We start from the raw sequence: 115,343 nt of genomic DNA on the forward strand, positions 1-115,343 counted from the left end.
GTTGCTGGACCTGGCACTGTCACGTGGCATCGACAGCCATGCACTGCTGCGCGGCAGTGGGCTGTTCTACGAGGACGTCGCCAGTGGCCGCGCCCGCGTCAGCCCGGAGCAGCTGCTGACGCTCATCGGCAATACCGAGCGTCTGCTGGGTGCTGCGGACAGCAGCTTTCTGTTCGGCCAACGTCTGCTGCCCGGGCACTACGGCGATGTCAGCCTGGCGCTGGCAAATGCCTGCAACCTCGAGCAGGCGTTGGAGCGTCTTTGCCAGTTCCGCGCCCTGCTCTGCCCGCTGCTGGCGCCAAGGCTGCTGTTGGACGAGCAGCAGCTGCACATCTATTGGCTGGACAATGGCAGCGCCGGCCGCCACCAACGGTTTCTCATCGAAGCGCACCTGACCGCCATCGTCGCGCTGTGCAAGCGCGGCAGCGGCCTGCGCCTGCCGTGGCGCTTCCAGTTCGCCTACTCGCAACCGCGCCATGTCGAGCAGTACTGGGTGCACCTGGGTGACGCGCTGCAGTTCGACCGCCACCTGACCCTGCTCAGCCTGCCCCGCGAATATCTGCATCAGCCTTGGCCGGATGCCTCAGCGACCGTTGGCCAGGTCGCACAACAGGCGAGCCAGCAGCAGATCGACGCGCTGGAAGGTCCCTGCGCCTTTCTCGATGCGTTCTACCAATACCTGCATGACCACATCCGCGAGCCGCTGAACCTGGAGCGCGTCGCCGTCGCGTTCGCCATGAGCCCGGCGACGCTCAAGCGCAAGCTGGCCAAGCACGGCACGCATTTTCAGGAGCAACTCGATCTGGTGCGCACGCACGTTGCGCTCTACCTCTATCAAAGCCAGGGCCTGGGTAACGAGGCCGTGGCCAGGCACCTCGGCTTCAACGACACCACCAACTTCCGTCGCGCCTTCAAACGCTGGACCGGCGTGGTGCCCAGCGGCCTGCAACCGCTGTTCGACGCTCCCTGACGGCGTGCTAAGGTGCCGCCCGCACTACCTTCGAGGCGAGCGGGCATGGATATCAAACAGCTGAAGTTTCTCGTGGCGCTGGATGAAACGCGTCATTTCGGCCAGGCCGCGGCACGCTGCCATGTCACCCAGCCGACCCTGTCGATGCGCCTGCGCAGCCTGGAAGACGAGCTCGGTCTGCAGCTGGTGATCCGCGGCCAGCGCTTCGAAGGCTTCACTCCCGAAGGCGAACGCATCCTGGCGTGGGCGCGTAGCCTGCTGGCGGCGCAGGACGGTCTGCTGGCCGAGGCAGCGTCCTTCCGCGGTCAGCTGGTCGGCACGCTGCGTCTGGGCGTGGTACCCCTGGCTGGCTTCGACCCGATGCAATTGGTGCAGGCCTTCGGCGAACGTCACCCCAGCCTGCGCTTCGAGCTGTTCGCACTCAGCAGCGAGCAGATTCTCGAGCGACTCAGCCGTAATCTGCTGGATCTCGGCCTGTCGTATCTGGAGCGCCTCGACGAGGCGCATTTCACCAGCCTGCCGCTCGGCGAAACCCGCATGGGGCTGTTGCATAACGAGCGCCATTTTCGCTTCGACGCGCCATCGCTGCGCTGGGAAGCCCTCGCCGATCTTCCGCTAGGTCTTTTGACCGGCGGCATGCACTTTCGCCAGTCCATCGACCATGCGCTGCGTAGCCGTGGCTTGAGTCTGGCACCGCGGCTGCAGACGGATGCCGTACATCATCTGCTGCAGGCGGTGGGCGCCGGTCTGTGTTGCGCAATCATGCCGCTCGATAGCGGACTCGAGGCGCTGGACAGCGGACTGACGCTGACGCCCATCGACAACGCCAGCACCCTCGCGCCACTGGGGCTGATCCTGCGGCGCGACTCTCCACGCTCCGCACTGGGTGAGGCCTGTTTCAACGAGGCCCGCGAGCTGTTGCAACGGCGATGAAAGGTGCTCGTGATCGACGCCATCGATCACGCCATCAGACATAGCGATTGGACGGCCGCCGCCGGCACTCCTAGGCTGCCTGCGTCGACCTGTCGCAGGCAGCCGCCATGCTCTACGCCACTCTGAAATCCACTGATCTCGCTGAACCGCACGATGCGCGCGCTGCGCTGCTGGCCGAGGAATGCGCGCTGGCCATCAGCTACAACGGTCTGAACCACGCCGTGATGATGGTGACCCCTCAGGATCTGGAAGAGTTCGTCGTCGGCTTCAGCCTCGCTGGCGGACTGATCGAGCGAATCGATGACCTGCGTGGCCTGCGCCTGCTCGGCGACGGCAGCGCCCGCCGCGCCGAGCTGCAGATCAGCCCGCGGGCGTTCTGGACACTCAAGCAGAAGCGTCGCCAGCTCGCCGGCACCAGCGGCTGCGGACTCTGCGGGGTGGATGCGCTGGAGCAGGCACTGCCGCTGCTGGTGCCGCTGCAGCCGGCAGCACTGCCACCCGAAGGGCATTTCCATGAGCTGCGCCAGCGCATCGCCAGTGCCCAGCTGCTGGCCCGCGACAGCGGTGCGCTGCACGCGGCGCTGTATGTCGACGGCAATGGAGAGATCGCCCTCTGTCGCGAGGACATCGGCCGGCACAACGCGCTGGACAAGCTGATCGGCGCGCTGACGCTGCAACGCCGCACACCGGGCGAAGGCTTCGTCGTGGTCACCAGCCGTTGCCTGGAACTGATCCACAAGGCCGTGCGCGCCGGCATCGGCACATTGGTCAGTCTGTCCGCGCCGACCCACCTGACCGTCGAGTGGGCGCGTCGGCACCACCTCAACCTCATTCACCTGCCCCACCACAGCGCGCCTCGGGTCTACAGCCCGGCGCCTGCGACGCACGAACAGAACGGATGCCACCCATGAGTCGCACGTCCCGCTTCCATCCCGCCACCCGCTTCCAACCCTACGCCGGCCCAGCTGGCGGCTGGGGCGCCCTGCGCAGCGTCGCCAGCGCCTGGCTCGGCAGTGGCAACGCGCTGAAGAACATCCGCGCCATGCTGCGTACCAACCAGAATGGCGGCTTCGACTGTCCCGGCTGCGCCTGGGGTGATTCGCCCGAGCCCGGCGCGGTGAAGTTCTGCGAGAACGGCGCCAAGGCAGTGAACTGGGAAGCGACTCGGCGTCGCGTGGACGCCGCGTTCTTCGCCCGCCACAGCGTCAGCCAGTTACGTGAGCAGAGCGATTACTGGCTCGAATACCAGGGCCGACTGACCGAACCGGTCCGTTACGATACCGCCAGCGACCGCTACCTGCCGATAAGCTGGGACGACACCTTTGCGCTGATAGCCCGACACCTGAACGGCCTGGACAGTCCGCACCAGGCGGCCTTCTACACGTCCGGTCGGGCCAGCAACGAGGCCGCTTATCTCTACCAGCTGTTCGGTCGCAGCTTCGGCACCAACAATTTTCCCGACTGCTCGAACATGTGCCACGAGGCCAGCGGCGTCGCCCTGACCGAATCCATCGGCGTCGGCAAGGGCACGGTGACGCTGGAGGATTTCGATCACGCCGATGTGATCTTCGTTCTCGGCCAGAACCCCGGCACCAACCATCCGCGCATGCTCGAACCATTGCGTCAGGCGGTGGAACGCGGCGCTCAGGTGGTCTGCTTCAATCCATTGCGCGAGCGCGGGCTGGAGCGCTTCCAGCACCCGCAGAAGCCCATCGAGATGCTCGCCAATCAGGACGCGCCGACTCACAGTGCCTACCTGCGACCCAATCTCGGGGGCGATCTCGCGGTGCTGCGCGGCATCGCCAAGTACCTGCTGCAGTGGGAGCAGGAAGCCCAGGCCAGCGGCGCACCGGCAGTGTTCGATCACGCGTTTCTGGCTGAGCACAGCCACGGGCTGGACGCCTATCTGGCCGAGGTCGAAGCCACGCCCTGGGCGCTGATCGAGCAGCAGTCGGGGCTCGACCGCGAAACCATTCGCCACGCGGCCGCGATCTACCGCAATGCCGAAAAGGCCATCGTCTGCTGGGCGATGGGCATCACCCAGCACCGTCACTCGGTGGCGACCATCCAGGAAATCGCCAACCTGCTGCTGTTGCGCGGCAACTTCGGCAAGCCCGGCGCTGGCGCCTGCCCGGTGCGCGGCCACAGCAACGTGCAGGGTGATCGCACCATGGGCATCAACGAGCGGCCCCCAATGGCGCTGCTCGATGCACTGCAGCGTCAATTCGATATGCCGATGCCGCGCCAGCCCGGCTACAACACCGTGGAATGCATCCAGGCCATGCTCGCCGGGCAGGTCAAGGTGTTCATCGGTCTGGGCGGCAATTTCGCCCAGGCCACGCCGGACAGCCCGCGCACCCAGCAGGCGTTGCGCAACTGCGCGCTGACCGTGCAGATCAGCACCAAGCTCAACCGCAGCCACCTGACCATGGGCCGCGACGCGCTGATCCTGCCGTGTCTCGGTCGCACCGATATCGACCGCCAGGCCTGCGGCCCGCAGGCGGTCACCGTGGAAGACTCGTTCAGCATGATCCACGCCTCCCGGGGCCAGCTGGAGCCGCTGTCGGCGCAGATGCGTTCGGAGCCGGCCATCGTCGCCGGCATCGCCGCCGCCACACTGGGCAATCGTCCGGTGGACTGGCTCTGGCTGGTGGAGGACTACGCCCGTATCCGCGAGCTGATCGCGGCGACCATCCCGGGTTTCGCCGGCTTCGACCACCGCCTGCACCGTCCTGGTGGCTTCTACCTCGGCAACACCGCTGCCCGGCGCGAATGGAATACGGTCAGCGGCCGAGCCGAGTTCAAGGCGCACCCGCTGCCGACCGATCTGCTGCCTGAGCAGGCCCGCCACGGCGGCGTGGAGGCCGACCTGATCCTGCAGACGCTGCGCTCCCACGATCAGTACAACACCACGCTCTATGGCCTGGATGATCGCTATCGCGGGGTGAAAGGCATGCGCGAGGTGGTGTTCGTCAATCCCGCCGACATCCAGCGGCTGGGCCTGGAAGCCGGCCAGCAAGTCGATCTGATTTCGCTGTGGGACGACGGCATCGAGCGCCGCGTGCGCGGTTTCACCCTGCTCGCCTACGACACCCCGCCCGGCCAGGCCGCCGCCTATTACCCGGAAACCAACCCGCTGGTGCCGCTGGAGAGCTTCGGCGAGCGCAGCCACACGCCGACTTCGAAATTCATCGCGATTCGCGTGCTGCCAAATACGCAGAAGACCGAGCAGCCGCTGATCGCCAGCGGCCAATGACGCTCACTCGAAGCGGCTGGAGTCGTCGCGATCGTGCGGGTAGCGGCGGCTGAGGGGAAACGGCGGCAGCCAGCCTTCGCGGCGCACGGTCCAGCATTCATAGGTCGGCGTCAGCTGGTCAGGTGCATCCAGTGCGCCGAGATGCACCTCGATTTCATCGGCGAAGCGGGAAAAAACCGACGAGCCACAGTGCGGGCAAAAATACCGCCCGGCATATTCGGCCGTCTCGCCTTCGACGGTTACCGCGTCCTGTGGGAACACCGCAGCCGCATAGAACAGCGCGCCATGATGTTTGCGACAGTCCAGGCAATGACAGACTCCGACCCGATAGGGCTCCCCCGCCGTCACGATCCGCACGCTGCCGCACAGGCAGCCACCGGCTAATGAATTCACCTTGCGTCTCCTCCGTCAGTGCTGAAAGCGCCGCGGCCAAGCCACCGACTTCAGGGCCGTGGCTCGACCGCCCGTGAAGCGTAGTCGCCTCTCGGCTGCCGCACTAACGGAGACAAGCTTCAGCTTCCCTTGCGCCCCTGCCCGGCGAAACGCTGGATATCGTGCGTCGGCCCCGAAACGATCAACAGATCGCCTGGCAGCACCTGGGTACTGGGCGTCGCATGCTGAAAGTCCTGGTTGGCGCGCTTGAGTCCGACGACAGTCACGCCGAACGTCTCGCGGACTCCAGCAGCGGCGAGCGTGCTGTTGTGAATCCGCTCAGGGGCATGGATCTTGGCGATCGCGAAGCCGTCGTCGAACTCGATGAAGTCCATCATCCGTCCGGAGATCAGATGGGCAACCCGCTCGCCCATGTCCGCCTCGGGATAGACCACGTGATGCGCCCCGATGCGCAGCGCTATCTGCCCGTGCTCTGCAGTCAGGGCCTTTACCCAGATGTCTTTGATGCCCAGTTCGGTCAGCGCCATGATCGTCATCAGGCTCGCTGCCATGTCGGAGCCGATGCCGACGATGGCGTGGGGAAAATCGGCGACGCCGAGCTGGCGCAGCGCCATGACATTGGTGGAATCGGCCTGTACCGCGTGGGTCAGCAGATCGGCCCAGGTATGCACAGGCTCGGCGGCCTGATCGATGCCCATCACGTCATGGCCCAGACGCGTCAGTGAGCGCGCCACCGAGCTGCCGAACCGCCCCAGCCCGATGACTACTACGCTGTCGCCTTTAGAGAACGAAAATTGCTCTGAAAACAACAATTTAGCCAACAATTGGGTGTTCCTCCGGATAGCGGTAAGGCATGCGGTGCTCGCCCAGTGCGAGGGATGCGGCCAAGGTGATGGTGCCGACCCGGCCGACGTACATCAGCAGAGTGAGCATCAGCTGGCTGGTCTCCGGCAGATCGGCGGTGATACCGGTGGACAGACCGACGGTGCCGAATGCGGAAATGACTTCGAAAATCACCTGATCGGTAGGGATGTCGGTGTCGCGCAGGATGACCAGTGTGCCCAACACAACCATGGCGCTCCCGAGCACCAGCACGGTGATCGCCTGGCGCTGGGCCGAACTGCCGACCCGGCGGCCAAACGCCTCGCTGTCGGCCCTGCCGCGGATCTCGGCGATCACCAGCAGCGCCAGGATGGCGACGGTTCCGACCTTCACCCCACCGGCAGTACCGGCGCTGCCGCCGCCGATGAACATCAGAAAATAGTGCAACGCCCAGCTCTCATGGGTCAGCGCGCCGATATCGATCGCATTGAAACCGGCCGTACGCGCCGAAACCGAAACGAAGGCTGCCGAAAGAAGCTTGTCGACCCAGGCCATGGGACCGAGCGTGCCCGGATTGGACCACTCGAACAGCAGCACCGTCATGAAGCCACCCAGCAGCAGCACTGCCGTCCCCGACAGCGTCAGTTTGGTGTGCAGCGACCAGTGACGCGGGTCCGACCACCGCCGGCGCAGATCGTTGAGAACGGGAAAGCCGATGCCGCCGATGATGATGGCGCTCATGACGGGCAGCAGGATGAAGCCATCGGTGGCGTAGCGCACCAGGCCGTCGCCGTGGATGGAGAAACCGGCGTTGTTGAACGCCGATACGGCATGGAACAGGCCGCTCCAGGCGGCCTCGCCCCAGCCAAGGCCATACGACAGATGCAGGCGCAGGGTCAGCAACAGCATGACCACCAGCTCCATCACCAGCGTAACGACCAGCACCAGTTTCGCCACGCTGCTGATATCACCCAGCCCCAGTACATGGGACTCGGCTTGCGCGACCAGCTTGGTACGCAAGCGGAACGATCGGTTGACCAGCAAGCCCAGCAGAGTTGCCAGGGTCATCATGCCGAAGCCACCGACCTGGAACAGCACCATGATCACGACCTGGCCGAAGGTCGACCAGTACGTGCCCGTGTCGACCACCACCAGACCGGTAACGCAGACCGCCGAGACCGCGGTGAAGAAGGCCGCGAGCAACGGGCCGGTCTCGCCGCTGGCATGGGCAATGGGTAATGAGAGCAGCGCTGTGCCGCAGAGGATGGCGAACAGGAAAACGAGAGCAACGGCCCTGCCTGGGTGCAGCAATGATTTCATTCGACCCGCGCCAACAGATCCGAAAAATGGCAGCGAACCGGCCGGCGGTCCGCGAACAGGAGCGGGAGGCTATGCCTATTCATTCGTTTGTTCAACTGGCAAGCCCTGCTTCACAGGCCTAGCCCCGCAGCAGCTCAAGCACCCGAGCGGCAAGCGCGTCGATCGAGAACGGCTTGGTCAACACCTGCATCCCGACTCCCAGCGAGCTGTTACCCAGTGCCGCGCTTTCTGCGTAACCAGTGATGAACAGCGTCTTCAGCTCTTGGCGGACCTCTCGTCCGGCGTCGGCCATCTGCCTTCCGTTCATTCCACCGGGCAGACCGACATCGGTGATCAACAGGTCGATGCTCACATCCGACTGCAGCAGTTTCAGCCCGGCAACGCTGTCGGAAGCCTCGATCAGCGTATAGCCCAGGTCCCCGAGTACATCCATCAGCAGCATACGCACCGTGGGCTCGTCATCGACGATCAGGATCGTCCCGCAGGAGCCCGTCAGCGCCGCCGCTGTCTGCGCCGGAACCACAGCGCCAATCCCCGTCTCACCTAGATGGCGCGGCAGATAAATGCACATCGCTGTGCCTCTGCCGACCTCCGAGCTGATTCGCACCTGGCCGCCGGACTGCTTGGCAAAGCCGTAGATCATCGACAGGCCGAGGCCGGTACCTTCACCGATCGGCTTGGTGGTGAAGAACGGATCGAACGCCTTGGCGATAACACCGGGCGTCATCCCTGTGCCAGTGTCGGTCACGGTCAACGACAGATATTCGCCAGCCGGCAGATCGTTGGCCTGCGCCGCATCGGAGTCCAGCCACTGATTGGCCGTCTCGATGGTGATGCGCCCACCGTCCGGCATCGCATCGCGGGAATTGATGCAGAGATTGAGAATGGCATTTTCCAGCTGGCTGGTATCCACCGATGCAGGCCACAGATCCGGCGCACTGATGGTTTCCAGCCGAATGCTCGGCCCGACCGTACGTTGAATCAGCTCGGTCATGCCTTCCACCAGCAGGTTAACGTCGACCGGCCGCGGGTCGAGCGTCTGGCGACGAGAGAACGCCAGCAGTCGGTGGGTCAGCGCGGCAGCCCGTTTTGCCGCGCTCTGAGCCGACAGCATGTACTTGTCGATGTCGTTGAGCCGGCCCTGGGCAATCCGCATGCTCATCAGTTCAAGCGCGCCGCTGATGCCGGCCAGCAGGTTGTTGAAGTCGTGCGCCAGGCCGCCCGTCAGCTGGCCGACCGCTTCCATTTTCTGTGACTGGCGCAGCTTCTCCTCGGCCTGGATCAGCTCTGCGGTGCGCTCGGCGACACGTTGCTCCAGCGTCTCATTGAGCGCACGCAATGCCGCAGTCGCGCGGTCTCGCTCGGCCTCGATGGAGCGACGGTCCTCCACGTCGATCAATACGCCGGGAAAGCTCAGGGCAGTGCCGGCCGGCGCGTGATCAACGCGACCGTTCGCCTCGATCCAGTAATACCGGCCATCGGCGCGGCGAACCCTGTATTGATGGGCGTAGGCACCGCCCCGAGCGATGACATCGTCGATGGCCGCGATCAGACCTTCCCTGTCCTCAGGGTGCACCGTTGCGATGATCTGCTCGAGCTTCAGCCCCTCGCGGCCAAGCGCCGGGTCAAGGCCAAAGGCGCGGGCGAAGCCGTCATCCACGGTGAACTGGTTGGACGGCAGGTCCCAGTTCCAGGTGCCGATGATCGCGCCAGCCGCCAGCGCCAATTGAACGCGCTGGATGTTTTCGCGCGCCAGCGCTTCGCTGATGCGCAGGCGATTTTCCGCGTCGCGGCGCTGGGTGACGTCGTTGAACAGAATGGCGATTCTTCGGTCGGCAGGGTCCCCGACACGCACTGCCCGCACATCGAACCAGCGCTCGAAGGCCAGCGCGAAACTCTCGAAATTCGCCGGCTCGCCGGTCTTGGCAACGTGGCCATAGGTGTCGAACCAGAACTGTTCCAGCTCCGGCGCGTACTCGGTTACCCACTTGCCCCGCAGGTCCACGCCGGCCTGCCGCTCGAACGCGGGATTGACCTCGACGAACTGATAATCGACGGGACGATCATCGGCATCGAACTTGACCTGCACGATCGCGAAGGCTGCTTCGATGGTTTCCAGAATGGCGCTGAAGCGCTCCTCGCTCTGACGCAGCGCAGCCTCGGCGGCACGCACGCGCGTCAGATCGAGCATCGCGCCGATCATCCGCACCGCCCGTCCCTGCACGGTGCGGATCACATGCCCGCGATCGAGGATGTCCGCGTAGGAGCCATCCACGCGCTGAAAACGGTACTCGTCGGTCCAGGTCGTACCGCCGCTGTCGATGACGGCATGAATTGACTGGTGGATACGCTCGCGATCTGCCGGGTGAATATGGTCCAGCCACCACTGCCCGGAGCTGTCGACATTTGCCAGCGAATGGCCGTAGGCCAGTTCCAGCGCATCGTTCCATAGCACCTGATCGGCATCGAGATCCCAATCCCAGACCGCATCGCTGGTAACGTTGGAGGCCAGTCGATAACGGACCTGGGTGTCCTCCGTGGAGCGGTCGACCAACGCGGCACGCAGGCGCACCACCTCCGCCATCAGCTCCTCTCGAGTAAGATTTTCCAGGGCCGCTTCCTCTTCCAACGTTTCGATCAGGGGTGGACCAATCCCCTTGACGTAAGGTGCCGGTAATCAGAGCAGAATTGTCGGGATTTTGCACTCGCGCCAGCCGCGCAAAGCCGAGGAACGGCGGTTTGCTTCGGCCTTGCAACCCGCACACCGGACCCTACCGCATGCGGCCCCGCCCTCGGGACGACGACTGGCACGCCCCAGCTTTTGCCGCGCCACGATCGGCGGCACGAGCCAGCAATGATCACCTGACGTCCCGTGCAACCCGCCCTGAACTTTCCCCCGACAGGACTGTCAGTCAGCTGATGCCCGCCATGGAGCGCCATGCTTTTCGTGCCGTTTGCACGCTGGGCCCATAGTGGCGGCTAGCGGGTTCGCCCGTTGCATTCCCGTACCCGCCGTCGGGTATCCGCCAAATCATCTCGCGGATACGGCCGACCCACCGCCCTCACCCATGGGCTTATCGTTCTTCCAATAACGCGAACTTTTCATGTCCATATCTCTTCATCTTTCTGCCTTGCTCTCCCGTCTCGCTCGTTCCAGGTCGCGCCAGCTCATCGGCGTCGGCGTGTTTGGCGCCTTGTTCATGGCGGGCCCGGTGAATGCTCAGGAGCCCTCCAGCAACACGCGCTGGGTCAGCGACAGCCTGAATACCTTCGTGCGCAGTGGCCCCACCGACGGCTACCGCATCGTCGGCACCCTGACCTCGGGACAGAAGGTCGAGTTGATCAGCACCCAGGGCGATTACAGCCAGGTGCGTTCGGAATCCGGCAGCAACGTCTGGATTCCCAGCAAGGAACTGCAAGAAGTACCCGGCCAGGCCGAGCGCCTGCCGCAGCTCGAACAGCAGGTCGCCGAGCTGAGTGAAGAACTCAAGACTATCGACGACAGCTGGAAGGTACGCGTGCAAGGGATGCAGGAAACCCTGGATTCGCGCAAAGCCCTGATCGACGAACTGGACGCCCGCCGCGTCGCCCTCGAAACCGAACTGACCGAAGCCCGCTCGGAGCTGCGCTCCACCCAGGCGCGCCTGGGCGACGAGAACAAGCAGGTGCTGATGCAGTACATGGTCTACGGCGGCAGCATCGCCGGCGCCGGGCTGCTGGTCGGCCTGATCCTGCCGACGCTGACCCGCGGCCGCAAACGTAACGATCGCTGGTTCTGAGCCCGTATCAGGCGAGGTAACTGCCCAGCAGGTAGTAGATGGCAGCCGCGAGCAGCGTACCGCCTATCAAGCCGATGCGACCGTGCACGGCCAGCACCGCGACGGCCATCAGAGCAAGCCCGCCCGCGACGGGCGATCTGCCGATCTCGCTGTAAACGACATACACCGCGAGATTGGCGAACACAGCCACCGGCATCACCTGCCCGATCAGGTGCAGCCCTCGCGCGCCCAGCGATAGGCGAACGAAGGCCGGCACGATACGCACCAGCACGCTGGTAGCCGAAAGCGCCGCAAGGGCGACCAGGGCTGCATCGCTCATGAGCGACTCCTGCCCAGCAACCAGGTCGCCAGCAGCACGCCAGGCACCCAGAAATACACAGGCCCGAGCAGCAGGATCAGCCCACTCGCCCCTGCGACAACGAATGCGATCCGCATCAACCCAACCTGCCGAGCAGGCTGCAGCGAACCGATCCGGCTCTTGAGCTGCGACACCGCCAGATACAGCAACACAGCACTCGCCGGGAAAGCGAGATTCAGATCGTCGCCAAGCCAGGCTGTAGGTAGCACGCGGCTCAGCCATGCGCCCAGCACACCTGCCAGTACCCAGGCGAGAAAAATGATCAGGCGAATGCGCAACACCACGCTGGGCCCATCGTCGTCGCGCTCGCAGGCGTATGCCTCGTCGCCGAGCATGTGCGCACCGCAGGCGCGATTCAATGCTCGATCCGGCAGGCGGTCTACCGTGGTGAGCGCCGTGGGCACGTAACGGCTGTTGATCGAGGCCGTGACCAGCAAGAGGGTGAAAAAGCCTGCGCCACCCTCGCTGAGCGGCAAAGCGGCAAACTGACCGCTGCCGGTAAAGCCGAGCAAACCGACCAGCAGCACCTCCCACCACGCCCAATCGGAGCGCGCCGCCAGTACGCCGAACAGCATGCCTACCGGGATGAGCGAAAGCGCGGCCGGCAGCGCACGTCTATATGCAGCCAGACTCGCCGCGTGGCGCCCTTGAGGCCGATCGAAGTCCTCTGTTGCGTCGGTCACCTGGAACCCCGCTGCACATGCCTGTTTCGCCCAGTCTCGGTGACAACACCCGGAGACGTCTTGCACGATCGTGCAGGCGAGCGGGCTCAGGGTCGGCGAATCAACCGCAGCCAATGCCCGGGGGGAAGGCCGTAGGCCTGCTTGAACTGGCGGCTCATATGGCTCTGATCGACGAAGCCGGCGATCAACGCGGCATCGCTCGGCGCGCTTCCTCCGAGCAGCAGGCGACGGACCTGATCGAGCCGGCGCAGCGTCAGATAGCGATAGGGGCTGGTGCCGAACAGCGCGCGAAAGTCCCGCGACAGGCTCCAGCGATCACGATCTGACACCCGCTCCAGTTCATCGAGGCTGATGGGCTGAGTGAGGAATTCGTGGATGTAATCCCGGGCTCGCTCGGCCGCCCGGAAATCGACACTGCGGCGCCGGCCTTTTGTCCGCGCGACCTTGGCCATGATTTGAGCGAGGTCGTACAGCGCATCCTGCTCCTCCAATCCCTCGAGTGGCCTGTCCAGACACTGCAGCAGGCTACCAATGGCTCGCTGCAGGCGCGGATCGCGGGATACGCCATCGTCGATGAAGGGCAGTGGCTGGCCGCCCAGCGGGCCCTGCAATAAAGCAGGCTCGATGTATACGGCGCGGTAGCGGAAACCCGCTTCGCTGCCGGCTTCGCCATCGTGCAGCTCGTCCGGATGCAGCACGAACGTATCGCCCGGCAGGCTGTTGCGCGCGCACTTGCGATAGTTGAAACGATGTACTCCAGACACCGTACAGCCGATGGCATAGGTATCGTGGCGATGAGGGGCGAATCCGTAACCGGCGAAATAGGCTTCCAGCCGCTCAAACCGGCCTGGTTCGTGCGGGCGCCTGACCCAATCCCTATCGCTCATGTGCATTGCGCATCGTCCGGCACTCATCGGTTTCGCTGCTGACCCGCGCTACGGTAGCGAGCGATGGCAATGCCAGGCAACCACAGTCCGCGCAAGGGCATTCTTGAGCCGCTCCGTTCGTCAAAGGGACATCGCTTAAGCCTTGCGCGCCGACTATGCTTGTCGCAGAGAACTGCTAGGAAGCCAGGCACACATGGGCGCAGTATGGCGGTCCGACAAGACATCCCAGGATGGGCGTAACAAGCGCGCCCCCACCCCTAAACCATCCCGTAAAACTGCTAAAGGTCGCCGCAAAGTGGCGCGCCGGTTGGCGTTGCTCGTCGGCATTTCACTGCTGGCTGGTGGCGGTTACCTTGGCTGGCAGGAGCTGGAAAGCTCGCGGTGGCAGGCCCATTGGTTAAGCCGCTATGCGGCTGACCTGGATTACACCGTCATGCCGGGGCCGAGCCCGCGCATCCAGTTTCCCGAAGATGGCCCGTTCGATCGCCGGCTGGGTTATGTGGACCTGCCGCGTTTCATCGAGCAGCTGTCGCAGCGCAACTTCCGGGTCGAGGAACAGGCGCGCTTTTCGCGAGCCTTGCTGGATTACACCAGCCGGGGATTTTTCCCGCCTTACCCCGAAGAGTCCAAGGCCGGGCTGGCGATCAATGATTGCCGCGGCGCACCGCTGTACACCAACAGCTACCCGCGGCAGTACTACGAGCGCTTCGAGGACATTCCGCCGCTGGTGGTGATGAGTCTGTTGTTCATCGAGGACCGCGGGCTGCTGGATACCGACCGTCCCAACGCCAACCCAGCGGTGGACTGGCCGCGTTTTACCAAGGCAGCGATCAGCCAGCTGGAGAAACGTCTCGGCCTGGGCGGCCAGGCGGCTGGCGGCAGCACCCTGGCGACGCAGGTGGAAAAATACCGGCACTCCCCGGAAGGCCGTACCGGCGACCCGCAGGAGAAGATCCGGCAGATGGTTTCCGCCAGTGTGCGTACCTACCGTGAGGGCCCGCAGACGCTTGCCACGCGCCAGCGCATCGTGCGCGACTATCTCAACAGCGTGCCGCTTTCGGCCGCGCCGGGGCATGGCGAAGTGCATGGCATTGCCGACGGCCTGCGACTTTGGTTCGGTGCCGATTTCCGCGAATTCAATCGCCTGCTCGATCCGCGCAGCGGCGACGCTGTCGACCCGCAAGCCCGTGGGCTGGCGCTGCGTCAGGTGCTATCGCTGCTGATCGCACAACGGCGACCGTCCTACTACCTGGGTGCCGGCCGCGAGGAAATGGCAGCGCTGACCGACAGCCACATCCGCCTTTTGGCCAACGGCGGCATCATCGATGCGAACCTGCGCGACGCAGCGCTGAATCAACGTATCGTCGCGCGCAGTCCGAGCCGTGACTCGGCGATTCAGACCGTGGACGCCACCAAAGGCATCACTGTGGCGCGAATGCGCCTTGCCGGCCTGCTCGGCTTGCCGCTCTACGACCTGGACCGGCTGGACCTGACCGCCAGCACCCCATTGCAGGGCGATCTGCAGGCGCAGGTCAGCGAGTATCTGGTGCGTCTGGCCGATCCGGCATTTGCCGAAACGGTTGGGCTGTTCGGCGACCGCATGCTGTCGCCGGAGAAAACCGCCGATGTGCGCTACAGCTTCACCCTGTTCGAGCGTGGCGAGGAAGGCTTCCGCGTACGGGTGCAGACCGACAACACCAACCAGCCATTCGACATCAACGAAGGCAGCAAGCTGGAGCTGGGCTCGACCGCCAAACTGCGCGTGCTGACGACCTATCTCGAAGTCATCGCCGAGCTGCATCAGCGTTACTCGGACCTCACCCCGGCCGAGCTGCGCAAGATCGGCGCCAAGGCCAATCTCAGCCGCTGGGCCATCGATTACCTGGCCACGCACAGCGACCGCAGCCTCGATCGCATGCTCGACGCAGCGCTGGAGCGGCGCTATTCGGCCAGCCCTGCCGAACGCTTCTTCACCGGCGCCGGCATGCACCGTTTCGGCAACTTCCGCCGCGAGGACGATGGGCGCATTCCCACGGTGCGCGAGTCCCTGCGCGAATCGATCAACCTGCCGTTCGTGCGTCTGATGCGTGACCTGGTCAGCTACAGCACCCACGAAACCATCAACAGCGCCGAGTTGCTGAACGACGACAAGGACCCGCGTCGCCAGGAGTACCTGACCCGCTTCGCCGATCGTGAGGGCTCGGTATTTCTGCAGCGTTTCTGGAAAAAGTACCGCAACAAGACGGCCGAGCAGCGCATCGAAACCTTCCTGCAGGGCATGCGGCCGACGCCGGTACGCCTGGCCGCGGTGCATCGTTATCTGATGCCCGATGCCGAGCGGCCGGTCTTCGATCGCTTTCTCAAGCAGCATCTGCCAGACGCCGACCTCAACGACAAGCAGCTGGATGCGCTTTACACGCGCTACGGCCCTGGCGCCTACAGCCTGCCTGATCAGGCCTACATCGCCCGCACGCACCCGCTCGACCTGTGGCTGCTGGGCTACCTGATCGCCAACCCGCAGGCGACGCTTTCCGAAGTGGTTGCCGATAGCCGCGCCGAACGCCAGGAGGTCTATGGCTGGCTGTTCCGCAGTCGGCACAAGAGCGCACGCGACAGCCGGATTCGCATCATGCTGGAGGTCGAGGCCTTTACCGACATCCATCGGCGCTGGCAGCGGCTGGGCTATCCATTCGACAACCTGGTGCCTTCGCTGGCCACGGCGCTGGGCAGCTCCGGTGACCGACCGGCCGCGCTGGCCGAGCTGATGGGCATCATCCTCAACGACGGCATCCGCCTGCCCAGCGTACGCATCGATAACCTGCAGTTCGCCGAAGGCACTCCCTACGAGACGCGCATGGGCTTCGTCGCCGGCGATGGCAAGCGGGTGATGCCGGTTGAGGTCGCCCGCGCGTTGCAGGATGCGTTGGCCAATGTGGTCGAAGGCGGCACGGCGCGGCGCCTGCAGGGCAGCTTCGTGCAGGAGGACGGCAGCGCGTTGCGCGTGGGTGGCAAGACCGGCACCGGCGACAACCGTATCCAGAGCGTTGGCGCAGGCGGGCGGTTAATCAGCTCGCTGGCGCTGAACCGCACGGCCACGTTCGTCTTCTATCTCGGACCCCGTCACTTCGGCACGCTGACGGCCTATGTTCCGGGGCGCGGCGCGGAGAACTTCCGCTTCACCTCGGCGTTGCCGGTACAGACCCTCAAGGGCATGGCGCCGATCCTGCTGCCCTATCTGCAAGGCCAGAGCACGCTCTGCCAGCCGGAGCACCTGCCGGCACTGACCAGCGGCATGCTGTCGGCCGACAAGTGATGCCGCAGCGGCGATGCGGCTGGCTACATGGCCAGTCGCTCACCGCACCCCGCCTGATGTGAACGTGATCATCCGCTTTCCTTTGAGCTGCTTTGCCTGTTTGCCTGTCGAATACCTCGGCCCTTGCACCATCCGCAGCGCAAGGGCATCTGCCGAATCGATCGGCCGCTATGGGAAACGTCATGCTCGAAGGGATATTGCTGGTCACCACAGGCTTCTTTGTGCTCGTCACGCTCCTGCCGCTGTGGCGGCATCGCGGCTGGTGGGTGCGCGTATGGGAGTTTCCACGCCTGCAGCTCGGCGCGCTGCTGGCCGCCCTGCTCGTCGCTCAGGGCATGCTGCTGGACTACAGCCAGCCCTGGCATTACCTGATCTCCGCCCTGGCCGGCGCGTGTCTGGTCTATCAGCTCGCGTGGGTCGTGCCCTACACCCGCCCCTGGAGCAACGAGGTGCGCCGGGCGGAGCCAGATGCCACAGGGCCGCGCATCCGAGTGATGTCATCCAATGTGCTGGGCCCGAATCGGCAGTCCGACCGGCTGCTGGCGCTGGTCCGCGAGCATCGCCCCGACGTTCTGGTGACCCTCGAATCAGACCAGTGGTGGGAAGCGCAGCTCGAGCAACTCGCCGAGGAGTACCCGCATAGCATCCGCTGCCCGCTGGACAACCTTTACGGCATGCATGTCTTTTCACGTCTGCCGCTGGAAGAGCCGGAGCTGTGCTTTCTGGTGGAAGACGACGTGCCATCCATGCATGCCCGAGTGCGCGTCAGCGACGAACTCGCGGTGCGCATGCACTTTCTGCACCCTGCACCACCCAGCCCGACGGAGAACGAAGAATCCACCGAACGCGACGCGGAGCTACTGGTGGTCGCCAAGAGCATCCAACGCAGCGATGACCCGATCATCGTCAGTGGTGATCTCAACGATGTCGCCTGGTCGCCCACCACGCGCCTGTTCCGCAAGATCAGCGGGCTGCTCGACCCGCGCGTAGGCCGTGGTATGTACAACACCTTCCACGCCCATCACTGGTTCCTGCGTTGGCCGCTGGACCACTTCTTCCACAGCGCGCATTTCCGCTTCATCCGCCTGCTGCGCCTGCCGGATATTGGCTCCGACCACTTCCCGGTATTCATCGAACTGCAGTACGACCCCAAGCACACTGAGCAGCAACATGGCCTCGAAGCCGATCGCGAGGACGAACAGCAGGCCGAGCAAACCATCGACGAGGAACCCGTCACCCCGAGCGATGTACCGCAACCGGATGCCAAGCCGCAACGCTGAGCGCAGCCCGGCTAGCCGCAATAGGGAAAGCTATGCTGGACGGCATAGCTTTCCCTGTCCCAAAGAGAGAGGCTGCATTGACTCCCGCACCCGAACGCCCCGCCATCACACCGGAAACCCTGCGTCGGCTTGCCTTCGACCAGTCCATCCGCTGGACCAGCCAGAACGATGACCTCTGGCAGCTGATCGACAATGACCTGTGGCAGCTCACACGCAACCCCAGCCTGATTCTCAGCACGGTGCCGGAGCAGAGACTGGAAGCCATTCTGCAACGCGCCGAATGCCATCGTTTGGTGGAAGGCATCGTTGAGGCTCAGCAGGCACGCCTGGAACGGCCAACGTGGTTCGCCAGCCAGAATTGCGGCGAAACGCTCACGCGGGTCGCCTATTTCTCCATGGAGTACATGCTCAGCGAGGCGTTGCCGATCTATTCCGGCGGGCTCGGCAATGTCGCCGGCGATCAGCTCAAGGCTGCCAGCGATCTCGGCGTTCCGGTCACCGCGGTGGGCATGCTCTGGCAGCACGGTTACTTCCGCCAGAGCATCGGCCCCGATACTCACCAGCAGGCGCTGTATCCGGTCAACGACACCCGGCAGATGCCTATCGAACCGCTGCTCGATGCAGACGGCGCCCCGTTGCGGTTGGCCATTCAGCTCCCCGGGCTGCAGATCTGGCTGCGCGGCTGGCAGGCCACGGTCGGCCTCAACCGCCTGCTGTTGCTGGACACCAACGATCCGGCAAACCCGCCCATAGCACGGCTGATCGCCAGCGAACTCTACGGCGGTGACAATGAAATGCGCCTGCGCCAGGAGCTGGTTCTGGGCATCGGCGGCTGGCGTTTGCTCGAAGCCGCCGGGCTGCGTCCTGATGTGCTTCACCTGAACGACGGTCACGCTGCATTCGCGGTGCTGGAGCGCGCGCGCAGCCATATGGCCAGAGAGCGTGTCTCGTTCTCCGTCGCACTCAACGCAACGCGTGCAGGCAATCTGTTTACCACCCACACCCCTGTCGAGGCCGGATTCGATCGTTTTCCGCCGGAGCTGGTAAGCAATTATCTAGAGCGCTATGCCGAGTACGAACTGGGCATTTCACTGCAGGCATTGCTGGCAATGGGACGCAAACAACCGCAGGACCCGCGCGAGCCATTCAACATGGCCTACCTGGCGACGCGCGGTGCCGGCGCGGTCAACGCCGTCAGTCAGCTGCACGGCCGCACCAGCCGCTACATCTTTCGCGAGCTGTACCCACGCTGGCCAATCGAATCCGTACCTGTCGGCCATGTCACCAACGGCATCCACCTGCCGACCTGGGTTTCACCGGACGCCGAAGCGCACTGGTATGAATTGCATGGCGACGATATCCCCTGGCGCGGAACCGACCAGGGTTCGGTGGACGAGCTACTGGCGCGAGTCGACGATCGCTGGCTATGGCAGATTCGCCAGTACGCGCGTGGCGAATTGCTTGCCTTCGTACGCAGCCATCTGGCCCGCAGCCTCGCGGTGCATGGCGCGTCGCCAGCGGAAATTGAAGTTGCCGGCTCGCGCCTGCATCCCGAACATTTGACGTTGGGTTTCGCCCGGCGCTTCGCCAGCTACAAGCGCCCCAATCTGCTGTTGCAGGATCCGGAGCGACTGGCAGCCATCCTCACCCATCCCGCTTATCCGGTGCAGCTGCTGGTGGCTGGCAAGGCACACCCTGCCGACCGCACCGGGCAAGCGCTGCTCAGCGAATGGCAACGGTTCGCCGCCAGAGCCGACATCGCCGGACGCGTGATCTTTCTCGAGGACTACGATATGCGCATCGCCCGGCACATGGTGCAAGGCGTCGATGTCTGGCTGAACACACCGCGCCGCCCATGGGAAGCCAGCGGCACCAGCGGCATGAAGGTTCTGGCCAACGGCGGGTTGAACCTTTCACAGCTCGACGGCTGGTGGGCCGAAGCCTATGCCGCCGATCTCGGCTGGGCCGTCGGCGATGGCCTAGAGCATGAACCCGAACATGATGCGGCTGACGCCGAACAGCTTTATCGGCTGCTCGAAGAGCAGGTGGTGCCGTGCTTCTACAGACGTGATGAGCAACAGATCCCGGCCGCCTGGGTAAAACGCATGCGCCGCAGCATGAGCGAACTGGTGGAGCGTTTTTCCGCCGATCGCACGGTGCGCGAATACACCGAGCGCTATTACCTTCCGCTGGCCACTGCCTACCGGCAACGCTGCGCGGATGGTTCGGCCTCGGCATCGGCGCTGTCACGCCAGATCACCTGTCTGCGCAGCTACTGGCACGAACTGGCCTTCGAGCAGATTGAATGGCGGAGCGAGAGCGACATCCATCATGTCGAGGTTCGCCTGCATCTTGGACGCATCGAGCCGCAGCAGATTACCGTGCAGCTGTTCGCCGAACCGCAGGGGGGCGAGCCAGCTGCCGTCCACGCATTGACGCTCCAGCACCACGACGGCGCATACGCCACCTTCCAAGGTGACGTGATAACTCAACGCCCGCCGGCCGACTACACAGCGCGAGTGATACCCAGCTCCGTACTGGGCCTCGCCGTGCCGCTGGAGCTGTCGCTCATTCTCTGGCAGCGATGAACAGCCGGAACGCTACCCGCACGCCGCAGTCATCTATAAACCCCCCGCATAGAGGATGCCGCGTCATGATCAAGCAAATGTTCGACAAAACCGCCCCACAGAACGTCCACGGCTGGGAACGCGCCGCGTCGCTGGCCGGCGGCCTGGTATTGATGGGCAAGGGTCTGCGCCGTGGCGGGATTTTCGGTCTGGCAGAACTGGCGATGGGCGGCATGGCCCTGGTCCGCGGCATCAGCGGTCGTTGCGAGGCCAAGCGCATGCTCGCGGAGATGGAAAGCAAACCGGCGTTGCCGAGCCAGCGCTACAGCCATATGCCGATGGATTCCGAAGTGCACAGTTCGGACTTCACCGATACGAGCGTGCAGATGCCGGACTCCACCCCCATGGGCAACGAAAGCCGTACCACGCCCCGCGTCTGATCGACCGGGCGGCGCCGCAATGATGTGCCGCCTGCGCACAGCCGCTACACGGCTGACGCGCAAATCTCCCGGCGCTCTCGCAGCGCCGTCTTGCTTCTCTGGACAGCTCGGCCAGCGATAACTACTGGCCCAGCAAACGATCCTGGTTCTGCTGCGCCATCTCCTTGAGGTAATCCCAGGTCGTGCGCATGCGCGCCAGGTCCTTGAACTCGATCGGCATCAACATCCAGAAGGTGCGGGTGAAGCTGACCTCTTCGGGCAGCAGCAGTCGCAGCCGTGGATCGGCGTCGGCGGAAAACGCCGGCAGAATCGCGATCCCTGCACCCATCGCCACCGCCTCCTGCTGTGCCAGCAGGCTGGTGCTGCGCAGGCCGATGGAGCGGGCGTCAGCGATGCCATCGAGAAACAGCAACTCCTTGCTGAACAGCAGATCATCCACGTAGCTGACGAAGCGGTGCTCAGCCAGATCCTCGCGGCTGCGGATCGGCGGGTGTTCGTCGAGATAGGCTGGCGAGGCATACAGCCGCAGCACGTAGTCGGTCAGCCGGGTGATGATGAACGGCCCGCGCTCCGGGCGTTCCAGGGTGATGACGATATCCGCCTCGTGGCGCGACAGGCGCACCGCCCGCGGCAGCGCCAGCAGGTCGATGTTCAGGTGCGGATAGCGGCGGCTGAGCCCGGTGAGCTGACCGGCAAGCATCACCGTGCCGTAACCCTCCGTGGCGCCGATGCGCACCTGCCCGGAAAGGCCATCACCCATGCTCGGCAACGAGTGCTCGATGGCCACACTGGCGCTTTCCATCGCTTCCACTCTCGGCAGCAGGTTGCGCCCGGCTTCGGTGAGCTTGTAACCGCCCGGCTCACGCAGGAAGAGCTGCAGGCCCATGCTTTTTTCCAGCGCCTGCAAACGACGGGACACGGTGGTGTGGTCGACAGCGAGCCGGCGCGCCGCGGTCGTCAGCCGCCCTGCCCTAGCGACCTCAAGGAAATAACGCAGATTGTCCCAGTCCATGGTTGAAGCCTCCATCAGCTCCTGTGCATTTATGCAGAGCGACTCTGCAGTCGATCGCATTGTAATGTGGTTTTTTGCATTGCTACATTCATTGCAACTGGTCGCAGCCGTCCGCGAGCCATAACAACAACAGTGCCTTCTCAGGCGGAGAGCCTTATGACAACGTCCAGCTCCATTCCTACCGTCAAATTGCTGATCGACGGTGAATTTATCGAATCGACCACCCAGGACTGGCGCGATGTCGTCAACCCGGCGACCCAGGAAGTCCTGGCCCGCGTGCCGTTCGCGACCGCTGAGGAAATCGACCGCGCCGTCGCCAGCGGCCAGAAAGCCTTCAAGACCTGGCGCAAGACACCGATCGGCGCGCGCGCACGCATCTTCCTCAAGTACCAGCAGCTGATCCGCGAGAACATGAAGGAGTTGGCGGCGATCCTCACCGCCGAACAGGGCAAGACCCTGGCCGATGCCGAGGGCGACGTGTTCCGCGGCCTGGAAGTGGTCGAGCACGCCGCTGGCATCGGCAACCTGCAGCTCGGCGAGCTGGCCAACAACGTCGCCGCCGGTGTCGATACCTATACCCTGCTGCAGCCGCTGGGCGTCTGCGCCGGCATCACCCCGTTCAACTTCCCGGCGATGATCCCGCTGTGGATGTTCCCGATGGCCATCGCCACCGGTAACACCTTCGTTCTCAAGCCCTCCGAGCAGGACCCGATGGTCACCATGCGCCTGTGCGAACTGGCGCTGGAAGCCGGCGTGCCGCCGGGCGTGCTCAACGTGGTGCACGGCGGGCCAGACGTGGTGAATGCGATCTGCGACCACCCGGATATCAAGGCGGTGTCCTTCGTTGGCTCGACCAAGGTCGGCACCCACGTCTACAACCGCGCCAGTCAGGCCGGCAAGCGCGTGCAGTGCATGATGGGCGCGAAGAACCACGCCATCGTGCTGCCCGATGCGCACAAGGAGCAGACCCTCAACAACCTCGCCGGTGCCGCCTTCGGTGCGGCCGGCCAGCGCTGCATGGCGCTCTCGGTGGTGGTGCTGGTGGGTGAGGCGCAGGCCTGGATTCCCGATCTGGTGGCCAAGGCGCAGACGCTCAAGGTCAACGCCGGTGTCGAGGCCGGCACCGATGTCGGTCCGCTGGTTTCCTGCGCAGCGCTGGATCGCGTCAGCGGGTTGATCGAACGCGGCGTGCGCGAAGGCGCCAAGCTGGAACTGGACGGTCGCAACCCGAGCGTCAGCGGCTACGAGAACGGCAACTTCGTTGGCCCGACCATCTTCTCCGGCGTCACCCGCGAGATGAGCGTCTATCAGGAAGAAATCTTCGGCCCGGTCCTCTGCGTCATGGCGGCAGCGACCATGGACGAAGCCATCGAGCTGATCAACGCCAACCCGAACGGCAACGGCACCGCTATCTTCACCCGTTCCGGTGCCGCGGCGCGGCACTTCCAGGAAGAGATCGACGTGGGTCAGGTGGGCATCAACGTACCGATCCCGGTGCCGGTGCCGATGTTCTCCTTCACCGGCTCGCGCGCCTCCAAGCTCGGCGACCTCGGCCCGTACGGCAAGCAGGTGGTGCAGTTCTATACCCAGACCAAGACCATCACCGAACGCTGGTTCGATGAGAACGAGGTCGGCGGCCCGGTCAACACCACCATCAACCTGAAGTGACATCACCCATCGGGCCGGCGGACGCGCCGGCCCTCAAGGACGCTGAAATGACATTCGAAACCCTGCTCGTCGACATCCAGGAGCGCGTCGCGCTGATTACCCTCAACCGGCCGCAGGCGCTCAACGCGCTCAACGGCCAGCTGATCAGCGAGCTGAACCAGGCGCTGGGCCAGCTCGAGGCTGATCCGCAGATCGGCTGCATCGTGCTCACCGGCTCGGCCAAGGCCTTCGCCGCTGGCGCCGACATCAAGGAAATGGCCGAGCTGACCTATCCGCAGATCTATCTGGATGACTTCTTCGCCGACGCCGACCGCATCGCCACCCGCCGCAAGCCGCTGATTGCCGCCGTCGCCGGTTATGCCCTGGGCGGCGGCTGCGAACTGGCGCTGCTCTGCGACATGATCTTCGCCGCTGACAATGCCCGTTTCGGCCAGCCGGAAGTCAACCTGGGCGTACTGCCGGGCATCGGCGGCACCCAGCGCCTGACCCGCGCCGTGGGCAAGGCCAAGGCCATGGACATGTGCCTGACCGGTCGCCAGATGGACGCCGCCGAAGCCGAGCGTGCCGGTCTCGTCGCCCGTGTGTTCCCGGCTGAAAGCCTGCTGGAGGAAACCCTCAAGGCCGCCCGGGTGATCGCCGAGAAATCCCTGCCGGCCACCATGATGATCAAGGAAAGCGTCAACCGCGCCTTCGAAACCACGCTGGCCGAAGGCATCCGCTTCGAGCGTCGCGTGTTCCATGCGGTGTTCGCCACTGCCGATCAGAAAGAAGGCATGGCGGCGTTCAGCGAGAAGCGCAAGCCTGAGTTCACCAATCGCTAAGCCGCATCTGGCCATAACAACAAGAGGAAACACGCCATGCATATCGGATTTATCGGTCTGGGCAACATGGGCGCGCCCATGGCCCACAACCTGCTCAAGGCAGGCCATCAGCTCAGCGTCTTCGACCTCAACGCCGCGGCCGTGGAGAATCTGGTCGGCGCCGGCGCGCTGCCGGTCGATTCCCCGACCGCCATCGCCCAGGGCAACGCCGAGCTGATCATCACCATGCTGCCGGCCGCCGCCCATGTTAAGGGCGTGTACCTGGGGGTGAACGGCCTGATCGCCCACAGCCGCGCGGGTGTGATGCTCATCGACTGTTCCACCATCGACCCGCACAGCGCGCGCGAAGTGGCCAAGGCCGCTGCCGAGCATGGCAACCCGATGCTCGACGCGCCGGTCTCCGGTGGCACCGGCGGCGCCGCGGCCGGCACCCTGACCTTCATGGTCGGTGGCAGCGATCCGGACTTCGACCATGCGCAGCCAATCCTCGCGGCGATGGGCAAGAACATCGTGCACTGCGGTGCGGCCGGTAACGGCCAGGTGGCCAAGGTCGCCAACAACATGCTCTTGGGCATTTCCATGATCGGCGTCGCCGAAGCGATGGCGCTGGGCGTCGCGCTGGGCATGGATGCCAAGACCCTGGCTGGCGTGATCAACACATCCAGCGGTCGTTGCTGGAGCTCGGATACCTACAACCCCTTCCCCGGCGTGCTGGACAACGTTCCGTCCTCACGCGGCTACAGCGGCGGCTTCGGCAGCGACCTGATGCTCAAGGACCTCGGCCTGGCTACCGAGGCCGCCAAGCAAGTGCGCCAGCCGGTGATCCTCGGCGCCCTCGCCCAGCAGCTCTATCAGAGCTTCAGCGCCCAGGGCCACGGCGGCCTGGATTTCTCGGCGATCATCAACCAGTACCGCAAGGACACCTGACCATGAGTGTAACCGAACGCCCCGTGCTGGCCGCCGTACGCAACCACGTCGGTCACCTCACCCTCAATCGCCCGGCCGGGCTGAATGCGGTGACCCTGGAAATGGTCCGTCTGCTGCAACAGCAGCTCAGCGCCTGGGCGGCCGATCCGCAGATTCATGCCGTGGTGCTGCGCGCCAATGGCGAGAAAGCCTTCTGTGCCGGCGGCGACATCCGTTCGCTGTACGACAGCTTTCAGCGCGGCGATACCGAGCATGAAACCTTCTTCGAGGAGGAATACGCCCTCGACCAGTACATTCACGCCTACCCGAAGCCGCTGCTGGCGCTGATGGACGGCTTCGTCCTCGGCGGCGGCATGGGCCTGGTCCAGGGTGCGTCGCTGCGCGTGGTCACCGAGCGTGTGCGCATGGGTATGCCGGAAGTCGGCATCGGCTATTTCCCGGATGTCGGCGGCAGCTATTTCCTCTCACGCCTGCCGGGCGAGCTTGGCACCTACATGGGCGTCACCGGCCTGCAGATCCGCGCCGCCGATGCGCTGCACGTCGGCCTGGCCGACTGGTGTGTCAGCCACGACCAGATCGCCGAACTGGATCGTTGCCTCGACCGCATGAGCTGGTCGGTCCATCCGCAGGAAGCGCTGCGCACGCTGGTTGCGACCCTGGGCAGCAACAAGCTCCCTGGCTCTGAACTGAAGGCACTGCATCAGGCCATCGACGAGCATTTCGGTAAGAGCGATGTGGTCGCGATTCGCGCCTCGTTGGCCGCCGAAACGCGTCCGGAATTTGCCGACTGGGCCGAGGAAACCGTCAAGGTGCTCGACAGTCGCTCACCACTGGCCATGTGCGTGACCCTGGAGATGCTGCGACGCGGCCGCGAGCTGCCGATCGCCGACTGTTTCGCCCTGGAGCTGCACCTGGATCGTCAATGGTTCGCCAAGGGCGACATCATGGAAGGCGTGCGCGCGCTGATCATCGACAAGGACAAATCGCCGCGCTGGAATCCGCCGACGCTGGCAGAGGTCACGCCCGAACGCGTGCAGGCGTTCTTCGACGGCTTCAAGGCCACAACCGGCAAGGCACGTCGCAGCGCCACGGCCTGAACCTCTTTTGCAGCACAACAACAAGAAGAGAACGCGCAATGCATGACCTCGAACTCAGCGAAGACCAACGCATGATCCGCGACATGGCGCGCGACTTCGCCCGCCGCGAGATCGCTCCGCATGCACAGGCCTGGGAAAAGGCCGGCTGGATCGATGACACCCTGGTCGCCCAGATGGGCGAGCTTGGCCTGCTCGGCATGGTCGTCCCGGAAGAATGGGGCGGCAGCTATATCGACTACGTCGCCTACGCGCTGGCCGTGGAGGAAATCTCCGCCGGCGATGGCGCCACCGGCGCGCTGATGAGCATCCACAACTCGGTGGGCTGCGGCCCGGTGCTGAACTACGGCTCGCAGGCGCAGAAGGATGAATGGCTGACGGAGCTGGCCAGCGGTCGCGCTATCGGCTGCTTCGCCCTCACCGAACCACAGGCGGGCTCGGAGGCGCACAACCTGCGCACCCGCGCCGAATTGGTCGATGGGCACTGGGTACTCAACGGCAGCAAGCAGTTTTGCAGCAATGCCAAGCGGTCGAAGCTGGCCATCGTGTTTGCGGTCACCGATCCGGAACTCGGCAAGAAAGGCCTTTCCGCCTTTCTGGTGCCTACCGACACCCCCGGCTTCGCGGTGGAGCGCAGCGAACACAAGATGGGTATCCGCGCCTCGGACACCTGCGGGGTCTCGCTCAGCGACTGCCGAATCCCGGAGGCCAACCTGCTTGGCGAGCGCGGCAAGGGCCTGGCGATTGCGCTGTCGAACCTCGAAGGCGGGCGTATCGGCATCGGCGCGCAAGCTCTCGGCATCGCCCGTGCGGCCTTCGAGGCCGCCCTGCTCTACGCCCGCGAGCGGGTGCAGTTCGGCAAGCCGATTGCCGAGCACCAGAGCATCGCCAACATGCTTGCCGACATGCAGACCCAGCTGAACGCCGCGCGCCTGCTGATCCTGCATGCCGCAAGACTGAAGAGCGCCGGTCTGCCGTGCCTGTCCGAAGCCTCCCAGGCCAAGCTGTTCGCCTCGGAAATGGCGGAGAAGGTCTGTTCGCAGGCGGTACAGATTCATGGCGGCTACGGCTATCTCGAGGACTACCCCGTGGAGCGCTACTACCGCGACGCCCGCATCACGCAGATCTACGAGGGCTCCAGCGAAATCCAGCGCCTGCTGATCGCGCGGGAGCTGGCGAACTACGCGCTATAAGGCGTTTTCCCGTCCTGCCGAGCAGGGCCCCCTTGAAATCAGGACAAGCCTGCAGTCAGTGCGACCATGACAAGATTGGTCGCCGGCTGCCTGGCTTTATTGGTAGCCCGGCTTTACCCCAGATCGCCTGCTAGCGCCATGCGCTCGCCGCCAGGCGTGCGCTCCACCAGCCCAAGCAACTGCCGCGACTACCAGTCAGCTCCCTGTTCGCCACCAATGGTTTCCGGCAATGTCCGGAACCAGTACGCCGCAAATAAAAAGGGGAGCCATAAGGCTCCCCTTCAGGGCGTGTTGCTTTGTTCTTCTTCTGCTTACGGGCTTGTTGTTTTTGTTGGTAGCCCGGTCGGACATCGTCCGAATAGCAGTCCCATAAGGGACATAAAGAACAAACGGATTATTTTGGTCGCTGATGTTGCCACTGCCCTCACGGGCTCAACCGGTTCTGGAGCTGCCTCAAGGCAGTTTTATTTTTCTCGGTCCGGTCGACAGGAAACCTGTCGGGCAATTCCTCTCCAAAAGAATCAGTTTGCTACGTCTCCCACCTGCTTGTTTTTATTGTGTCGGAGTCGCTACGTGTTGTTCTTGTTATTGGGTGTGCTTTCTTGTTCTTGTTGTGCCGATTAGAAAGCATTCGCCGTGCCAGTTTTCATAAACCGTTATTTTTCAATAGGTTGCGTTTTCGTGACACAGACGCCGCACAAAATCCGCGCCTGATTCGTTACCGCGCACCTCAGCGGCCGTTACGCTGTACGAAAGGAGTAACACCTTTGGGTAACCGCCTGTGCGTCTGATTCGGCGAAAGCGCGATGCTGAAGGAAAACCGGCAATTGACTGGCTGGCGGAGCCCCAACGCAAGACACCCCGGCAATGATTCACTGTCAGGGTGTCGATCGCTCGATAGGCATAGGAAGGTTCTTCGGCTGGTTAGCGCCTGAGTCGTATCAGGCGTCTGCTGTAAGCACAGCAGTTTCCTTGCGTCTGGCTAGATAATCGCAGGCCATGATGGCCAGCAGTGGAACAACCCCAACACTGAGGGCAGCATGCCAGGATCCGACGAGGGCCACGAAGAGCATCCCCACGACAACGATCGCGGCAATGCAGTGGGCCAGGAACCGGCACAATTCAAGTGCAACTACTTGTTGCTCGGCATTATTATTCATGACGTCTGACTCCCCGTTTTTGTTGTAATAAGCAGCCTCGTTTTCATAGTAGTCAGCTGACGCCAAGTAGCAACCCAAACCGACGTGCGGCACGTCTAGCCCGCGGATTACAGGGCGTGCACCCGACTTTGGTCGGGTACAGCCATAACTTTCGGCCGAGTAGCAACATAAGCGTTGTATATCGTGGAATCGATTTCCTGACTGCGCGTCCAATAAAACACGCGCCCAGCTGCTATAAGTTAAACCGGCTGAAATGCCATGCCTTTCAAGTGCTATTGAATATCTCTCTTGGCCTGTCGAAGCACGCTTGATCACCTGCCCTTTTACTCCCAGCCTTCGTCCGAAAGGCAGCGCGAGGTTTGCCTGGCCTTGCTCGGGGTACGTGAAAAACGTGGGGCCGGTGCTGCTTGGGCAATGCCATCGAGTTCCTGGTAAACGCTTCGTTGACGCAGGTGTGGATGCTGAGGCGCTTCGCCCAGCTCCAGCACCGGCGCGAAGCATGCGTCGCTGCCCTCCAGCAAGGCGCACCATTCAGCCTGGGTACGGGTAATGAACAGGCGCTCCAGCAGTTCGGCCTGCGCTGGCCATCCAGCAGGATCCTCGCAACCCGCCCACAGCGCTTCCGGCGCATCGATGCGCTCGAGCAATTCTCGCCAGAACTGCGGTTCCAGCGGGCCGATGGCGATCTCGCGGCCATCCGCGCAGCGATAGCATCGATAGTTAGGTGCTGCACCAGCCAGCGGATTACGCTCACGCTGCATGTCGATCCGTCCGCTCGGTAGCAGACCGGCAAAGAAGGTCATCAGCGACGAAACGCCATCGACGATCGCCGCATCGATCACCTGGCCCTGGCCGGAGCGCTCGCGCTCCCATAACGCGGCGAGAATGCCGACCGCGAGATACAACGAGCCGCCGCCGAAATCGCCAACCAGGTTCAACGGCGGTATCGCGGTTCCACTCTCGCCACGGATTGCCGCCAGCGCACCGGTCAGTGCGATGTAGTTGATATCGTGACCAGCTGCCTTGGCCAGCGGGCCAGTCTGGCCCCAACCGGTCATGCGTCCGTAGATTAGTTTCGGATTACGCTGCAGCAGTTCCTCCGGCCCGAGCCCGAGCCTTTCCATCACGCCGGGGCGGAAGCCTTCGATCAGCACATCGGCGGTCTGCGCCAGCTCAAGGCAGCGCGCACGCCCTGCTTCGCTGCGGATATCCAGCGTTAGCGTCTTGCGCCCACGATCGACCACAGGGTTCGGCCAGCCGTTACCACCCTCGCGTTCGATGCGCAGCACTTCGGCGCCCATATCTGCCAACAGCATCGCGCAGTGCGGCCCTGGGCCTATCCCGGCAAACTCCAGCACGCGCAGGCCGCACAGCGGTCCGCTACGGGCATCGTCGTGTTCGTTCATGGCAAATCTCCTAGATTCACACGCACGCAGACGCGCCCCGCACCGAAGCACGGAGCGCGTATGGGTAACAGGCGTTACTGGTTCACGGCGCTGGGCTGGTTCTCGACCAGATGATTACGATAGCGCTCGCGCAGCACCTTCTTGTCGATCTTGCCGGTAGCGGTCAGCGGCACCGCGTCGAAGATCACCGCATCCGGCATCCACCACTTGACGATGTTCGGCTCCAGATGGGCGAGGATCGTCTCGACCGTAACCTCAGCGTCGGCGTGCGGCTCGATCACCAGTACCGGGCGCTCCTCCCATTTGGGGTGGAACACGCCGACCACCGCGGCCACCTTCACACCGGGACAGGCCGCCGCGACGTTCTCGATATCGATGGAACTGACCCATTCGCCGCCGGACTTGATCACGTCCTTGCTGCGGTCGGTAATACGCATGAAGCCATCGGCATCCAGCGTGGCGATGTCACCGGTGTCGAACCAGCCATCCTCATCCAGCGCGCTTTTTTCGCTGCGGTAGTAGCGCTCGACCGTCCAGGGGCCGCGCACCTTGAGGCTGCCAGAACTGACGCCATCGCACGGCAGCTCACGCCCTTCTTCATCGACGATCTTGAGTTCGATACCGAATTGCAGGCGGCCCTGACGGGTCCAGATGGTGTCGTTGGTCGCTTGCTGACCACGTTCGGCCAGCTTGGGCGTCGGCGTTGCCACCACGCCCAGCGGGCTGGTCTCGGTCATCCCCCAGAGCTGGCAGACCGCGACGCCGTACTTGGTCTGGAAGGTTTCGGCCATCGCCCGCGGCACGGCGGAACCGCCGATCACCAGCCGCGCCAGACTGCCGGAATCCTCACCGCTACGTTCCAGATGGGCGAGGTACATGGTCCAGATGGTCGGCACGCCGCCGGACAGGGTCACGCCCTCGGTCTTGATCAGTTCCTGCAGGCTCGCGCCGTCCATCTTGTCGCATGGCAGCACGAACTTGCAGCCATTGATCGCCGCGGCGAACGGAATGCCCCAGGCAGTACCGTGATAGAGCGACGAGCACGGCATGATGCAATCGAAGGCGGACAGGCCGAACGCACCGGACAGCCCGGCGGCCATCGCATGCAGCACCACCGAGCGGTGGCTGTAGAGCACGCCCTTGGGGTCGCCGGTGGTGCCGGAGGTGTAACAGAGCACCGCGCCGGCGTTCTCGTCGAACTGCGGCCAGTCCAGCGGCTGCTCGGCGGCAATCAGTTGCTCGTAACCCAGCACATCCTGCAGACCGGAACTTGGCTGCGCGGCCAGCTCGATGAAATGGCGGATATTGCCCAACCGCGGCCGCAACCGGGCGACGCAGGCGGCGAAGCTGCTGTCGAACAGCAGCACCTGGCTGCCGGCATGGTTGATGGTGTAGACGATCTGTTCGTCCGACAGCCGCGGGTTGGCGGTATGCAGCACCGCACCGATGCCGGGCACGGCGAAGAACAGCTCGTAATGGCGGTGGGTGTTCCAGGCCAGCGACGACACGCAGTCGCCGGGGCCGATGCCGAGCTTGCCGAGCATGCTGGCGGCCTGCGCCGAACGGGCGGCGAGACAGGCGTAGTCATAACGCCAGAGGGGTTCATCGACCAGCCGCGAGACGATCTCGCGATCACCGTGCGCACGCGCGGCGTGGGTGACGATGCTGCTGATCAGCAGCGGGGCGTTCTGCATCAATCCTGGTTGCATGTTTCCTACCTCTATCTTGTTTTTATTGTGCAAGTGCCGGTCGAGGAAACGGCGTTCTACCGGCACCACTGAAATCATGTATCGATGCGCCGTAAAGCACGCAGGCGCAGCTGGTTCAGGTCAGACCGGCCCTCCGAGGTTGCGGGAGATGACCAGGCGCTGGATGTCGCTGGTGCCTTCGTAGATCTGGCAAACCCGCACATCGCGGTAGATGCGCTCCACCGGAAAGTCGGCCAGATAGCCGTAGCCACCGAGCGTCTGGATCGCCGCGGAACAGACCTTCTCCGCCATCTCCGAGGCAAACAGCTTGGCCATCGAAGCCTCCACCAGTGCTGGCCGGCCGACCTCGCGCAACGCGGCGGCGTGATGCACCATCTGCCGCGCCACGGCGATCTGGGTCGCCATGTCGGCCAGGCGGAACGCCACGGCCTGATGCTCGATGATCGGCTTGCCGAAGGTTTCCCGGTCCCGGGCGTAATCACGCGCCGCCTCGAACGCCGCGCGCGCCATGCCGACCGCCTGGGCGGCGATGCCGATGCGTCCGCCTTCGAGATTGGCCAGGGCAATGCGATAACCCTCGCCCTCCTCGCCCAACCGGTTGGCCACCGGCACGCGCAGGTCCTCGAAGGCGATCTGGCAAGTATCCGACGCGTGCTGGCCGAGTTTGTCCTCCACCCGCACCACCTGATAACCCGGGCTGTCGGTCGGCACGATAAAGGCACTGATACCGCCCTTGCCGGCGTCCGGATCGGTCACCGCGAAGACGATCACCGTGCCGGCATGCTTACCGGAGGTAATGAACTGCTTGGCGCCGTTGAGCACGTAATGATCGCCGTCGCGACGGGCGCGGGTGCGCAGGCTGCTGGCGTCGGAGCCCGCTTGCGGCTCGGTCAGCGCAAAGGCGCCGATCTGCTCACCACGGGCCAACGGAGTGAGGAAGTCACTCTTCTGCTGCTCATTGCCGAAACGCAGAATCGGCACGCATCCCACCGAGTTGTGCACGCTCATGATGGTCGAGCAGGCGCCGTCACCGGCAGCAATCTCTTCGAGCGCCATGGCATAGGCCAGGTAGCCGGTATCGCTGCCGCCCCACTGCTCCGGCACCAGCATGCCGAAGAAGCCGAGCGCGGCCATCTCGCCAATTGCTTCGGCGGGATAGCGATGCTCGCGACTCCACTGTTCGGCGAAAGGCTTCAGCCGCTCCTGGGCAAACTGGCGGGCCATCTCGGCGATCGCGTTTTGATCTTCATTGGGCAGCATGGGTGCCTCCTCAGATCAGTTCGACGGCCATCGCGGTGGCTTCGCCGCCGCCGATGCAGATCGCCGCCACGCCACGGCGCAGGCCGCGCTTGCGCAATGCGGCAAGCAGCGTCACCAGGATTCGCGCACCGGACACACCGATAGGGTGACCGAGCGCACAGGCACCGCCGTTGACGTTGACCTTGGCGTGGTCCAGACCCAGCTCGCGCATGCTGGCCATGGCGACCACGGCGAAGGCTTCGTTGATCTCGAACAGATCCACGTCTCCGGTGGACCAGCCGGTGCGCTCCATCAGCTTGCGGATCGCGCCGATCGGCGCGGTGGTGAACAGATTCGGCGCATCGGCGTAGGCCGCGTGGCCGTGGATCACCGCCTGTGGCTGCAGGCCCCAGCGCTCGGCTTCGGAACGTCGCATCAACAGCAGCGCGGCGGCGCCATCGGAAATCGAGCTGGAGTTGGCCGCAGTCACCGTGCCGCCCTCGCGGAACGCTGGTCTCAGGCTGGGAATCTTTTCCGGCATCGCCTTGGGCGGCTGCTCGTCATCGCGGATCTGCCGCTGCTGTTTGCCCTGAGTGACGTCCAGCGCGACGATCTCATCGGCAAAGTGCCCTTCGGCGATTGCCGCCTGGGCCCGTCGCAGCGATTCCAGCGCGAACGCATCCTGCTCCTCACGGGTGAAGCCGAAGGCGTCGGCGCACTCCTCGGCAAAGGTGCCCATCAGGCGGCCCTTGTCGTAGGCGTCTTCCAGACCATCGAGAAACATGTGGTCGAGCACCCGGCCGTGCCCCATGCGATAGCCGCCACGGGCACGATCGAGCAGATAAGGCGCGTTGCTCATGCTTTCCATGCCGCCGGCGACAACGATTTCCGCGCTGCCGGCGAGCAACTGGTCGTGAGCCATGATTACCGTCTGCATGCCCGAGCCGCACATCTTGTTCACTGTGGTGCAGGTGGTGGCGCGGGTCAGCCCGGCGCCCAGAGCCGCCTGGCGCGCTGGCGCCTGGCCCTGGCCGGCGGGCAGCACACAGCCCATCAGCACGTCCTGCACGTTCTCGGCCGGCAGGCCGCTGCGCTCCACCGCCGCGCGGATGGCGGCAGCGCCGAGCTGCGGTGCCGTCATGCCCAGCAGATCACCCTGGAAACCACCCATGGGCGTACGCGCGCTGCTGACGATTACGATCGGATCATCTTTCATCTCTGCTTCCTTTACTTGGCGGCCATGCGCAAGGCGCCGTCGAGGCGAATCACCTCACCGTTGAGCATGCTGTTCTCGAAGATGTGCCGCACCAGCGCGGCGTATTCGGCCGGATGGCCCAGGCGTGGCGGGAACGGCACGCCGGCGGCCAGCGAGTCACGGATCTCCTGGGTCATGCCGGCCATCATCGGCGTCTCGAATACGCCGGGCGCAATGGTCATCACGCGGATGCCGAAGCGCGCCAGCTCGCGCGCGGCCGGCAGGGTCATGCTCACCACACCGCCTTTGGACGCGGCATAGGCAGCCTGGCCGATCTGCCCGTCGAAGGCGGCAATCGATGCGGTATTGATGATCGCGCCGCGCTCGCCATCGGCGTCTGGCGCGTTCTCGGCCATCGCCTCGGCGGCCAGGCGCAGCATGTTGAAGCTGCCGATCAGGTTGATGCCGACGATGCGGCTGAAAGCGTCGAGGCTGTGCGGACCATTGCGCCCGAGCACCTTTTCGCCACCGGCGACGCCAGCGCAATTGACCAGCCCGTGCAGCCCGCCGAAATGTTCGCGCGCGGTGGCGACGGCATGGCGCGCGGCCTGTTCATCATGAATGTCGGCGGCGACGCCGAGGGCGCTAGGCCCGAGCGCCTGTGCCGTGGCGTTGGCCGCGGCTTCGTCCAGATCGGCGAGCACGACCTTGCCGCCCGCCTCGACCAGCGCCTGCGCCGCCGCAGCGCCAAGGCCGGAGGCGCCGCCAGTAATGAGGAATACCTTGTCGCGAATCTGCATGGCTGTCTCCCGTGCTTGTTGTTATTCGGTGCGAAGCCGGGGTTATCTTTGGACAGCGACACGGGTGCGGCAATGGTCGATGTTCTCAACCTGCCTGACCGTTTTGGCCAATGGCAAAAGGCAATCATGCTGCTATCGCTAAAGGCGTGAGGACAGCTGGAGGGCTTCACGCCCAACAACGCGCTATCAGGCGCGCGCCGGCGCCAGAATCAGGTTGCGGTAGTGCCCGGGATTGATACCTGTCCACTTGCGGAACGCCTTGTAAAACGAACTGACATCGGCAAACCCCAGCCGCTCGGCGATTTCGCCATAGCTGATGGCGGCGTCGGCCAGCCATTCGGTGGCCATTTCCTGGCGCAAGCCGTCCTTGATGGCCTGATAAGGCTGCCCCGCCTCCGCCAGCCGGCGACGCAAGGTCGAGGCCGAGATGCACAGGGTCTGTGCCAGCGTCTCGCTGTCCGGCCAGCGTTCGGCAGGCAGGCTGCGCAGGTGCTGCTTGATGCGGCTGGCCAGGCTGGAATGGTCGCGGTAGCGCACTAGGATGTTCGCCGGGGCCTCGGCGAGAAAGGCACGCAACTCCGCTTCGCTGCGACGGATCGGCAGGTCGAGCACTTCGGCGGCGAAGATGATCCGCGTCGAAGGTCGGCCGAACCGCAGGTTGTCGGAGAACATCACGCGATAATCGTCGGTGTAGTCCGGCTCGGCGCAGCGCAGCTCGACCGCCAGTAGCGGGATGCGCCGCCCTACCAGCCAGCAGGCCAGCCCATGCAGCAGCATCCAGAAGGTGAAATAGCAGAAGGCGCGAGCCGGCTCGGCGTTACGCTCGCGCAGCACCACTTCGGCCAGGCTCTGGCTGCGGATCAGCTTGCCACGCAGGTTCTCCAGCCCCAGGCCGAGAAACTCCAACGCGTGAACAAGCGCTTTCTCCAGAGTGGGCTGCTGCAGGCAGCTGCGACTGAGAAAGACGAAGCTGCCCGAGCGCAGCCGGCGCGGATCCATGCCGAAGAATTCATCATCGAAATGCCGCGCCAGGCGCAGCCAGAGTTGCGAGTAGTCGCGCACGTCCATGCGGCCGTCGGGATCTTGCAGGCAAGCGGGGTCGAGGCCGATTTTCTCCAGCAGATGCTCGCCGCTCAGCCGCGGCCCGACGAAACCGAGCAGTGCCTCGGCCACCAAACGGACGCTGATGCTGTCCCGGCTGGCACTGGCCGTGCCGACCGCTGCGTCTGCTGTCGTTTGCGCCTCGATGATCATGCCGCGCGGATTCCTGCCTGTTGTCGATGCTGCATGATCGACCAGGCACGGTCGTGCTGTCAGCCCTTGCGTCACATCCAGCCGAGCGTCAGTCCCATCACGATCAGATAGCGTGCGGTCTTGGCCAACGTGACGATCAGCAGAAAGCTCCATAACGGCTCGCGCATGACACCCGCGACCAGCGTAAGCGGATCACCGATGATCGGCACCCAGCTGAGCAGCAAGGTCCAGCGACCGTAGCGGTGGTAGCTGTGCTGTGCCTTGGCCAGCTGACGCTCGTTGACCGGAAACCAGCGCTTGTGGCGAAAGTGCTCGACGTAACGACCGAGCAACCAGTTCACCAGCGAGCCCAGCACATTGCCCAGGCTGGCCACGGCAACCAACGCCCAGACCGTATACCGCTCCGAAAGGAGAAGACCGGCGAGTACCGCCTCGGACTGCATGGGTAGTAGCGTGGCAGCACCGAACGCCGCAAGAAAAAGGCCGAGATAGCCGGAAAACGACACCATCGATATGCAACCGTAACCCGTGCTGACTGACGGCACGCAGTATGCGGGAAAAGGCGCCGCTCCGAGGGGCATTGTCGACGGGATCATGCCTGGACAAGCATCGGGGATTTCCAGGCACATCGTTCAACTGTAACGAATCGATTAGGTGGCGGTTGGATGAGCAGTCTCCGCACACGCTGCCCGCAACCTCCGCGCGAGTGAGCATCGCAGCCAAACTCAACCGCTACGCCGTATGGCCACTACATTTCGTGAATACGGCTCACCTGGCGGGCCAGTCGCATGGTTTCGTGCTCCTCAAGCTGCAACAAATCCTCGGCCAGGTTGCGGGCACCATCGATCTCGGCACGGCGGGCCAGGGAGCGGTAGAGATCGATCACCTGGTTGTGAATGGTGAAGATATCCAGCGAGATCTCCTCCACCGTCATGGTGTCGTAAGCCTTGCAGGCCTGATTGCGCAACACCGGATTGCGCGTCAGGTAGTCGTAGATCCAGGTGTGCAATGCCTTCGGGTCGGCATGTTTCTCGATCTTGTCGACCGTTTCTGCCAGGGCTCGCTCGTGGTCGGCAATATAGACCAGCAGCCATTTGGCTCGGGTCTCCTCGTGCTTGTCGGAACAGCGCGCCATGCAACGCGCCAGCATGGCATGGGTGTCGCGTGTCCAGTCGATCAGGTCTTCGAATCGCTCGATCTTCATCGCCAAAATCTCCGCTGGTAGGACGGCAAACAGCACGGCACAGCCTGTCTCACCGGTGCCTGATTCTGTCCGCTTGTCAGGTCCGGTTCCATGACGCTGATTAAGAGATTAGTCCACCCTGCTGCGCCACGGCCGCTCACACCGCGCAACCTTGCTACAGATCATTGCTGACCGGAAAAAGACGGTCGAGGATGGACGTGGATTCGCAAACCATGTGCCATCGCCCCGCCGGCGGCTTGGCCAGCACCAGGAAGCACGCTCATGTACCACGTCGTGTTGCGCGGGGCTCTGTTGATGCTTCTGGGGCTACTGGCCAGCGCTCCTGTCTTCGCCGACGCAACGGTGCTTGAGGTGTTCGTCCGCGACGGCTGCCCGCACTGCAGCGCAGCCAAGGTCTATCTCGCGGAGCTGTCCACGCAGCATCCGGAGCTGGAGATTCGCCTGCGGGAAGTCGATCACGATCCTGCCGCGCGCGCCGATCTGCTACACCTGTCCCGTGAAGCCGGCGCCTGGCCCCCGGCAGTGCCGACGTTCGTCATCGGTGATCAGTTGCTGGTGGGCTTTGACGACGCCACGCACAGCGGCGCCAGGCTGCTCGCCTTGATCGAGCAACGCGTCCAGCGCCCGGGCACGGTTGAATCCACGCTATTCGGCACGCTCAGCCTTGAGCGTCTTGGGTTGCCTGCATTCACCCTTGCCCTCGGTCTGCTGGATGGTTTCAACCCCTGCGCGATGTGGGTACTGCTGTTTCTGCTGTCGCTACTGGTTCGTCTGCAGGATCGAAGGCGTATGGCTGCAATCGCGGGAACCTTCGTGCTGATCAGCGGCGCGGTGTACTACCTGTTCATGGCGGCCTGGCTGAACCTGTTTCTGTTCGTTGGCGTATCGCCGCTAGTCGTCACCGGACTGGCGCTGTTGGCGATGCTGATCGGCTTCATCAACCTGCGCGACGGGCTGCGCCCAGAAAGCGGCTTCACGCTTTCGATACCCGCCAGCGCCAAGCCGGGGCTGTATGCGCGCGTACGCCGCATCCTGCAAACCCGGAGCCTGTTGCCCGCTCTCGGCAGCGTTGCGCTGCTGGCCGTCGTGGTCAATTTCGTCGAGCTGCTGTGTACCGCCGGCCTGCCGGCGATCTACACCGCAGTCCTGGCCCAGCAGCAGTTGAGCGCACTGGCCCACCACGCCTATCTGGGTCTCTACATCATTGGCTATATCGCCGACGACGCACTGATGGTCGCCATCGCCGTACTCGCGCTGAGCAGCCGCAAGCTTACGCAAGGTTCTGGCGCCACGCTGAAGCTCATCAGCGGCGCGGTGATGCTCGCCTTGGGCATCGTCATGCTGCTAAAGCCGCAATGGCTGCAATAGCAGATTGCCAGGGGTGACCTATGCTGGAACCGAGGGCCGCTGCCATGCAGCAAGGGAGAGGCAAATGAGAGCATTCCGCCAGTGCATCACCGCCCTGCTGTTAGCGCCACTTCTGCTTTTAGGCGGCTTCGCGCAAGCATCCACCGCCGATCACACCCTCTTCGAGGCATTGCAGGGTCCGTTCGCCAGCGGCGAAGAGGTCACACGGGCGTGCCTGAGTTGTCATAGCAAGGCCGCCAGCCAGATCATGGCGACACGGCATTGGACCTGGGATTACCTCAACCCGGATACCGGCCAGCGCCTGGGCAAGAAGACCATGCTCAATGGCTTCTGCATCGGCGACCGCTCGAACGAGGCGTTCTGCCAGTCGTGCCACATTGGTTACGGCTGGAAAGATGCCAGTTTCGACTTCACCGACGAGAGCAAGGTTGACTGCCTCGCCTGTCACAACACCGGCAACTACCTGAAGCTTGCAGGTCTCGCCGGCCATCCACCGCTGGTGCGTAGCGAAACCGCACCCGGCTCAGGCAAGTTCGTCGAGCCCGTGGACCTGGCCGCGGTGGCGCGTCAGGTCGGCGCCACCAGCCGGCGCACCTGCGGCACTTGCCATTACTACGGCGGCGGTGGCGACGGCGTTAAGCACGGCGATCTCGATTCGTCACTCAATTCGCCGTCACCTGAGCTGGACGTACACATGGCCGTCGATGGACTCGACTTCGCCTGCTCAACCTGCCATGTCGCCGAAGAGCACCGGATTGCCGGCAGTCGCATCAACGTGACTGCCAGCGACCCGCACAGCGCAGCCACCCGAGGTCAGCGTAGCGAGCGCAACCGCTCGACGTGCCAGTCCTGCCATGGCGACAAACCGCATCAGGGGAATCTGCTGCACGCCGGACGCCTGAATGATCACACCAGCGTGCTGGCTTGCCAGAGTTGCCATATTCCGACCTTCGCCCGTGGTGGTGTGCCTACCAAGATGGCCTGGGACTGGTCCAGCGCCGGGAAGGTGGGTGCCGACGGCAAGCCATACCAGACACGCAACGAACGTGGTCAGGTTCTGTACGACAGCCGCAAGGGCAGCTTCATCCTCGGCGAGGACGTAGTGCCGGACTATGTCTGGTTTAACGGCCGGGTTACTTACGTGCAACCCGACACGGTCATCGACCCGACCAGCCGCGTCCCGATCAACCGCTTTCACGGTGTGCCGGGAGCTGCCGATGCGCGAATCTGGCCGGTAAAAACCTTCCATGGCCGCCAGCCATACGACACCGAGCACTTGACGTTACTGGTGCCGCATACCGCGCTGCCGGACGATACGGCGTTCTGGTACAACTTCGACTGGGCCAAGGCGCTGCAGGCAGGTGCCGACGCCTCCGGCGCGCCCTATAGCGGCAAGTTCGACTTCGTTGACACCTCGATGCTGTGGCCCATCACCCATATGGTTGCGCCGAAGGAACAGGCAATCGATTGCGCGCAGTGCCATACCCGGCAGCAAAGCCGACTCGCTGGCGTGCCCGGTATCTGGTTGACCGGCAACCATCACAGCCCCTTGCTCGATCGCATCGGCTTTGGCCTGGCTGGAGTGGCCCTGCTGGGCGTCTTCGTGCATGCCGCCTTGCGCGTTTTCTCGCGCCGCAGAAGGAGTCAATGACATGCGCGAGCGCCTGTACCTGTTCACCCGTTTCGAACGCTTCTGGCATTGGTCGCAGGCCGCGCTGATCATCACCCTGTTGGTCAGCGGGTTCGCCGCCCATGGCAGCCACGCACTAGTGGATTTCCGCAGCGCGGTCGAAATCCACGAGGTATCCGCTTGGCTGCTGATGCTGTTGTGGGTATTCGGCATCTTCTGGCATTTCACCACCGGTCAGTGGCGCCAATACACGCCTACCCTGAGCAACATCGACCGCATGTTGCGCTACTACGTCCACGGAATATTCATCGGCGCGCCACACCCTTACAAAATCACCGTGGAGCGCAAGCACAACCCTCTGCAGCGCCTGTCGTATCTGTTCGTCAAGGTGATGATCGGCCCGTTGCTATGGCTGACAGGGCTGCTCTATCTCTTCTGGGAGCGGGCACAGGGTCTGCTCTCGCCCTGGATTGATCTGCAACAGGTCGCGCTGCTGCATACGGCAGGCGCGTTCATGATGCTGATCTTCCTCATCGTGCATGTATACCTGGCGACAACCGGGCGGACACCGCTCGAGCACGTCAGGGCAATGCTCACTGGCTGGGAAGAAAAGCACTGAAACGGCCGCACAGGCTCATATACCCCCATAGGTATATGATGAGCGGGTTTCCTATATTCACCCTTGCCGGAGCTTCAGATGAAATCATCATTGATCGCCCTGTCCCTCAGCCTGATGGCTATCGCAGCGCATGCAGTCGAACTCGAGGTGACCCCACAGGATGCCTACGCTCGCGCCCAGCAGGAGGGTGCTGATGTGCTCTTCGTCGACGTGCGCGACCCGGTGGAAATCATGTTCGTGGGTTTTACCGACGCCGTGGATGTCAATGTCCCGTATCTGCTCGTCGATCGTGACGCCTGGAACGATGAGCGCGGCGCCTTCCAGACCAACCGCAATCCGCAGTTCCTCGACCAGGTCCGTGCCGAGCTCGACAAGCGTGGCCTGAGCACCGACACCGAGATCATCACCATGTGCCGCTCGGGCAGCGAGCGTGGCAAGCCCAGTGCGGATTTCCTGCGCGAAAATGGCTTTCCCAACGCGCGGTATGTCGTCGATGGCTTCCAGGGCGCAGCCATCAAGGAAGGACCGCAAGCAGGCTTTCGCCTGCAGAACGGCTGGCAGAATGCCGGGCTGCCCTGGAGCCCGAAGATGAACCCGGAAAAGATCTATCGCACCGATCGCAAGTGACATCGACGGAACACGCGGCGCTGCACGTCAGCGCCGCGCCGTCAGCCGAATACCGTCACCGTTTGCCGGCTCAGGGCGATCAGTTCGCCAGCTGGCGTCCATAGCGCAGCCGCACAGTGTCCATAACCGTCGCGTGCGTGCTCGATCACGGCGCGATACATGCACCAGTCGTGGCTGTCGAGATCGGGCATCGGCTGAATGAACTCGATGGTCCAGGTCAGCGAGCTGCCAGGAGCGAAGCTTTTCAGATGCGGCAACACGGCGGGCGGCCAGGCGTCGACCAGCGCCAGCAGATGCGCCTCGGTAATCGGTTCACGCGGCAGCTCGCCCCGCTGGCGCACCCAGCCGCCCATTTCGCGAGAGGTATTACCGGTGAACGGCAGCCCGCCAATACCCCAGCGCATCGACACGTAGCGGGTAAATTCCGGCGTTACACCGGCTACATAGGGCAGCTCCTGGCAGGCCTCGACGGGAGGCATGGCCGGCGCCGGCTCTGCCGCAACATCCACCACCGAACTGCGTGGCGCGCCGAAGCTGCCCTGAACGATGGTGACCACCTGTCCGTCCTGCATCACCCGGCCGAGCATCTGGCTGACGGCCTTGCCTTCGCGCAGCACCTCGGCCTCGAAACTCGCCGGCGCATCCAGCGCCAACGGGCCGACGAAGGTAATGGCCAGCGAGCGCAGCGGGCGACCCTCCGGCACCTTGGCCCGCATGCTTTCGAACACAAGCGCGGCGACCAGCCCACCGAAACCTGCACGCCCCTGTCCCCAACTGGCCGGCACCACCACGCTGCCGGGGTTGTCACGTACCGCCTGCAGCAGCTCGCAAAGCTCCATACCCACCTCGTTATCGTTCGTTATGCGAGCGATGTTAAAGGCCCGCCCTTGGCGACGCGAACCACTCTGGCAGAAGCAGCCGGATGAAATGCCGAATCATCCATGTCGGTAATGGGTAATCAGGACCGCCCAGCCCGCTTCGGAAGACGCCACGGCAGTGCTCGGCGAAGCTGACGCAAGCTATGCGCCAGCTCATCCGTGGCCCCGGGCTGCTGGGCGTAGCGCTGCGCCTCATAAAGCCTGACGAACGCGCGGATGGCCGGCGCCTGTCCGGGCAGCATGGTCGCGGCACGCTCGGCGAAGCTGCGCGCACCCTCGCCTTTGTAACGATGGACGCCGTGGCGCGCCAACAGCCGCTCGAAGCGTCCGAACAGGCGCTGCTGAAGGTCCGTTTCACGACGCCAGGGCTTGAAGAGGAACAGTGCCAGCACAGCAGTGAGCAGGGCCAGAACCGCAACAAGGCCAAGACCGAGCGCCTGAGCATCTAGTTTGCCTAACCAACGCTGCAACACCTGCGTTTGTTGCTCGCCCTGGTAATTGAGTACCCAGCGTTGCCAGCCATAGTTGAGGCTGTCCCAGCGCAACCTCAGGGCATTCACCCAGCCGATATCCCGATAGCGCAGCAGCGACATCGGCTGGTCGGCAAGAAAGCTTCGCTCACGCGCCAGCGCCTGTTCCAGACCCTGCTCCACCCGTTCAGGCGCGACCTGAAAGGTCGGATCGACGCTGACCCAGCCGCGCTCGGCCAGCCAGTACTCGACCCAGGCATGGGCGTCGAACTGATGCACCGAAAGATAGTTGCCAGCCGGATTGACCTCACCGCCCTGATAACCCGCGACCACTCGTGCCGGAATACCCGCCGCGCGTAGCACGAAAGTCATCGCCCCCGCGTAGTGCGCACAGAAACCGCTGCGCGTCTCGAACAGGAAATCGTCGACGATGTCGTCACCCACCGGCGGCGGTTCCAACGTGTAGTGGTAGGGCTGACGGTTGAAGTGCTTGAGCAGCGCATCGACCATCGCCTGTGGCTCTTGTGCGGTGCGCCGCAGCTCCATGGCCCAGGCGCGCGCGCGTGAATTGCCCCGTTCTGGCAGTTGCAGCGACCGGCCAAGGCTCTCCGGCGCACGGACCGCTTCGCGGCGCGCATCCAGCCAGGAGGTGACCTGGTACATCAGCGGCTGGTTGACCGGCTGCCGGCGCTGCAGATGGAAATCGGTCATCAGCTGTGCCTGGCCTGGCGCCACCTGAGCGACATCCAGAGCAAACAGCCAGGGCTGCCCGCTCGGCTGCATGACGACGTTGTAGCGAAGCGGCTCGCCGACTGCCTGCCATTCCGGCTCCTGCGGCAGATGAGAGGCATAGGACTGCGACCAGCGCCGGCCATCGAAGCGCTCGAAGGTCACCGCGCGCCAATAGAGTTGATCGCGAGGAGGAATGTCGCCGTCGAAGCTGACACGAAAAGCCAGCTCCGGGGAGCGTCCCAGCCGAGCGATATCACCGGGCGCCATGTGATCGGCCAAGCCCGTGGTGCCACGATCACCAGCCTGCGGCAACGACCACAGCGGCGGCAGACGGGGAAAGAAGAGGAACAACACCAGCATCAGCGGAACGGCCTGCAGCAATAGGGAACCGGCCAGCCGCACCGTTGGCCATGGCCTCGTCACCAGACTGCTCTGCTGCAAGCCGATCATCGCCGCCAGCAGCGCGGTGACCGGCAACAGGCTATACAGCCCGGCGAGCAGGCTGTCCTCGAACAGGTAGCTGGTTACCACCGCAAAGAAGCCCAGGAAGATCAGCACCAGCGCATCGCGGCGGGAACTCATCTCCACCAGTTTCAGGATGAACGCGGCGATCAGCAGCACCACCCCGGCTTCCAGTCCGACCAGGCTGCCGCGGGAGAAATAAACGCCGAAGCCAGCGCCTATCATCAGCAGCGCCTTGAGCCAGCTGCGCGGATAGCGTGCACGCATGCGGAAGATCTGGATCCGCCAGGCCGCGCAGCCAAGCCACAGGCCGATGATCCACAACGGCAGATGAGTGAGATGCGGCAGGATCACCAGCACCTGCGCGACCAGCAGCCAGATCAGGCTGTTGCGGGGAATGCCCGGCTTGACGCTCATGCGCTGCCCTCCTCGCCAAGCCCATGCAGTGCCAGGGCACGCAGACAGGCATCCCGATGCGCCTGTCCACCGTCGGGTCCGATTACCCCGGCCGGTAGCCGCAGCGCGAACGGCTGCTGCTGTTCACTCAGTTCGACAACCCAGTGGCAGAGCATCGACAAACGCCGCTCGGGATCGCCTTCAAGCGTATCGAAGTCGAGCAGCGGATCGTTGCCGAGCAGGCTGGCGAAATCCTTCACCAGCAGGCCCTGGCCGCGGGAATAGGCCTTCCAGTGCAAGCGTCGGCGCGCATCGCCCGGCTGCCAGACACGCAGCCCCTGATAGTCATCGACGCCGGCACCCCGCGCCAGGACGCCTTCATCTTCGGTTTCGGGTGCGCCCTGGCCCGGAGGGCGTTCGGCCACCGACGGCTGTGGATAGACCAGCGCCGCCAGCTCCAGATCGATCCAGCTCCAGGCCACCAGCAAGCCGAGCGGGAATCGGCTCTCCACCCGCACCCGACCGGGCCGCAACCAGCCGCGACGTTCGGTTGGCAGGCTCAGCTCGACTTCGACGGTACCGCCCGCCGGAACATCGACCAACCGCAACCCACTGGTCGGCCAGCCGAGCGCCACCGCCTGATAGGCACGCCCTGCGCTTTCCAGGCGGACACGCAGCAGCGCCTGTTCGCCAACGAACGCCGCCGTTGTGCCACCCGCCTGCAGCAGCAGCCCCGCCAGATTGCGCCAGGTGTGCAGGATGGTGACCAGATAGAGCGAACCAAGCAGAAAGGTCAGCCCGTAGGCCAGGCTGTTCTGGTAGTTGATGGCGGTGAGCAGCATCAGTAGCAGGGCGACGATGAATGCCAGCCCGACCGCCGTCGGCATGATGAAGATGCGCCGCTGATTCAACCGCACGCTGGGTGCTGGCGGTATCCGGCGCAGCAGCCAGCGGTCACGGAAACGCGGCAGTATCCTCATAGTGAAGGCTCGCCGAAACGAGCAGGCGCACGTCTCACAGCGCTGGCACCTCGCGCAGCAACCACTGCACCAGCGCACCGCCACCATGACCGGTGGCATCGGCGCGTTCACGCAGGCGATGCCCGACCACGGTCGGCAGCACCGCCTGCACATCTTCCGGAATCACATAATCGCGGCCATCAAGAAACGCCCAGGCCCGCGCCGCAGCGAGCAGCGCCAGACTGCCGCGTGGTGACAATCCCCAGGCGAACTGCGGTTGGGTACGCGTGGCTTCCACCAGGCGCAGCACGTAGTCGACCAGGGCGTCGCTGGCACGCACCTGGCTAACCGCGTCCTGGATGGCGCGCAGCTCGTCATGCTCAAGCAGCGGCTCCAGGCGCAGCAGCAGATCCCGCCGGGATTCGCCGAGCAGCAGCGCCTTTTCCGCAGCCTTGGCCGGATAACCCAGCGAAACGCGCATGAGAAAGCGGTCCAGCTGCGATTCAGGCAGCGCGAAGGTGCCACCCGAACTCACGGGGTTCTGCGTGGCGATGACGAAAAACGGCTCGGGTAGCGGGCGCGTTGCCCCTTCGATGGTGACCTGGCCCTCCTCCATCGCCTCGAGCAGTGCGCTCTGGCTCTTCGGCGTGGCACGGTTGATCTCATCGGCCAGCACCAACTCGGCGAAGATCGGTCCGGGATGAAAGACGAACTGCCCGCTGTCCTTGTCGAACACGGACGTACCCAGAATGTCACCGGGCAGCAGATCGGAAGTGAACTGAATGCGCTGAAACTCCAGCCCCAGCACCTTCGCCAGCGTATGGCTCAAGGTGGTCTTGCCCATACCGGGCATGTCCTCGACCAGCAGGTGACCACGGGCCAGCAGGCAGGTCAGGGCCAGCCGGACCTGCGCTTCCTTGCCGAGCAAAACTTCATTGACTGCTCGCAGGCAGGCGTCCAATCGGGTGCGCATCAAAACCTCCTCTGTTCGTCGTCCCGATGCTACTGGTCAGCCGCAGCCAGGCAAAGCACAGGAAACGCCCGGTGACGAGTTTGTGACCCGGGCCTTGATCCAGCACCATGCGCAGCATGGCAGCCCGGCTTAGGCTGAGCAGATCAAAGGTCAACAGGAGGACCCGATGTCCACACCCGCTTCACGTTGCTGGCATGCGCAACACGCCGAGCAGACGCTCCAACAGCTGGACACCTCGCCTGCCGGACTGACCACCGAGCAAGTGCAGCAGCGCCTCGAGACCTTCGGCCCCAACCGTTTGCCACGGCGGCGCCGCAACGGGCCGCTTATGCGGTTCCTGCTGCAATTTCACAACCTGCTGATCTACGTTCTGCTGCTCTCGGCGCTGGTCACCGTTGCCCTGGGTGAATGGCTGGATAGTGCGGTGATCTTCGGGGTGGTGGTTATCAACGCTATCGTCGGCTTCATCCAGGAGGGCAAGGCGGAACAGGCGATGCGTGCCATCCAGCGCATGCTCACGCTCGACAGCAAGGTGCGCCGCGGCGGGCGGACGCTCAACGTTCCGGCCGAACAACTGGTGCCTGGCGATATGGTGCTGCTGGAAGCCGGCGACCGGGTACCGGCGGACATGCGCCTGCTCGAATGCCGCGATCTGCGCATCGAGGAAGCGGCCCTTACCGGTGAGTCGCTGCCGACCGGCAAGCAGGTGGAGCCCGTGGCTCGCGATGCCAGCATCGGTGATCGTTACAGCATGGCGTACTCAGGCACCCTGGTCAGTGCCGGTAGCGGCACCGGGGTGGTGGTGGCGACTGCGGGCAAAACCGAGCTGGGGCAGATCAGTCATATGCTCGGCGAGGTCGTCAGCCTGCAGACACCGCTGCTCGGCGATATGGCGCGCTTCGCCCGGGTGCTCACCTTCATCATTCTGGCGCTGGCGCTAGGCACCTACCTGTTTGGCGTCGGTTTGCGCGGCTATTCATCCGACGAGATGCTGCTGGCGGCGGTCGGTCTGGCGGTTGCAGCCATACCCGAAGGGCTACCGGCGGTCCTCACCATCACCCTTGCGCTTGGTGTGCAGCGCATGGCCCGGCGGCGCGCCATCATCCGCCGCCTGCCCGCCGTGGAGAGCCTGGGTGCGGTGACGGTGATCTGCTCCGACAAGACCGGCACCCTGACGCGCAACGAAATGACCGTGCAGCTGGTGGTCACCGCGGCAAACCGTTATCAGATCGAAGGCGTCGGCTACGCACCAACCGGCGAGGTTCGCGGCGAGAATGGTCAGCCCTGCGCAATCGACCAGCCCAGTGATCTGCACGCGCTGGGTCGCGCCGGCCTGCTGTGCAACAGCGCCAGCCTGCTGCATGACGGCTCGCAATGGAGCATCACCGGCGACCCCACCGAGGCCGCCCTGTTGACCCTCGCAGGCAAGCTGGGGATGACTGCGACCCACGAGCTAGCCCACACCCCACGTGTCGACAGCATCCCGTTCAGCTCGGAACGGCGCAGCATGTCCAGCCTGCACCACGACCATTCCGGCCACGGCCTGATCTACATGATCGGCGCTCCGGAACGGCTGCTGGAGGTGTGCAACCAGCAATTGGTCGATGGCAGCGCCGAACCTCTGAACCCTTCCTACTGGCATACCGTGCTTTCCGAGGGCGCCGCTCAGGGCCTGCGCATGCTCGGCCTGGCCGTGCGCGCGCTCGGCGCGCCGCACCATGAACTGAACTATGCGGACCTGGAGGGTGATTTCGTCCTGCTCGGCCTGGTCGGCATGCTCGATCCGCCGCGTGAGGAAGCCATCGCCGCCATCGCCGAATGCCGTCAGGCAGGTATTGCGGTGAAGATGATCACTGGCGACCACGCCGAAACCGCTGCGGCAATCGCGCGGCGTCTCGGTCTGGGCAGCAGCGCGCCGATCACCGGAGCCGAACTCGACAGGCTCAGCGACGCCGAGCTCGACGCGCGCCTGGGCGATACGACGGTCTTCGCTCGCACCAGCCCGGCGCACAAGCTGCGCCTGGTGCAACGCCTGCAGGCCGGTGGCGCTCGCGTCGCGATGACCGGCGATGGCGTCAATGATGCGCCGGCGCTCAAGCGTGCCGACATCGGCGTGGCCATGGGTATCAAGGGCACCGAGGTGGCCAAGGAAGCCGCGCAGATGGTCCTTGCCGATGACAATTTCGCCACCATCGCCAATGCCGTCGAGGAGGGCCGCACGGTCTATGACAACCTGAAGAAATCGATCCTGTTCATCCTGCCCACCAACGGTGGCGAGGCGTTGGTGCTGCTGGTTGCCATTGCTCTGGGGCTGACGCTGCCGATCACCCCGCTACAGATTCTCTGGGTCAACATGATCACCGCCGTAACCCTTGCCCTGGCGCTGGCCTTCGAGCCCGGCGAGGCCGACATCATGCGGCGGCCGCCGCGGAACCCGAACGCGGCGCTGTTGAGCACGCAACTGATGTGGCGAGTGCTGCTGGTGGCGGCGCTGATGACCGCGGCCTGTATCGGTGTCTTCGTCTATGCACAACAGCTGGGCTGGAGCATGGAACTCAGTCGCACCCTGGCGGTGAACACACTGGTCGCCTGCGAGATCGCCTATCTGTTCAGCAGTCGGCAGATCAATGCGCCGGCCCGCTTCGGCCTGCGTGACAACCCAATGGTCTGGGGGATGATAGTCCTGCTGAGCGTCCTGCAACTCGCCTTTACCCACTGGGCGCCGTTGCAGCGCCTATTCGCTACCCAATCGCTGGACGTGGTTGGCTGGGGGATCTGCCTGCTCGCCGGAGCCGCGTTACTGGTGGTGGTCGAGATGGAGAAGTGGTTGCGGCGACGCGCCGGCTGGCCACTCTGATCCAAACGCCGCGAAGGGACCAGCCCGCCCGGGGGCAGGCTGGTTGTTGGAGTACCGCTTTTAACGCCCGGCCCGTGACTCGCGCAGATAGAAGCGGGCCTTCTGCGCTTTCTGGGCACAGCCACGAAACGCCTCGAACTGCTGCTGGGTCTTGGCCCCGGTCAGCAAGGCCAGCGCCTTGGAATAGCTCACGGTTCCGGCAAAGCCTTCGGCTTCCGCCAGGCTTTGCTCCTTCCACGCCGCATCCAGCTCCGCCGCGCAACTGTCACGGTATGCGGTCTTGCCGGCACAGCCGGCCAACAGCACAACCAGCAAAGGTAAACTCAGCCAGGTTTTCATCGCATCATCCCTCGTGTGCCATTTCAGGAATTAAAGGCGCTCTTGCGCCTTCCGGTTACGCAAATACTCGACCACCGATCGCTGGTCGCCAGCGAACTCGATCCGCCCGGCCTTGCTTTCGCGCTGGTAGGCATACATCGGATCGTAGTACTCGCCGAGCAATGCCTCGATCCACCCCCGGTGCAGATCGACCGTGCCGCTGCGTGTCTGCTCCGCAAGTGCCTGATCCATTAGCAATGCCAGGCGCTGATAACGCTCGCCGCCGAGTCGCTTGTTGATATTGACCAGACTTTGCTGCAGACGCTCGGCGAAAGCAGCGAAACCGTTCTCACCCTGCTCGGCAATGAACTCCGCGCACAGGTCGATCACGTAATCCTTGAGGATCCGCTCGACGCGCCCTTCCAGGCTGTCTTCGAGCCAGATCAGGGGAAACTCCTGCATGCCATTGAACAGTGGTAGCGGAATCGAACAGCGGCCAACCAGACGCGCCTCGTCTTCGACCACAAACGTCTTGATGCCGGCGGCGCGCATCTTCAGCAGGCGGATCGCCAGAGCATTCTCGAAATCGATCTGCGCCGGCTGCGGCGTGGCACGCTTGCCGAAACTGGAACCGCGGTGATTGGCCAAGCCTTCCAGGTCCAGGCTGTTGTCTAGCTGCGCCAGGACCTCGGTCTTGCCGGTACCGGTCATGCCACCCACCAGCACGAAGTCGCACTGCTCGACAGCCTGGTCGATGGTGCCGAGCAGGAAATGGCGCATCGCCTTGTAGCCGCCGACGACACGCGGGTATTCGACACCCATTTCGTCCTTCAGCCACTGCTGGACGATCTGCGAACGCAGCCCACCGCGGAAGCAATACAGGTAGCCATTCGGATGGGCGCGAGCGAAGTCGGCCCAGGCCTGCAGGCGCTCGGCCTTGACCTTGCCGGAAACCAGTTGCTGGCCGAGTTCGATGGCCGCCTTCTGGCCGTGCTGCTTGTAGCAGGTGCCGACCTTCTGTCGCTCGATGTCGTTCATCAGCGGCAGGTTGACCACACCGGGAAAGGCGCCCTTGGCGAATTCCACCGGGGCGCGGGCATCCATCATCGGGACGTCATTGAGGAACAGCTGGCGGAAATCTTCGGTATCGCTGCGCATCAATGGACCTCGACCGCATGGCCGCGCGCTTCGACGAGCTGGCCGATGGGCTGCAGGTTCAGGCCGAGTTCGGCACAGACTGCGAGGAACTCCGCCTCGCCTTCCGGTGCCACGGCCACCAGCAATCCGCCACTGGTCTGCGGATCGCAGAGCAACTGCTTGTGACGCTCGTCGAGCGCGGCGATGCGCTCGCCGTAGCTGTCGAAATTGCGCTGGGTACCGCCAGGCACGCAGCCCTGCTCCAAGTAGTACTCGATGCCCGGCAAGCGCGGTACGCGCGCATAGTCGATCTCAGCAGTCAGCCCGCTGCCATCGGCCATTTCCACCAGGTGACCGAGCAGACCGAAGCCCGTGACATCGGTCATGGCGCGAACACCCTCGAGCTTGCCGAAGCGGCTGCCCGGCGTATTCAGCGTGCACATCCAGTCCCGCGCCAGCCCGACATCTTCGGCGCGCAGCTTGGCCTTCTTCTCGGCGGTGGTGAGGATGCCAATGCCCAATGGCTTGGTCAGGTACAGCCTGCAGCCGGGGGTGGCGGTGTCGTTGCGCTTCATCTGCTGCTTGTTCACCAGACCGGTGACCGCCAGGCCGAAGATCGGTTCGGGCGCATCGATCGAATGCCCGCCAGCCAGCGGAATACCCGCCGCATCGCAGACGGCACGGCCACCGGCGATGACCTCACGGGCAACTTCCGGCGGCAGCACGTTGACCGGCCAGCCAAGGATCGCGATAGCCATCAGCGGATCACCGCCCATGGCGTAGATGTCGCTGATCGCGTTGGTCGCCGCGATCCGGCCGAAATCGAAGGGGTCGTCGACGATGGGCATGAAGAAGTCGGTGGTCGAGACCACACCGCGCTCCTCGTCGATGCCATATACCGCTGCGTCATCGCGCGAGGCATTGCCGACCCACAGGCGCGGGTCGAGATTCTGCGCTCCGCTGCCGGCAAGAATCACGTCCAGCACCTTGGGCGATATCTTGCAGCCGCAGCCGGCGCCGTGACTGTACTGGGTGAGGCGGATCGGTTCGCTCATCGGGCTCTCTCGTGGCACAAGCACAAACGGGCGGCGATTGTAGCAAAGGCCGCCCGTCATTCGCCGATTGACGCAGACTCCCACCAGTCTTAACGGTACCGGGACGGATCAGCCCTTGCAGGCTCGCCGGCCAGGCATGAAGCTATCGCAAGTGCCACAGGGAGAACCGCATGAGTAAGAAAGTTGCACTGGTACTGGGATCGGGCGGCGCACGGGGCTATGCGCACATCGGCGTGATCGAAGAGCTGGAAGCGCGCGGCTATGAAATTGCCTGCATCGCCGGCTGCTCCATGGGCGCCGTGGTCGGCGGCATCTACGCGGCGGGCAAACTCGACGAGTATCGCAACTGGATCGAGAGCCTGGATTACCTGGACCTGCTGCGGCTGGTTGACCCGAGCTTCAGCCTCGGTGCGATACGCGGGGAAAAGGTTTTCGGTCGTATCCGCGACATGGTCGGCAAGATCCGCATCGAGGATCTGCCGATTCCGTTCACTGCGGTTGCCACGGACCTGACCAACCAGCAGGAAATCTGGTTTCAGGAAGGCAGCCTGGAACTGGCCATGCGCGCTTCCGCGGCCATTCCCAGCCTGTTCACGCCCGTGATGCAAGGCAATCGCATGCTGGTCGACGGCGGTCTGCTCAACCCCCTGCCAATCGTTCCGGTGGTGTCGGCACACTGCGACATGATCATCGCGGTCAACCTCAACGCCAACAACCATAAGCAGTATCCACTGCCTGAGGTGGTGCGCCCAGGGCGCTTCGATTCACTGGTCAACTCGATCAGTTCGCACATCCCGTTCTGGCGCAAGGACGAAGCTGAACTGGCCGGTGAGCTCGACGACCTTCGTGCCGGCGAACTGCTGCGCGGCGATCAACCGCCTGCAGCGCCGACCAGCCAGAGCGCACCGAAGTCTGCCGAAGGCGCGACGGTGATCGACGTCACCGGCCCGGCATCGCTGCTGGAGCTGATCAACCAGAGCTTCGACGTCATGCAGTCGTCACTGGCGCAATACAAGATCGCCGGCTACCCGCCAAACGTGCTGGTCAACATTCCCAAGCGGGCCTGCCGCTTCTACGAGTTCTACAAGGCCCCCGAGCTGATCGAACTGGGCCGCATCGTCGCCCACGACGCGTTGATCCGCTACGAAGAGGAACAGTGAGCGAGCCTTCGCTTACTGTCCAAGTGGGTCGCGCGGTTCGCCCGGGAGTAGCGGCGACTCGTGCGAGGGCATCGTCGGCACCTCCTTGATCAACCAGTCGCCCAGCAGGCTGTAGGCAACCGCAAGCAGGGTCGGGCCGAGGAATAGCCCCATGAAACCGAAAGCAAGGATGCCGCCGAACACGCCAAGCAGCACCACAACCAGCGGCAGGTTGCCGCCACGGCTGATCAGGTAGGGCTTGAGCACGTTGTCCACGCCACTGATGACGAACATGCCCCAGATTCCAAGGAAGATCGCCATCCCGTAGTCGCCCTGCCAGGCCAGCCAGGCGACGGCAGGGCCCCAGATCAGTGGCGGCACCATGATAAAGCTGCAGGCGAACGTCAGCAGGCCGAGCACCAGCGCACCCGGAATCCCGGCGATGAGAAACCCGATGTAGGCCAGGATCGCCTGGGCCGCAGCCGTACCGATCACGCCGTTGACCACGCGCTGCACCGTACCGGCCACGAGCTCCAGGTAATGATCGGCGCGGTCACCGATCAGCCGGTGCAACAGGCTATGGACGAATGCGGACAAACGGGGCCCGTCACGGTAGAAGAAAAACACCAGCACCAGGCTCAAGGCCAGCTCAAGCATGCCGCCACCGATCCGTGCGCTGCGCACCAGCAGCCAGTTCGCGACCTGGCCGATGTACGGACGGATGCTGGCGATCAGCGCCGTACCCTGCTCGTCGACGGTATCCCAGAAGCCCACAAGGGTATCGCCAATCAGCGGCAGCTCGCCCAGCCAGGTCGGGGCAGGCGGCAACCCTTCGACCTGAAGGTCGTGCAGCAAGGCATTGGCCTCACGGATCTGGTCGGCAATGTTGAAGCCGAGCCAAACCAGCGGTACCGCCACCAGTACCATCCAGCTGAAGGTAAGTAGCCCGGCAGCCAATGTGGCATTGCCGTCCAGCCAGCGGGTCAGCAGACGCATGACCGGCCAGCTGGCGAATGCCAGGACGGCGGCCCAAAACAATGCGGAGGCAAACGGTGCCAGCACCCAGAGGCACGCAGCCAGCAGCCCGAGCAGCAGAATCTGCGCCAACAGGCGGTCATTGTTGAGCATGTGAACGTACCCTGGGAATTAGAGCCGCGCCCATGATCAGGGCGCGAAACAAGAACCGCTATTGCAGCCGTTACGCAGGATCAGCGCAATAGCCGAATGACCAGGCCCGGTTCCTGGGACTCGTCGACTTCCAGCCGCCCGCCACGGATGCGCTCGACGATCAGCGCTTCGCGCCAGGCTGCCGCACCTTGTCCGGCCAGACTGACACGCGTGGTGCTGTCCAGGCTCAGCACATTGGCGAGCAGAGCTCCCCACTCGGCGGTCGGTTCGTCTGCCAGGCGTGGCAAACGCAGCTCGCCAGTGCTGCGCAACTGCCGCAACAGCGTCGCTGCCGTGGGCAGTACCGCAGCCAGGGGTTCATTGCTTTGCAGTTGTTCGACGTGCAGATAAGGTCTGCCATTGCCGCGGGTTATCCCGTACAAGGCAACCAGATCGTTTTCGGCATCGGGTAGACGGGCCAGCAGATACGCCTGCTGCGCTTCCGGACCGTAGAGCATGGATTTACCGAAAATAGCGTTGGCCCAGAGGCTGCTCGAACCGCACTCGCGACCCTCGCACCAGAACAGCAGTTCGGCGCCCTGGCGCAGCAGCTCGCTGCGGGCCTGGGTGAAGGCTTCGATACCGGTATGCGTATTTGGCAACTGGTAGGTCACTGCCGTCAGTTCACCCGAAACGACCACCTGCGCTGCCATGCGCAAGTTGCCACTGATGCGACGGATGGAGTCCTGGGGATAGATGCGCTCCTGCACCTGCGACTGCCGATAATCGACGATCTGCGCCTGGGCAAAACGTGGCAGCCGCTCGAGATCGGCACTGCCGGTAACGTCCGCGGCCACGGCAACTGTGGATACCAAGACCGATGCCGCGATCCATGCACTTCGCATAACACTCCTCAACGGGTCACCCGTGGCTGTTTGCCGAAACTCAGCGAATGCGGCAAGCCGAGGTCCGTCGGGACAAACGCAAGGGCGCAGCCGGGGGCCGTCGCGACTCTGAAGCAATCGATCATTGCGCTGGCTCTGCTGGAAACGTTGCCTCCCAGCCTCGCCAGTTGGCAAAAGCAAGTCAAGCGAGGCTTTGCGAGAGAGTATTGCAAACGCCCGGCATCACTCAGCGGTAGAAGAAGGCATTGAACACCGCAGCCACCGCTTCCGCGCCCGCCTCATCGTCCAGATGCAGATGATGTCCACCGGGCAGCCGCTGCACATCGAAGGGAAAGCCATCGATCAACTTCACCAGCTCCGGCTCGTTCATCAGCCCCTGCTCCGCCAGCACCAGAGTAGTCGGGCAGGCAACCTGCGCGACAAACGCCAGCGCATGGGCACGGGTCAGCCGCATCGCCGAAGGCAGCATCAGCCGGGCATCGGTGCGCCAGGTATAGCCGCCGGGCACCGGCATCAACCCGCGTTGGGCCAGTAGTTCGGCTGCCTCACGGCTGACCGCGCCGACGCCCTTCATGCGCGCTTCCACCGCCTGAACGAAGTTCGCGTAAACCGGCTTGCGTTTGTCGTCGACCGCAAGCAGCGCCTCGAGCGCCGCACCAAGCTTCTTCGGTGCGCTGTCCGCCTCGCCGGTGTAAGGGATGACGCCGTCTATCAATGCCAGTCGTTCGATGCGTTGGGGCAGTGCGCCGGCCAACAGCACCGAAACGATGGCGCCCATGGAATGCCCCAGCAAGGAAAAGCGTTGCCAGCCGAACTGTTCGGCTACCTGTAGCACGTCATGAGCGTATTCCCAGATGTTGTAGGCGGCACCAGCGGGACGATGTTCGGAATGACCGTGTCCAGGCAGATCCAGCGCGACAATCCGCAAACCCCTGAGGCGCGGCGCAAGCCGGCTAAAGGTCGCGGCATTGTCGAGCCAGCCATGCAGGGCGATAACCGGCTTGCCGTCTTCCGGACCGTACAGGTGCGCCGCGACTTCCAGATGCGGCAGGCTCAGCCGCACCTCCTCGAACACCAGGCTCATGCCACCCCCTCGGTAAGCTCGCCGTGGGTGCCCCAGCGGGCCAGCAGTTCGCGAAGCTTGTCCGCTGTCTGCTGCGGCCGCTCGAAAGGAAACATGTGGCCACCCGGCAGCGTATGCGCCTCGCCGCGCGCCATAAGCCGTAGCAGATAGGCGTGATGCGGCAGCACGACACGGCTGTCGCGCCCACGCACCATGGCCAGAGGAATCTTCAATGCCGGCGGCCAGCCCGGCGTCAGATGCGGCACGCTGCGGTAGATGCTGATTTCGGTCTGCGGATCGAAACGCAGACGCACGCCCTGCCCTGCGGGTTCCAGACCATGTTCGATATAGGCCTCCAGGCACTCCGGATCGAAGTGGCTGAACAGCGCCTTGCCGGCGAAGTAGGCGCGCGCCTCCTCGACGCTGGAGAACTGCTCGCGCCGCCCAAGCGTCCGCCCTGCCGGGGTCAGCCGATCAATGAAGCCCAGGCGCTTGGCGGCCCATATGACGGTCTGATCGAACCAGGTCGGAAGCGGCGAATCCAGCATGACGACGCCGTGATACAACTCGGGCCGCAGCAGCGCGGCGCGATAATGCAGCATGCCGCCGAACGAATGCCCTATCCCCCAGACGGGTTCGTGCAAGCGTTCGAGCTGCTCGAACAGCTCATCGAGCAGATTGTTCCAGTTATCGTCAACGGGAAAGCGCGGGTCATGGCCATGACGATCCATGTGCGTGACCTCGTACTCGGGTGCGAGGGCATCGAACAGCTTGCGATAGGTCGCCGAAGGGAAGCCGTTGGCGTGGGCGAAGAAGATACGCTGGGACATGAAGGCATTGCCGGACAGACTGAACGCCCATTGTCTGGCAGGCCCTGGCATGCGGCAATCGCCATAGGCCTGCCGAATGAAGGGCATTCAGGCCAATCAGCAGGTCACTATGACGGCAGGCTGCAAATCAGCCCGCACCGTTGCCCTTGTCCAGCGGCACGATAGCCACGGTCAGCCGCGAAATGCAGCTGGGCTTGCCGTCCTCCCCGCTCAGGCGAATATCCCAGACATGCGTCGAGCGTCCCAGGTGCACCGCTCGGCAAACGCCGGTCACACGGCCACTGCGCAGGCCGCGCAGATGATTGGCGTTCACCTCCAGTCCGACGCAGTAGAACTTGCTGGTGTCGATGCAGTGATAGCTCGCCATCGAGCCGAGGGTCTCGGCCAACACCACCGAAGCGCCGCCATGGAGCAGACCATAGGGCTGATGGGTACGGGCATCGACCGGCATGCTTGCGGTGATCGAGACGTCGTCGAAGGATTCGAAGCGTATATCCAGCAGATCACTGATGGTGTTCTTGCGGGTGCTGTGAAGCGCTTCCAGGTCGGGTTGACGGTGCCAGATGCTCAAGACAGGTACTCCTGATGGTTATTGTTCTGCGGTCAGGCTCGCCCCAAGTGCAAGGCGAGCCGCCCAACCCTAACCAACGTGATGCACGGAAACCAGTCGCATCAGCCCTCCGGCAATCGCTTCGCCTTCCAGCTCAACCAGTGAAGCCGTCGCCATGGGCAGCGGATCGGCGTAATGACCGTTGATCAACCAGCCCGCCAGGTTGCCGACAAACGGCTGATGCGTGACCAGCAGCAGGTCGCTTTCGCCCCGCAGGTCCAGCTCGCGCAATGCCTCGGCAAGATCGGATTCCGGTGTCGCCCAGTCAACCGTCTCGCAGTGACCGGCAAAGCCGAGCGCCTTGCGTACCTCGTCCGCAGTCTGCTGTGCGCGCCGAAACGGACTTACCAGAATCGTCTGCAGCGGCTTGCCACGCAGAAATGTGGCGCTGCGGCGCACGTCACGTCGACCACCCTCGGTCAGATTGCGCTCGGCATCGGTACGGGCCTGCGGCTCGGCTTCACCATGTCGCAACAACCATAGCCTCATGGAGTCGGCCCCTGCTGGGGATCTTTCGGCTCGACCGGTGGCACCGGCGGGACCGGATTGCTCAGCTCCACATCGGCCGGCCTGGGCGTCGGCCAGTCGGACAGCGGCCAGGGCTTGCGCTCGGTATTGAAGGTGGCGAAGCGACCGATCTGCGCGATGTACTGGCTGAGGCTGTCGCCAAACGCCTGCAGGCTGGAATCCGGGTGCCCCTTGACCAGGCGCATCACCAGCTGCAGCACCACGACCACCAGCAGCGCCAGCTCGGCCAATTGCCAGACGAAAAAGAAGATCAGCATCCAGAGGGCCCGCAGGATCAGTGACTCCCGGTCCGTGGCCTGGTTAGATTGGTTCATGAAGGTTTCCCCTACGCTCGGCTCAGAATCCGTCGGTTGAAATGAAATCCACATCGGTCTTCGGCTCGCCGCGCATCAGTACACCGATGATCTGATCCAGCGTACGCCCCTCGAACAGGACGGCATGGAGACCCGCGACCAGCGGCATGTAGACCTGCAGCTCCTCGGCCTTGCACTTGAGCACCTTGATGGTATTCACGCCCTCGGCGACCTCGCCCAGCCGGGAAACCGCCTCGTCGAGGCTGAGCCCTTCACCGAGCGCATAGCCGACCTGGAAATTGCGGCTCTTTTGCGATGTGCAGGTGACGATCAGATCGCCTACGCCAGCCAGGCCGAGAAAGGTCATGGGATTGGCCCCGAGCTTCACGGCGAATCGCGTCATCTCCGCCAGCGCCCGGGTAATCAGCATGCTGCGCGTGTTCTCGCCCATGCCCAGTGCGGCAGCCATACCCGCCATGATCGCGTAAACATTCTTCAGCGCCCCACCCAACTCGACGCCGAAGCGATCCGAGCTTGCGTAGACGCGGAAGGTGCGGCCGTGCAGCACCTGCTGGACGCTGCGGCAGAGCGCTTCGTCCTGACTTGCCACGACCGTTGCGGTCAGCGCGTGCTCGGCCACCTCACGTGCCAGGTTCGGGCCAGACAACACGCCGATGCGGGCATCTGGCGCAATCTGTTCGAGAATCTGGCTCATCAGCATGAAACCATCGGCCTCGATACCCTTGGTGGTGCTGACCAGCATCTTGCCGCCAAGCTGCTTCGCGAACGGCTGCAGCGCCTGGCGCAATGCGCTGGATGGCAGCGCGACAAAGATCAGCTCGCAGGCATCCAGGGTCGACGGCAGGTCGGTGGTCGGCTCCACCTGCTTGAGAATCTCCACACCTTTTAGATAGCGAGGGTTCTGCCGCAGCGTCCGGATGCTCTCAGCCTGCTCGGGATCACGCATCCAGAGCAGAACGTGGTGACCGTTCTCGGCCAGCAGATTGGCGATTGCGGTACCGAAACTGCCGCCGCCGAGTACGGCGATGGGTTGCTGTCGTGTCATGTGGGTTCCGTTATGAGCCATTCGAAATGGCAGTGCCGGGCATTATACGTTTCGCGTTCACAGCGGCCAGCGCAACCACCACAGCCCGTGAAATCATTCGGTTACAGTTGGATCGAAAGGCAGTCGAAGCCCGCCCGACCCGTTGGAACAAGGCTTCAATCGATCCATGCAACCGTCACTGCAACGATTGTCTATAGAGGACAAGCTGTCGCAAGGTCCTCGTTAGCCTTTCAGGAGTGTTAAAGTAGCCGCCCGATTCTGTCTTTGCGTCCTTCAGCCGCAGGTACGGGTTGAATGGCGTCGCTGTTGGCAGGCTGTGACTTTAGCCACAACGCGGCAGTCTATGACTAGTCTTGATGATCAGGCCTCGAATTCTGGCCCGGTATGTAAGCAGCAAAGCCCTTCGCAAGGGGCCCATTGAGGAATACGCATGACCAAACAACACGCCTTTACTCGGGAAGACCTGCTTCGTTGCAGCCGCGGCGAACTCTTCGGTCCCGGTAATGCGCAACTGCCCGCGCCGAACATGCTGATGGTCGATCGTATCGTTCACATCAGCGAAGTGGGCGGCAAGTATGGCAAGGGCGAACTGGTTGCCGAACTGGATATCAACCCTGATCTCTGGTTCTTCGCTTGCCATTTCGAAGGCGATCCGGTCATGCCCGGCTGCCTGGGCCTGGATGCCATGTGGCAGCTGGTCGGCTTCTACCTCGGCTGGCAGGGCAACCCTGGGCGCGGCCGCGCGCTGGGTTCCGGCGAAGTGAAGTTCTTCGGTCAGGTACTGCCGACCGCCAAGAAAGTCACCTACAACATCCACATCAAGCGCACCATCAATCGCTCGCTGATCCTCGGCATCGCCGATGGCACCGTCAGCGTTGATGGCCGCGAGATCTACAGTGCCGAAGGTTTGCGCGTCGGCCTGTTCACCTCTACCGACAGCTTTTGAAGGACATCCGCATGCGTCGCGTCGTGATCACTGGCCTGGGTATCGTTTCCTGCCTGGGCAATGACAAAGAGACCGTCTCCGGCAACCTGCGCGCCGGCCGCCCCGGCATTCGCTTCAACCAGTCCTACGCGGACATGGGGCTGCGCAGCCAGGTTTCCGGTTCCGTCAACCTGAACCTCGAAGAGCTGATCGACCGCAAGGTTCTGCGCTTCATGGGCGACGCTGCCGCCTATGCCTATCTGGCAATGGAGCAGGCGGTCAAGGACGCCGGTTTCAGCCTCGATGACATCTCCAACCCGCGCATCGGCCTGGTGGCCGGTTCCGGTGGTGCTTCCACCATCAACCAGATGGAAGCCATCGACATCCTGCGCGACAAGGGCGTCAAGCGCATCGGCCCATATCGCGTACCGCGCACCATGAGCAGCACCGTTTCTGCCTGCCTGGCGACGCCGTTCCGCATCAAGGGCATCAACTACTCCATCGCTTCGGCCTGCGCCACCAGCGCGCATTGCATCGGCCATGCCATGGAGCAGATCCAGATGGGCAAGCAGGACGTGGTGTTCGCTGGTGGCGGTGAAGAAGAGCACTGGAGCCAGAGCTGCCTGTTCGACGCCATGGGCGCGTTGTCCAGCCAGTACAACGAGACCCCGGAAAAGGCCTCCCGCGCCTATGACGCCAAGCGTGATGGTTTCGTCATTGCCGGCGGTGGCGGCATGGTCGTGGTCGAAGAACTGGAGCATGCGCTCAAGCGCGGCGCCAAGATCTACGCGGAAATCGTCGGCTACGGGGCTACTTCCGACGGCTACGACATGGTCGCGCCGAGCGGTGAAGGCGCGCTGCGCTGTATGCAGCAGGCGATGTCTACCGTGGACACCACCATCGACTACCTCAACACTCACGGCACCTCGACGCCAGTGGGCGATGTGGCCGAGATCAAGGCCGTGCGCAACATGTTTGGCGACAAGATCCCGACCATCAGCTCGACCAAGAGCTTGTCCGGTCACTCGCTGGGTGCCGCAGGCGTCCACGAAGCGATCTACTCGATGCTGATGATGGAAGGTAACTTCATCGCCGGCTCGGCCAACATCGACGAGCTGGACCCGGAAGTTGCCGACATGCCGATCCTGCGCGAAACCCGCGAGAACGCTCAGCTCGACACCGTGATGAGCAACAGCTTCGGCTTCGGTGGCACCAACGCGACTCTGGTGCTGCGCCGCTTCAAGGGCTGAGCCCTAGCGCCGGCAGAACGCCCCGACTAGTCGGGGCGTTTTCGTTTGTGCGCCCAGAAGCCGAACGATGCGGTGGCTGTCGCCACAGCGTCTGGCATCAGACCAATCGACGACCGTTTCGCCATTGCGCTGGTGGTCGCCCTGTCCAGCGCTTGAAGGCCCGACAGAACGCCGCAACCTCGGCGAAGCCGCTCTGCTCGGCCACCTCCTGCACGCTGAGGTGCTCGTTGCTGAGCAGCCGCAGAGCGAATTCCCGACGTAACGACTCCTTGATCTGCCGCACCGAGGTGCCTTCATCCTGCAGCCGACGCCGCAAGGTGCGTGGCGTCATCAGCAGTTGCTGGCTGATCTCCCCTAGCTCTGGCATGTGCCGGAGATCGTAATGCTGCAGCAACAGCCTGACGCGAGTCTGCAAGCTGTTGTCCTGCACGGGCCGGTGCAGGATCACCCCCGGACAGTCGCGCAGAAACGCCTGTAGCTCGGTGTCGCTGCGCAGGATTGGCAGCTGCAGGACGCGTGGATGCAGATAGAAGCCACAACGGGGCTGGTCGTGGTGCAGCTCGCCAATGAACATCACCCGATACTCAGCCGCGTGACTGGGGGCCGGGTAGCCGAAACAGGTGGCGACGACAGGAATCTGCTGCCCGATCAGCCAGCCGGCGAAGCGCTGCCACATCAACAGAATGAACTCCTGCAGGAAATGATCAGGATCGAATTGCTGATGCAGATGCAAGCGGTAGAACACCAGTGGTGACTGCGCGGGCGCAAGATCCAGGCCGATATCCAGGTCGTCCCTGACAGCGGTATAGAAACGCGCGCTGCGCTCCAACATGCCGCCAAGGGTCTTTGCGCCCAAGGCGAACTCCGCCATGAGCGAGAACACGCCCCGCTTGCAGGCTCTTGGCGCCATCCCCATGAATTCGTCCGCGGTAGCGCGCCAGACCGCCTTGATCAATTCGCTGAGCTGATGTTCGGTGATCAACCTTTCGGGCTGATCGAGCCAGTGCGCTGGGATGCCGGCAGCGGCCAGCAACTGCAGCGGATCCGCCCCCTGTCGCACGGCGCCGCCGATGCCGGCTCGCAGGTAGTGATTGGCGATATGCGCCCTGGCCAACGACCTGGGCAACTCCGTCGCAGTCATTCGGCTGCTCCTTGGCTTTCCGCTCGGCAGTATGGCGCGTTTCCAATCCGTGATGGCCTATCCGATCAATCAAAACGACCGCAACGGTCATTCAAAGCACGCGAGCAAGCTCTTATTAATAGCCATGCACCTGCTCGGTGACCGACCAGAACAAGAACAATCAAAGGGCTCAGCATGAACGAACAGACCCTGCGGGGCGCGGATTGCGCAACCAGCGAAGATGACCAGACACTGTTTCAGGATTCGGTGCGACGCTTTCTTCAACAGGAAGTGGCGCCCCACTACGAGCAATGGGAAGCCGACCACCAGCTGCCACGCGCGCTCTGGCATCGCCTCGGCGAAGCGGGCCTGCTCGGCGTAGACCTGCCGGAGCAGCTGGGTGGCTGCGCAGCAGGAGTCGAGACCTGCCTGATGATCTGCGAGGAAATATCCCGCCAGGGCTTCGGCGGGCTAGCCAGCGGCTACAACATCCACGCCAACATCGTGATGCCCTATATCCACCACCTGGGCAACCCTGCGCAGCAGGCTTGCTGGCTACCGCGCATGGCCGCTGGCGAAGTGCTGGGCGCCATTGCCATGACCGAGCCTGGCGCCGGAAGCGATCTGGCCGCCATGCGCGCCAGTGCGCAGAAGGTTCCTGGCGGCTGGAAGCTCAACGGCAGCAAGGTATTCATCACCAACGGCCTGCTGGCGGACATGGTGATCGTCTGCGCCAAGACAGACCCGAACGCCCGGGCCCGCGGCGTCTCGCTGTTTCTGGTGGATACCACTTTGCCAGGCTTTTCTCGCGGCAAAGCGATCCGCAAGATCGGCCAGCACGCCAGCGACACCGCCGAGCTGTTCTTCGACGATCTGATCGTGCCGGAGGATGCGCTGCTTGGCGACGCGGGCAAGGGCTTCGCCTATCTGATGCAAGAACTGCCTCGGGAGCGTCTGGGTGTGGCAGCGCAAGCCATCGGAGCCATCGACGGCGCCCTGCAGCTGACCCTGGACTACGTCCAGCAACGGCGTGCATTCGGTCAGCGCATAGCCGACTTCCAGAACACCCGCTTCACGCTGGCCGAAGTGCGTGCACACCTGGAGATGGGACGCGCCTATTTCGAGAAGTGCCTGCAGCGCTACGCCCGTGGAGAAATGAGCAGCACCGACGCAGCAGCCCTCAAGTTGATGCTCAGCGAGATGCAGTGCCGCTGCGTCGACCAATGCCTGCAACTGTTCGGCGGCTACGGCTACACCCTCGAATATCCAATCTCGCGCTTTTATGTGGATGCGCGCATCCAGACCATCTATGCGGGCACTTCCGAAATCATGAAAGAAGTGATCGCCCGCGACATGCTTGGGCCTGTGGCCTGACCGACCGACAAGAAGGAATTCCAGATGAACGACACAGTTGCGCTGCAGGACGTGGTGATCCTATCCGGCGCCCGAACCGCCATCGGCGACTTCGGCGCCAGCCTGTCGGGCTATAGCCCTGCCGAGCTGGGGACTTTTGCCGGCCGTGCCGCCATCGAACGCGCCGGCGTGGCGGCGGAGGAAATCGACCACTGCATCTTCGGCCACATCATCACGACCAGCCCGCAGGATGCCTACCTGGCGCGACATGTTGCCCTGAACTGCGGCCTCGCCGAGCACTCGGCGGCAATGAACGTGAACCGCCTGTGCGGATCATCGGTGCAGTCGCTGATATCCGCCGCGCAGATGATCCAGGCGGGTGCCAGCCGTCTCGCCCTTGCCGGTGGCGCCGAAAGCATGAGCCAGGGCGCGTATCTGCTGCCCAAGCTGCGTTTCGGTCAGCGCATGGGCGATGCAGCCGCCGTGGATCTGACCATCGGCATACTCAGCGACCCGTTCGGCAGCGGGCACATGGGCATCACCGCCGAGAATGTCGCCGCCCGCTATGGTTTCACCCGCGAGCAACTCGACCAGTATGCCTGCGACAGCCACCGCAAGGCTGCCAATGCAATGGCTGCGGGGCACCTGACGACGCAGATCGTCAGCGTCCCGATCAACAAGGGCCGTGCTGCCGGGGAGTTCTCTCAGGACGAGCACGTGCGGCCTGACACCACGCTGGAGGGCCTGCAGAAGCTGCGCGCAGCATTCAAGAAGGACGGAATGGTGACAGCCGGCAACGCCTCGCCGCTCAACGACGGCGCTGCGGCACTCGTGCTTGGCTCAGCGCAGGAAGCCGCCAGGCTCGGGTTGCGCCCCCGCGCCCGCTTCCTCAGCTACGCGTTCGCCGGTGTCGAGCCGCAACTGATGGGCTTGGGGCCGATTCCTGCGGTGCAGCGGGCGCTGACGGCAGCAAACCTACGTCTGGCCGACATCGACATCATCGAGTCCAACGAAGCCTTCGCCGCCCAGGCGCTAGCAGTGGCGCAGAGCCTGGAGTTCGATCCAGACAAGGTGAACGTCAACGGCGGAGCGATTGCCCATGGTCACCCGGTCGGTTCCACCGGGTCGATTCTCACCCTGAAAGCGTTGTATGAGCTTGAACGCCTCGGCAAGCGTCACGCGCTTATCACCATGTGCATCGGCGGCGGACAGGGCATTGCGCTGATTCTCGAGCGCCTCTGAATGCAGGAATAAGTTGCACCGAATAAGGCGGCGACCAGCGGCGAGTCGTTGGTCGCCCATGACCCTCATGCCGCAACAAAAATAATTATTCGAGGTATGCCCATGCGTCCGACGGTTGAAGTCCACCCTTCTATCCACCGCAACACCATTGGTGACGCCCTGCAACGCATAGCCATGCGGAGCCCCGAACAGATCGCCTTGCAGTACAGGGAGCGCCGCTGGAGCTTCCAGGCGCTGGATCGTGCGGCGAACCGTGTAGCCAATCATCTGCTGGCCCTTGGCCTGAGCAAAGCGGACCGGGTCGCGGCATACGGCAAGAACTCCGATGCCTACCTGATTCTCTGGCTTGCCTGTACCCGTGCCGGCCTGATTCACGTTCCGGTCAACTACTCGCTGACCGAACACGAACTGGCCTACGTACTCGACCAGTCGGGCGCCCGCGCCCTTTTTCGTCGACGACAGCCTGAAAGGCCTGGTCGACCGCATTCCGGCCCAGCGCCAACTGGCGATCCGCGGCAGTCTGCACAGCAATGAAACGACATCGGATCGCAGCGATATTCTCAGAATCGCCACCGGTTCCGCCTGCGATTTGCCACCTGAGGTCGACATAGCCGAAACCGATGTCGTGCAGATTCTCTACACCTCAGGCACCACCTCCGATCCCAAGGGCGCGATGCACAGCCACCGCTCGCTGATGACCGAGTATTCCAGCTGCCTCCTGCACCTCGATATAAAGGCCAGCGACCGCTGCCTGGCAGCCCTGCCTCTCTACCACTCGGCACAGATGCATGTGTTCACCATGCCGGCGCTGCTGGCCGGCGCCTTCAGCTGCCTGACGGATACGCCGACGCCTGAAGAAATTCTGCGACTGCTCAAGACCGAACAGCTGAACAGCTTCTTCGCGCCACCAACCGTCTGGATAGCCCTGCTGCGCCATGAGCAATTCGTCGAGGCGCAACTACGGCACGTACAGAAGCTCTACTACGGCGCCTCGATCATGCCGGAGCCAATCGCCCGGGAGCTGGGCGCGCGATTGCCGCAATCGGGCCTCTACAACTGCTACGGTCAGAGCGAGATCGCCCCGCTGGCGACGGTCCTGACGCCCGAAGAGCACAGGGAGCGGCCGACATCCTGTGGCCGGCCGGTAAGCAACGTGCTGACGCGGATAATCGACCCCTCCACCGGCGAAGAATGTGCCCCCGGCGTTGCAGGTGAGCTGGTCCACCGCTCGCCGCAGCTGATGGTCGGTTACTGGGAGAAGCCGGCCGAAACCGCCGAGGCGTTCGCGGACGGCTGGTTCCACTCCGGGGACCTGGGCTACCGCGATGCGCAGGGCTACATCTGGATCGTCGATCGCATCAAGGACATCGTGAATACCGGCGGCGTGCTGGTCGCCAGTCGCGATGTGGAGGAAGCGCTCTATCGGCATCCACATGTCGCTGAAGTAGCGGTCATTGGCGTGCCCGACCAGAAATGGATCGAAGCGATCGCCGCCGTGGTGGTCCTGAAGCAGAACGCCACGCTGGATGCGCAGGCACTGCTGCACCATGCCCGTGCTCACCTCGCGCCGTTCAAGGTCCCGAAGCATGTGCATTTCGTGGAGCAACTGCCGAAGAATTCATCAGGCAAGCTGTTGAAGCGGGTACTGCGCGTCCAGTTCGGTGCGTCAGCGCGCAGCAGCCTGGGCGAAGCCGGCGACAACCTTCAGCAGAGCGAGGCCAGCGCCAGATAAGGATGACGCTGGCCTCGAGTCACGCGGTCAGAACCCGCCCGCAGGGGAGGATCTAGGCAGCTTCGGCAATATCGCCGTGAGCGATGCAGGAAGCAGCAGTGAAGAGCACATCGGTCGAAGAGTTGAGCGCTGTTTCGGCCGAATCCTGCACCACGCCGATGATGAAGCCCACCGCCACCACCTGCATCGCCAGGTCGTTGGAGATGCCGAACAGGCTGCACGCCAGCGGGATAAGCAACAACGACCCGCCGGCCACACCCGATGCGCCACAGGCACACACGGCGGCCAACAGGCTCAGCAGAACCGCCGTGGCGATATCGACCTGAATACCGAGGGTGTTGACCGCAGCCAGGGTCAACACGGTGATGGTGATCGCCGCACCGCCCATGTTGATGGTTGCGCCGAGCGGGATGGATACCGAATAGGTGTCCTTGTGCAGCCCAAGTCGCTGGCACAGCTGCATGTTCACCGGGATGTTGGCGGCCGAACTGCGGGTGAAGAACGCGGTGATACCGCTCTCGCGCAGGCAGGTGAACACCAGCGGATAGGGATTGCGGCGAATCTGCCAGAACACGATCAAAGGATTCATCACCAGCGCCATGAACAGCATGGCACCCACCAGCACCAGCAGCAGGCGCAGGTAACCCAGCAACACATCGAAGCCCGAATCAGCCAACGTGCCAGCAACCAGCCCGAAGACGCCGAGCGGCGCGAAGCGAATGACCACCTTGACGATCAGCGTGACGCCATCGGACAGATCACCAATCAGCCGCCGTGTGCTGTCCTGCGCATGACGGAAGGCGAAACCGAGGCCGATCGCCCACGCGAGAATGCCGATGAAGTTGCCATTGAGCAGCGCGCGTACCGGGTTGTCGGCGACATTGAACAAGAGCGTCTGCAGCACCGCGCCTACGCCCGAAGGCGGAGTGACGTCAGCCGCTCCACTCACCAGCGTGAGCGTGGTGGGAAACATGAAGCTCGCCAGCACGGCCACCGCCGAGGCGCTCAGTGTGCCAAGCGCGTAGAGCAGGATGATCGGCCGTATATGGGTAGGCTGGCCACGCTTGTGATTGGCCAATGACGAGGTCACCAGCACGAACACCAGAATCGGTGCCACCGCCTTGAGCGCCTGCACGAACAAGTCGCCCAGCAGCGCTACCGATTTCGCCGCAGCCGGCAGGAAAAGCGCCAGTAAGGCGCCGGCCACCAGGCCGACCACGATCTGGGCGACCAGGCTGGTACGACTGATGAAGCGGATGACTCTAGGCATATCGGACATAAACGCGTCTCGCAGCTAGGAAGGGAACGGCCCGGAGGTGGCCATTCCTGCCATGGAAAAACGCGGGATGGTACGCCGCTCGCCCGGCAATGCCCAGCGTTGCGCTGTCACGGGGCTGAAAGAGCGTCGCAGTCTGACGGCTGAGGAGATGGGCGCCGTCAAACGACGCCCATGATGTGGATCAGACCTGGAAGCGCGCCACGAGGTTGTTCAGGTCGATGGCCAGGCGGGCCAGCTCCTGACTCGCCGCGCTGGTCTGGTTGGCACCGGCCGACGACTGCAGCGACAGATCCCGGATGTTCACCAGGTTGCGGTCGACCTCGCGGGCCACCTGCGCCTGCTCTTCCGACGCACTGGCGATCACCAGGTTGCGCTCGCTGATCTGGCTGATAGCACTGGCGATACCATCGAGCGCCTCGCCTGCAGCGCGCGCCAGCTCCAGCGTCGTCCTGGCGCGCTCGTTGCTGAGTTGCATCGCGTGCACCGCCTTGTCGGTACCCTGATGTACGTCGCCAATCATCTGCTCGATTTCCTGGGTCGACTGTTGCGTGCGATGTGCCAGTGCCCGCACTTCATCGGCCACCACCGCGAAACCGCGGCCTGCATCCCCTGCCCGCGCGGCTTCGATGGCGGCGTTGAGTGCCAGCAGGTTGGTCTGTTCGGCGATCGAGCGAATCACGTCGAGCACCTTGCTGATATCACGTACCTGCCCGGCAAGCCGTTCGACTTCGGTGGCCGTCTGCGTTACGTCGTCGGCCAGCAGGCCAATCGAGTCGACCGTGCGAATGACCTGCTGGCGACCGTGCTGGGCCGTCTCGTCGGACTCTCGCGAGGCCTCGGACGTCGCCACGGCGTTGCGCGCAACCTCATCGACCGCCGCAGTCATTTCGTTGACTGCAGTGGCCGCCTGTTCGATCTCGTGATTCTGCTGATGCAGGCCGCGGGTCGAGTCCTCGGTCACGACATTGAGCTCTTCCGCCGCTGACGCCAGCTGGTTGGAGGAATCGGAAATCCCCTGGATGGTTTCACGCAGGCTGCGCTGCATCGCCTGCAGCGCACTGAGCAGGCGCGCCGGCTCGTCGCTGCCGACAACCTGGAAATGGCGGGTCAGGTCGCCACCGGCAATCACCTCGGCAACGCCCACAGCTTCAGCCAGCGGTTGGACGATACTGCGTGTCAGCAGCATGGCGAGAATGATGGTAGCGATAAACGCCAGGATCATCGCAACGACGACGCCCTGGAAAGCGCTGGCTGCTACCTCAAGGGCATGGGCACTCGCTGCATTAGCTGCGTTGCGGTTGAGGCCGATAAGGTCATAGACAGCTTTCGAGGTACTACGGGCATGCTCGTTCAGCTCCCCCCGGGTAATTTCGATCGCCTCCTCCATGCGATTCTGCAAGGCGAGTTCTACTATCCTGCGCTGAAAGCTCTCGTAGCGTGCCAGCGACTGGTCAAAGTTAGCCAGCAACGCCTTACCTTCGGTATCTTGTATCAGCCGATCAAGATCCTGTCGCTCCTGAGCCAGCGTCTTGCGTAGGCCGTCAAGGGTTTCCGCACCGCGGCTGCGCTCTGCCGGCTCGCTGATCAACAGGCGCAAGGTGCTTGCACGGATCATCAGGAACTCCTGATTGACCTGACCGAGCAACTGAATCGTTGGCAACAAACGCTGGTCGACCTTCTCCGCGTCACCCTCCATCGCGGCAATCCTGGTCAATGCGAAGACACCGAGCAGGAACACCAGCAATGCCACCACGGCAAAACCCAATCCGGCCCTCAGGGCAATTCTCATCTGTCTAAACATGGCAAGACCTCACTTCGACTACGGGATATAACCGTATATCGGGCAAGGTCATGCATTACTTGACAAGCGACAACAAATATATTTATCGCAATTGAGAATCCATCTTTTTCAACCTCGGGATTACCTTCGGGTCAAACTCGGAAGCCGCCGACCAGACCATTCAAACCAACCGCCAACCGTGCCAGTTCTTGGCTCGCCGCACTGCTTTGGCTCGCCCCAGCGGACGACTGCAGCGACAGATCGCGGATATTCACCAGATTGCGATCGACTTCCCGTGCTACCTGGGCCTGCTCCTCCGACGCACTGGCGATGACCAGATTGCGCTCGGAGATCTGACTGATCGCAGCAGCGATTTCTTCCAGTGCTTCGCCGGCCGCACGCGCAAGGTCCAGCGTGGTACGTGCACGCTCGTTACTGACCTGCATGGCCTGCACTGCGCGGTCGGTTCCCTGATGCACGTCGCCGATCATCTGTTCGATCTCCTGGGTCGACTGTTGCGTCCGGTGCGCCAGCGCCCGCACCTCGTCGGCGACCACCGCAAAGCCGCGTCCCGCATCACCTGCTCGTGCGGCCTCGATAGCCGCGTTGAGCGCCAGCAGGTTGGTTTGCTCGGCGATCGAACGGATCACATCCAGCACCTTGCTGATATCGCGCACCTGCGCCGCCAGCCGCTCAACCTCGGCGGAAGTCTGGGTCACATCGCCGGCCAGCTGGCCGATCGAATCGACGGTGCGGATCACCTGATTGCGCCCATGCTGTGCCGTCGCATCGGAATCTCGGGAGGCTTCGGAGGTAGCCACGGCGTTGCGCGCCACCTCGTCCACCGCCGCTGTCATCTCGTTGACCGCAGTGGCGGCCTGCTCGATTTCGTGGCTCTGCTGATTCATCCCACGGGTCGAATCCTCAGTGACCACGTTCAGCTGCTCGGCAGCGGATGCAAGCTGACTGGACGAATGAGAGATGCTCTGGATGGTGCCGCGCAAGCGCTCCTGCATGGAACGCAGTGCCGTCAGCAATCGCGCCGGTTCGTCCCGGCCGACGATGTCGATATGCCGCGTGAGATCACCACTGGCCACCACTTCGGCAATGCTCACCGCCTGTTGCAATGGCTGGACGATACTGCGGGTGAAAATCCATGCCAGCACAACCGTCAGCAGCACAGCGAGCACGATCGTCCCGATCATCCAGGCCTGCGAGCTCTGGAAGATGGCCGCGGCCGAGGCCGCCGAGAGTGCGGATTGCTCGTTGTTGAAGGCAGTCATCCTGGCAACTGCTTCGTTCAAACCGGTGCCGGCCGTGTTCAGCCTGGAGCCGACGACCTCAACGGCCTCCTCGATCCGGCCCTGGCCTTCCAGACGGACAATTTCTGACAGCACCTCGTCGAACGCGGTACGCGCACGCTGGTAGTTCTGGAACAGCTCGCGTTCCTGCGGATGGTCCACCGTGCGCTGATAGGCATCCTCGAGGCTCGACAGCTCGTTGCGAAAACGAGCCAGGGTGGCGCGGTTCTCTTCGACCCGCGTGCGATCGATGATCAGCCGCAGCGTGTGAATCCGCGTGCGCAGGGTGTGTTGGTTGAGGTCACCGAGCGCGACGATACTGGGCAACCATTCATCGCTGAGCTTTGCCGCTTCGCTGCGAATCTTGCCCATCTGCAAGATGGCAAACAGCCCGAGCAGCAGGACAATCAGACCGATGAGGCCGAAACCCAGCGCGGATCGCTGAGACACATTCATGTTCCGAACAAGCATTGAGGCATTCCTCTCGAAATTTCCAGCGCTGCTCTGGCGGGCAGGCAGCGGCGTCATCTGCCATATCGTGTCGCAAGCGACTGACTTGAACGTTCGAGAGGTATTCCGTCGAATATCGGCCGGATAAGCGACGGACGGAGACGAATCGAGTCACTCACTCCACAATGAAGCGCTGCTCAAGAATTTTGCGATCCCCCTGGAAGACCAGAAAATGCCAGTCGCCGGCGACGAGTTCGTGGGATTCGGTGAACTCGAACGCCATGACGTCCTGAGCGCTGTCCGGCACCAGCTTCTGTACGACCTCGAACTTGTCGTGTCGCTGCCCATCCGGCGTCACCACGCCAGGGGTCAGGTACAACAGCGTCAGCGGCATGTCGCCCTCGCGTTTGCCTTGCAACCTGTAGCGCACACCGAACTTGATGCCAAGGCGCGCCGGAACGCGGGTGGTGTGCTCGATCGCAGGATCGCTGCGACTCAAAACTCGCTCACCTGGCTGCAGATCTAGTTGAGGGTTGCTGAACAGGCCGTATTCCACCGGCCCGGTGACTTCTACCGCTGCCCCTACTAAACCGCTAAAAAGCAGCAGGCCAACTAGCGAAAACGCACGTAACACTGGCATGTGACACTCCTGTCCGAAGAAAAGACAGGAGCCTATGAAGCACGGATGACAGCCTGATGACACTCAACGCAGAGCGTCTTGGCGCTTGCGGGGCAGCAGAGAGAGAAAGTTGTCACGTGCGACCTGATGAGCAACCTGCTCCGGCAACGCATCGAGAAACGGTGCGAATGCCGCCATACCGTCGGCCAGACTGCCAAAGCGGCCGACCACATCCGACCCCAACACGAAACGAGTTGGATGCCGCTCGACCAGCTTGACCCACGCGGGGTCGGCATTGCCGCGCTCGTCCAGCAGATAAGGCTTGAGCATGGTCCAGGACAGATCGATATAGAGGTTCGGGTAATCATCGAGCAGGCGACTGACCGTTTCGTGCAGGAAGGTCAGCTTCTCCTGATGTCGATGCAACTCCATGCTGGTACCGGCGTGCGCCCAGATGAAGCGGGTATGCGGGTGGTTGCGCAAAGGTTCTTCCAGCTCGACCAGATAAAGCGGATTGCGCTCGCGCTTGGAGGTGATGTTGGAGTGCAGCATCACCGGCAGATCGAACTCCGCTGCCAGGTGATAGACCCTGGCCAGCGCCTCGTTGTTGGCGCGCGGTGTGTCGCCTTCGGTCAGGGCAGTCACATCGTCATGACGCGTGAAAATCTCACCCAGCCCCTGCCAGAGCCCCGGATGCAGCTCAAGCATGCGGCGGATATGCGCATCGGCATTCTTGTCGTTGGGGTTGAAGCCGGAGAGGAAGGGATGAAAGCGCTTGCGCTGTTCCTCGTCCAGCTCCTCCAGAGCCGCGGCTACCAGCACATCGGTGGCGCTGTACCAATACACCGGCGCATCGTCACCGGCGTAATAGCGCGGCCGCTTGGGCTCGTTCTCGTGCCATTTCTTGGCCACCGGGATGCCGCTGATCATGACATGGTCGATGCCGCCGGCATCCATCGCCTCCAGCAGCTTCTGCATGCCATCGGTTTCCTGGAAGAAATCGACGTAGTGCAGATGCGCGTCGCTATAACGGTACTCGCGTCCTTCTGCTGCAGCTACAAGCGGCAACAAGCAAAGCGCGGCGAGGGAAAGAATTCTGGGAATGTACAAAGCACGGTCCTCCTGACAGCCAGCGAGTAGACCGTGAGCATTGCTCACCGTTCAGCTTTGCCGCAGCCCCGCACAATGAGCTCTACCCTCCCTCGCATACCCCCTCCTGTATTGATTGGAATCAAAGCCGACACAGGAGGGTAGTTCTAGTATCGCCGGAACACTCGACCGCGCGGCTTCATCAGGCTAGGCGCGCCAATCCTCAGATGCAGCAGGCAAGGAACCTACCATGGCTATGAAAACCATCAGCGCACGCGGAGAGCTGAACGCCGGAATGGCGATCGTGGTGGAGTGCGGCAATCACCGTCTGACCATGGACCAGCCGAAAAACGCAGCAGGCCAGGATCTAGGGCCCACTCCCCTCGAGGCCATCCTGGCAGCCGTGGCCGGCTGCTTCGGCACCATAGGCCGTTTCATCGCGCATCAGCAGAAGATCGAACTGCGCGGCATGCGCTTCGAGATCGAGGCCGATTACGACCCTGCCGGTCTTCTTGGCCGCGACCCGGAAGTACGCCCAGGCTTTCAGGAACTGCGCGTGAAAGTCGAAATCGACGCCGATCTGGATCAGGCAGGCAAACAGGCGCTTCTCGAACAGATCGAGAAACGCTGCCCGGTGGCGGACAATCTCACCCACGGCACCCGCCTGGTCAGCGTGTTGCTATGAGCCTCTGACAAACGAAAACGGCCCGTCAAGGACGGGCCGTTTGGGCATTGCGCTTGCGGATCAGGCAGAAAGCTCGACCAGCAACTTGTTCAGGCGCTGTACGTAGGCAGCCGGATCTTTCAGGCTGTCCCCTGCCGCGAGCGCGGCCTGATCGAACAGGATGTGCGAAAGATCGGCGAAGCGATCTTCATCCGGCTCGGCGTCAAGTTTCTCGATCAGAGGATGCTGCGGATTGATCTCGAAAATCGGCTTGGACTCTGGCACCTTCTGCCCGCTCGCCTCGAGGATCTGGCGCATCTGCAGGCCGAGATCCTGCTCGCCGATGGCGAGGATCGCCGGTGAGTCGGTCAGACGGTGGGAAACCCGCACTTCTGCGACCTCGTCACCCAACGCTCCCTTGAGGCGCTCGATCAGCCCTTCCTTGGTCTTGGCGATTTCTTCCTGGGCCTTCTTGTCCTCCTCGGAGTCCAGCTTGCCCAGATCCAGATCGCCGCGCGCCACATCGGCAAGCTGCTTGCCATCGAAATCGGTGAGGTAGCTCATCAGCCACTCGTCGATACGATCGGTCAGCAGCAGCACTTCGATGCCCTTCTTGCGGAAGACTTCCAGGTGCGGACTGTTCTTGACCTGCGCGTAGCTCTCGCCGGTGAGGTAGTAGATCTTGTCCTGACCTTCCTTCACGCGGCCGAGGTAATCGGCCAGCGAGACCGACTGCTCGCCGCTGGCGTCGCTGGTGGAGGCAAAACGCAGCAGACTGGCGATCTTCTCCTTATTGGCGAAGTCTTCTGCCGGACCTTCCTTGAGCACCTGGCCGAACTGCGACCAGAACTTCTTGTAGTCCTCCGGCTTGTCCTTGGCCAGCTTCTCCAGCATGTCCAGCACACGCTTGGTCAGTGCCGACTTCATCGAGTCGATCACCGGATCCTTCTGCAGAATTTCGCGGGATACGTTCAGCGACAGGTCATTGGAATCGACCACGCCCTTGATGAAGCGCAGGTACAGCGGCAGGAACTCGTCGGCCTGATCCATGATGAAGACGCGCTGAACGTAAAGCTTCAGGCCCTTCGGCGCTTCGCGGTGATACAGATCGAACGGCGCACGGCCAGGCACATAGAGCAGCGATGTGTACTCCAACTTGCCCTCGACCTTGTTGTGGCTCCAGGACAGCGAGTTGTCGAAATCATGGGCGACGTGCTTGTAGAACTCCTGGTACTCCTCGTCTTTCACGTCAGTGCGCGGACGGGTCCAGAGGGCGCTGGCGCGGTTGACCGTCTCCCACTCGGGTTCAGTCGACTTGTCCTGCTCCTCGCCATGGAACTCCTTCGGCAACTCGATGGGCAGAGCGATGTGGTCGGAGTACTTCTTGACGATGTTGCGCAGGCGCCAGCCATCGGCGAACTCTTCCTCGCCCTTCTTCAGGTGCAGGACGATACGAGTACCGCGCTCGGCCTTTTCGACCGTGGCAACTTCGAACTCGCCCTCGCCTGCCGAGGACCAGTGCACGCCCTCGCCGGCCGGCGTACCGGCTCGACGGCTGTAGACATCGACCTTGTCGGCGACGATGAAGGCGGAATAGAAGCCAACACCGAACTGGCCGATCAGGTGCGAGTCCTTCTTCTGGTCGCCAGAGAGGTTCTTCAGGAAGTCGGCGGTGCCGGATTTGGCGATGGTGCCCAGATGCGCGATCACGTCATCGCGGTTCATGCCGATGCCGTTGTCTTCCAGCGTGACGGTCTTGGCATCCTTGTCAAAGCTGAGGCGAATCTTCAGATCGGCGCCGCCCTCGAGCAGCTCTGGCTTGGCCAGGGCTTCGAAGCGCAATTTGTCGGCAGCATCGGAGGCATTGGAAATCAGCTCCCGTAGGAAGATTTCCTTGTTGGAATACAGCGAATGGATCATCAGATGAAGCAGCTGCTTCACTTCAGTCTGGAAGCCCAGGGTTTCTTTTTGAGTCTCCACACTCATCGTCTACAAACTCCACATCATCTCAATGGCACGGACCGCGACTGCGGCGATGTCTGGCAGATGGGGGCATGACGGTAGATTTCAAGGGCGACCGACGCCGCGAGGCGTCGGTCCGAGCCCATCAGGGCTCGACGAGTTCCAGCAGCACGATTTCGCCTGGTGCCAGGTTGTAGGTTGCCTCGCCGGGTCCACGAATGACCCGCTTGATGATCAGATTGCCTTCGCTGTCGAGGCCACCGAAGCGCCCCTCGGCGACGCCACCACGCTCGGTATGGGCACGCATCAACAGGTGCTGGTAGCGACCGGGGTTGCGCAGCACCTGCTCCATGGAAAAGCGCAGACGCCGATCCAGACTGCTCGGCGGTGTTTTGGCATTTACTGCTTCGGTCGTCTCGCGGGCAGGCGCGACCACCTCGACGGGCTCGGCCAACGGCGGATAATCATCACCCTTTACCTGCCAGCCCTGCTCGCCTTTGCCAAGATGCAGGGTAAAGCTCTGCCGCTCGCCTTTGATCTGCGCTTGAACGTCCAATTCCAGCTCAGCGGCCGGCAAGGTGAACGTGGGTACGGTTTCAAGCGTCACCAGCCGACTCGCATGTCGGCGTTGCAGGTAGTCCTCGATCACGAACACCACAGTATCGCGCGAGTCGTGGTGGCGATCGACCTGGCCGTCGCGGTAGCGCAGGCGATCGGTGTACAGCTCGACGATGCCGGTAAGGCTGGTTTCAAACTGCGGCGGCAGCACAAGGTGGAAATCGCCGCGCAGCTTGTTCGGCGCGACTGGCTGCAGATCGAGGTGCAGCGTGTAGCCGCGGTTCAGACGGCGCGATTCGGGAAGTTGTTGATCCTGGCTCAGCCAGGCGATTTCAACTTCTGGCAAGGTGCCGACATCGTCGGGCAGCACATCCATACGCAGCGCACCGTCGAAACGCTCGCGCAGACGGATGGTCACCTCCTGGCGCGCGAATAAGCCCTGGCCTTCACGCAAGGTCAATACACCATTGATGATCTCGCCTCGTTGCGGTGCGAACTCGCGGCCATTCAGCTTCCCGCGTACGCCCATCGCAAGTTCGGGCTGCGTGTGGATCGGCAACCAGCGCAGGCTGAAAATCGCCTCCAGCCGCTCCGCGTCGCGGTTGGCCAGCAAGGACAACCCCACGATAAGCGGAATGACACCCAGGCAGGACAGAATCAGCGCCTTGCGTGCCACGCGCCAGTGACTGAACACGAACGCCAACGTCAGCGGAGGCAGCAGGCTGCCCAATCCCCACAACAGGCTCGTGGCAAAAGCCTGACTGATCAGCCAGATGAAACCGGCGAGAATCAGCAGCAAACCGCCAAGTATCAATAGTGCTTCCATTCGAATTCCTTCACGCAATCGCACAGGGTATCGGCGCACACCGCAACGCCGCTTCCCATGACGAAAGCGTCAGGGCTCGTCGATCTTGAAATGGCAGCGGGCGGTGGCGATGGGCTCGGCCTGATGGGTCTGCCAGGCGGTGATCGCTACGTTGGCGACCCTACGGCCCTGACGCCAGACCTGGCAGGCGGCAAAGGTGTCACGATAGTGACCGGCACGCAGATAATCTATCGAGAAGTCGATGATTTTGGGCAAATGTGGCGCACCCATGAACATCAGCAGATGCAGCAGCGCGGCGTGCTCCATGAAGCCCGCAATCACCCCGCCATGAATGGCCGGAAGCGGGTTGCCGATGTTGTCTTCGTTCTGCGGCAGGCGAAACACCATCTCGTCGCCTAACCGCAGGCATTCGATACCGATCAGCTTCGCATACGGCACGAGTTTGATCAGGGAGTCGTAATCATTGCTGGCATGGGCGTTGCGCACCAGCTCGTTGAGATTGAGCTCGCTCATGCCGCACCGTCCTTGCTGAATATGCCCTGGCTCGCCTTGCCCATGCGCATGAACGTGCCCACTACATGAGCGATGGGTTCGTTGATGTCGCGCTGGTAGGCGACGCCGCGGGTGAAGATCACCGTCGGCGTAACGCGATAGCACTCGGCGAAACCGAAGATATCGTGACCTGCCTCGGCCGGGTGCATGTAGTCGATACGCAGATCGAGCGTCGGGCAGACCTCGAGTTCCGGCAACGCACAGGCGGTGGAGATGCCGCAGGTGGTGTCCATCAGCGTCGTGATCGCGCCGCCGTGAACGCCCCCGGTTTCCGGGTTCCCGATGATTTTCTCGCTGTAAGGAAGGCGCAGGGTCAGCCCTCTGCTGTCGGCGTGCTCGACACTTAGACCCAGCACCTGGCAATGCCGCAGGAAGGACAGGAAGCGCTGCGTGCGCTCGAGTATCTGGCTATCGCTCATTCGAGTTCTCGGGGGATTGAATCAAAGGCCGCGCATGATACCGACTTGCCATATAGCGCCCTACTCCTTGGGCATTTCGGCCGGGGAAGTTGGCGTGAATACCATCACCCCGAGCACGTCGGAATGAAATTCGCGGCGATAGAGGATCAGTACCACGCCTGTGGTAACGAGCATGAAGAACCAGGGATGAACGAACCAGGCCAGCGTCGCCATGCCGAAATAATAGGCACGCAGGCCGAAGTTGAACTGATTGGCCGCCATGGAAAGGACCCGCGCCGCGCGCTCGGCAAAGGCCTTGCGCTCCTGATCGCTGACGTTGCGCTCCCCCACCATCGGTGCCGACGCCACCAGCACCGCGGCGAAGTTGTACTGGCGCATGCACCAACTGAAGGTGAAGAAGGCGTAAACGAAGACCACCGCCAGGCACAGCAGCTTGATTTCCGACAGCCCGCGGCTGACCGGCTGGGCGAACGGCAGGTCGGCCAGCAGCGAAACCGCACGTTCCGATGCGCCCAACGCGGTCAGGATACCGGCGAGGATGATCAGCGTACTGGATGCGAAGAAGGAGGCGTTGCGTTCCAGATTGCCGATTACGTTGGCATCGGCGATTCGGTTGTCGCGCAACAGCAGGCGCTGCATCCAGTCCTGCCGATACAGGTGCAACACGCTGGCCAGACAGGCGGTGTCGCGTCCACGCCAACCCGCGTACCGGGTGTAACCAGCCCAGCAGACAACAAACCAGATTACGGCAATCAGATGCGGCAGGTTTGAATCAGAAAAGGTCATGGCGCGCCCTCGGGAAACGTGGCGAGATTATAGCCAGCACCGCTGCGCTGAAAGCGACCAAAGGGCAGCACAACGGCGCAGGTCTGGTTGCCAGCTGCGCCGCGAGCCATAACGCGGACGCTTAAGCGTGGCGCTGCCGGTCAGCACGCCCAAGCAGGCGATCGGTAGCAACAGCCAGAACCAGCATTACCAGCACCGGAACCAGCCAGCCCATGCTCTGATCCGCCAACGGCAACTGCGCAAACAATGCCGGAACCCAGTTCCCCAGCCCCGCAGCGGCGAGACCATCGACCACGCCGAAAATCAGGGTCACGCCCATTACCGGCACGAACACCCGCGTGGGCGATACCCAGAAACGGTCCAGCAGGCTCAATGCGACCAGCACGATCGCCAATGGATACAGCCCCACCAGTACCGGCACCGATACGCTGATCAACTGCGTCAGCCCCTGATTCGCTACCAACAAGCTGAACAGAGCAAAGACAACCACGACGGTGCGATAGGACACGGGCAGTAGCGCGCTGAAGAATTCGCCACAGGCGGTCGTCAGGCCCACTGCGGTGGTCAGGCACGCCAGGGTGATGACCACCGCCAGCAACAGACTGCCCGGTGTACCGAAGGTGTGCTGCACGTAGGTTGTAAGAATCTGGACGCCATTTTCCGCTCCGGCGGCGATGCCCTGGCTGGTGGCGCCGAGGTAGAACAGTGCCAGATACACCAGCGACAAGCCGATCGCCGCGATCACGCCGGCAATCATCGAGTAGCGGGTCACCAGGGCCGGCTCGGTCACACCACGGTCTCGGATGGCAGTGGCAATCACGATCCCGAACACCAGGGCGCCGAGGGTATCCATGGTCAGATAGCCTTCCAGGAAGCCCTTGATCAGTGGAGAAGCGCGATAGCTCTCGGTAGCGGCGCCGACCTCTCCCGCCGGAGCGAAGATGGCCGCACCACCGAGCACCAACAGCGCAGCCAGCAGCACCGGCGTGATGAACTTGCCAATTCGATTGACCAACTGACCGGGATTCAGCACGAGGAACAGCATGGCGGCGAAGAACACCAGCGTGTAAAGGAACAGCGGCATCCCGGCGTTACCACTGAACGGGGCGATCCCCATCTCGAACGAGACGACAGCTGTACGTGGCGTGGCGAACAGTGGACCGATCGCCAGATAGACAGCGACCGCCAATACGGTACCGGCGACGTTGCCGAGCGGCGCGGTAAGCCGGTCCATTCCGCCGCCAACGCGAGCAAGCGCAACAACCGTCAGCAACGGCAGGCCGACACCTGTCAGCAGAAAGCCCAGTGCCGCATGCCAGACGAACTCACCCGAAGCCATACCGGCGCTGGGCGGGAAGATGATATTGCCGGCGCCAAGGAACAGCGCAAAGGTCATGAAGCCAAGGGCCAGCAGGTCAAAGCCTTTCAAACGATTCATGCAGGGAGAACTACCAGAGAAATAAACGGCGCGAATGAAGTGACGCACGCGCAGCGAAAGCGGCGGGTCAGCGATTCAAATAGGCCTGATGATGGGGATTCGGGTTTCCTTCAGGGATAAGGGGAAACGTCACCCAGCCGGTTGGGCCGAGTCCTTCGATGCACGCCGTCGCTCTTGTGAAACGAACATGCGTATGAATGAGCGGCAATGATGCCACGATGCAGCCAGATTGCCGACCAGAACGTCGGCAGTGCTTGCGAAAAGTACAGCGCACAGCCGAGTCCGCTGGGCAGACACGAAGGCGTCAAGAGACATTGAGCAAGCCGGGGGTAATGCAGACTGTTGCTACGAAAAGCCCAACGAAAAAGGCCCGGCTTCCGCCGGGCCTCCTTGCCATCAGGCTTTCATTTGCCAGCCGGTGACTTCCGCCAGCGCCTTGCCGATGTCGGCAAGCGAGCGCACGGTTTTCACACCGGCGTCCTGCAGCGCAGCGAACTTCTCTTCCGCTGTGCCCTTGCCGCCGGAGATGATCGCGCCAGCATGACCCATTCGCTTACCGGCCGGAGCCGTAACGCCCGCGATATAGGAAACCACCGGCTTGGTCACGTTGGCCTTGATGAACGCAGCCGCCTCCTCCTCCGCCGAACCACCGATCTCGCCGATCATGACGATCGCCTCGGTCTGCGGGTCGTTCTGGAACAGCTGAAGGATATCGATGAAGGTCGAACCCGGAATCGGGTCGCCACCGATGCCGACGCAGGTCGACTGGCCGAAACCGGCGTCGGTGGTCTGCTTTACGGCTTCGTAGGTCAGCGTGCCGGAGCGCGAGACGATGCCGACCTTGCCTGGCATATGAATGTGTCCAGGCTGGATACCGATCTTGCACTCACCCGGTGTGATCACACCCGGGCAGTTCGGCCCGATCAGGCGCACGCCCAGCTCGTCGCACTTGATCTTCACCTCGAGCATATCCAGCGTGGGGATACCTTCGGTGATGCAGACGATCAGCTTGATGCCGCCAAACGCCGCTTCGAGAATCGAATCCTTGCAGAATGGCGCAGGCACATAGATGACCGAAGCATCGGCACCTGTCGCCTCTACGGCTTCGCGCACGGTATTGAACACCGGCAGCCCCAGGTGCATCGTGCCGCCCTTACCGGGCGTGACACCACCGACCATCTTGGTGCCGTAGGCAATCGCCTGCTCGGAGTGGAAAGTGCCCTGAGAGCCGGTGAAGCCCTGGCAAATGACCTTGGTGTCCTTGTTGATCAATACGCTCATTACTTGCCCTCCGCGGCTTTGACAACCTGAATGGCCGCATCGGTCAGGCTGTTCGCACCGATGATGTTCAGACCGCTTTCACTCAGCATCTTGGCGCCCAGGTCGGCATTGTTGCCTTCCAGCCGCACCACTACCGGCACCTTTACACCTACTTCACGCACCGCACCGATGATGCCCTCGGCAATCATGTCGCAACGCACGATGCCACCGAAGATGTTCACCAGAACCGCGGCAACATTGCTGTCGGAAAGAATGATCTTGAACGCTTCGGTTACACGCTCCTCGGTGGCACCGCCGCCGACGTCGAGGAAGTTGGCCGGCGCACCGCCGTGCAGGTTGACGATGTCCATGGTGCCCATGGCCAGGCCCGCACCATTGACCATGCAACCGATGTTGCCATCGAGCGCAACGTAGTTGAGCTCCCACTTGGCCGCGTGCGATTCGCGCGGGTCGTCCTGGGACGGGTCGGCCATATCGCGCAGCTTTGGCTGGCGGTAGATGGCGTTGCTGTCGATGTTGATCTTGGCATCCAGGCAATGCAGATTGCCGTCAGTCTTGATCACCAACGGGTTCACTTCGAGCAGGGCCAGATCATAGTCCTGGAACAGCTGGGCAAGGCCGACGAAGATGTGCACGAACTGCTTGACCTGGTCACCCTTGAGGCCCAGCTGGAAAGCCAGTTCACGCGCCTGGAACGGCTGCGCACCCACCAGCGGGTCGATGGTGGCCTTGAGGATCTTCTCGGGCGTGTCGTGGGCGACTTTCTCGATGTCCACGCCACCTTCGGTCGATGCCATGAAGACGATCCGACGGCTGGCGCGATCGACCACGGCGCCCAGATAGAGCTCCTTGTCGATATCGGTGCACGCCTCGACGAGGATCTTGCTGACCGGCTGACCATTGGCGTCGGTCTGGTAGGTCACCAGACGCTTGTCGAGCCACTGCTGGGCGAAAGCCCGGGCTTCATCCTTGCTGCGAACCAGCTTTACGCCACCCGCCTTGCCACGTCCACCGGCATGCACCTGGGCTTTGACCACCCATTGTGTGCCGCCGATCTTGTCGCAGGCTTCCGCTGCTTCCTTCGGGCTATCGACTGCATAGCCTTTAGACACGGGCAGACCGTATTCAGCGAACAGTTGTTTACCTTGGTACTCGTGAAGATTCATGCTTTCTACCGTCTGTTTTGGTATTGGCGCATTTACGGCACGACGAACCGCCGTGCCTCCCTCACAAGTCGCTGAAAACTATCTGCGAATTCACGATACCTCTCAGCGACCTGCAATCCTTTTTGAAACTGCAGTTTGCAAAAGGCCCGACGCATCAGTGGATACGTCGGGCCCGGGTACAGCACTAAACCGCTTTAGCGCTTCTTGCGGTTGGCGATGTGGATGGCGTGGCCATTCACTGCCAGAGCCGCTTCATGCAGCGCTTCGGACATCGTCGGGTGCGAGAACACCATCATGCCCAGGTCCTCGGCGCTGGTGCCGAATTCCATGCCGATGGCGCCCTGCTGAACCAATTCGGCGGCGCTTGGGCCCATTACATGCACGCCCAACACGCGGTCGGTCTTGGCATCAGCGATGACCTTGACCAGGCCGGCAGTATCGTTGGCAGCCATGGCGCGGCCGCTAGCAGCGAAGGGGAAGGTACCGACGTTGACTTCGACGCCCTCGGCCTTGAGCACTTGCTCCGACTTGCCGACCCACGCGATTTCCGGGTGAGTGTAGATGACCGACGGAATCAGGTCATAGTTCATCTGGGTCTTGTGGCCGGCGATGCGCTCGGCAACCATCACGCCCTCTTCCGAGGCCTTGTGGGCCAGCATTGCGCCACGAACCACGTCACCGATGGCATAAACGCCCGGTACGCTGGTAGCGCAATAGTCATCGACGAAGATGAAACCGCGCTCGTCCATGTCGACGCCGGTGTCGGCAGCCAGCAGCTCGGAGGTGACCGGACGACGGCCGACCGCAACGATCAGCTTGTCGAAGGTCATCTGCTGCTCGCCTTCGGCGCTGGTGAAGCTGACGGTCACCTGATCGCCCTTCACTTCCGAACCAGTCAGGCGAGCACCCAGCAGAATCTTCAGGCCCTGCTTGGACAGGATCTTGAATGCTTCCTTGGAGATCTGCTCGTCAGCGGCTGGCAGGAACTTGTCCATCGCCTCGATAACGGTGACTTCGGCGCCCAGACGGGCCCAGACGGAACCCAGCTCGAGACCGATTACGCCAGCACCGATGACGCCCAGTTTGCCCGGAACGCCCTGGAAATCCAGCGCACCAGTGGAGTCGACGATGACTTTCTGATCGACCGGCGCCGGCGGAATGTTCACCGGAGTGGAACCGGATGCCAGGATCACGTTCTCGGCAGCCAGCGTCTGCACGTTGCCGTCCAGGCCAGTCACTTCGACCTGCTTGCCGGCCAGCAGCTTGCCGTGACCTTCGAATACAGTCACACCGTTGGCTTTCAACAGAGCCGAAACACCACCGGTGAGGTTCTTAACGATCTGGTCCTTGCGCGCAACCATGGTCGGAACGTCCATGGCCACTTCGCCGGTGCTGATGCCGTGGACTTTGAAGCTCTCGTGGGCTTCGTGGAACTTGTAGGAGCTGTCCAGCAGCGCCTTGGAAGGAATGCAGCCTACGTTCAGGCAGGTGCCGCCAAGCGCGGTCTTACCATCCTTGCCCTGGTACTTTTCGATACACGCGGTCTTCAGACCCAGCTGGGCTGCGCGAATAGCGGCCACATAGCCGCCAGGGCCGGCACCGATGACGACGACGTCGAATTTCTGGCTCATTACGAATCCTCTTCAAAAGCAGCTAAAAGCCAAAAGCTGCAGGCAGCACGGTTGGCTTTCGCCTGCCCTGCCAACTGCAGCTTGTGGCGTTTCTATCAGATATCCAGCAGCAGACGGGCCGGGTCTTCCAGCAGGTCCTTCATGGTAACCAGGAAGGTTACTGCTTCCTTGCCGTCGATCAAGCGATGGTCATAGGACAGCGCCAGGTACATCATCGGCAGGATGACCACTTGGCCGTTAACAGCCATCGGACGTTCCTGGATCTTGTGCATACCAAGAATGGCGGTCTGCGGCGGATTGACGATCGGGGTGGACAGCAGCGAACCGAACACACCACCGTTGGAAATGGTGAAGGTACCGCCAGTCATTTCTTCGATGGTCAGCTTGCCGGCCTTGGCCTTCTTGCCGAACTCGTTGATGCCACCTTCGATCTCGGCCAGGCTCATGTGCTCGGCGTTGCGCAGCACCGGAACCACCAGGCCACGATCACTGGAAACGGCAACGCCGATATCCTGATAACCGTGGTAGACGATGTCATTGCCATCGATGGAAGCGTTGACGCCCGGCTGACGCTTGAGTGCTTCGACCGCGGCCTTTACGAAGAAGGACATGAAGCCCAGACGCACACCGTTGTGGGTCTTCTCGAACAGGTCCTTGTACTTGGCACGCAGCTCCATGATCGGCTTCATGTTGACTTCGTTGAACGTAGTCAGCATCGCCATGGAGGATTGGGCTTCGACCAGACGCTCTGCCACCTTGGCGCGCAGGCGGGTCATCGGAACGCGCTTCTCGACGCGATCACCTTCAGCGAAGATCGGCGCGGCAGCAGCCGGAGCAGCCGGCTTGGCAGCGGCAGCCGGAGCGGACTTCTTGGCTTCGACGGCGGCGACGACGTCTTCCTTGGTCACACGACCGTCCTTGCCGGTGCCGCGGATGCTGTTCGGGTCGATGCCATTCTCTTCGGCCAGCTTGCGGGCAGCCGGTGCCAGAATCGGCTCTTCGCCGCCAGCGCTGGCAGCGGCTGCCGGAGCAGCAGCGGCCGGGGCGGCAGCCTGAGCAGGAGCAGCAGCGGCAGCGGCGCCCGCTTCCAGCTTACCGAGCAGCTCGCCGCTCAGCACGGTGTCGCCTTCGTTCTTGACGATCTCGGTCAGCACGCCATCAGCTTCGGCGAGCACTTCCATAACAACCTTGTCGGTTTCGATGTCGACGATCAGCTCATCACGCTTGACCGCGTCGCCCGGCTGCTTGTGCCAGGTGGCAACGGTGCCGTCGGCAACCGATTCCGGGAATGTCGGGGCTTTGATCTCGATAGCCATTATTCAGGGGTCCTATTGATTCGGTTTCTACATCGAGGCCGCGATATCGCGGCCTCTTGCACGAATTGGTTAAACGGTGAAGGCGTCCTGCAGCAGCTTTTCCTGCTGTTCGGCATGCATGGAGGCGTAACCGACCGCCGGTGCCGCTGAAGCATCACGACCTGCGTACTGAAGGAACAGTTCCTTCTTGTGTGCAATGGCCACGCGGCGCATGTGGTGCTGGCTGCAGTACCAGGCACCCTGGTTCATCGGCTCTTCCTGGCACCAAACGATGTGCTTGAGGTTCTGGTAAGGCGCCAGTGCCTCGGCCAGATCCTCTTCCGGGAACGGATACAGCTGCTCGATACGCACGATGGCGATATCTTCGCGGCCTTCGGCACGACGCTTGTCCAGCAAGTCATAGTAGACCTTGCCGCTACACATGATCACGCGCTCGACCTTTGCCGGATCGATAGCATCGACTTCCGGGATAACGGTCTGGAAGGAACCCTGAGTGAGTTCTTCCAGCGTCGACGTGGCCAGCTTGTGGCGCAGCAGCGACTTGGGCGTCAGCGCTACCAGCGGCTTGCGCAGCGGGCGAATAGCCTGACGGCGCAGCATGTGATAGACCTGCGCCGGAGTCGTCGGCACGCAAACCTGGATGTTGTGCTCGGCGCACAGCTGCAGGTAACGCTCCAGACGAGCGGACGAGTGCTCAGGCCCCTGACCTTCATAGCCATGCGGCAACAGCATGGTCAGACCGCACAGGCGACCCCACTTGTGCTCACCGCTGGTGATGAACTGATCGATCACTACCTGCGCGCCGTTGGCGAAGTCACCGAACTGTGCTTCCCAGACGACAAGCGCGTTGGGCATGGTGGTTGCGTAACCGTACTCGAACGCCAGAACCGCTTCTTCGGAGAGGAACGAGTCGTACAGATCGAAACGCGGCTGACCTTCATAGAGGTGCTGTAGCGGAATGTGGGTGCTGCCGTCCTTCTGGTTGTGCAGCGCAGCATGGCGATGCGAGAAGGTGCCGCGACCGACGTCCTGACCAGAGATACGAACAGGATGGCCTTCGAACAGCAACGTGGCGTATGCCATGACTTCCGCGTAGCCCCAGTTGATGGCCAGCGCGCCGGCGCCCATCTTCTGACGATCTTCGAGAATCTTCGAGACCTGACGCTGCACCACGAAGCCTTCCGGCGTTTGCAGCAGCTTGTTGGACAGATCCTGCAAGGTCTTCAGATCGAAGCTGGTGTCATGACGAGCAGTCCAGGCATGACCCAGATACGGACGCCAGTCGACGAAGAGTTCCTTGTTCGGCTCTTTGACCAGGCTCTTGACTACATGGAGGCCATTGTCGAGCGCCGTGCGGTACTCGTCGATCTTGGCCTGAACACGCTCGTCGTCCAGCACTTTCGACTGGATCAGCGAATCGGCGTACAGCTCACGAGTGGTGCGCTGCTTGGAGATCTTCTGATACATCAACGGCTGGGTGCCGCTCGGCTCATCCGCTTCGTTGTGACCACGACGGCGGTAGCAGATCAGGTCGATGACGATGTCGCGCTTGAACTGCATCCGATAGTCGACAGCGAGCTGGGTGACGAACAGCACCGCCTCGGGATCGTCTGCGTTCACATGGAAGATCGGCGCCTGGATCATCTTCGCCACGTCGGTCGCGTACTCGGTGGAACGAGCGTCTTCCTGCTTGTTGGTGGTGAAGCCGACCTGGTTGTTGACCACGATACGGATGGTGCCGCCCGTGCGGTACGCACGAGTCTGCGACATCTGGAAGGTTTCCATCACCACACCCTGACCGGCGACGGCCGCATCACCGTGGATGGTTACCGGAAGCACCTTGTCGCCGATCGGATCACAACGGCGATCCTGGCGAGCTCGCACCGAACCCTCGACCACCGGGGAAACGATCTCCAGGTGGGAGGGGTTGAACGCCATTGCCAGGTGAATCTCACCGCCCGGGGTCATCACGTTGGACGAGAAGCCCTGGTGATACTTGACGTCACCGGAGCTCAGGCCTTCGACCTTCTTGCCTTCGAACTCGTCGAACAGGTCGCGCGGATTCTTACCGAAGGTGTTGACCAGCACGTTCAGACGGCCGCGGTGGGCCATGCCGATGACGATTTCCTTGGTGCCGTAGGAACCGGAACGCTGGATGATCTCGTCGAGCAGCGGAATCAGGCTCTCGCCACCTTCCAGGCCGAAACGCTTGGTGCCCGGATACTTGGTGCCCAAGTACTTTTCCAGACCTTCGGCCGCGGTCAGACGCTCGAGCAGATGGCTCTTGATCTCTGGCGAAAACTCGGGACGCCCGCGCACACTCTCCAAGCGCTGAACAAACCAGCTGCGCTGCTCGGAATCGACGATATGCATATACTCGGCGCCGATGGTGCGGCAATAGGTTTCTTGCAACGCCTGAACGATATCGCGCAGAGTTGCCTGACCGTTGACCACCGCAAGGTCACCGGTACGGAACACCGTATCGAGATCAGCGTCAGTCAGGCCGTAATTGTTGATCGCGAGATCCGCGGGGGCGGTGCGCTGCTGCAGGCCAAGCGGATCGAGCTGTGCTGCCTGATGGCCGCGCACTCGATAGGCCTGGATCAGGCGCAGGACTTCGATCTGCTTCTTCTCGTGCTCGGTGCTGACGGTGCCTGCTGAAACAGGCTGGGCACGACGCTGGTTCTTGGCCAGCAGGACGAAGTGGTCGCGAATCGTCGAATGCGATACATCGGCTGAAGCGCTGCCACCGGAGGGCAACTTCTGGAAATAAGTGCGCCACTCTTCGGGCACAGCGTTGGGATCGTGCAGGTAGAGCTCATAAAGCTCTTCCACATAGGCAGCGTTACCACCGGATAGGTGGGCACTGTCCCACATGCGCTGCATTACGCTTTCTTGCATGTCTGGTCACCTTCGATAAGGAGACACCACCAGCGTGGAAACCGCAGCATGACTTCCCAAGTTCTGAAGCAGCGACTCAGGTAAAGCCACTACGGACCGCGCAGATAGTTCCCGGGCACAACCCGGATGCTCCTGCTGGTCATCAAATTTTCAGAGTGAAATCCCGGCTTTGTGAGCTGGGATTCCTACTAAAACTACGGCGCCGAGCTTCAACTTCGGCGCCGCAGGTGTAACGGGTAAAGCGATCCGGCCGTTCCAGGCTAGCGCATAACCTTTCCCGACCGGGGTGTCATCAGGTGCCGCTCTGCAGCAGCATGTTGCGTATGTGACCAATCGCCTTGGTCGGGTTCAATCCTTTCGGACAAACGTCAACGCAATTCATGATACCGCGGCAACGGAACACACTGAACGGATCATCCAAACCAGCCAGACGATTCTCGGTTTCGGTGTCGCGGCTGTCGGCCAGGAAGCGATAGGCCTGCAGCGAAGCGGCTGGACCGAGGAACTTGTCCGGGTTCCACCAGAAGGACGGGCAGCTGGTCGAGCAGCAAGCGCATAGAATGCACTCGTAAAGACCATCCAGCTTCTCGCGATCTTCCGGGCTCTGCAGTCGTTCGATAGCAGGCGGCGGCGTATCGTTCATCAGATACGGACGCACTTTCTCGTACTGCTTGTAGAAGATGCTCATATCGACGGCCAAGTCACGAATGACCGGCAGACCCGGCAACGGACGCACGACCAGCTTGTTGTTCTTGACCACGGCGGACAGCGGCGTGATGCAAGCCAGACCATTCTTGCCGTTGATGTTCATCCCATCGGAACCGCACACGCCTTCACGGCAAGAGCGACGATAAGAGAAACCCTGATCCTGTTCCTTGATCAGAGCCAAGACGTCGAGAACCATCAGATCCTTACCATCGGTATTGACCTGAAAATCCTGCATGAACGGCTTTTCGTCCTGATCGGGGTTGTAGCGATAAACACTCACTTGCAACATATCGGCGACCTCAATAAGTCCGAACCTTGGGCTCGAATGCCGGAACGGTCTTCGGAGCGAAGTTCACGGCACGCTTGGCAACGCGCTTGTCACCCGGAAAGTACAGGGTGTGGCACAGCCAATTCTCGTCATCACGCTCTTCGAAATCTTCGCGAGCATGCGCACCACGGGATTCCTTGCGGTTCTCCGCGGCAATTGCAGTAGCTTCGGCAACTTCCAGCAGGTTCTGCAGCTCGAGCGCTTCGATGCGCGCGGTGTTGAACGCCTGGCTCTTGTCGGAGATCTTGACGTTGGCGATACGCTGACGCAGATCGACCAGCTGAGCGATACCCTTCTGCATGTATTCACCGGTACGGAATACACCGAAGTAGTTCTGCATGCAGTTCTGCAGTTCTTTGCGCAGCGGAGCGACGTCTTCGCCAGTGGTACGCTCGTTGAGACCGGCAAGGCGGCTCAGCGCGACGTCCAGGTCGGTATCGCTGGCACCGCGATGCTCGATACCGTCCTTGAGCGCCTTCTCCAGGTGGAGACCAGCAGCACGACCGAACACCACCAGATCCAGCAGCGAGTTACCGCCCAGACGGTTGGCGCCATGTACGGATACGCAAGCCACTTCGCCTACAGCGAACAGACCATCGATGATCGTATCGTTGCCGTTGGCGTCCTGGGTGATTGCCTGGCCATGAATGTTGGTAGCGATACCGCCCATCATGTAGTGGCAGGTAGGCACAACTGGAACCGGAGCAACGACTGGATCGACGTGAGCGAAGGTCTTCGACAGCTCACAGATACCCGGCAGACGGCTATGCAGCACTTCTTCACCGAGGTGATCGAGCTTCAGCATTACGTGGTCGCCATCCGGACCACAGCCATTGCCGGCCAGGATTTCCTTGACCATCGAGCGCGCAACGACGTCACGACCAGCAAGGTCCTTCGCGTTCGGAGCATAACGCTCCATGAAGCGCTCGCCGTGCTTGTTGATCAGGTAGCCACCTTCACCACGGCAACCCTCGGTCACCAGCACACCGGCGCCGGCAATACCAGTCGGGTGGAACTGCCACATCTCGATGTCCTGAACCGGAACACCGGCACGCAGCGCCATGCCAACACCGTCACCGGTATTGATCAGTGCGTTGGTAGTCGATGCGTAGATACGACCAGCACCACCGGTAGCGAGAACGGTAGCCTTGGAGCGGATATAGACGGTTTCACCGGTTTCGATGCAGATCGCGATGACACCGACAACGGCGCCGTCCTGATTCTTCACCAGATCAACCGCGTACCACTCGTTGAGGAATACGGTGTTGTTCTTCAGGTTACCCTGATAAAGGGTATGCAGCAGGGCATGACCGGTACGGTCAGCCGCGGCACAGGTACGAGCAGCCTGACCACCCTTGCCAAAGTCCTTGGACTGACCACCAAACGGGCGCTGGTAGATACGACCCTGCTCGGTGCGGGAGAACGGCAGACCCATGTGCTCGAGCTCGAACACAGCCTCTGGACCAACGGAACACATGTACTCGATAGCATCCTGGTCGCCGATATAGTCGGAACCCTTGACGGTATCGTACATGTGCCAGCGCCAGTCATCGTTCGGATCAGCCGACGCGATGGCGCAGGTAATGCCGCCCTGAGCGGATACAGTATGCGAACGAGTCGGAAAAACCTTGGTGACTACAGCGGTCTTGTGGCCGGATTGAGCCAACTGCAGTGCCGCGCGCATACCGGCACCACCACCACCAACAATGATGGCATCGAAGGAAAGCGTACGAATATTAGCCATGAATCAGATACCCCAAAGAATCTGCACACCCCAGACGAAGAAGGTGAACATGGCAATGCCACACACCGCCTGGAACAGGAAACGAACGCCGGTAGCCCACTTACCGATCGCCATATTGGTCAGGTAGTCAGTGGAAATCGTCCACATACCTACCCACGCGTGCACACTCAGGGCGACCAGCGCCAGCAGGCTGAAAATGCGCATCCAGTTAGCCGAGAACAACTCGTGCCACTGGGCGTATTCCAGACCCGGGTTCGCGATCAGATACCCAAGCAGAAACAGAAAATAAGCCGCAAGAACCACTGCAGAAACGCGCTGGGCCATCCAGTCATACAGGCCCGAACGCGAAAAGTTGGTGACATTGGTTACCATATCCACACTCCCGCCAGAACGATCAGCACCACCGAAACGGCGATTACGATTTTCGCGCCCAGCTTGCCGCCTTCCAGCGTCTCGCCATGGCCAGTGTCCATTAGCAGGTGACGCACACCCGCCACCAGGTGATACAGCAGCGCGGACAGCAACGCCCAGCTCACCAGCTTGGCCAAGGGACTACCCAGATACGCACGAACCTCCTCGAAGCCTTCTGGCGAAGACAGCGAGGTATCGAGCGCGAGCAGCAACAAGGCGATACCGACGAACAGGATGACACCGGATACACGGTGGAGAATCGACGTGTAAGCAGTGATGGGAAGTTTTATTGTCCTAAGATCTAGGTTTACAGGTCGTTGGCTTTTCACGGCTTTTTTTCACACTTGAGAGCCCCAGAACGCAGGGCAAAGTTGTTGGGAAGAGCACGCAGCAGTACCCGCTACCCACGAGTGACAACCTACAGAAATACCGCCTGTAAGGCCCCTGCCGGTCGGTTTCCGAGTATAAACAGTTAGGTCACTAATGACAATGTGGTGAAGTGCCACTAAAGGCTGATAGCAGCCTCTATATAAATGCCGTAAACAGTGCACCCAAGCTGTACGCATCCCCCTGCAGAGCCCTCTACGGCATGGGTTCGCGCAAATTGACTTTGCGATTTATCACACTATAGTGATGCGGGCCCTGCGTGGGGGGCCATGATGATTCCAAGCACAAAACAGGAGGCCATACATGGCTGACAAGAAAGCGCAGTTGATCATCGAGGGCGCTGCCCCCGTCGAACTGCCCGTTTTAACCGGTACCGTAGGGCCTGACGTAATAGATGTACGAAGCCTGACCTCCACGGGTCACTTCACCTTCGATCCCGGCTTCATGTCGACCGCCTCTTGCGAGTCCAAGATCACCTATATCGACGGCGACAAGGGCATCCTGCTACATCGCGGCTACCCCATCGAACAGCTGGCAGAGAAATCCGACTACCTGGAAACCTGCTACCTGCTGCTGAACGGCGAGCTGCCGACCGCCGAACAGAAGGCACAGTTCGTCAGCACCGTGAAGAACCACACCATGGTCCACGAGCAGCTGAAGTCCTTCCTTAACGGTTTCCGTCGTGACGCCCACCCGATGGCCATCATGTGCGGTGTGGTCGGTGCACTCTCGGCCTTCTACCACGACTCCCTGGACATCAACGACCCGCACCATCGCGAGATCTCCGCGGTGCGTCTGGTCGCCAAGATGCCGACCATCGCTGCAATGGTCTACAAGTACTCGATCGGTCAGCCGCTGATGTACCCGCGCAACGACCTGAGCTACTCGGAAAACTTCCTGCACATGATGTTCAACACCCCGTGCGAGATCAAACCGATCAGCCCGGTGCTGGCCAAGGCAATGGATCGCATCTTCATCCTGCACGCCGACCATGAGCAGAATGCTTCCACGTCCACCGTGCGTTTGGCTGGCTCCACCGGCGCCAACCCGTTCGCCTGTATCGCAGCCGGCATCGCCGCCCTGTGGGGACCGGCTCACGGTGGTGCGAACGAAGCCGTACTCACCATGCTGGACGAGATCGGCGACGTATCGAACGTCGAGAAGTTCCTGGCCAAGGCCAAGGACAAGAACGATCCGTTCAAGCTGATGGGCTTCGGTCATCGCGTTTACAAGAACTTCGATCCACGCGCCAAGGTCATGAAGCAGACCTGCGACGAGGTTCTGGGCGAGCTGGGCATCAACGATCCGCAACTGGATCTGGCCATGAAGCTCGAAGAGATTGCCCTCAACGATCCTTACTTCGCCGAGCGCAACCTGTATCCGAACGTGGACTTCTACTCGGGTATCATCCTCAAGGCCATCGGCATTCCGACCAGCATGTTCACCGTCATCTTCGCCCTCGCGCGTACTGTCGGCTGGATCTCCCACTGGAAGGAAATGATCGCCTCCGGCCAGAAGATCGGTCGCCCGCGCCAGCTGTATACCGGCCACACCAAGCGCGACCTGCCGCGTTAAGCGACAATTCCGTGCAACGAGAAAGGCTGCCCTAGGGCAGCCTTTTTTGTTTCTTCGCGAGCATCAGCAGCAAACCCTGGATTGCCGACAAAAATCCTCGCCGGCGAATCCTGCCCAACCGCCACTGATTGAAACATTGCCTAGCTGGCGGCAGCATCGCCCACATCATAGCGTCGGCACGCCTCACCTCCAGCGGAAGGCCGCTACGCCGTCTCCTGCTCCAGCCAGCCCAGCAAACGGATTGCCTCATCCCTGCCTTCACCGCAGCAGACAGGGTCTGCTGCAAACGCAGCGCATACAGCAGGCCGCCGTGGATCACCAAACAGCGAGCATAAAAAGCCAGCGTCCAATTGAACACACCGCTCCCCAGCACGCTTGCCATGCGGCATGCCGGGTATGGACGAACTGATCGAGGGGGCGATGCAGCAGGCACCGCAACCAGGGCGACAATCCATGAACTGCCACTCATGAGAAAAACGGGCGGCGATAATAATCCGACCGAATTGCAGACACCAGATGGCCATTGCGCAGGGCTGCGACCGGAAATAGGCTAGCGCGTCGTCATTTTCGAGCACACACCCACCATGCCTGTTTGGTTGCAAACCGCCGCCCTGCTCTGCTGCTCCAACCTGTTCATGACCTTCGCCTGGTACGGCCACTTAAAGAGCCTGAGCGGCAAACCCTGGCTCATCGCCGCGCTAATCAGCTGGGGCATCGCATTCTTCGAGTACATGCTGATGGTGCCGGCAAACCGCATCGGCTACACGGAGCTATCGATAGGCCAGCTGAAGATCATGCAGGAAGTAATCACCCTCATGGTGTTCATCCCTTTCAGCGTGCTGTACATGCAGCAGCCGTTGAAGCTGGATTATCTGTGGGCGGGATTGTGTCTGGTCGGCGCTGTGTACTTTATCTTCCGCAGCTAGCAACGCGCCCTAACACCGATACGCAATCAGCCAGGTGACGCCAGCACATGCGCTTGGGCATACTGGCGACCCTTTCAAATCCCTTCAAGGAATCTCGATGTTCAAGGTCAACGAGTACTTCGATGGCACCGTCAAATCCATTGCCTTCGACATGGCAGAAGGCCCGGCCACCATCGGCGTGATGGCACCAGGCGAGTACGAATTCGGCACTGCACAGCTGGAAGTCATGCACGTAGTTGCGGGTAGCCTGGACGTGAAGCTGCCGGGAGCCGATGCCTGGGAAACCTTCGCAAGCGGCAGCCAGTTCACCGTACCGGCGAACAGCAAGTTTCAGCTAAAGGTCAAGATGGATACGGCTTATCTTTGCGAGTATCGCTAAGGCGAACGAGCACTGCTGAGGCGCTAGCCAGGTGGATGAACGTTGCGCCATCCACCTTCAGCGAAGAACTTTGGAGGCTTAAGCATCGCAGCCCTCTCACCCCCTGAACGTCACGAAAGACAGAGCGACTGACGCCCCAACCATCAGCCCAACGGTTTATAGGCCTGTGTCACCTGCTTGCCCTGGCTCAACTTGGTGAGCTCCTGCGCAAGCCGTTCGCGCTCCGAGCGTCCCGCCGTTTGAAGCTTGGCGTATACCTCGGCCATAGCCTCGATCTCTGCACGCAGCTCGGCGTCCGCTGCATCCTCATCCTGTAAAGTCGCAATCAGAGCGCTGCAGTCATCATCCAGAGCGGCGATCACTTCCCAGTCATCATTGGCTAGCGCTTTGCGCAACCGCTCGGTGAAGTCGGCGAAGAGTAGCGTTTTCGAAGTCATACACTCTCCAGGTCGATCAGCGCCGCTAAACGCGCTATAGGCTGAACTGGATACATGATAGATCAACCCTTCGGAGCGATCTGATCCCAGGCGAGCTTGATCTCGCCAAGCAGCCTGCCAACTTCGTTGAGTTTTTCGATGTCGTTTTCTTTGTTCGCCTCGAAAAGACGCATCGTCATGTATTCGTACAAACGATCCAGATTCTCCGCCAGCTCACCACCAATGCTCTTGTCCAAGGCATCACGCAGCCCGCCCACAATGCCCAGTGCCTTTCCGATCAGTACGCCCTTCTCTGCGAAGGCCTCGCGCTCCATCGCGCCCTTGGCCTGAGCGATACGATCCAGCCCGCCCTGCATCAGCATCTGGATCAAACGGTGCGGGTCGGCGTCATTTACCTGGGCCTGAACACCTACCTGCTGATACTGCTTCATTGCCGACATTGCGTACATTTGGATTAACCCTGCCACATCAAGTACATGCTCTAGTTATCGGTCGATGCTGACGGGACTTGAGCGAGCGGCGCAAACAAAAAAGCCGCCAACAAGGCGGCTTTCTGTACCAACTGAATCATTTCTTGGAGTTATTCGCAGCCCAAGGCAGATTCTCCAGCGAAGCCAGGAGGCTCGACGACGTGCTAGCCATCTTTCCCACCAGCGCATCCATCGCATTGAACTGCTTGTAGAGACGGTCCTGCAGTGAAGTGATACGCCGATCCAGATCCACTTTCTGTTTATCAATCTTGGAAATTGTTTCGGTCATCACTTTGTTGCGCTGCTCGAGAATTCCGCCCGTTTGGGTGTATGGCTTCAGTTTCTCGTCCAGACGCGTTGCAAGACCTTTTTCACCGGCGAACAACTCTGACAGCTCAGCGAAGTTTGCACTAACAACTTTAGACAGCTTGTCGCTGTCGACTTTCAACGTTCCATCTTTCTGGGTCGTCACGCCAATATCTGTAAGCGCACGAATACCGCCTGAGCCCTGAACCGAAACCAGTTCGTTTCGAATGGTGTTCAACAGGGTGCGGGCAGTCGCATCGCCGACCAAAGCCCCCGTCACTGGCGCCTTACCTTCACCGACAGAAGTCACTTTCGTCTGTGCGTTGATCACACCGATAAGCTTGTTATAAGCATCGGCAAAGGACTGAATCTGCTGCTTGACACCAGTTTCGTCGAGCGTAACACCTACCGTGAGCGGCTCCTTCTCATCCACCAAGCCTTTCAGTTCCAGAGTCACGCCTTCGATTGCGTCATCAATGGAATTGGTCTTGCGGGTGACAGTCAGGCCATCAATGGTGAGCACAGCATCCCGCGCTTGAGTGATGACACCAGCAGATCCATCAGCACCAGGTTTATTCGTGCCGCCAGCAAACGCAAGCAGGGAAAGGTCTCCGGTCGAGCCGTCATCCACCGCTACAGTGATGTTCTCTTCCTTGCCTGTAGTCGAACTACTGAGCACAAGCCGGGACCCGACATCATCAGTCACGATGGTGGCAGAAACACCTTTATCCGCACCGGCCTTGTTGATGGCATCCCGAATGCCCGCGAGCGTGTTATTGCTTTCATCGACTGTGATCGGCAACAGCTCGGAATCGCCGACACTGATGCGCAGAGTACCGGCGCCTAGCGCGACTGGATTCGCAGCGTCGTTTTTAAAAGCCTGGAGCGCTATCTTGCTGCCAGAGGCAAGCTGCGAAACCGCAACCTTATAGCTTCCCGCACCGGCAGTTACGCCCGCCTTTACCGAAAGCAGATCCGCATTCGAAGAAGAAGCAGCACGAGCCTTGAACACCTCGGGCTTATTGAGATTGCCCAGTGCAGTCTGAAACTCGGTAATAGCGCTCTTGAGCGCACCGATAGCAGTGATGCGGGTGGTGGTCTTCGACTCCAGCGTCTTGAGCTGTGACTCTTTAGGCGCGCGCTCCGCCGCTACCATGCTCTTGACAATGCTATCGATGTCGATACCGGAGCCGATGCCCGTTACGCCCGCCATAGCCACACCTCGTCAAAAAATTTGCTTATCGTTAACAAACGAACCGACGAATCAAGATTCGTGCCGCTCATGCCTTGCCTTCAAACAGAAGGCTGCGCATTTCGTCCAGCCGCTCGGCAAGGCGCAGGAGTTCTTCCGACGGTATTTGCCGCACCACCTTGCCCGACTCCCCATCCACGACCCGGACAACAACTTCTCCCGACGAGTCGTCGACGCTGAAACTCAAGTCCCGCTGCAGGCTCTGCACCTGCGAACGCAGGCGGTCCACCACCTCACCTACATTCTCGGGCTGCCGTGAAAGGCTATCGGCGGGCGCCCCGGCCTCCTGCCAACCGAACGACGAAAACCCAGACTCCCGGGAGGGGCTGGGTGATGAAGCTAGCGTGGCTGATGAAAGCGCCGTTACAGCCGTTTTTCCGACGTCCATGATTCACCTCGTAATGAATCGATGGGGAAGTAGCCAAGCCACTTCCCCATCCTTGCGTCGCCCTGCTTCTGCGATTACTGCAGCAGACTGAGGACTGCCTGCGGCAGCTGCTTGGCCTGGGCCAGGATCGCGGTACCGGCCTGCTGCAGAATCTGGTTCTTGCTCAGATTCGCGGTTTCGGCAGCGAAGTCGGTGTCTTCGATACGGCCACGTGCAGCGGACACGTTCTCAGAGATGTTCTGCAGGTTTGCGATGGTGTTATCAAAGCGGTTCTGTACCGCACCCAAATCAGCCCGCTGAGCATCAATAGCTTGGATAGCCTTGTCAAAAACAAGCACTGCCTTTTGTGCATTTTCAGCCGATAGCAGATCAACACCACTTACTTTCTGGCTTGTCGCTGTAGCCGCCAGGGTAGCCGCCGCCGGATTAGTTACACCCGCGGGAATTTTGCCGGCTGTCGTGCTGATTGCAATGCTTAAAGCACTGAGGCTATTCGCACCAGCTTCTGTTTCTCGGGAGACTATACTTAGGGTGTTATCGTCTTTAACGAAAGCACCAACCCCCGAGTTGGTGTCGTTGATTGCTGCAGCGATCTTCTGATTGACCGTCTTTTCATCATCCCCCACAGCGACGTTTGCAGTTACAGCATACGCTTTTCCGTTAACGGTGAATCCGACATCGATTTCACCAGCCGTAGTTACGGTCGTCGCAACCGCAGCTTTTGGAGATGTATTCTCGAAAAATTTTGCACTCAAAGACTTCGAACTCATCTCAGCGATCCCAACGCTGATGATTTCGTTAGCCGCCGACCCTACTTGAAAACTTGCGACCCCGAAGCTCCCGTCAAGCAGCTGGCGACCACCAAAGGTGGTGGTGTTGCTGATCCGGTCCAGTTCTTTTTTCAGCTGACCGACTTCCGAATTCAGCGCTTCACGCTCGGAAGTGCTGTTCGAACCGTTGGCCGACTGTAGGGCCAGGTCACGCATACGCTGCAGGATGTTGGTGGACTGCTGCAAGGCGCCTTCAGCGGTCTGAGCCAGGGAGATACCGTCGTTGGCGTTGCGAACTGCTACGCCGAGACCGTTGACCTGGCTGGTCAGGCGGTTGGCAATCTGCAGGCCGGCGGCGTCGTCCTTGGCGCTGTTGATGCGGCTACCGGTGGACAGGCGCTGCATGGAGGTCGCCAGCGCGTTGGACGAGCTATTCAGGTTACGCTGAGTGTTCAGCGAAGGGATGTTGGTATTGACGGTAAGAGCCATGGTGTTTGCCTCCAAGGGCGCTAGTTACTTTGGTTGCCTGAGCTTGCGACTCCGGGCCGGCTTATGTCAGGCACCCATTGAGTTCGCATTCGATTAGCTTATCGGCGCCGTTTGGGTTGGCTTTAGGGCAGATTCGAACTTTTTCGCGCCCCCGGTACCACACCACCACTACGCCAGCGCATCCATACTGCGGACTTGCTTGACCAGCTTTTCGGGCGCGACGGGGAAAACTTTAGGAGGATGGCTGAAGCTGTGTCCCAAGGTGGCGGCGAGGGGAGATCGCTGTGTGCTGTTGCACTTTGGAAAAACGCTTCAGCGGCCAAGGCCGCCCCCACGGGTTCGGTGAAACATTCGGGAGCGGGTTTGACGGATAGGCTCGCTGGGTGAACCGTGCTGATGCGCTATGTGTTTACCGGACCAAGCTGTGCGAGGCGCCCGAGGAACTGCGCTTCGTCCAGTACCGTCACACCGAGCTCATTGGCTTTGGCGAGCTTCGAGCCGGCGCCGGGGCCCGCTACCACGCAAGCCGTTTTGGCGGACACCGAACCTGCAACCTTTGCGCCCAACGCCTCCAGCCGCGCCTTGCCTTCATCACGGCTCATGGTTTCCAGCGTGCCGGTCAGCACCCAGGTCTGGCCGGCCAGCGGCAAGCCTTCGGCGGCTTTCCTTTCGCTTTCCCAGTGCATGCCGAACTCGCGCAGCTGGGCTTCGATCAAACGGGCGCGCTCGGCGTTTTCGGGTTTGTCGAAGTAGTCGCGCAGCGAGCGTGCAGCCTTTTCGTTAAGGCGCTCGACCTGACGCAGGTCGAGCCAATCAGCGGCGATGATCGCGTCGAGGCTGCCGAAGCGTTCTGCCAGCCGCTGGGCGCCGGTGCGGGCGATATGGGGAATGTTGAGCCGGTCGAGCAGATCGGCCAGCGTTGCGCAGGCGGCGAATTCCGGGTGGACGTCGCCCTCCTCCTGCGGTTCGACGCCACGCTCACGCAGCAGCGCAATGACCGTGCGGTTGTGCTCGTCCTCGAAGAAGCTGTGGATCTCGTGGGCGACTTCGAGCCCCACGTCAGGTAGGTAGACCAGCACGTCTGGCAGCACCAGGCCGATTCGCTCCAGGGAACCCAGCGCCCGCGCCAGCAACTTGGCGGTTTCCTCACCGACATCGGGTATGCCGAGGGCGTAGATGAACCGCGCAAGGCTCGGCTTGCGACTGGCATCGATGGCATTGAGCAGGTTGCGCGTGGATATCTCGGCGAAACCTTCCAGCTCAATGACCTGCTCGTGAGTCAGGCAGTAGAGATCCGCTGGAGAACTGACCAGCCCCTTGTCGACCAGCTGCTCGACGATCTTGTCGCCCAGACCGTCGATATCCATCGCGCGTCGCGAGACGAAGTGGATGATCGCCTGCTTCAGCTGCGCCTGGCAGGCCAGGCGGCCCACGCAGCGGTAGATCGAACCTTCACTGACCGCTTCACGACCTTTGCTGCGCTTGATCAACTGGGTGCGCTCAACCGCAGAACCGCACACCGGACATTGCTCGGGCACATGCACGGCGCGCGCATCGGTCGGGCGACGTTCGGCGATCACGCCGAGAATCTGCGGGATGACGTCACCGGCGCGGCGCACGATCACCGTGTCACGGATCATCACGCCCAGGCGGGCCACTTCGTCCATGTTGTGTAGCGTCGCGTTCGATACGGTGACGCCGGCAACCTGCACCGGCTTGAGCCGGGCGACCGGGGTGATCGCGCCAGTACGACCAACCTGGAACTCCACATCGAGCAGCTCGGTGATTTCTTCCCGCGCCGGGAACTTGTGCGCGATGGCCCAGCGCGGCTCGCGCGCACGAAAACCCAGTTCGCGCTGCTGCGCAACGGCGTTGACCTTGAACACCACACCGTCAATTTCGTAAGGCAGCGCATCGCGCTTTGCACCGATGGCGTCGTAATAGGCGCGACATTCGGCGACGCCCTTGGCCAGCTTCAGTTCGCGAGTGATAGGCAGACCCCAGCTTTTCAGCGCTTCGAGAATCCCGATGTGCGTACCCGGCAGCTCACCATCGCTGCGACCGACGCCGTAAGCGCACAGTTCAAGCGGCCGGCTGGCGGTGATTTTCGAATCCAGCTGGCGCAGACTGCCGGCTGCGGCGTTGCGTGGGTTGGCGAAGGGTTTGCCGCCGCTTTCCAGCTGTCGCGCATTGAGCGCTTCGAAGCCGGCCTTGGGCATGTAGATCTCGCCGCGCACCTCGAGCACCGCCGGCCAGCCGCTGCCATGCAGCTTGAGTGGGATGTTGCGAACGGTGCGCACATTGGCGCTGATGTCCTCGCCAGTGCTGCCATCGCCGCGGGTAGCACCGCGCACCAGATGGCCGTTCTCGTAGAGCAGGCTGACCGCCAGACCGTCGAGCTTGGGTTCGCAGCTGTACTCGACCACCACGCCAGCACCGAACAGGTCGCCTGCCGGCAGGTCCAGACCTTCGCGCACACGACGGTCGAAATCGAGAAGATCCTGTTCCTCGAAGGCATTACCCAGGCTCAGCATAGGCACTTCATGGCGTACCTGACCGAACGCCGCCAGCGCCGCACCGCCGACCCGCTGGGTTGGTGACTCGGGTGTCACCAGCTCCGGGTGCTCTGCCTCGAGCGCCTTGAGTTCGTTGAACAGGCGGTCGTACTCGGCATCGGGAACACTGGGTTCGTCGAGCACGTAGTAGCGGTAGTTGTGGGCGTCGATTTCGCTGCGCAGTTTGGCAATGCGCTCGGCGGCGGTTTGGGCGGAAGGCATAGGACGAAGCCGTGACTGGGGCTGTGCTGATTCAGACCGCATCAGCGCGCCTTGGTTGATAGGAAAGGCGTCGGATTCTAGCCGAATGCACAGCCAAAGGCAGGTTTGCGGAAGCTGATTGGAGCGGACTGGGCGGAACAGGCTAACGGGACGACTGCTCTGAAGCGAAGTGCCGGTGGCTAAAGCTCAGCCCTAGACACCGACCGAAGCCACCCTACAGCGCTCTGCGCAGCGAGGCGGCAGACAAGACAAATGAAAGGAGCCTGCCCCCAACAAACGCAAAACCGGGCGCGAGGCCCGGTGCGGTGAAGTATCAACGTTGCTTGATGGTCATCTGTCGGCGTTCGAACTCGACGATGCGCTGGCGGTAATGCTCGATGGTTTGGGCGGTCAACACGCTGCGCTGGTCATCCTTCAGCTCGCCGTTGAGCTCTTGGGAGAGCTTGCGTGCAGCAGCGACCATGACATCAAAGGCCTGCTTGGGATGGCGCGGGCCAGGCAGACCGAGGAAGAAACTCACTGCCGGAGTGGTGAAGTGATCGATATCATCCAAGTCGAAGGTGCCGGGCTTGACCGCATTAGCCATGGAGAACAGCACCTCGCCGTTACCGGCCATGCTCTCATGGCGGTGGAAGATATCCATCTCACCGAAGCGCAGGCCGCTTTCGAGAATGTTCTGCAGCAATGCGGGACCACGGAAACCCTGAGGGTCGCGGCAAATAACGTTGATGACGAGCACTTCCTCGACAGGCGCAAGCTCTTTGTGCGACTGCTCTTTCTCGTCCTCATCGTCACCCACAACAGGATCGAGCAGCGTTGGCACGGGCTCGTCGGTATTGAGCTGAAGATCGCCCTGGAAAGGTTCGTCCTGCCGGCGTTTCTTGCCGGATTCGCGAGCGCTCATGGCAGGCATGTCGCCTTCATCCAGGGACGGCTCATGATCGCGATTCACTACGCGTGCGGGGCCTAGTACTTCAGGAGAATCGTCGGCATCGGGAAGGTTGGAGAGGCTACGGTCCAGCTTGAACTTCAGCTTGCCCTTGCCGCCACGCATGCGTCGCCAGCCGTCGAACAGAATGCCGGCGATGACAATGATGCCGATGACGATCAGCCACTCGCGCAGACCGATATCCATTAATGCATTAACCTCTGAATTCGATGATAAAGACGCAACGAACGGCCACTTGGGGCCGATTCAAGCGCATCGCAAAAATTGTGCTCTAAGCTAGCACGACGAACGGTAACTTTGCACCGTGCGGTAGTTCTCTTTTTATGGCCTTCCTCGTATCAAAAATGCTCAAACACGCGGCTTAATCCTAGGCTTCGGCGAGTGCAACGGCCTGTTCGACATCGACTGCCACCAGCCTCGAGCAACCCGGTTCATGCATGGTTACACCCATCAACTGGTCGGCCATTTCCATGGCGATCTTGTTGTGAGTGATATAGATGAACTGCACTTTCTCCGACATCTCCTTCACCAGCCGTGCATAACGACCAACGTTCGCATCGTCCAATGGCGCATCGACTTCATCGAGCATGCAGAAAGGCGCCGGATTCAGCTGGAAGATGGCAAATACCAGCGCCAGCGCCGTCAGTGCCTTTTCTCCACCGGAAAGCAGGTGAATGGTGCTGTTCTTCTTTCCAGGCGGTCTTGCCATGATCGCCACCCCGGTATCGAGTAAATCTTCCCCGGTAAGTTCCAGATAAGCGTTGCCACCACCGAAGACTTTCGGGAAAAGCGCCTGCAGGCCGCTGTTGATCTGATCGAAGGTTTCCTTGAAACGATTACGGGTTTCGCGGTCGATCTTGCGGATGACGTTTTCCAGCGTATCCAGTGCCTCGACAAGGTCGTCGTTCTGCGCATCGAGATAGCGCTTGCGCTCCGATTGCTGCTGGTACTCGTCGATCGCGGCCAGGTTGATCGGCCCAAGACGCTGAATGCGCTGGGCGAGGCGCTCCAGCTCCGCTTCCCAGCCTTGCTCGCTGGCGTCGGCCGGGAGCGTTCCCAGTACGCCGTGCAGGTCGTAGCCATCCTCGTGAAGCTGATCCTGCAGCGCCTTGCGCCGGACGCTCAGCCCCTGCCAGTCCAGTCGCTGTTGTTCCAGTTGACCGCGCAGCAGCTGCGCCTGCTGCTCGGCCTGAGTGCGCCGCTTTTCCGCGTCACGCAACTCGCGATCAGCATCTTCCAGCGCCAGGCGTGCATGCTTGAGTTCCTCTTCGACGCCCATCCGTCGTTCTAGCAACTCCTCGAGCTTCATGCGCAGCTCTTCGAGCGGCGCCTCCCCCTCTTCCAGATTCAGCGTAAGCTGCTCGCGGCGCTCGATAGCCCGCTCGAACTGCTGCTCCAGCCGCTCCAGCGCCTGGCGCGTAGATTCATGCTGCGCCTTGAGCGAACCGACTCGAAGCGCCAATTGATGGGCATGATCCTTCTGCTGACGTGCGTCCTGACGAATACGGTCCAGCCGCTCGCGAATACCGTCACGACTGGCTAGCAGCGTCTCGCGCTGCTCGGCGTCATGAGCCATCGCATCCAGCGCGTCCTGAAGCTGCAGGCGCGCCTCGCCCAGTTGCTCGGTCTCGATCTCGCGCCGGTCCTGCTGTTCGGCAAGCTCTTCGTCCAGGCGTTGGCGGCGCAATCCAAGTTGCTCCAGCCGTGCTTGCCCGGCAGACAGCTGGGCTTTGAGGTCACCCTGTATCCGCGCCTCTTCCTGCTGCCGCCGGCGCTGTTGTTCGCGTTCCTCTTCCAGGCGGGACTGGGCTGCGCGCAATTCGGAAATACGCTCTTCAACCACTGCCAAGGCCGCTTCACGTTCGTCGCGCTCGGCCAGTAACCGCTCCAGTTCCTGGCCGCGTGCAAGCACACCCGATTCCGCCTCACTGGCCCGGCGCACACGCAGAAAATGCTGGCCGACCCAATAGCCGTCACGACTGATCACGCTTTCGTCTTCACCGAGCGCTGCGCGTGCGGCCAAAGCCTGCTCCAGCGAGTCGACAGGACGCACGCGCCCCAGCCAGGGTGAGAGATCCAATCTTGACTCGACCAGATCAAGCAGACTGCCAGGGCGGCTCACATCGCCCTGGCGCGGGCTGACCAGGCGTAAATCCCCCTGTTCGAAGCCAGCAAGATCGATAGCCACGAACTCATCGAGCAATACCGCATTTACGTCGCCGCCGAGCACCGTTTCCACGGCCAACTCCCAGCCGGGCTCGACTCGCAAGCCCTCGACGAGGCGCGGACGGTCCGCCAGACCTTGCTCCCGCAGCCATTCGGCGACGCCCTTGCCTGGGTCCATCGCAGCCTGCTGCAACGCTTCCAGCGAGGCGATGCGGCCATTCAAGCGCTGCAGTTCACCCTGCATCTGTTGCTGCGTTCGGGTCGCCTGCTGCAACTCCTCACGCAGCTGCTCAAGACGTTCATTGATGTCTTCGGCGGCCGCAGCAAGCGCCTCGAGATCGAGTTCGCTGGCTGCGAGCTGCTCACCAAGCTCAAGGATCGCGACGTCTTCGGGATCGGCAGCCAGCAGCGCGCGCTCCTCGTCCAGGCGACGTTGACGTTCGGCCAGGCGCTCCAGGCTCTGCTCCAGTTGCTGGATGCGCGACTGCTGCACTTCCGCCGCGCGACGCGGCTCGGCGCTGTGCTGATTGAAACGCTCCCACTGTTCCTGCCAGGCCTGCATGGCCGCTTCGGCCTCTTCCAGCTGGACCGCGGATTCCTCGGCGGCGGCTCCGGAGAGCTCCTGCTCGGGCTCGAGCATCGCCAGTTCCTCCCCGAGGGTGGCGAGCAGAGTGCGATCGTGGCCAAGGTGCGATTCGGTTTCCAGCCGCGCCTGCTCCGCCTCGCGCAGATCGTCCTGCAACTGGCGCAGGCGCTGTTGGCCGTGCTGAATGCTCTGCTCGACGCGGGCGATGTCACCGCCAACCGAATAGAAACGGCCCTGCACCTGATTGAAGCGCTCGGAGAGCTCGTGGTGGCCGTCACGCAACCGCTCGATGCTCGCATCGGCGCTGCGCTGCTCGGCCACCAGCGCTTCGAAGGCGACCTCCTGATCGCCGATGACCTGCTCGCGCTGGCCGACCAGCTCGTTCAGCGCTTGCCAGCGCAATGCCGAAAGCTGCGCCTTGAGCTGACGCTCTTCAGCCTTGTATTCCTGATACTTCTCCGCCGACTGCGCCTGGCGGTGCAACCGCTCGAGCTGGCGCTCCAGCTCTTCGCGCAGATCGGTCAGCCGAGCCAGGTTCTCGTGGGTGCGACGAATGCGGTTCTCGGTTTCGCGCCGGCGCTCCTTGTACTTGGAGATGCCAGCGGCTTCTTCGATGAAGTTGCGCAGGTCCTCAGGCTTGGCTTCGATCAGCTTGGAGATCATGCCCTGCTCGATAATCGAGTAGCTACGCGGTCCGAGGCCGGTGCCGAGGAAGATGTCGGTGATGTCGCGGCGCCGACACTTCACGCCGTTGAGGAAGTAGGTATTCTGCGAGTCGCGGGTCACGCGGCGGCGGATGGAGATCTCGGCGAAGGCGGCGTATTCGCCGGTCAGCGTACCGTCGGAGTTATCGAAGATGAGCTCGATACTCGCCTGGGTTACCGGCTTGCGCGTATTCGAGCCGTTGAAGATGACGTCGGTCATCGACTCGCCACGCAGGTTCTTCGCCGAGCTTTCGCCCATTACCCAGCGCACGGCGTCGATGATATTGGATTTGCCGCAGCCGTTCGGACCGACGACCGCCGCCATGTTGCTCGGAAAGCTGACTGTGGTGGGGTCGACGAAGGATTTGAAGCCGGCGAGTTTGATGCTCTTCAGGCGCATGCAGCCAATCCTTGGCAGTCAGCATGGGGACGAACAAGCGGAGTCGCCGTGAACATCGAAAATCCTGGCATCAAATGGGTACTGGCAAGAAGCCACGGAGTTTATCACGCCGACTAGCCCGCCTCGCAGCGCGGCGGCGCACAGAAACGCCTCTCCCGAGGCGCAGCGCCGCCGGATAACTATGGCGACACAAACATGGAGAGAATGAAACGCTGACCAGTGAGCCAGAGGCCGCGCGCTATCAGCCGCCGGTCATGCTCATGAAACGCACCACCTGAACCTGTTCGTCGGTGCGGAAATGATGCTTTTCCGGTTTGAGCTGCAGCGCATTCACCAGAGCATTGCGCAGGCGCTCACTGTCGCCCGGATGACGCCGCATCAGGCTCTTCAGGTCCAGTGCACCCTCATGCCCCAGGCAGAGCACCAGCTTGCCCTCGGCGGTCACGCGTACTCGGTTGCAGCTGCCACAGAAGTTGTTGCTGTGCGGCGAGATAAAGCCGATCTGCGTTTCGCTGCCTGCCACCTGCCAGTACCGCGACGGGCCGCCGGTAGCGTGGCTGCTGCGCACCAGCGTATGCCGCGCTTCGATCCGCTCACGGACTTCGTCGCTGGAGCAGAAAGTAATCTGCCGCTGATGACTGGAGACGCTCCCGAGCGGCATCTCTTCGATAAAACTGATATCGAGGCCGCGCTCGATAGCGAAATCCACCAGATCGAGGATCTCGTCGTCGTTGCGCCCCTTCTGCACCACGCTGTTTAGCTTGATCCGCTTGAAGCCCGCGCGGCGCGCGGCCTCGATGCCTTCGAGCACCTGATCCAGTCGGTCGCGACGGGTCAGCTCGGCAAAACGGTCGCGTTTGAGTGAATCGAGGCTGATGTTGAGACGCTTCACGCCAGCGGCATGCAACGCCGGCGCCAGGCTAGGCAGCTGCGAGCCGTTGGTGGTGATGGCCAAATCTTCCAGTTCTTCGCGCGCGCCCAAGCGCTCCAGCAAGCCGGTCAGACCCTTGCGCACCAGCGGCTCGCCACCCGTCACGCGAATGCGTTTGACGCCGAGACTGATGAACGCATCGGCCACGGCATAGAGCTCTTCGAGGGTAAGAATCTGCGCACGCGGAGCGAAGACCATGTCCTCGCTCATGCAATAGGTACAGCGAAAATCACAGCGGTCGGTTACCGACAATCTCAGGTAGGTGATGCGCCGGCCGAATGGGTCGACCAACTGGGAATCGGGCATTGCACTCTCCAACTGCTGGCTGCGCCTGTATTCAGACTATGCGCTAACTGTGATTCAGGCAAAGTGACGTTACCAACGGCATGCGACCAGCGCGGCGGCACGGCATGCAGCCACGCCGCTGCGGTGCTTTAATGGCCCGCTTTGGCAGCACTCATGCGAGAGACCACGGCGAATGGATAACGATTCCCTGAAGGCGATGAGCTGGCGCGAACGGCTATACGTCATCATCTTTTTCACCAATACCCCGGCCGGCAAGCGCTTCGACACCTGGCTCCTGGTCATCATCCTGGCCAGCCTGGTGGTGGTGATGTTCGACAGCATCGCCTCGTTCAATGAGCGCCACGGCGAGCTGCTGACCAATCTGGAGTGGGCCTTCACGGCGATCTTCGCCGTGGAATACCTGGTGCGCATCTACACGCATCCCGAGCCGCGCAAGTACATCTTCAGCTTCTACGGTGCAGTCGATCTTCTATCGGTGCTGCCGGCTTTCATTGCCCTGCTGTTTCCGGATGCGCAGTACCTGTTGGTGGTGCGCATCGTCCGCATGCTACGGATATTCCGCGTACTCAAGCTCACGCCCTACCTGAGCCAGGCAAATTTCCTGCTGGTGGCGCTGCAGGGCAGCCGGCAGAAGATCATCGTCTTCCTGCTCAGCGTCACCACGCTGATCATCGTCTACGGCACGCTGATGTACGTGATCGAGGGGCCTTCCAACGGCTTCACCAGCATCCCGATGAGCATCTACTGGGCGGTGGTCACGCTGACTACGGTCGGCTTCGGCGACATCGTCCCGCACACGCCGCTGGGCAAGGCGCTGGCAACAGTGGTGATGATCACCGGTTATTCGATCATCGCCGTGCCGACCGGCATTTTCACCGCCGAGCTGGCCAATGCCATGCGCCAGGACAGCCTGCGCCACGCCTGCCCAACCTGCGACAAGCTCACCCACGAGCCCAATGCGGCGTTCTGCAGTCGCTGTGGCACGCAGCTGTTCGAGCGCCCTGACCGCGGCGCACCTACCTGACGTAGCAGGCGCCGGCGCACCAGCGGCGCTCATCCGCCGCCGCTTCGCCCGCACCGACGAACTGCCCGGAAGCGGGACTGTCACATCCTCAGATTCGCATCAGGCTGGATGGAGACCGGCATGCCCTTGCTCAAACTGCTGCACTTTGCCGCCCTGCTCTGCTGGTGCGGCTCGCTGCTCTATCTGCCGGCAATGATCGCCGCGGGCACCAAGCGCAGCGATCAACTCTTCTACCGCGACCATGCCCACCTCACCCGCATGGTGTTCACCCTGATCAGCACGCCCGCTGCGCTGATCGCCATCGGCTCCGGCACGGCACTGTTCCTGCGCGACGGCACCCTGGCCGGCTGGCTGATCATGAAGCTGACGATGGTGACCGGCATGGCGCTCTGTCATGCCCTGTGCGGCGTTCTGGTCCTGCGCATCGAACGCGAGCCGGAGCGTGGCGTCACATACCAGTGCATGGCCCTGGGTGTGCTGGTCCCCGTATTGATCGCCCTGACCCTCTGGCTGGTGCTTGCCAAACCCTTCTGACTCAAGGAACGACAGCCTCGCATGACCGACTGCCCGGCCCGCCTCGACCCTCCCCATTCTGCCTGCTCGAGCCGGCCGTCCCTGGCAAGCCGTGACGAAGGCTCAGGGCGCCTGCTGACCGTCGAGATCCACGCCGACGGCATGTTCGTAAACCAGTCGCCCGCCGAGAAAAGCCGCCAGCGAGATCAGCACGGCAGTCAGCAGCGAAAGATAGAGCCCCCACATGGCATCGCCATCGCCACGATCCATGCCCTGATAGCGCAACAGCCAGTTCAGCGAAGCCAGCGAAAGCATCATCACGGCGAGTATCGCGTGGCACCAGGCGGTGACCTTGCGGCGAATCTGCTGCACGGAGAGCAGATCGATCACGCCGGCAATGCTGGCAATCCAGCCGCCGATGGCGCCCACGCCGGAAAGCCAGAGGCCGGCGCGCCACCAGAATTCGTCGAGCGTCCAGAAATAGGCGAGGTCGGCCGGCACCAGGCCGATCAGCGCGGCGACGGGGAAGTGAATCATCATCGGATGCAGCGGATGGCCGGCAATGGCGGCGTTACTGGTGATCGACTCGCGTTCTGTGGCCATCCGGCCCTCCCAGGCACTGTAGTGAAACGGGCCGCCCGGTCATCGAGACGAGGCGGCAACCCTTTCAAATGGACCACGCTGGCGCTGGCAGTTCCTTTGCTGACTGCATGCGATGGGCCGCAGTCAGCCCTGTCGCCCGCAGGGCCAATGGCCCGCGACGTCGCCAATGTCTGGTGGGCGATGTTCGGTTTCTCCGTGCTGGTACTGCTGGTGGTGAGCGCGCTGTGGATCTACGCCATGCTGCGGCGCCCACAGACGTACACCGATGAACAGGCCCTGCGGATCAATCGACGCTGGATCATTGGCGGTGGTCTGATCCTGCCCACCGTCAGCATCATCGCCCTGCTGGCTTTTGGCATCCCCACCGGGCGCGGCATGCTGCCGTTGCCCGTCGAGGGCGAGCAGCCATTACGCATCCAGGTCATCGGTCATCAATGGTGGTGGGAGGTGCGCTATCCGGAAAGCGGCGTAGTGACGGCCAACCAGTTCATCCTGCCGGCGGATCGGCCAGTGGACGTCGAGGTGACCAGCGCCGACGTGATCCACTCGTTCTGGGTGCCACGCCTGGGCGGCAAGCTGGACATGGTGCCGGGGCGGACCAACACCCTGCGCCTGCAAGCCTCGCAGGCCGGCGTGTTTCGCGGGCAATGCTCGGAATTCTGCGGTAGCCAGCATGCGCACATGATTCTGCACGTGGAGGCGCTGGAAGCTGACGCTTTTGCCAGCTGGATCGAGGCCCGCCGTGAGCTGCAGCACCAGCCACCCAGCGGCGATGCCGGTCGCGTCTTCGCTGAGCGCTGCGGGCAATGCCACCGCGTCACGGGCGTCAGCGAGGGCAATCGCGCACCGGACCTGAGCGATCTCGCCACCCGTCCGACCCTCGGCGCCGGCGTGATCGCCAACGATGCGGACGGCCTGCGCCGCTGGCTCAGCGATCACCAGAGCCTCAAGCACGGCATCGCCATGCCACGTCACGACGACATCCCCGAAGAAACCCTCGGCCAGCTTGCCGACTGGCTGGAGACCCTCGCGCCATGACCCCGACCCGAAACAATGGCGCCGCTACCGACCTCGACCAGCTCCACGATCAGTTCGACGAGGTGTGGGGCAATCCGCGCGGCTGGCGCGCGCTGACCATCGTCAACCACACCAGCATCGGCCTGCGCTTTCTGGTCACCGGTGCCTTCTTCTTCCTGGTTGGCGGCCTGCTGGCCATGCTCATCCGCACCCAGCTCGCCCTGCCCGGCTACGAGCTGATGGAGCCGGACGTCTACAACCAGGTCTTCACCATGCATGGCACGGTGATGATGTTCCTCTTCGCCGTACCGATGATGGAGGGGCTGGCGGTCTACCTGATCCCGAAGATGATCGGCGCCCGCGACCTGGTATTTCCGCGGCTTTCCGCCCTTGGCTATTACTGCTACCTGTTCGGCGGGCTGATCCTGCTGTCGAGCATCTTTCTCGATGTCGCGCCCAAGGCCGGCTGGTTCATGTACACGCCACTGTCCAGCTCGGCGCACACGCCGGGGGTCAATTCGGACTTCTGGCTGCTGGGCATCACCTTTGTCGAGATTTCCGCAGTATCCGCCGGCGTCGAGCTGGTGGTGTCGATCCTGCGCACCCGCACCAACGGCATGGCGCTGCACAAGATGCCGCTGTACGCCTGGTACATCCTGGTGATGGCGATGATGATCGTGGTCGGCTTCCCGCCGCTGATCCTCGGCTCGATCCTGCTGGAGCTGGAGCGCGCGGCGGGCATGCCGTTCTTCGATGTCGCCCGCGGCGGCGACCCGGTGCTCTGGCAGCATCTGTTCTGGCTGTTTGGCCATCCCGAGGTGTACATCATCTTCCTGCCTGGCGCCGGCATCGTCTCCACGCTGATTCCGGTGTTCTGCCAGCGTCCGCTGGTGGGCTATCGCTGGGTGGTGCTGGGCGTGCTGACCACCGGCTTCATCAGCTTCGGGCTGTGGGTGCACCACATGTTCACGGTCGGTATCCCGCAGCTGGCCACAGCCTTCTTCTCGGCGGCGAGCATGCTGGTGGCAATACCCACCGGGGTGCAGATCTTCGCCTGGCTGGCAACGCTCTGGCTCGGCAAGCCGGTGTACAGGGTGCCGATGCTCTGGTTGGTGGGCTTTCTCATCGTTTTCGTCGCCGGTGGGCTGACCGGAGTGATGCTGGCGCTGGTGCCGTTCGACTGGCAGGTGCACGACACCCATTTCGTCGTCGCGCACATGCACTACGTGCTGGTGGGCGGCATGGTCTTCCCGTTGATGGCCGGGCTTTATTACTGGCTGCCGCACTTTTCCGGGCGCATGCCGTCGGAAAAGCTCGGGCGCTGGGGCTTCTGGCTGTTCTTCATCGGCTTCAACGTGACCTTTCTGATCATGCACTGGACCGGCCTGATCGGCATGCCCCGGCGCGTTTACACCTACGACACCGGCCTCGGTTGGGACATGCCCAATCTGGTTTCGTCGATCGGCAGCTTCATCATGGCCGCGGGTGTCGCCACCATCCTGCTGGATATCATCCTGCACTTCCGTTTCGGCATTCCGGCGCCGAAGAACCCGTGGAAGGCCGATACGCTGGAGTGGGCCACCAGCCTGCCACCCAGCGCCTACAACTTCGTCAGCCTGCCCGACGTGACGGACCGCCATCCACTATGGAAAGACCCGGACCTGCCCGACAGCATCGCTCGTGGTGAACATGCGCTGACGGTAATCGACCACGGTCGACGCGAGACCTGGGGCAGCGATCCACTGACGGGCAAGGTACGCGAGATCATTCATCTGCCCGGCAACAGCTGGCTGCCATTCATTGCCTCCGTGTTCCTCGCCGTGCTGTGCCTGAGTCTGCTGAACAAGGCGTACATCCTCGCCATCATTGCTACCGTGGCGACCCTGATCGTGCTGCTGCGCTGGTCCTGGGAAAACGGTGCTCATCCCGCTGCCGCGCCAGACGCTCATACGCAGCCAGGCGAGCCACCGCTGCACTCGCGCACCTTCGACGGACCGGGCCTGTGGGGCATGGGCGTGACGCTGCTGGCCAACGGCGCGCTGTATCTGTCGCTGCTGTTCGGCTGGTTCTATCTGTGGACCGTTTCGCCGCAATGGCAGGTGCCGAACAGCGAGCTGAATGGCTGGCTGATGCTGGCCAGCGCGCTGTTGCTGAGTGCCGGTACGCTCTGGTTGCACCGCCTGATCAAGCGCTTGCGCGCCGGCATACATCACGGCCTGATGGGGCAACTCGCCCTGATCGCGCTCGTGGCATTGCTGCAGTCGGCCATGCTGCTCTGGCTGATGCTATCGGCCGGGCTGGCACCGACAGAAACGGCCCACGATGCAGTCATCTTCGTGATGCTGGCGTACAACCTGATTCATTGCACGCTGGCAGCCGTACTGACCGCTCTGCAAGCGTGGCGGGTAGCCATCGGTTACGTAGGCGACAAGGCGCCGTATGAGCCTGTCGTGGTCGAGCAGCTCTGGTACTACAACCTTGGAGTGCTTTGGGTCAGCTATGCCGCCATCGTGCTGTTTCCGGCGACATGGGGAGGTGCCTGATGAAGTATGCGCGAACATCGCCCTACCATCCGGTGCAGATCCCGATCGGACTGATCATCTGGAGCCTGTGGTTCGTCGCGATGTATGGCGGCCAAGCGGTGATCTGCAAGCTCAGCCCACCCGACCCAGCCCAAGGCGTGTGGAACTGGCTGAATGGCAGTCTCGGCGTGCTGACACTGCTTACACTCGGATTACTGTTGTGGATGGCGCGCTACTTCTGGCGTCTTTCGCGCGCACCGGCGCAGCTGAACGAACGCCAGCAGTTCGTCACCAAGATTGCCGCCGGCATTCACTTCATCGCGGCGCTGGCGACCCTGTTCGTCGGCATTCCGCTGTTACAGATTCCGCCATGCCTGTGACCCGGCTTCCGCTGCGTTGGGCTGCTATTACGCTGGCCGCGATCGTCCTGCCGGCGCCGGCCCATGCCCACGGCCTGTTCGATGCCCACCTGCTGGACCGCGCACCGTTGCTGCTCACGGCGGTGCTGGTCGCGGCAGCCTGGCTGCTCTATGCGCTAGGCGCCCGCAAGGTGCCACCGCGGCGCAGCGAAGCCCTCTGCTTCCACAGCGCCATGCTGCTGGTTGTGTTTTCCGTGTTCGGCCCGATCGACGACTGGGCGGAAAGCAGCACCAGCTGGCACATGACCCAGCACATGCTGTTCATCATCGTGATTGCGCCACTATGGGCGCTAGCCCGCCCGCTGCCGCAATGGCGCGGTGTAACGGGCCGCTTCGCACAGCCTGTATGGACCGGCATTCTGCGTGCCGGCCGCTATCCCACCCTCCTGGCATTGCTACACGGGGCGATCATCTGGATCTGGCATACACCGAAGCTCTATGTGCTGGCGCTGGACAACCTCTGGTGGCACGCCTTCGAACATGCGTGCTTCCTGTTCACCGGCTGGCTGTT

General features: G+C 62.4%; 100 protein-coding genes (2 of these 100 cut by a window edge). 36 read left to right on the forward strand and 64 right to left on the reverse strand.

The genetic code is table 11. The annotated features are described in order from the left end of the window. The 4 genes from PSEST_RS11790 to PSEST_RS11805 form a co-directional block, all read left to right on the forward strand. A protein-coding gene (locus PSEST_RS11790) for an AraC family transcriptional regulator (RefSeq protein WP_015277203.1) crosses the window boundary here: on the forward strand, positions 1-970 show its 3' portion. Its footprint begins 68 nt before the window's first position; the window shows 970 of its 1,038 coding nt (coding positions 69-1,038); the start codon falls outside the window, past its left edge; the stop codon is at positions 968-970. 45 nt (positions 971-1,015) lie between these two features. Then, the gene (locus PSEST_RS11795; RefSeq protein WP_015277204.1) at positions 1,016-1,903 is read left to right on the forward strand and encodes a LysR family transcriptional regulator; all 888 of its coding nucleotides are present in this window, start codon (positions 1,016-1,018) and stop codon (positions 1,901-1,903) included. 107 nt (positions 1,904-2,010) lie between these two features. After that, the gene (gene fdhD / locus PSEST_RS11800; protein WP_015277205.1) at positions 2,011-2,814 is read left to right on the forward strand and encodes a formate dehydrogenase accessory sulfurtransferase FdhD; all 804 of its coding nucleotides are present in this window, start codon (positions 2,011-2,013) and stop codon (positions 2,812-2,814) included. Next, positions 2,811-5,159, forward strand: a complete 2,349-nt coding sequence (locus PSEST_RS11805) for an FdhF/YdeP family oxidoreductase (protein ID WP_015277206.1) — start codon at positions 2,811-2,813, stop codon at positions 5,157-5,159. The genes fdhD and PSEST_RS11805 overlap by 4 nt, the downstream gene beginning before the upstream one ends. Positions 5,160-5,162: 3 nt before the next feature. On the opposite strand, the gene PSEST_RS11810 is transcribed toward PSEST_RS11805, so the two are convergent. From PSEST_RS11810 to PSEST_RS11825, 4 genes are all read right to left on the reverse strand, one after another. Beyond that, positions 5,163-5,552, reverse strand: coding sequence for a GFA family protein (locus PSEST_RS11810; protein WP_015277207.1), 390 nt, complete (start codon positions 5,550-5,552; stop codon positions 5,163-5,165). A gap of 119 nt (positions 5,553-5,671) precedes the next feature. Continuing rightward, a complete protein-coding gene (locus tag PSEST_RS11815) occupies positions 5,672-6,376 on the reverse strand; it encodes a potassium channel family protein (protein ID WP_015277208.1) in 705 nt (234 codons plus the stop codon). Further along, entirely contained in the window at positions 6,366-7,694 is a 1,329-nt protein-coding gene (locus tag PSEST_RS11820) for a TrkH family potassium uptake protein (RefSeq protein ID WP_015277209.1), read from the reverse strand. Before PSEST_RS11820 ends, PSEST_RS11815 begins: the two co-directional genes overlap by 11 nt. A 118-nt stretch (positions 7,695-7,812) precedes the next feature. Beyond that, positions 7,813-10,278 carry a PAS domain-containing protein gene (locus PSEST_RS11825; RefSeq protein WP_015277210.1) on the reverse strand — a complete coding sequence of 822 codons (2,466 nt, stop codon included), beginning with the start codon at positions 10,276-10,278 and terminating at the stop codon, positions 7,813-7,815. A gap of 520 nt (positions 10,279-10,798) precedes the next feature. Between PSEST_RS11825 and PSEST_RS11830 the strand changes: the two genes are divergently transcribed. After that, positions 10,799-11,473, forward strand: a complete 675-nt coding sequence (locus PSEST_RS11830) for a TIGR04211 family SH3 domain-containing protein (protein WP_015277211.1) — start codon at positions 10,799-10,801, stop codon at positions 11,471-11,473. 7 nt (positions 11,474-11,480) lie between these two features. Here PSEST_RS11830 and PSEST_RS11835 read toward each other — a convergent pair whose 3' ends face one another. From PSEST_RS11835 to PSEST_RS11845, 3 genes are all read right to left on the reverse strand, one after another. Continuing rightward, entirely contained in the window at positions 11,481-11,792 is a 312-nt protein-coding gene (locus tag PSEST_RS11835) for a hypothetical protein (protein WP_015277212.1), read from the reverse strand. Next, on the reverse strand, positions 11,789-12,439 hold the full coding sequence (locus tag PSEST_RS11840; protein WP_041757004.1) for an AzlC family ABC transporter permease: 651 nt from the start codon (positions 12,437-12,439) through the stop codon (positions 11,789-11,791). Before PSEST_RS11840 ends, PSEST_RS11835 begins: the two co-directional genes overlap by 4 nt. Before the next feature lie 161 nt (positions 12,440-12,600). Continuing rightward, positions 12,601-13,401, reverse strand: a complete 801-nt coding sequence (locus PSEST_RS11845; protein WP_041756648.1) for an AraC family transcriptional regulator — start codon at positions 13,399-13,401, stop codon at positions 12,601-12,603. 193 nt (positions 13,402-13,594) lie between these two features. Between PSEST_RS11845 and PSEST_RS11850 the strand changes: the two genes are divergently transcribed. From PSEST_RS11850 to PSEST_RS11865, 4 genes are all read left to right on the forward strand, one after another. After that, positions 13,595-16,714: a transglycosylase domain-containing protein gene (locus tag PSEST_RS11850; protein WP_015277215.1), complete on the forward strand. Its 3,120-nt coding sequence runs from the start codon at positions 13,595-13,597 to the stop codon at positions 16,712-16,714. Between the two features lie 182 nt (positions 16,715-16,896). Next, the gene (locus PSEST_RS11855) at positions 16,897-17,994 is read left to right on the forward strand and encodes an endonuclease/exonuclease/phosphatase family protein (RefSeq protein ID WP_015277216.1); all 1,098 of its coding nucleotides are present in this window, start codon (positions 16,897-16,899) and stop codon (positions 17,992-17,994) included. Between the two features lie 77 nt (positions 17,995-18,071). After that, positions 18,072-20,582: an alpha-glucan family phosphorylase gene (gene glgP, locus PSEST_RS11860; RefSeq protein ID WP_015277217.1), complete on the forward strand. Its 2,511-nt coding sequence runs from the start codon at positions 18,072-18,074 to the stop codon at positions 20,580-20,582. Between the two features lie 65 nt (positions 20,583-20,647). Continuing rightward, positions 20,648-21,001 carry a YgaP family membrane protein gene (locus tag PSEST_RS11865; protein ID WP_015277218.1) on the forward strand — a complete coding sequence of 118 codons (354 nt, stop codon included), beginning with the start codon at positions 20,648-20,650 and terminating at the stop codon, positions 20,999-21,001. A 121-nt stretch (positions 21,002-21,122) separates the two neighbouring features. On the opposite strand, the gene PSEST_RS11870 is transcribed toward PSEST_RS11865, so the two are convergent. Then, positions 21,123-22,013, reverse strand: coding sequence for a LysR family transcriptional regulator (locus tag PSEST_RS11870; RefSeq protein ID WP_015277219.1), 891 nt, complete (start codon positions 22,011-22,013; stop codon positions 21,123-21,125). 156 nt (positions 22,014-22,169) lie between these two features. Between PSEST_RS11870 and PSEST_RS11875 the strand changes: the two genes are divergently transcribed. Genes PSEST_RS11875 through PSEST_RS11895 form a run of 5 tightly spaced genes read left to right on the forward strand, consistent with a single transcriptional unit; the run spans position 22,170 to position 27,716 of the window. Beyond that, the gene (locus PSEST_RS11875; RefSeq protein ID WP_015277220.1) at positions 22,170-23,681 is read left to right on the forward strand and encodes a CoA-acylating methylmalonate-semialdehyde dehydrogenase; all 1,512 of its coding nucleotides are present in this window, start codon (positions 22,170-22,172) and stop codon (positions 23,679-23,681) included. Between the two features lie 47 nt (positions 23,682-23,728). Continuing rightward, a complete protein-coding gene (locus tag PSEST_RS11880; RefSeq protein ID WP_015277221.1) occupies positions 23,729-24,502 on the forward strand; it encodes an enoyl-CoA hydratase in 774 nt (257 codons plus the stop codon). Positions 24,503-24,538: 36 nt separating this feature from the next. After that, entirely contained in the window at positions 24,539-25,429 is an 891-nt protein-coding gene (gene mmsB, locus PSEST_RS11885) for a 3-hydroxyisobutyrate dehydrogenase (protein WP_015277222.1), read from the forward strand. A gap of 2 nt (positions 25,430-25,431) precedes the next feature. Then, positions 25,432-26,526 (forward strand): enoyl-CoA hydratase/isomerase family protein, encoded by a 1,095-nt coding sequence (locus tag PSEST_RS11890; RefSeq protein ID WP_015277223.1) that lies wholly within the window; start codon positions 25,432-25,434, stop codon positions 26,524-26,526. Positions 26,527-26,564: 38 nt separating this feature from the next. Next, positions 26,565-27,716, forward strand: coding sequence for an acyl-CoA dehydrogenase family protein (locus PSEST_RS11895; protein ID WP_015277224.1), 1,152 nt, complete (start codon positions 26,565-26,567; stop codon positions 27,714-27,716). 941 nt (positions 27,717-28,657) lie between these two features. On the opposite strand, the gene PSEST_RS11900 is transcribed toward PSEST_RS11895, so the two are convergent. The 9 genes from PSEST_RS11900 to PSEST_RS11940 all read right to left on the reverse strand — a co-directional run bounded on the left by PSEST_RS11900 (position 28,658) and on the right by PSEST_RS11940 (position 37,683). After that, positions 28,658-28,876, reverse strand: a complete 219-nt coding sequence (locus PSEST_RS11900) for a hypothetical protein (RefSeq protein ID WP_041756652.1) — start codon at positions 28,874-28,876, stop codon at positions 28,658-28,660. Positions 28,877-29,199: 323 nt separating this feature from the next. Next, the gene (locus tag PSEST_RS11905; RefSeq protein ID WP_015277227.1) at positions 29,200-30,282 is read right to left on the reverse strand and encodes a CaiB/BaiF CoA transferase family protein; all 1,083 of its coding nucleotides are present in this window, start codon (positions 30,280-30,282) and stop codon (positions 29,200-29,202) included. A 74-nt stretch (positions 30,283-30,356) separates the two neighbouring features. Beyond that, positions 30,357-31,976: a long-chain fatty acid--CoA ligase gene (locus tag PSEST_RS11910; RefSeq protein ID WP_041756654.1), complete on the reverse strand. Its 1,620-nt coding sequence runs from the start codon at positions 31,974-31,976 to the stop codon at positions 30,357-30,359. A 135-nt stretch (positions 31,977-32,111) separates the two neighbouring features. Then, complete coding sequence (locus PSEST_RS11915; protein ID WP_015277229.1) at positions 32,112-33,251, reverse strand: acyl-CoA dehydrogenase; 1,140 nt, start codon at positions 33,249-33,251, stop codon at positions 32,112-32,114. Positions 33,252-33,261: 10 nt separating this feature from the next. Further along, positions 33,262-34,446, reverse strand: a complete 1,185-nt coding sequence (locus PSEST_RS11920) for an acetyl-CoA C-acyltransferase (protein WP_015277230.1) — start codon at positions 34,444-34,446, stop codon at positions 33,262-33,264. An 11-nt stretch (positions 34,447-34,457) separates the two neighbouring features. Further along, on the reverse strand, positions 34,458-35,225 hold the full coding sequence (locus PSEST_RS11925) for an SDR family NAD(P)-dependent oxidoreductase (RefSeq protein WP_015277231.1): 768 nt from the start codon (positions 35,223-35,225) through the stop codon (positions 34,458-34,460). A 186-nt stretch (positions 35,226-35,411) separates the two neighbouring features. After that, the gene (locus PSEST_RS11930) at positions 35,412-36,479 is read right to left on the reverse strand and encodes an AraC family transcriptional regulator (protein ID WP_015277232.1); all 1,068 of its coding nucleotides are present in this window, start codon (positions 36,477-36,479) and stop codon (positions 35,412-35,414) included. A gap of 71 nt (positions 36,480-36,550) precedes the next feature. After that, positions 36,551-36,988 carry a YqaA family protein gene (locus PSEST_RS11935; RefSeq protein WP_015277233.1) on the reverse strand — a complete coding sequence of 146 codons (438 nt, stop codon included), beginning with the start codon at positions 36,986-36,988 and terminating at the stop codon, positions 36,551-36,553. A gap of 239 nt (positions 36,989-37,227) precedes the next feature. Next, positions 37,228-37,683, reverse strand: coding sequence for a hypothetical protein (locus PSEST_RS11940; RefSeq protein ID WP_015277234.1), 456 nt, complete (start codon positions 37,681-37,683; stop codon positions 37,228-37,230). 261 nt (positions 37,684-37,944) lie between these two features. On the opposite strand from PSEST_RS11940, the gene PSEST_RS11945 reads away from it, so the two are divergent. The 4 genes from PSEST_RS11945 (at position 37,945) to PSEST_RS11960 (ending at position 41,927) form a co-directional block, all read left to right on the forward strand. After that, a complete protein-coding gene (locus PSEST_RS11945; protein WP_015277235.1) occupies positions 37,945-39,051 on the forward strand; it encodes a glutaredoxin family protein in 1,107 nt (368 codons plus the stop codon). A 64-nt stretch (positions 39,052-39,115) separates the two neighbouring features. Next, positions 39,116-40,702, forward strand: a complete 1,587-nt coding sequence (locus PSEST_RS11950) for a tetrathionate reductase family octaheme c-type cytochrome (protein WP_015277236.1) — start codon at positions 39,116-39,118, stop codon at positions 40,700-40,702. A gap of 1 nt (position 40,703) precedes the next feature. Then, complete coding sequence (locus tag PSEST_RS11955; protein WP_015277237.1) at positions 40,704-41,300, forward strand: cytochrome b/b6 domain-containing protein; 597 nt, start codon at positions 40,704-40,706, stop codon at positions 41,298-41,300. Positions 41,301-41,378: 78 nt separating this feature from the next. Then, the gene (locus PSEST_RS11960; RefSeq protein ID WP_015277238.1) at positions 41,379-41,927 is read left to right on the forward strand and encodes a rhodanese-like domain-containing protein; all 549 of its coding nucleotides are present in this window, start codon (positions 41,379-41,381) and stop codon (positions 41,925-41,927) included. A 41-nt stretch (positions 41,928-41,968) separates the two neighbouring features. On the opposite strand, the gene PSEST_RS11965 is transcribed toward PSEST_RS11960, so the two are convergent. The 4 genes from PSEST_RS11965 to PSEST_RS11980 all read right to left on the reverse strand — a co-directional run bounded on the left by PSEST_RS11965 (position 41,969) and on the right by PSEST_RS11980 (position 46,797). Then, a complete protein-coding gene (locus PSEST_RS11965; RefSeq protein WP_015277239.1) occupies positions 41,969-42,766 on the reverse strand; it encodes an acyl-CoA thioesterase in 798 nt (265 codons plus the stop codon). 119 nt (positions 42,767-42,885) lie between these two features. Beyond that, positions 42,886-44,886, reverse strand: a complete 2,001-nt coding sequence (locus PSEST_RS11970) for a transglutaminase TgpA family protein (protein ID WP_015277240.1) — start codon at positions 44,884-44,886, stop codon at positions 42,886-42,888. After that, positions 44,883-45,845, reverse strand: coding sequence for a DUF58 domain-containing protein (locus tag PSEST_RS11975; protein ID WP_015277241.1), 963 nt, complete (start codon positions 45,843-45,845; stop codon positions 44,883-44,885). Before PSEST_RS11975 ends, PSEST_RS11970 begins: the two co-directional genes overlap by 4 nt. A gap of 34 nt (positions 45,846-45,879) precedes the next feature. Further along, entirely contained in the window at positions 45,880-46,797 is a 918-nt protein-coding gene (locus PSEST_RS11980) for an AAA family ATPase (RefSeq protein ID WP_015277242.1), read from the reverse strand. A 166-nt stretch (positions 46,798-46,963) separates the two neighbouring features. Here PSEST_RS11980 and PSEST_RS11985 point away from each other — a divergent pair, with 166 nt between their 5' ends. Further along, positions 46,964-49,654 carry an HAD-IC family P-type ATPase gene (locus tag PSEST_RS11985; RefSeq protein ID WP_015277243.1) on the forward strand — a complete coding sequence of 897 codons (2,691 nt, stop codon included), beginning with the start codon at positions 46,964-46,966 and terminating at the stop codon, positions 49,652-49,654. 60 nt (positions 49,655-49,714) lie between these two features. On the opposite strand, the gene PSEST_RS11990 is transcribed toward PSEST_RS11985, so the two are convergent. Genes PSEST_RS11990 through selD form a run of 3 tightly spaced genes read right to left on the reverse strand, consistent with a single transcriptional unit; the run spans position 49,715 to position 52,164 of the window. Further along, entirely contained in the window at positions 49,715-49,993 is a 279-nt protein-coding gene (locus tag PSEST_RS11990; RefSeq protein WP_015277244.1) for a hypothetical protein, read from the reverse strand. Between the two features lie 30 nt (positions 49,994-50,023). Then, complete coding sequence (gene mnmH, locus PSEST_RS11995) at positions 50,024-51,130, reverse strand: tRNA 2-selenouridine(34) synthase MnmH (protein WP_015277245.1); 1,107 nt, start codon at positions 51,128-51,130, stop codon at positions 50,024-50,026. Then, positions 51,130-52,164 (reverse strand): selenide, water dikinase SelD, encoded by a 1,035-nt coding sequence (selD, locus tag PSEST_RS12000; protein WP_015277246.1) that lies wholly within the window; start codon positions 52,162-52,164, stop codon positions 51,130-51,132. Before selD ends, mnmH begins: the two co-directional genes overlap by 1 nt. Positions 52,165-52,334: 170 nt before the next feature. Between selD and PSEST_RS12005 the strand changes: the two genes are divergently transcribed. Further along, a complete protein-coding gene (locus tag PSEST_RS12005) occupies positions 52,335-53,324 on the forward strand; it encodes a patatin-like phospholipase family protein (protein WP_015277247.1) in 990 nt (329 codons plus the stop codon). Positions 53,325-53,336: 12 nt separating this feature from the next. On the opposite strand, the gene PSEST_RS12010 is transcribed toward PSEST_RS12005, so the two are convergent. From PSEST_RS12010 to PSEST_RS12045, 8 genes are all read right to left on the reverse strand, one after another. Then, positions 53,337-54,431, reverse strand: a complete 1,095-nt coding sequence (locus PSEST_RS12010) for an AI-2E family transporter (RefSeq protein WP_015277248.1) — start codon at positions 54,429-54,431, stop codon at positions 53,337-53,339. 80 nt (positions 54,432-54,511) lie between these two features. Beyond that, positions 54,512-55,315, reverse strand: a complete 804-nt coding sequence (locus tag PSEST_RS12015; RefSeq protein ID WP_015277249.1) for a DUF4892 domain-containing protein — start codon at positions 55,313-55,315, stop codon at positions 54,512-54,514. A gap of 226 nt (positions 55,316-55,541) precedes the next feature. Continuing rightward, complete coding sequence (locus tag PSEST_RS12020; protein ID WP_015277250.1) at positions 55,542-56,399, reverse strand: alpha/beta hydrolase; 858 nt, start codon at positions 56,397-56,399, stop codon at positions 55,542-55,544. After that, entirely contained in the window at positions 56,396-57,208 is an 813-nt protein-coding gene (locus PSEST_RS12025; protein WP_041757007.1) for an alpha/beta fold hydrolase, read from the reverse strand. Before PSEST_RS12025 ends, PSEST_RS12020 begins: the two co-directional genes overlap by 4 nt. Positions 57,209-57,335: 127 nt before the next feature. Beyond that, positions 57,336-57,779 carry a hotdog fold thioesterase gene (locus tag PSEST_RS12030; protein ID WP_015277252.1) on the reverse strand — a complete coding sequence of 148 codons (444 nt, stop codon included), beginning with the start codon at positions 57,777-57,779 and terminating at the stop codon, positions 57,336-57,338. A gap of 69 nt (positions 57,780-57,848) precedes the next feature. Beyond that, the gene (sixA, locus tag PSEST_RS12035) at positions 57,849-58,307 is read right to left on the reverse strand and encodes a phosphohistidine phosphatase SixA (RefSeq protein ID WP_015277253.1); all 459 of its coding nucleotides are present in this window, start codon (positions 58,305-58,307) and stop codon (positions 57,849-57,851) included. Continuing rightward, positions 58,304-58,660 (reverse strand): DUF4389 domain-containing protein, encoded by a 357-nt coding sequence (locus PSEST_RS12040; RefSeq protein ID WP_015277254.1) that lies wholly within the window; start codon positions 58,658-58,660, stop codon positions 58,304-58,306. Before PSEST_RS12040 ends, sixA begins: the two co-directional genes overlap by 4 nt. 22 nt (positions 58,661-58,682) lie before the next feature. Beyond that, a complete protein-coding gene (locus PSEST_RS12045) occupies positions 58,683-59,705 on the reverse strand; it encodes an NAD(P)H-dependent glycerol-3-phosphate dehydrogenase (RefSeq protein ID WP_015277255.1) in 1,023 nt (340 codons plus the stop codon). Between the two features lie 430 nt (positions 59,706-60,135). On the opposite strand from PSEST_RS12045, the gene fabA reads away from it, so the two are divergent. Further along, a complete protein-coding gene (gene fabA, locus PSEST_RS12050; protein ID WP_003285418.1) occupies positions 60,136-60,651 on the forward strand; it encodes a 3-hydroxyacyl-[acyl-carrier-protein] dehydratase FabA in 516 nt (171 codons plus the stop codon). Positions 60,652-60,662: 11 nt separating this feature from the next. After that, entirely contained in the window at positions 60,663-61,880 is a 1,218-nt protein-coding gene (fabB, locus tag PSEST_RS12055) for a beta-ketoacyl-ACP synthase I (protein WP_015277256.1), read from the forward strand. A gap of 97 nt (positions 61,881-61,977) precedes the next feature. On the opposite strand, the gene PSEST_RS12060 is transcribed toward fabB, so the two are convergent. Then, positions 61,978-63,021: an AraC family transcriptional regulator gene (locus tag PSEST_RS12060; RefSeq protein ID WP_015277257.1), complete on the reverse strand. Its 1,044-nt coding sequence runs from the start codon at positions 63,019-63,021 to the stop codon at positions 61,978-61,980. A 174-nt stretch (positions 63,022-63,195) separates the two neighbouring features. Here PSEST_RS12060 and PSEST_RS12065 point away from each other — a divergent pair, with 174 nt between their 5' ends. The 4 genes from PSEST_RS12065 to PSEST_RS22475 all read left to right on the forward strand — a co-directional run bounded on the left by PSEST_RS12065 (position 63,196) and on the right by PSEST_RS22475 (position 67,327). Next, positions 63,196-64,374 (forward strand): acyl-CoA dehydrogenase family protein, encoded by a 1,179-nt coding sequence (locus PSEST_RS12065; RefSeq protein ID WP_015277258.1) that lies wholly within the window; start codon positions 63,196-63,198, stop codon positions 64,372-64,374. A 24-nt stretch (positions 64,375-64,398) separates the two neighbouring features. Beyond that, positions 64,399-65,595 carry a beta-ketothiolase BktB gene (gene bktB, locus PSEST_RS12070; protein WP_015277259.1) on the forward strand — a complete coding sequence of 399 codons (1,197 nt, stop codon included), beginning with the start codon at positions 64,399-64,401 and terminating at the stop codon, positions 65,593-65,595. A gap of 102 nt (positions 65,596-65,697) precedes the next feature. Beyond that, positions 65,698-66,129: an AMP-binding protein gene (locus PSEST_RS22470; RefSeq protein ID WP_256378017.1), complete on the forward strand. Its 432-nt coding sequence runs from the start codon at positions 65,698-65,700 to the stop codon at positions 66,127-66,129. Between the two features lie 55 nt (positions 66,130-66,184). Then, positions 66,185-67,327 carry an AMP-binding protein gene (locus PSEST_RS22475; RefSeq protein ID WP_256378018.1) on the forward strand — a complete coding sequence of 381 codons (1,143 nt, stop codon included), beginning with the start codon at positions 66,185-66,187 and terminating at the stop codon, positions 67,325-67,327. A 52-nt stretch (positions 67,328-67,379) separates the two neighbouring features. On the opposite strand, the gene sstT is transcribed toward PSEST_RS22475, so the two are convergent. The 5 genes from sstT to PSEST_RS12100 form a co-directional block, all read right to left on the reverse strand. Next, a complete protein-coding gene (gene sstT, locus PSEST_RS12080) occupies positions 67,380-68,606 on the reverse strand; it encodes a serine/threonine transporter SstT (protein WP_015277261.1) in 1,227 nt (408 codons plus the stop codon). A 181-nt stretch (positions 68,607-68,787) separates the two neighbouring features. Continuing rightward, positions 68,788-70,395 (reverse strand): methyl-accepting chemotaxis protein, encoded by a 1,608-nt coding sequence (locus PSEST_RS12085; RefSeq protein ID WP_041756657.1) that lies wholly within the window; start codon positions 70,393-70,395, stop codon positions 68,788-68,790. A gap of 143 nt (positions 70,396-70,538) precedes the next feature. Then, the gene (locus PSEST_RS12090; protein ID WP_015277263.1) at positions 70,539-72,158 is read right to left on the reverse strand and encodes a methyl-accepting chemotaxis protein; all 1,620 of its coding nucleotides are present in this window, start codon (positions 72,156-72,158) and stop codon (positions 70,539-70,541) included. A 154-nt stretch (positions 72,159-72,312) separates the two neighbouring features. After that, on the reverse strand, positions 72,313-72,777 hold the full coding sequence (locus tag PSEST_RS12095) for a DUF3859 domain-containing protein (protein ID WP_015277264.1): 465 nt from the start codon (positions 72,775-72,777) through the stop codon (positions 72,313-72,315). Positions 72,778-72,840: 63 nt separating this feature from the next. Beyond that, entirely contained in the window at positions 72,841-73,866 is a 1,026-nt protein-coding gene (locus PSEST_RS12100; RefSeq protein WP_015277265.1) for an amidohydrolase family protein, read from the reverse strand. 229 nt (positions 73,867-74,095) lie between these two features. Here PSEST_RS12100 and PSEST_RS12105 point away from each other — a divergent pair, with 229 nt between their 5' ends. Further along, positions 74,096-74,530 (forward strand): OsmC family protein, encoded by a 435-nt coding sequence (locus tag PSEST_RS12105; protein WP_015277266.1) that lies wholly within the window; start codon positions 74,096-74,098, stop codon positions 74,528-74,530. A gap of 60 nt (positions 74,531-74,590) precedes the next feature. Here the strand turns inward: PSEST_RS12105 and htpG are convergent, their stop codons facing one another. The 15 genes from htpG to sdhC form a co-directional block, all read right to left on the reverse strand. Then, positions 74,591-76,495, reverse strand: a complete 1,905-nt coding sequence (gene htpG / locus PSEST_RS12110) for a molecular chaperone HtpG (RefSeq protein ID WP_015277267.1) — start codon at positions 76,493-76,495, stop codon at positions 74,591-74,593. A gap of 121 nt (positions 76,496-76,616) precedes the next feature. Continuing rightward, complete coding sequence (locus PSEST_RS12115) at positions 76,617-77,855, reverse strand: hypothetical protein (protein ID WP_015277268.1); 1,239 nt, start codon at positions 77,853-77,855, stop codon at positions 76,617-76,619. A gap of 69 nt (positions 77,856-77,924) precedes the next feature. Beyond that, a complete protein-coding gene (locus PSEST_RS12120) occupies positions 77,925-78,368 on the reverse strand; it encodes a PaaI family thioesterase (RefSeq protein WP_015277269.1) in 444 nt (147 codons plus the stop codon). Then, complete coding sequence (locus PSEST_RS12125; protein WP_015277270.1) at positions 78,365-78,826, reverse strand: PaaI family thioesterase; 462 nt, start codon at positions 78,824-78,826, stop codon at positions 78,365-78,367. The genes PSEST_RS12120 and PSEST_RS12125 overlap by 4 nt, the downstream gene beginning before the upstream one ends. Before the next feature lie 60 nt (positions 78,827-78,886). Then, on the reverse strand, positions 78,887-79,612 hold the full coding sequence (locus tag PSEST_RS12130) for a DUF599 domain-containing protein (RefSeq protein ID WP_015277271.1): 726 nt from the start codon (positions 79,610-79,612) through the stop codon (positions 78,887-78,889). Positions 79,613-79,733: 121 nt separating this feature from the next. After that, positions 79,734-81,050: a branched-chain amino acid transport system II carrier protein gene (gene brnQ, locus PSEST_RS12135; protein ID WP_015277272.1), complete on the reverse strand. Its 1,317-nt coding sequence runs from the start codon at positions 81,048-81,050 to the stop codon at positions 79,734-79,736. 396 nt (positions 81,051-81,446) lie between these two features. Continuing rightward, positions 81,447-82,331 (reverse strand): succinate--CoA ligase subunit alpha, encoded by an 885-nt coding sequence (gene sucD, locus PSEST_RS12140; protein ID WP_015277273.1) that lies wholly within the window; start codon positions 82,329-82,331, stop codon positions 81,447-81,449. Then, positions 82,331-83,497 carry an ADP-forming succinate--CoA ligase subunit beta gene (gene sucC, locus PSEST_RS12145; RefSeq protein WP_015277274.1) on the reverse strand — a complete coding sequence of 389 codons (1,167 nt, stop codon included), beginning with the start codon at positions 83,495-83,497 and terminating at the stop codon, positions 82,331-82,333. Before sucC ends, sucD begins: the two co-directional genes overlap by 1 nt. Positions 83,498-83,691: 194 nt before the next feature. Further along, positions 83,692-85,128, reverse strand: a complete 1,437-nt coding sequence (gene lpdA / locus PSEST_RS12150; RefSeq protein WP_015277275.1) for a dihydrolipoyl dehydrogenase — start codon at positions 85,126-85,128, stop codon at positions 83,692-83,694. A 95-nt stretch (positions 85,129-85,223) separates the two neighbouring features. Continuing rightward, entirely contained in the window at positions 85,224-86,444 is a 1,221-nt protein-coding gene (odhB, locus tag PSEST_RS12155; protein ID WP_015277276.1) for a 2-oxoglutarate dehydrogenase complex dihydrolipoyllysine-residue succinyltransferase, read from the reverse strand. Between the two features lie 69 nt (positions 86,445-86,513). Then, the gene (locus PSEST_RS12160) at positions 86,514-89,345 is read right to left on the reverse strand and encodes a 2-oxoglutarate dehydrogenase E1 component (protein ID WP_015277277.1); all 2,832 of its coding nucleotides are present in this window, start codon (positions 89,343-89,345) and stop codon (positions 86,514-86,516) included. A gap of 292 nt (positions 89,346-89,637) precedes the next feature. Continuing rightward, positions 89,638-90,342, reverse strand: a complete 705-nt coding sequence (locus PSEST_RS12165; protein WP_003302396.1) for a succinate dehydrogenase iron-sulfur subunit — start codon at positions 90,340-90,342, stop codon at positions 89,638-89,640. A 10-nt stretch (positions 90,343-90,352) separates the two neighbouring features. Continuing rightward, complete coding sequence (gene sdhA / locus PSEST_RS12170) at positions 90,353-92,125, reverse strand: succinate dehydrogenase flavoprotein subunit (RefSeq protein WP_015277278.1); 1,773 nt, start codon at positions 92,123-92,125, stop codon at positions 90,353-90,355. Between the two features lie 3 nt (positions 92,126-92,128). Next, positions 92,129-92,497, reverse strand: a complete 369-nt coding sequence (gene sdhD, locus PSEST_RS12175) for a succinate dehydrogenase, hydrophobic membrane anchor protein (protein WP_015277279.1) — start codon at positions 92,495-92,497, stop codon at positions 92,129-92,131. Next, the gene (gene sdhC, locus PSEST_RS12180) at positions 92,491-92,865 is read right to left on the reverse strand and encodes a succinate dehydrogenase, cytochrome b556 subunit (RefSeq protein ID WP_015277280.1); all 375 of its coding nucleotides are present in this window, start codon (positions 92,863-92,865) and stop codon (positions 92,491-92,493) included. Before sdhC ends, sdhD begins: the two co-directional genes overlap by 7 nt. 361 nt (positions 92,866-93,226) lie before the next feature. Here sdhC and gltA point away from each other — a divergent pair, with 361 nt between their 5' ends. Next, a complete protein-coding gene (gltA, locus tag PSEST_RS12185) occupies positions 93,227-94,498 on the forward strand; it encodes a citrate synthase (RefSeq protein WP_003294794.1) in 1,272 nt (423 codons plus the stop codon). 203 nt (positions 94,499-94,701) lie between these two features. On the opposite strand, the gene PSEST_RS22385 is transcribed toward gltA, so the two are convergent. Next, positions 94,702-94,953, reverse strand: coding sequence for a YkgJ family cysteine cluster protein (locus tag PSEST_RS22385; RefSeq protein WP_015277281.1), 252 nt, complete (start codon positions 94,951-94,953; stop codon positions 94,702-94,704). A gap of 129 nt (positions 94,954-95,082) precedes the next feature. Between PSEST_RS22385 and PSEST_RS12195 the strand changes: the two genes are divergently transcribed. Then, the gene (locus PSEST_RS12195; RefSeq protein ID WP_015277282.1) at positions 95,083-95,424 is read left to right on the forward strand and encodes a DMT family protein; all 342 of its coding nucleotides are present in this window, start codon (positions 95,083-95,085) and stop codon (positions 95,422-95,424) included. Positions 95,425-95,521: 97 nt separating this feature from the next. Further along, positions 95,522-95,803 (forward strand): pyrimidine/purine nucleoside phosphorylase, encoded by a 282-nt coding sequence (locus tag PSEST_RS12200; RefSeq protein WP_015277283.1) that lies wholly within the window; start codon positions 95,522-95,524, stop codon positions 95,801-95,803. Between the two features lie 143 nt (positions 95,804-95,946). Here the strand turns inward: PSEST_RS12200 and PSEST_RS12205 are convergent, their stop codons facing one another. The 9 genes from PSEST_RS12205 to moaA form a co-directional block, all read right to left on the reverse strand. After that, positions 95,947-96,240, reverse strand: a complete 294-nt coding sequence (locus tag PSEST_RS12205) for a flagellar protein FliT (RefSeq protein WP_015277284.1) — start codon at positions 96,238-96,240, stop codon at positions 95,947-95,949. Between the two features lie 62 nt (positions 96,241-96,302). Continuing rightward, on the reverse strand, positions 96,303-96,689 hold the full coding sequence (gene fliS / locus PSEST_RS12210) for a flagellar export chaperone FliS (protein WP_015277285.1): 387 nt from the start codon (positions 96,687-96,689) through the stop codon (positions 96,303-96,305). A 118-nt stretch (positions 96,690-96,807) separates the two neighbouring features. Further along, positions 96,808-98,229, reverse strand: coding sequence for a flagellar filament capping protein FliD (fliD, locus tag PSEST_RS12215; protein ID WP_015277286.1), 1,422 nt, complete (start codon positions 98,227-98,229; stop codon positions 96,808-96,810). A gap of 67 nt (positions 98,230-98,296) precedes the next feature. Next, positions 98,297-98,656: a flagellar protein FlaG gene (locus PSEST_RS12220; protein ID WP_015277287.1), complete on the reverse strand. Its 360-nt coding sequence runs from the start codon at positions 98,654-98,656 to the stop codon at positions 98,297-98,299. Positions 98,657-98,730: 74 nt separating this feature from the next. After that, positions 98,731-99,915: a flagellin gene (locus PSEST_RS12225; RefSeq protein WP_015277288.1), complete on the reverse strand. Its 1,185-nt coding sequence runs from the start codon at positions 99,913-99,915 to the stop codon at positions 98,731-98,733. Between the two features lie 401 nt (positions 99,916-100,316). After that, on the reverse strand, positions 100,317-102,692 hold the full coding sequence (ligA, locus tag PSEST_RS12230) for an NAD-dependent DNA ligase LigA (RefSeq protein ID WP_015277289.1): 2,376 nt from the start codon (positions 102,690-102,692) through the stop codon (positions 100,317-100,319). A 313-nt stretch (positions 102,693-103,005) separates the two neighbouring features. Then, positions 103,006-103,827, reverse strand: a complete 822-nt coding sequence (zipA, locus tag PSEST_RS12235) for a cell division protein ZipA (protein WP_015277290.1) — start codon at positions 103,825-103,827, stop codon at positions 103,006-103,008. A gap of 181 nt (positions 103,828-104,008) precedes the next feature. Continuing rightward, a complete protein-coding gene (gene smc / locus PSEST_RS12240; protein WP_015277291.1) occupies positions 104,009-107,497 on the reverse strand; it encodes a chromosome segregation protein SMC in 3,489 nt (1,162 codons plus the stop codon). A gap of 241 nt (positions 107,498-107,738) precedes the next feature. Then, positions 107,739-108,734: a GTP 3',8-cyclase MoaA gene (moaA, locus tag PSEST_RS12245; RefSeq protein ID WP_015277292.1), complete on the reverse strand. Its 996-nt coding sequence runs from the start codon at positions 108,732-108,734 to the stop codon at positions 107,739-107,741. 172 nt (positions 108,735-108,906) lie between these two features. On the opposite strand from moaA, the gene PSEST_RS12250 reads away from it, so the two are divergent. Both PSEST_RS12250 and PSEST_RS12255 read left to right on the forward strand, forming a co-directional pair. Next, complete coding sequence (locus PSEST_RS12250) at positions 108,907-109,758, forward strand: ion transporter (RefSeq protein ID WP_015277293.1); 852 nt, start codon at positions 108,907-108,909, stop codon at positions 109,756-109,758. Positions 109,759-109,878: 120 nt separating this feature from the next. Continuing rightward, a complete protein-coding gene (locus PSEST_RS12255) occupies positions 109,879-110,292 on the forward strand; it encodes a CopD family protein (RefSeq protein ID WP_015277294.1) in 414 nt (137 codons plus the stop codon). Between the two features lie 102 nt (positions 110,293-110,394). Here PSEST_RS12255 and PSEST_RS12260 read toward each other — a convergent pair whose 3' ends face one another. Then, positions 110,395-110,874 (reverse strand): DUF2231 domain-containing protein, encoded by a 480-nt coding sequence (locus tag PSEST_RS12260; protein ID WP_015277295.1) that lies wholly within the window; start codon positions 110,872-110,874, stop codon positions 110,395-110,397. A gap of 147 nt (positions 110,875-111,021) precedes the next feature. Here PSEST_RS12260 and coxB point away from each other — a divergent pair, with 147 nt between their 5' ends. The 4 genes in view from coxB to PSEST_RS12280 are tightly spaced (each overlapping or abutting the next) and all read left to right on the forward strand, a layout consistent with a single transcriptional unit that may run on beyond the window. Further along, positions 111,022-111,912: a cytochrome c oxidase subunit II gene (gene coxB, locus PSEST_RS12265; protein WP_015277296.1), complete on the forward strand. Its 891-nt coding sequence runs from the start codon at positions 111,022-111,024 to the stop codon at positions 111,910-111,912. Then, positions 111,909-114,434: a cytochrome c oxidase subunit I gene (gene ctaD / locus PSEST_RS12270; RefSeq protein WP_015277297.1), complete on the forward strand. Its 2,526-nt coding sequence runs from the start codon at positions 111,909-111,911 to the stop codon at positions 114,432-114,434. Before coxB ends, ctaD begins: the two co-directional genes overlap by 4 nt. Continuing rightward, positions 114,434-114,793 (forward strand): hypothetical protein, encoded by a 360-nt coding sequence (locus PSEST_RS12275; RefSeq protein ID WP_015277298.1) that lies wholly within the window; start codon positions 114,434-114,436, stop codon positions 114,791-114,793. The genes ctaD and PSEST_RS12275 overlap by 1 nt, the downstream gene beginning before the upstream one ends. Then, a protein-coding gene (locus PSEST_RS12280; protein WP_015277299.1) for a cytochrome c oxidase assembly protein crosses the window boundary here: on the forward strand, positions 114,784-115,343 show its 5' portion. 286 nt of this gene lie beyond the right edge of the window; 560 of the gene's 846 nt are visible here — the first part of the coding sequence; it begins with the start codon at positions 114,784-114,786; its stop codon lies beyond the right edge, outside the window. Before PSEST_RS12275 ends, PSEST_RS12280 begins: the two co-directional genes overlap by 10 nt.

It is taken from the genome of Stutzerimonas stutzeri RCH2 (genome assembly GCF_000327065.1).
Lineage (GTDB): Bacteria > Pseudomonadota > Gammaproteobacteria > Pseudomonadales > Pseudomonadaceae > Stutzerimonas > Stutzerimonas stutzeri_AE.

Coding starts and splice junctions, on each gene's coding strand:
- PSEST_RS11895 (WP_015277224.1), top strand. CDS start 26,565: ATGCATGACCTCGAACTCAGCGAAGACCAACGCATGATCCGCGACATG.
- PSEST_RS11990 (WP_015277244.1), bottom strand. CDS start 49,993: ATGAAAACCTGGCTGAGTTTACCTTTGCTGGTTGTGCTGTTGGCCGGC.
- PSEST_RS12105 (WP_015277266.1), top strand. CDS start 74,096: ATGGCTATGAAAACCATCAGCGCACGCGGAGAGCTGAACGCCGGAATG.
- PSEST_RS11915 (WP_015277229.1), bottom strand. CDS start 33,251: ATGCTGCCCAATGAAGATCAAAACGCGATCGCCGAGATGGCCCGCCAG.
- ligA (WP_015277289.1), bottom strand. CDS start 102,692: ATGCCTTCCGCCCAAACCGCCGCCGAGCGCATTGCCAAACTGCGCAGC.
- PSEST_RS11795 (WP_015277204.1), top strand. CDS start 1,016: ATGGATATCAAACAGCTGAAGTTTCTCGTGGCGCTGGATGAAACGCGT.
- PSEST_RS11920 (WP_015277230.1), bottom strand. CDS start 34,446: ATGAAAGATGATCCGATCGTAATCGTCAGCAGCGCGCGTACGCCCATG.
- PSEST_RS12065 (WP_015277258.1), top strand. CDS start 63,196: ATGAACGAACAGACCCTGCGGGGCGCGGATTGCGCAACCAGCGAAGAT.
- PSEST_RS11845 (WP_041756648.1), bottom strand. CDS start 13,401: ATGAGCGATAGGGATTGGGTCAGGCGCCCGCACGAACCAGGCCGGTTT.
- sdhD (WP_015277279.1), bottom strand. CDS start 92,497: ATGGTAACCAATGTCACCAACTTTTCGCGTTCGGGCCTGTATGACTGG.
- PSEST_RS12025 (WP_041757007.1), bottom strand. CDS start 57,208: ATGTCCCAGCGTATCTTCTTCGCCCACGCCAACGGCTTCCCTTCGGCG.
- PSEST_RS12095 (WP_015277264.1), bottom strand. CDS start 72,777: ATGCCAGTGTTACGTGCGTTTTCGCTAGTTGGCCTGCTGCTTTTTAGC.
- PSEST_RS12220 (WP_015277287.1), bottom strand. CDS start 98,656: ATGGACGTCGGAAAAACGGCTGTAACGGCGCTTTCATCAGCCACGCTA.
- selD (WP_015277246.1), bottom strand. CDS start 52,164: ATGAGCGAACCGATCCGCCTCACCCAGTACAGTCACGGCGCCGGCTGC.
- PSEST_RS22470 (WP_256378017.1), top strand. CDS start 65,698: ATGCGTCCGACGGTTGAAGTCCACCCTTCTATCCACCGCAACACCATT.
- PSEST_RS12160 (WP_015277277.1), bottom strand. CDS start 89,345: ATGCAAGAAAGCGTAATGCAGCGCATGTGGGACAGTGCCCACCTATCC.
- smc (WP_015277291.1), bottom strand. CDS start 107,497: ATGCGCCTGAAGAGCATCAAACTCGCCGGCTTCAAATCCTTCGTCGAC.
- sucD (WP_015277273.1), bottom strand. CDS start 82,331: ATGAGCGTATTGATCAACAAGGACACCAAGGTCATTTGCCAGGGCTTC.
- PSEST_RS12195 (WP_015277282.1), top strand. CDS start 95,083: ATGCCTGTTTGGTTGCAAACCGCCGCCCTGCTCTGCTGCTCCAACCTG.
- mmsB (WP_015277222.1), top strand. CDS start 24,539: ATGCATATCGGATTTATCGGTCTGGGCAACATGGGCGCGCCCATGGCC.
- PSEST_RS22385 (WP_015277281.1), bottom strand. CDS start 94,953: ATGGATTGTCGCCCTGGTTGCGGTGCCTGCTGCATCGCCCCCTCGATC.
- lpdA (WP_015277275.1), bottom strand. CDS start 85,128: ATGAGCCAGAAATTCGACGTCGTCGTCATCGGTGCCGGCCCTGGCGGC.
- fliS (WP_015277285.1), bottom strand. CDS start 96,689: ATGTACGCAATGTCGGCAATGAAGCAGTATCAGCAGGTAGGTGTTCAG.
- odhB (WP_015277276.1), bottom strand. CDS start 86,444: ATGGCTATCGAGATCAAAGCCCCGACATTCCCGGAATCGGTTGCCGAC.
- PSEST_RS12090 (WP_015277263.1), bottom strand. CDS start 72,158: ATGCTTGTTCGGAACATGAATGTGTCTCAGCGATCCGCGCTGGGTTTC.
- mnmH (WP_015277245.1), bottom strand. CDS start 51,130: ATGCGCAGCGATACCGAAGATTTCCGCCAGCTGTTCCTCAATGACGTC.
- PSEST_RS11830 (WP_015277211.1), top strand. CDS start 10,799: ATGTCCATATCTCTTCATCTTTCTGCCTTGCTCTCCCGTCTCGCTCGT.
- PSEST_RS11965 (WP_015277239.1), bottom strand. CDS start 42,766: ATGGAGCTTTGCGAGCTGCTGCAGGCGGTACGTGACAACCCCGGCAGC.
- PSEST_RS12010 (WP_015277248.1), bottom strand. CDS start 54,431: ATGCTCAACAATGACCGCCTGTTGGCGCAGATTCTGCTGCTCGGGCTG.
- PSEST_RS12120 (WP_015277269.1), bottom strand. CDS start 78,368: ATGAGCGAGCTCAATCTCAACGAGCTGGTGCGCAACGCCCATGCCAGC.
- PSEST_RS11865 (WP_015277218.1), top strand. CDS start 20,648: ATGATCAAGCAAATGTTCGACAAAACCGCCCCACAGAACGTCCACGGC.
- PSEST_RS11900 (WP_041756652.1), bottom strand. CDS start 28,876: ATGAATAATAATGCCGAGCAACAAGTAGTTGCACTTGAATTGTGCCGG.
- PSEST_RS12275 (WP_015277298.1), top strand. CDS start 114,434: ATGAAGTATGCGCGAACATCGCCCTACCATCCGGTGCAGATCCCGATC.
- PSEST_RS11970 (WP_015277240.1), bottom strand. CDS start 44,886: ATGAGCGTCAAGCCGGGCATTCCCCGCAACAGCCTGATCTGGCTGCTG.
- PSEST_RS11805 (WP_015277206.1), top strand. CDS start 2,811: ATGAGTCGCACGTCCCGCTTCCATCCCGCCACCCGCTTCCAACCCTAC.
- PSEST_RS11940 (WP_015277234.1), bottom strand. CDS start 37,683: ATGAAGATCGAGCGATTCGAAGACCTGATCGACTGGACACGCGACACC.
- PSEST_RS11890 (WP_015277223.1), top strand. CDS start 25,432: ATGAGTGTAACCGAACGCCCCGTGCTGGCCGCCGTACGCAACCACGTC.
- PSEST_RS11930 (WP_015277232.1), bottom strand. CDS start 36,479: ATGATCATCGAGGCGCAAACGACAGCAGACGCAGCGGTCGGCACGGCC.
- fdhD (WP_015277205.1), top strand. CDS start 2,011: ATGCTCTACGCCACTCTGAAATCCACTGATCTCGCTGAACCGCACGAT.
- PSEST_RS11960 (WP_015277238.1), top strand. CDS start 41,379: ATGAAATCATCATTGATCGCCCTGTCCCTCAGCCTGATGGCTATCGCA.
- ctaD (WP_015277297.1), top strand. CDS start 111,909: ATGACCCCGACCCGAAACAATGGCGCCGCTACCGACCTCGACCAGCTC.
- PSEST_RS11955 (WP_015277237.1), top strand. CDS start 40,704: ATGCGCGAGCGCCTGTACCTGTTCACCCGTTTCGAACGCTTCTGGCAT.
- PSEST_RS11985 (WP_015277243.1), top strand. CDS start 46,964: ATGTCCACACCCGCTTCACGTTGCTGGCATGCGCAACACGCCGAGCAG.
- PSEST_RS12045 (WP_015277255.1), bottom strand. CDS start 59,705: ATGACACGACAGCAACCCATCGCCGTACTCGGCGGCGGCAGTTTCGGT.
- zipA (WP_015277290.1), bottom strand. CDS start 103,827: ATGGATATCGGTCTGCGCGAGTGGCTGATCGTCATCGGCATCATTGTC.
- PSEST_RS12085 (WP_041756657.1), bottom strand. CDS start 70,395: ATGAGAATTGCCCTGAGGGCCGGATTGGGTTTTGCCGTGGTGGCATTG.
- PSEST_RS12125 (WP_015277270.1), bottom strand. CDS start 78,826: ATGAGCGATAGCCAGATACTCGAGCGCACGCAGCGCTTCCTGTCCTTC.
- PSEST_RS12060 (WP_015277257.1), bottom strand. CDS start 63,021: ATGACTGCGACGGAGTTGCCCAGGTCGTTGGCCAGGGCGCATATCGCC.
- PSEST_RS12225 (WP_015277288.1), bottom strand. CDS start 99,915: ATGGCTCTTACCGTCAATACCAACATCCCTTCGCTGAACACTCAGCGT.
- PSEST_RS11820 (WP_015277209.1), bottom strand. CDS start 7,694: ATGAAATCATTGCTGCACCCAGGCAGGGCCGTTGCTCTCGTTTTCCTG.
- PSEST_RS11905 (WP_015277227.1), bottom strand. CDS start 30,282: ATGAACGAACACGACGATGCCCGTAGCGGACCGCTGTGCGGCCTGCGC.
- PSEST_RS12020 (WP_015277250.1), bottom strand. CDS start 56,399: ATGAGCCTGGTGTTCGAGGAGGTGCGGCTGAGCCTGCCGCATCTGGAA.
- PSEST_RS11855 (WP_015277216.1), top strand. CDS start 16,897: ATGCTCGAAGGGATATTGCTGGTCACCACAGGCTTCTTTGTGCTCGTC.
- PSEST_RS11825 (WP_015277210.1), bottom strand. CDS start 10,278: ATGGCGGAGGTGGTGCGCCTGCGTGCCGCGTTGGTCGACCGCTCCACG.
- PSEST_RS12115 (WP_015277268.1), bottom strand. CDS start 77,855: ATGGAAGCACTATTGATACTTGGCGGTTTGCTGCTGATTCTCGCCGGT.
- PSEST_RS12200 (WP_015277283.1), top strand. CDS start 95,522: ATGTTCAAGGTCAACGAGTACTTCGATGGCACCGTCAAATCCATTGCC.
- PSEST_RS12250 (WP_015277293.1), top strand. CDS start 108,907: ATGGATAACGATTCCCTGAAGGCGATGAGCTGGCGCGAACGGCTATAC.
- PSEST_RS12260 (WP_015277295.1), bottom strand. CDS start 110,874: ATGGCCACAGAACGCGAGTCGATCACCAGTAACGCCGCCATTGCCGGC.
- sstT (WP_015277261.1), bottom strand. CDS start 68,606: ATGTCCGATATGCCTAGAGTCATCCGCTTCATCAGTCGTACCAGCCTG.
- PSEST_RS12015 (WP_015277249.1), bottom strand. CDS start 55,315: ATGCGAAGTGCATGGATCGCGGCATCGGTCTTGGTATCCACAGTTGCC.
- PSEST_RS11925 (WP_015277231.1), bottom strand. CDS start 35,225: ATGCAGATTCGCGACAAGGTATTCCTCATTACTGGCGGCGCCTCCGGC.
- PSEST_RS11950 (WP_015277236.1), top strand. CDS start 39,116: ATGAGAGCATTCCGCCAGTGCATCACCGCCCTGCTGTTAGCGCCACTT.
- sixA (WP_015277253.1), bottom strand. CDS start 58,307: ATGAGGCTATGGTTGTTGCGACATGGTGAAGCCGAGCCGCAGGCCCGT.
- PSEST_RS12165 (WP_003302396.1), bottom strand. CDS start 90,342: ATGTTGCAAGTGAGTGTTTATCGCTACAACCCCGATCAGGACGAAAAG.
- PSEST_RS11870 (WP_015277219.1), bottom strand. CDS start 22,013: ATGGACTGGGACAATCTGCGTTATTTCCTTGAGGTCGCTAGGGCAGGG.
- PSEST_RS12005 (WP_015277247.1), top strand. CDS start 52,335: ATGAGTAAGAAAGTTGCACTGGTACTGGGATCGGGCGGCGCACGGGGC.
- PSEST_RS11850 (WP_015277215.1), top strand. CDS start 13,595: ATGGGCGCAGTATGGCGGTCCGACAAGACATCCCAGGATGGGCGTAAC.
- PSEST_RS11875 (WP_015277220.1), top strand. CDS start 22,170: ATGACAACGTCCAGCTCCATTCCTACCGTCAAATTGCTGATCGACGGT.
- PSEST_RS12255 (WP_015277294.1), top strand. CDS start 109,879: ATGCCCTTGCTCAAACTGCTGCACTTTGCCGCCCTGCTCTGCTGGTGC.
- coxB (WP_015277296.1), top strand. CDS start 111,022: ATGGCCCGCGACGTCGCCAATGTCTGGTGGGCGATGTTCGGTTTCTCC.
- PSEST_RS11980 (WP_015277242.1), bottom strand. CDS start 46,797: ATGCGCACCCGATTGGACGCCTGCCTGCGAGCAGTCAATGAAGTTTTG.
- gltA (WP_003294794.1), top strand. CDS start 93,227: ATGGCTGACAAGAAAGCGCAGTTGATCATCGAGGGCGCTGCCCCCGTC.
- PSEST_RS11945 (WP_015277235.1), top strand. CDS start 37,945: ATGTACCACGTCGTGTTGCGCGGGGCTCTGTTGATGCTTCTGGGGCTA.
- sdhA (WP_015277278.1), bottom strand. CDS start 92,125: ATGGCTAATATTCGTACGCTTTCCTTCGATGCCATCATTGTTGGTGGT.
- PSEST_RS11880 (WP_015277221.1), top strand. CDS start 23,729: ATGACATTCGAAACCCTGCTCGTCGACATCCAGGAGCGCGTCGCGCTG.
- htpG (WP_015277267.1), bottom strand. CDS start 76,495: ATGAGTGTGGAGACTCAAAAAGAAACCCTGGGCTTCCAGACTGAAGTG.
- bktB (WP_015277259.1), top strand. CDS start 64,399: ATGAACGACACAGTTGCGCTGCAGGACGTGGTGATCCTATCCGGCGCC.
- PSEST_RS12130 (WP_015277271.1), bottom strand. CDS start 79,612: ATGACCTTTTCTGATTCAAACCTGCCGCATCTGATTGCCGTAATCTGG.
- fabB (WP_015277256.1), top strand. CDS start 60,663: ATGCGTCGCGTCGTGATCACTGGCCTGGGTATCGTTTCCTGCCTGGGC.
- PSEST_RS11975 (WP_015277241.1), bottom strand. CDS start 45,845: ATGAGGATACTGCCGCGTTTCCGTGACCGCTGGCTGCTGCGCCGGATA.
- PSEST_RS11910 (WP_041756654.1), bottom strand. CDS start 31,976: ATGCAGAACGCCCCGCTGCTGATCAGCAGCATCGTCACCCACGCCGCG.
- PSEST_RS12205 (WP_015277284.1), bottom strand. CDS start 96,240: ATGACTTCGAAAACGCTACTCTTCGCCGACTTCACCGAGCGGTTGCGC.
- PSEST_RS11935 (WP_015277233.1), bottom strand. CDS start 36,988: ATGGTGTCGTTTTCCGGCTATCTCGGCCTTTTTCTTGCGGCGTTCGGT.
- PSEST_RS12040 (WP_015277254.1), bottom strand. CDS start 58,660: ATGAACCAATCTAACCAGGCCACGGACCGGGAGTCACTGATCCTGCGG.
- fliD (WP_015277286.1), bottom strand. CDS start 98,229: ATGGCGGGCGTAACGGGCATCGGCTCCGGTATCGACATCGATAGCATT.
- moaA (WP_015277292.1), bottom strand. CDS start 108,734: ATGCCCGATTCCCAGTTGGTCGACCCATTCGGCCGGCGCATCACCTAC.
- sucC (WP_015277274.1), bottom strand. CDS start 83,497: ATGAATCTTCACGAGTACCAAGGTAAACAACTGTTCGCTGAATACGGT.
- brnQ (WP_015277272.1), bottom strand. CDS start 81,050: ATGAATCGTTTGAAAGGCTTTGACCTGCTGGCCCTTGGCTTCATGACC.
- fabA (WP_003285418.1), top strand. CDS start 60,136: ATGACCAAACAACACGCCTTTACTCGGGAAGACCTGCTTCGTTGCAGC.
- PSEST_RS11835 (WP_015277212.1), bottom strand. CDS start 11,792: ATGAGCGATGCAGCCCTGGTCGCCCTTGCGGCGCTTTCGGCTACCAGC.